At 62.8% G+C, this 86,791-nt stretch carries 89 protein-coding genes and 1 tRNA gene; 47 read left to right on the forward strand and 43 right to left on the reverse strand.

Annotated features, from left to right (window positions below; translation table 11 throughout):
* On the reverse strand, positions 1–238 hold a 238-nt coding region (locus tag F561_RS0112135; RefSeq protein ID WP_019010239.1), incomplete at its 3' end, for a transposase.
* Between the two features lie 338 nt (positions 239–576).
* Here F561_RS0112135 and F561_RS0112140 point away from each other — a divergent pair.
* A complete protein-coding gene (locus F561_RS0112140) occupies positions 577–783 on the forward strand; it encodes an alkylphosphonate utilization protein (RefSeq protein WP_019010240.1) in 207 nt (68 codons plus the stop codon).
* Positions 784–891: 108 nt separating this feature from the next.
* Here the strand turns inward: F561_RS0112140 and F561_RS0112145 are convergent, their stop codons facing one another.
* Entirely contained in the window at positions 892–1,128 is a 237-nt protein-coding gene (locus F561_RS0112145) for a hypothetical protein (protein WP_019010241.1), read from the reverse strand.
* Positions 1,129–1,356: 228 nt separating this feature from the next.
* On the opposite strand from F561_RS0112145, the gene F561_RS0112150 reads away from it, so the two are divergent.
* Positions 1,357–1,824, forward strand: coding sequence for a peroxiredoxin (locus F561_RS0112150; protein WP_019010242.1), 468 nt, complete (start codon positions 1,357–1,359; stop codon positions 1,822–1,824).
* Positions 1,825–1,923: 99 nt separating this feature from the next.
* Here the strand turns inward: F561_RS0112150 and F561_RS0112155 are convergent, their stop codons facing one another.
* Entirely contained in the window at positions 1,924–2,445 is a 522-nt protein-coding gene (locus F561_RS0112155) for a hypothetical protein (RefSeq protein WP_019010243.1), read from the reverse strand.
* Between the two features lie 65 nt (positions 2,446–2,510).
* Positions 2,511–2,795 (reverse strand): hypothetical protein, encoded by a 285-nt coding sequence (locus F561_RS0112160; RefSeq protein WP_019010244.1) that lies wholly within the window; start codon positions 2,793–2,795, stop codon positions 2,511–2,513.
* A 95-nt stretch (positions 2,796–2,890) separates the two neighbouring features.
* Here F561_RS0112160 and F561_RS0112165 point away from each other — a divergent pair, with 95 nt between their 5' ends.
* The 3 genes from F561_RS0112165 (at position 2,891) to metK (ending at position 5,157) form a co-directional block, all read left to right on the forward strand.
* Positions 2,891–3,142, forward strand: coding sequence for a DUF3248 domain-containing protein (locus tag F561_RS0112165; RefSeq protein ID WP_026298853.1), 252 nt, complete (start codon positions 2,891–2,893; stop codon positions 3,140–3,142).
* Positions 3,143–3,173: 31 nt separating this feature from the next.
* Entirely contained in the window at positions 3,174–3,659 is a 486-nt protein-coding gene (locus F561_RS0112170) for a DUF3809 domain-containing protein (protein ID WP_019010246.1), read from the forward strand.
* Positions 3,660–3,858: 199 nt separating this feature from the next.
* Positions 3,859–5,157 (forward strand): methionine adenosyltransferase, encoded by a 1,299-nt coding sequence (gene metK, locus F561_RS0112175; protein ID WP_019010247.1) that lies wholly within the window; start codon positions 3,859–3,861, stop codon positions 5,155–5,157.
* Between the two features lie 104 nt (positions 5,158–5,261).
* Here metK and coaD read toward each other — a convergent pair whose 3' ends face one another.
* The 4 genes from coaD to F561_RS0112195 all read right to left on the reverse strand — a co-directional run bounded on the left by coaD (position 5,262) and on the right by F561_RS0112195 (position 7,775).
* Positions 5,262–5,807, reverse strand: coding sequence for a pantetheine-phosphate adenylyltransferase (gene coaD / locus F561_RS0112180; RefSeq protein WP_019010248.1), 546 nt, complete (start codon positions 5,805–5,807; stop codon positions 5,262–5,264).
* Positions 5,804–6,433, reverse strand: coding sequence for an RsmD family RNA methyltransferase (locus F561_RS0112185; RefSeq protein ID WP_019010249.1), 630 nt, complete (start codon positions 6,431–6,433; stop codon positions 5,804–5,806). Before F561_RS0112185 ends, coaD begins: the two co-directional genes overlap by 4 nt.
* A gap of 158 nt (positions 6,434–6,591) precedes the next feature.
* Complete coding sequence (locus tag F561_RS0112190; RefSeq protein ID WP_019010250.1) at positions 6,592–7,035, reverse strand: hypothetical protein; 444 nt, start codon at positions 7,033–7,035, stop codon at positions 6,592–6,594.
* A gap of 224 nt (positions 7,036–7,259) precedes the next feature.
* The gene (locus F561_RS0112195; protein WP_019010251.1) at positions 7,260–7,775 is read right to left on the reverse strand and encodes a type III secretion system chaperone family protein; all 516 of its coding nucleotides are present in this window, start codon (positions 7,773–7,775) and stop codon (positions 7,260–7,262) included.
* 135 nt (positions 7,776–7,910) lie between these two features.
* Here F561_RS0112195 and F561_RS0112200 point away from each other — a divergent pair, with 135 nt between their 5' ends.
* From F561_RS0112200 to F561_RS29980, 8 genes are all read left to right on the forward strand, one after another.
* Positions 7,911–9,005, forward strand: a complete 1,095-nt coding sequence (locus tag F561_RS0112200) for a bifunctional nicotinamide-nucleotide adenylyltransferase/Nudix hydroxylase (RefSeq protein WP_019010252.1) — start codon at positions 7,911–7,913, stop codon at positions 9,003–9,005.
* Between the two features lie 175 nt (positions 9,006–9,180).
* A complete protein-coding gene (locus F561_RS0112205; protein ID WP_019010253.1) occupies positions 9,181–9,657 on the forward strand; it encodes a hypothetical protein in 477 nt (158 codons plus the stop codon).
* A 91-nt stretch (positions 9,658–9,748) separates the two neighbouring features.
* Positions 9,749–11,146 (forward strand): nicotinate phosphoribosyltransferase, encoded by a 1,398-nt coding sequence (locus F561_RS0112210; protein ID WP_019010254.1) that lies wholly within the window; start codon positions 9,749–9,751, stop codon positions 11,144–11,146.
* Positions 11,146–11,772, forward strand: coding sequence for a macro domain-containing protein (locus tag F561_RS0112215; RefSeq protein ID WP_019010255.1), 627 nt, complete (start codon positions 11,146–11,148; stop codon positions 11,770–11,772). The genes F561_RS0112210 and F561_RS0112215 overlap by 1 nt, the downstream gene beginning before the upstream one ends.
* A gap of 17 nt (positions 11,773–11,789) precedes the next feature.
* A complete protein-coding gene (locus tag F561_RS0112220; RefSeq protein ID WP_051096908.1) occupies positions 11,790–12,251 on the forward strand; it encodes a hypothetical protein in 462 nt (153 codons plus the stop codon).
* Positions 12,248–12,823, forward strand: coding sequence for a nicotinamide mononucleotide transporter family protein (locus tag F561_RS0112225; protein ID WP_019010257.1), 576 nt, complete (start codon positions 12,248–12,250; stop codon positions 12,821–12,823). The genes F561_RS0112220 and F561_RS0112225 overlap by 4 nt, the downstream gene beginning before the upstream one ends.
* Positions 12,816–13,844: an AAA family ATPase gene (locus F561_RS0112230; RefSeq protein WP_019010258.1), complete on the forward strand. Its 1,029-nt coding sequence runs from the start codon at positions 12,816–12,818 to the stop codon at positions 13,842–13,844. The genes F561_RS0112225 and F561_RS0112230 overlap by 8 nt, the downstream gene beginning before the upstream one ends.
* A 71-nt stretch (positions 13,845–13,915) precedes the next feature.
* Positions 13,916–14,644 carry a TM2 domain-containing protein gene (locus F561_RS29980; RefSeq protein ID WP_019010259.1) on the forward strand — a complete coding sequence of 243 codons (729 nt, stop codon included), beginning with the start codon at positions 13,916–13,918 and terminating at the stop codon, positions 14,642–14,644.
* 115 nt (positions 14,645–14,759) lie between these two features.
* Here F561_RS29980 and F561_RS27225 read toward each other — a convergent pair whose 3' ends face one another.
* The 3 genes from F561_RS27225 to F561_RS0112250 all read right to left on the reverse strand — a co-directional run bounded on the left by F561_RS27225 (position 14,760) and on the right by F561_RS0112250 (position 21,562).
* Entirely contained in the window at positions 14,760–19,712 is a 4,953-nt protein-coding gene (locus F561_RS27225; RefSeq protein WP_019010260.1) for a DUF4132 domain-containing protein, read from the reverse strand.
* Between the two features lie 2 nt (positions 19,713–19,714).
* On the reverse strand, positions 19,715–20,119 hold the full coding sequence (locus F561_RS0112245; RefSeq protein ID WP_019010261.1) for a hypothetical protein: 405 nt from the start codon (positions 20,117–20,119) through the stop codon (positions 19,715–19,717).
* Between the two features lie 156 nt (positions 20,120–20,275).
* Positions 20,276–21,562: an aminotransferase class I/II-fold pyridoxal phosphate-dependent enzyme gene (locus tag F561_RS0112250; RefSeq protein ID WP_019010262.1), complete on the reverse strand. Its 1,287-nt coding sequence runs from the start codon at positions 21,560–21,562 to the stop codon at positions 20,276–20,278.
* Positions 21,563–21,653: 91 nt separating this feature from the next.
* Between F561_RS0112250 and F561_RS30320 the strand changes: the two genes are divergently transcribed.
* On the forward strand, positions 21,654–22,649 hold the full coding sequence (locus F561_RS30320; RefSeq protein ID WP_019010263.1) for an NUDIX domain-containing protein: 996 nt from the start codon (positions 21,654–21,656) through the stop codon (positions 22,647–22,649).
* A 64-nt stretch (positions 22,650–22,713) separates the two neighbouring features.
* Here the strand turns inward: F561_RS30320 and F561_RS0112260 are convergent, their stop codons facing one another.
* Genes F561_RS0112260 through pheS form a run of 5 tightly spaced genes read right to left on the reverse strand, consistent with a single transcriptional unit; the run spans position 22,714 to position 27,509 of the window.
* The gene (locus F561_RS0112260) at positions 22,714–25,185 is read right to left on the reverse strand and encodes a phenylalanine--tRNA ligase subunit beta (RefSeq protein WP_019010264.1); all 2,472 of its coding nucleotides are present in this window, start codon (positions 25,183–25,185) and stop codon (positions 22,714–22,716) included.
* Positions 25,182–25,631, reverse strand: a complete 450-nt coding sequence (locus tag F561_RS0112265; RefSeq protein ID WP_157451827.1) for a hypothetical protein — start codon at positions 25,629–25,631, stop codon at positions 25,182–25,184. The genes F561_RS0112260 and F561_RS0112265 overlap by 4 nt, the downstream gene beginning before the upstream one ends.
* A gap of 9 nt (positions 25,632–25,640) precedes the next feature.
* Positions 25,641–26,147 (reverse strand): NUDIX hydrolase, encoded by a 507-nt coding sequence (locus tag F561_RS0112270; RefSeq protein ID WP_245556509.1) that lies wholly within the window; start codon positions 26,145–26,147, stop codon positions 25,641–25,643.
* The gene (locus tag F561_RS29510) at positions 26,128–26,478 is read right to left on the reverse strand and encodes a hypothetical protein (RefSeq protein WP_019010267.1); all 351 of its coding nucleotides are present in this window, start codon (positions 26,476–26,478) and stop codon (positions 26,128–26,130) included. Before F561_RS29510 ends, F561_RS0112270 begins: the two co-directional genes overlap by 20 nt.
* Positions 26,475–27,509 carry a phenylalanine--tRNA ligase subunit alpha gene (gene pheS / locus F561_RS0112280; RefSeq protein WP_019010268.1) on the reverse strand — a complete coding sequence of 345 codons (1,035 nt, stop codon included), beginning with the start codon at positions 27,507–27,509 and terminating at the stop codon, positions 26,475–26,477. The genes F561_RS29510 and pheS overlap by 4 nt, the downstream gene beginning before the upstream one ends.
* Before the next feature lie 346 nt (positions 27,510–27,855).
* Here pheS and F561_RS0112285 point away from each other — a divergent pair, with 346 nt between their 5' ends.
* The 7 genes from F561_RS0112285 to F561_RS0112315 all read left to right on the forward strand — a co-directional run bounded on the left by F561_RS0112285 (position 27,856) and on the right by F561_RS0112315 (position 37,781).
* Positions 27,856–29,322, forward strand: coding sequence for a potassium/proton antiporter (locus F561_RS0112285; protein ID WP_019010269.1), 1,467 nt, complete (start codon positions 27,856–27,858; stop codon positions 29,320–29,322).
* A 127-nt stretch (positions 29,323–29,449) separates the two neighbouring features.
* Positions 29,450–31,909, forward strand: coding sequence for a putative bifunctional diguanylate cyclase/phosphodiesterase (locus F561_RS27230; RefSeq protein WP_019010270.1), 2,460 nt, complete (start codon positions 29,450–29,452; stop codon positions 31,907–31,909).
* Positions 31,910–32,027: 118 nt separating this feature from the next.
* Positions 32,028–33,305, forward strand: coding sequence for a serine hydroxymethyltransferase (gene glyA / locus F561_RS0112295; protein WP_019010271.1), 1,278 nt, complete (start codon positions 32,028–32,030; stop codon positions 33,303–33,305).
* Positions 33,306–33,581: 276 nt separating this feature from the next.
* The gene (locus F561_RS0112300; protein ID WP_019010272.1) at positions 33,582–34,763 is read left to right on the forward strand and encodes an HD domain-containing phosphohydrolase; all 1,182 of its coding nucleotides are present in this window, start codon (positions 33,582–33,584) and stop codon (positions 34,761–34,763) included.
* A 91-nt stretch (positions 34,764–34,854) separates the two neighbouring features.
* Positions 34,855–36,024 (forward strand): tRNA epoxyqueuosine(34) reductase QueG, encoded by a 1,170-nt coding sequence (queG, locus tag F561_RS0112305; RefSeq protein ID WP_019010273.1) that lies wholly within the window; start codon positions 34,855–34,857, stop codon positions 36,022–36,024.
* 139 nt (positions 36,025–36,163) lie between these two features.
* Positions 36,164–36,598 carry a nuclear transport factor 2 family protein gene (locus tag F561_RS0112310; protein ID WP_019010274.1) on the forward strand — a complete coding sequence of 145 codons (435 nt, stop codon included), beginning with the start codon at positions 36,164–36,166 and terminating at the stop codon, positions 36,596–36,598.
* 328 nt (positions 36,599–36,926) lie between these two features.
* Positions 36,927–37,781, forward strand: a complete 855-nt coding sequence (locus F561_RS0112315) for a glutaminyl-peptide cyclotransferase (RefSeq protein ID WP_026298857.1) — start codon at positions 36,927–36,929, stop codon at positions 37,779–37,781.
* A 41-nt stretch (positions 37,782–37,822) separates the two neighbouring features.
* On the opposite strand, the gene tmk is transcribed toward F561_RS0112315, so the two are convergent.
* Entirely contained in the window at positions 37,823–38,482 is a 660-nt protein-coding gene (gene tmk, locus F561_RS0112320) for a dTMP kinase (RefSeq protein WP_019010276.1), read from the reverse strand.
* The gene (locus F561_RS0112325) at positions 38,479–39,282 is read right to left on the reverse strand and encodes a Nif3-like dinuclear metal center hexameric protein (RefSeq protein WP_019010277.1); all 804 of its coding nucleotides are present in this window, start codon (positions 39,280–39,282) and stop codon (positions 38,479–38,481) included. The genes tmk and F561_RS0112325 overlap by 4 nt, the downstream gene beginning before the upstream one ends.
* Positions 39,283–39,476: 194 nt before the next feature.
* On the opposite strand from F561_RS0112325, the gene rlmB reads away from it, so the two are divergent.
* Together rlmB and F561_RS0112335 are read left to right on the forward strand one after the other, a co-directional pair.
* A complete protein-coding gene (rlmB, locus tag F561_RS0112330) occupies positions 39,477–40,199 on the forward strand; it encodes a 23S rRNA (guanosine(2251)-2'-O)-methyltransferase RlmB (RefSeq protein WP_019010278.1) in 723 nt (240 codons plus the stop codon).
* A complete protein-coding gene (locus tag F561_RS0112335; protein WP_019010279.1) occupies positions 40,196–41,149 on the forward strand; it encodes an aldose 1-epimerase in 954 nt (317 codons plus the stop codon). Before rlmB ends, F561_RS0112335 begins: the two co-directional genes overlap by 4 nt.
* Positions 41,150–41,216: 67 nt before the next feature.
* On the opposite strand, the gene F561_RS0112340 is transcribed toward F561_RS0112335, so the two are convergent.
* Together F561_RS0112340 and F561_RS0112345 are read right to left on the reverse strand one after the other, a co-directional pair.
* Positions 41,217–41,417, reverse strand: a complete 201-nt coding sequence (locus F561_RS0112340; protein ID WP_019010280.1) for a hypothetical protein — start codon at positions 41,415–41,417, stop codon at positions 41,217–41,219.
* Positions 41,418–41,520: 103 nt separating this feature from the next.
* Positions 41,521–42,588 (reverse strand): S1C family serine protease, encoded by a 1,068-nt coding sequence (locus F561_RS0112345; protein WP_019010281.1) that lies wholly within the window; start codon positions 42,586–42,588, stop codon positions 41,521–41,523.
* Between the two features lie 158 nt (positions 42,589–42,746).
* Here F561_RS0112345 and F561_RS25410 point away from each other — a divergent pair, with 158 nt between their 5' ends.
* The 5 genes from F561_RS25410 to F561_RS0112375 all read left to right on the forward strand — a co-directional run bounded on the left by F561_RS25410 (position 42,747) and on the right by F561_RS0112375 (position 46,483).
* A complete protein-coding gene (locus F561_RS25410) occupies positions 42,747–43,091 on the forward strand; it encodes a PadR family transcriptional regulator (RefSeq protein ID WP_019010282.1) in 345 nt (114 codons plus the stop codon).
* Positions 43,088–44,077, forward strand: a complete 990-nt coding sequence (locus F561_RS29515; protein WP_019010283.1) for a permease prefix domain 1-containing protein — start codon at positions 43,088–43,090, stop codon at positions 44,075–44,077. The genes F561_RS25410 and F561_RS29515 overlap by 4 nt, the downstream gene beginning before the upstream one ends.
* 5 nt (positions 44,078–44,082) lie before the next feature.
* Positions 44,083–44,613 (forward strand): EVE domain-containing protein, encoded by a 531-nt coding sequence (locus tag F561_RS25415; RefSeq protein WP_019010284.1) that lies wholly within the window; start codon positions 44,083–44,085, stop codon positions 44,611–44,613.
* A 453-nt stretch (positions 44,614–45,066) separates the two neighbouring features.
* Positions 45,067–45,765 (forward strand): FAD-dependent thymidylate synthase, encoded by a 699-nt coding sequence (thyX, locus tag F561_RS0112370; protein ID WP_019010286.1) that lies wholly within the window; start codon positions 45,067–45,069, stop codon positions 45,763–45,765.
* 97 nt (positions 45,766–45,862) lie between these two features.
* Positions 45,863–46,483 carry a 1-acyl-sn-glycerol-3-phosphate acyltransferase gene (locus tag F561_RS0112375; RefSeq protein WP_157451829.1) on the forward strand — a complete coding sequence of 207 codons (621 nt, stop codon included), beginning with the start codon at positions 45,863–45,865 and terminating at the stop codon, positions 46,481–46,483.
* A gap of 83 nt (positions 46,484–46,566) precedes the next feature.
* Here the strand turns inward: F561_RS0112375 and F561_RS0112380 are convergent, their stop codons facing one another.
* The 6 genes from F561_RS0112380 to F561_RS0112405 all read right to left on the reverse strand — a co-directional run bounded on the left by F561_RS0112380 (position 46,567) and on the right by F561_RS0112405 (position 54,071).
* Positions 46,567–47,040: a DinB family protein gene (locus F561_RS0112380; RefSeq protein ID WP_019010288.1), complete on the reverse strand. Its 474-nt coding sequence runs from the start codon at positions 47,038–47,040 to the stop codon at positions 46,567–46,569.
* Positions 47,041–47,111: 71 nt separating this feature from the next.
* Complete coding sequence (gene mscL, locus F561_RS0112385; RefSeq protein WP_019010289.1) at positions 47,112–47,498, reverse strand: large conductance mechanosensitive channel protein MscL; 387 nt, start codon at positions 47,496–47,498, stop codon at positions 47,112–47,114.
* A gap of 147 nt (positions 47,499–47,645) precedes the next feature.
* Positions 47,646–49,217 carry a DUF512 domain-containing protein gene (locus F561_RS0112390; RefSeq protein WP_019010290.1) on the reverse strand — a complete coding sequence of 524 codons (1,572 nt, stop codon included), beginning with the start codon at positions 49,215–49,217 and terminating at the stop codon, positions 47,646–47,648.
* Positions 49,218–49,352: 135 nt separating this feature from the next.
* The gene (locus tag F561_RS0112395; protein ID WP_026298858.1) at positions 49,353–50,093 is read right to left on the reverse strand and encodes an SIR2 family NAD-dependent protein deacylase; all 741 of its coding nucleotides are present in this window, start codon (positions 50,091–50,093) and stop codon (positions 49,353–49,355) included.
* A 30-nt stretch (positions 50,094–50,123) separates the two neighbouring features.
* On the reverse strand, positions 50,124–50,660 hold the full coding sequence (locus tag F561_RS0112400) for an RNA 2'-phosphotransferase (protein WP_019010292.1): 537 nt from the start codon (positions 50,658–50,660) through the stop codon (positions 50,124–50,126).
* A 708-nt stretch (positions 50,661–51,368) separates the two neighbouring features.
* Positions 51,369–54,071, reverse strand: a complete 2,703-nt coding sequence (locus tag F561_RS0112405; RefSeq protein ID WP_019010293.1) for a DUF937 domain-containing protein — start codon at positions 54,069–54,071, stop codon at positions 51,369–51,371.
* Between the two features lie 317 nt (positions 54,072–54,388).
* Here F561_RS0112405 and F561_RS0112410 point away from each other — a divergent pair, with 317 nt between their 5' ends.
* Genes F561_RS0112410 through F561_RS0112420 form a run of 3 tightly spaced genes read left to right on the forward strand, consistent with a single transcriptional unit; the run spans position 54,389 to position 56,660 of the window.
* The gene (locus F561_RS0112410; RefSeq protein WP_019010294.1) at positions 54,389–55,273 is read left to right on the forward strand and encodes an NAD-dependent epimerase/dehydratase family protein; all 885 of its coding nucleotides are present in this window, start codon (positions 54,389–54,391) and stop codon (positions 55,271–55,273) included.
* Entirely contained in the window at positions 55,270–55,686 is a 417-nt protein-coding gene (locus F561_RS0112415; protein WP_019010295.1) for a RidA family protein, read from the forward strand. The genes F561_RS0112410 and F561_RS0112415 overlap by 4 nt, the downstream gene beginning before the upstream one ends.
* Positions 55,683–56,660 carry an aldo/keto reductase gene (locus F561_RS0112420; protein ID WP_019010296.1) on the forward strand — a complete coding sequence of 326 codons (978 nt, stop codon included), beginning with the start codon at positions 55,683–55,685 and terminating at the stop codon, positions 56,658–56,660. Before F561_RS0112415 ends, F561_RS0112420 begins: the two co-directional genes overlap by 4 nt.
* Positions 56,661–57,075: 415 nt before the next feature.
* Here F561_RS0112420 and F561_RS0112425 read toward each other — a convergent pair whose 3' ends face one another.
* A complete protein-coding gene (locus F561_RS0112425) occupies positions 57,076–57,777 on the reverse strand; it encodes a HepT-like ribonuclease domain-containing protein (protein WP_019010297.1) in 702 nt (233 codons plus the stop codon).
* A gap of 193 nt (positions 57,778–57,970) precedes the next feature.
* Between F561_RS0112425 and F561_RS0112430 the strand changes: the two genes are divergently transcribed.
* From F561_RS0112430 to F561_RS0112465, 7 genes are all read left to right on the forward strand, one after another.
* Entirely contained in the window at positions 57,971–58,354 is a 384-nt protein-coding gene (locus F561_RS0112430; protein WP_019010298.1) for a 4'-phosphopantetheinyl transferase superfamily protein, read from the forward strand.
* Positions 58,351–59,172: an HAD family hydrolase gene (locus F561_RS0112435; RefSeq protein ID WP_019010299.1), complete on the forward strand. Its 822-nt coding sequence runs from the start codon at positions 58,351–58,353 to the stop codon at positions 59,170–59,172. Before F561_RS0112430 ends, F561_RS0112435 begins: the two co-directional genes overlap by 4 nt.
* Positions 59,173–59,376: 204 nt before the next feature.
* Positions 59,377–59,874, forward strand: coding sequence for a hypothetical protein (locus F561_RS0112440; protein WP_019010300.1), 498 nt, complete (start codon positions 59,377–59,379; stop codon positions 59,872–59,874).
* 170 nt (positions 59,875–60,044) lie between these two features.
* Positions 60,045–60,824: a lipoyl(octanoyl) transferase LipB gene (gene lipB, locus F561_RS0112445; RefSeq protein WP_019010301.1), complete on the forward strand. Its 780-nt coding sequence runs from the start codon at positions 60,045–60,047 to the stop codon at positions 60,822–60,824.
* Positions 60,821–61,822, forward strand: coding sequence for a lipoyl synthase (gene lipA / locus F561_RS0112450; RefSeq protein ID WP_019010302.1), 1,002 nt, complete (start codon positions 60,821–60,823; stop codon positions 61,820–61,822). Before lipB ends, lipA begins: the two co-directional genes overlap by 4 nt.
* Before the next feature lie 852 nt (positions 61,823–62,674).
* Positions 62,675–63,298 carry a hypothetical protein gene (locus F561_RS0112460; RefSeq protein WP_019010303.1) on the forward strand — a complete coding sequence of 208 codons (624 nt, stop codon included), beginning with the start codon at positions 62,675–62,677 and terminating at the stop codon, positions 63,296–63,298.
* 215 nt (positions 63,299–63,513) lie between these two features.
* The gene (locus tag F561_RS0112465; RefSeq protein WP_019010304.1) at positions 63,514–64,107 is read left to right on the forward strand and encodes a recombinase family protein; all 594 of its coding nucleotides are present in this window, start codon (positions 63,514–63,516) and stop codon (positions 64,105–64,107) included.
* A gap of 6 nt (positions 64,108–64,113) precedes the next feature.
* Here F561_RS0112465 and F561_RS0112470 read toward each other — a convergent pair whose 3' ends face one another.
* The 5 genes from F561_RS0112470 to F561_RS0112490 all read right to left on the reverse strand — a co-directional run bounded on the left by F561_RS0112470 (position 64,114) and on the right by F561_RS0112490 (position 70,364).
* Positions 64,114–65,385, reverse strand: a complete 1,272-nt coding sequence (locus F561_RS0112470; protein ID WP_169389515.1) for a diguanylate cyclase domain-containing protein — start codon at positions 65,383–65,385, stop codon at positions 64,114–64,116.
* Between the two features lie 78 nt (positions 65,386–65,463).
* Positions 65,464–65,772: a hypothetical protein gene (locus tag F561_RS0112475; protein ID WP_019010305.1), complete on the reverse strand. Its 309-nt coding sequence runs from the start codon at positions 65,770–65,772 to the stop codon at positions 65,464–65,466.
* Between the two features lie 366 nt (positions 65,773–66,138).
* Positions 66,139–66,555 carry a type II toxin-antitoxin system VapC family toxin gene (locus F561_RS0112480; protein ID WP_157451830.1) on the reverse strand — a complete coding sequence of 139 codons (417 nt, stop codon included), beginning with the start codon at positions 66,553–66,555 and terminating at the stop codon, positions 66,139–66,141.
* A complete protein-coding gene (locus tag F561_RS25420; RefSeq protein ID WP_019010307.1) occupies positions 66,555–66,815 on the reverse strand; it encodes an AbrB/MazE/SpoVT family DNA-binding domain-containing protein in 261 nt (86 codons plus the stop codon). Before F561_RS25420 ends, F561_RS0112480 begins: the two co-directional genes overlap by 1 nt.
* 45 nt (positions 66,816–66,860) lie before the next feature.
* Positions 66,861–70,364 (reverse strand): class I SAM-dependent DNA methyltransferase, encoded by a 3,504-nt coding sequence (locus F561_RS0112490; protein WP_019010308.1) that lies wholly within the window; start codon positions 70,362–70,364, stop codon positions 66,861–66,863.
* Positions 70,365–70,488: 124 nt separating this feature from the next.
* On the opposite strand from F561_RS0112490, the gene F561_RS0112495 reads away from it, so the two are divergent.
* Both F561_RS0112495 and F561_RS0112500 read left to right on the forward strand, forming a co-directional pair.
* Positions 70,489–70,944, forward strand: a complete 456-nt coding sequence (locus F561_RS0112495) for a hypothetical protein (RefSeq protein WP_019010309.1) — start codon at positions 70,489–70,491, stop codon at positions 70,942–70,944.
* Between the two features lie 639 nt (positions 70,945–71,583).
* A complete protein-coding gene (locus F561_RS0112500) occupies positions 71,584–73,638 on the forward strand; it encodes a hypothetical protein (protein WP_157451831.1) in 2,055 nt (684 codons plus the stop codon).
* A 50-nt stretch (positions 73,639–73,688) separates the two neighbouring features.
* Here F561_RS0112500 and F561_RS0112505 read toward each other — a convergent pair whose 3' ends face one another.
* The 6 genes from F561_RS0112505 to F561_RS0112530 form a co-directional block, all read right to left on the reverse strand.
* Positions 73,689–73,979, reverse strand: coding sequence for a hypothetical protein (locus F561_RS0112505; protein WP_019010311.1), 291 nt, complete (start codon positions 73,977–73,979; stop codon positions 73,689–73,691).
* 258 nt (positions 73,980–74,237) lie between these two features.
* The gene (locus F561_RS0112510; RefSeq protein WP_019010312.1) at positions 74,238–74,792 is read right to left on the reverse strand and encodes a hypothetical protein; all 555 of its coding nucleotides are present in this window, start codon (positions 74,790–74,792) and stop codon (positions 74,238–74,240) included.
* 101 nt (positions 74,793–74,893) lie between these two features.
* Positions 74,894–75,343 (reverse strand): hypothetical protein, encoded by a 450-nt coding sequence (locus F561_RS0112515; RefSeq protein WP_019010313.1) that lies wholly within the window; start codon positions 75,341–75,343, stop codon positions 74,894–74,896.
* A gap of 20 nt (positions 75,344–75,363) precedes the next feature.
* Entirely contained in the window at positions 75,364–76,254 is an 891-nt protein-coding gene (locus F561_RS0112520; protein WP_019010314.1) for a tyrosine-type recombinase/integrase, read from the reverse strand.
* A 131-nt stretch (positions 76,255–76,385) separates the two neighbouring features.
* A tRNA-Ile gene (locus F561_RS0112525) sits at positions 76,386–76,462 on the reverse strand.
* A gap of 111 nt (positions 76,463–76,573) precedes the next feature.
* A complete protein-coding gene (locus tag F561_RS0112530) occupies positions 76,574–77,680 on the reverse strand; it encodes a deoxyguanosinetriphosphate triphosphohydrolase (RefSeq protein ID WP_019010315.1) in 1,107 nt (368 codons plus the stop codon).
* A 99-nt stretch (positions 77,681–77,779) separates the two neighbouring features.
* Here F561_RS0112530 and F561_RS0112535 point away from each other — a divergent pair, with 99 nt between their 5' ends.
* Together F561_RS0112535 and ribF are read left to right on the forward strand one after the other, a co-directional pair.
* Positions 77,780–78,313 carry an NUDIX domain-containing protein gene (locus tag F561_RS0112535; protein ID WP_019010316.1) on the forward strand — a complete coding sequence of 178 codons (534 nt, stop codon included), beginning with the start codon at positions 77,780–77,782 and terminating at the stop codon, positions 78,311–78,313.
* On the forward strand, positions 78,310–79,206 hold the full coding sequence (ribF, locus tag F561_RS0112540; protein ID WP_019010317.1) for a riboflavin biosynthesis protein RibF: 897 nt from the start codon (positions 78,310–78,312) through the stop codon (positions 79,204–79,206). The genes F561_RS0112535 and ribF overlap by 4 nt, the downstream gene beginning before the upstream one ends.
* Before the next feature lie 116 nt (positions 79,207–79,322).
* On the opposite strand, the gene F561_RS0112545 is transcribed toward ribF, so the two are convergent.
* Both F561_RS0112545 and F561_RS0112550 read right to left on the reverse strand, forming a co-directional pair.
* Positions 79,323–79,889 carry a YIP1 family protein gene (locus tag F561_RS0112545; RefSeq protein ID WP_019010318.1) on the reverse strand — a complete coding sequence of 189 codons (567 nt, stop codon included), beginning with the start codon at positions 79,887–79,889 and terminating at the stop codon, positions 79,323–79,325.
* Between the two features lie 223 nt (positions 79,890–80,112).
* Positions 80,113–80,787 carry a TetR/AcrR family transcriptional regulator gene (locus tag F561_RS0112550; protein ID WP_019010319.1) on the reverse strand — a complete coding sequence of 225 codons (675 nt, stop codon included), beginning with the start codon at positions 80,785–80,787 and terminating at the stop codon, positions 80,113–80,115.
* Between the two features lie 130 nt (positions 80,788–80,917).
* Here F561_RS0112550 and F561_RS0112555 point away from each other — a divergent pair, with 130 nt between their 5' ends.
* From F561_RS0112555 to F561_RS0112570, 4 genes are all read left to right on the forward strand, one after another.
* Positions 80,918–81,763 (forward strand): SDR family NAD(P)-dependent oxidoreductase, encoded by an 846-nt coding sequence (locus F561_RS0112555; RefSeq protein ID WP_019010320.1) that lies wholly within the window; start codon positions 80,918–80,920, stop codon positions 81,761–81,763.
* Between the two features lie 164 nt (positions 81,764–81,927).
* On the forward strand, positions 81,928–82,890 hold the full coding sequence (gene era, locus F561_RS0112560) for a GTPase Era (RefSeq protein ID WP_083922430.1): 963 nt from the start codon (positions 81,928–81,930) through the stop codon (positions 82,888–82,890).
* Positions 82,891–82,897: 7 nt separating this feature from the next.
* The gene (locus tag F561_RS0112565) at positions 82,898–83,098 is read left to right on the forward strand and encodes a hypothetical protein (RefSeq protein WP_019010322.1); all 201 of its coding nucleotides are present in this window, start codon (positions 82,898–82,900) and stop codon (positions 83,096–83,098) included.
* Between the two features lie 64 nt (positions 83,099–83,162).
* Positions 83,163–83,801 carry an SDR family NAD(P)-dependent oxidoreductase gene (locus F561_RS0112570; protein ID WP_019010323.1) on the forward strand — a complete coding sequence of 213 codons (639 nt, stop codon included), beginning with the start codon at positions 83,163–83,165 and terminating at the stop codon, positions 83,799–83,801.
* Here the strand turns inward: F561_RS0112570 and F561_RS0112575 are convergent.
* The 3 genes from F561_RS0112575 to F561_RS0112585 form a co-directional block, all read right to left on the reverse strand.
* Positions 83,798–84,319, reverse strand: a complete 522-nt coding sequence (locus F561_RS0112575; RefSeq protein ID WP_019010324.1) for a YfiT family bacillithiol transferase — start codon at positions 84,317–84,319, stop codon at positions 83,798–83,800. The two genes, F561_RS0112570 and F561_RS0112575, sit on opposite strands and share 4 nt — an antisense overlap.
* Positions 84,316–84,684, reverse strand: a complete 369-nt coding sequence (locus F561_RS0112580) for a nucleotide pyrophosphohydrolase (protein ID WP_019010325.1) — start codon at positions 84,682–84,684, stop codon at positions 84,316–84,318. The genes F561_RS0112575 and F561_RS0112580 overlap by 4 nt, the downstream gene beginning before the upstream one ends.
* A gap of 113 nt (positions 84,685–84,797) precedes the next feature.
* On the reverse strand, positions 84,798–85,289 hold the full coding sequence (locus F561_RS0112585) for a DUF4384 domain-containing protein (protein ID WP_019010326.1): 492 nt from the start codon (positions 85,287–85,289) through the stop codon (positions 84,798–84,800).
* Positions 85,290–85,469: 180 nt separating this feature from the next.
* Between F561_RS0112585 and F561_RS25425 the strand changes: the two genes are divergently transcribed.
* A partial coding sequence (locus F561_RS25425; protein WP_019010327.1) for an ATP-dependent metallopeptidase FtsH/Yme1/Tma family protein occupies positions 85,470–86,791 on the forward strand: 1,322 nt, incomplete at its 3' end.

Below are 86,791 nucleotides of genomic sequence, written 5' to 3' on the forward strand. Positions count from 1 at the left end.
CCAGAACATTCGGAAACACGGCGCGCTCATTCCACTCTTGAAAACGCTCGAAACAGGTGGATTTGGGCGGATAGTCCGGCCGGGGGAGTTGCGCCCACTGCGCACCAGTACGCAAAACCCATAGGATGCCTTCAAGCAGCTCTTGGTCACCCCGCCGCGGACGTCCGCGGCGGGTCTGCTTCTGAGGGGGAGGAAGGAGGGGGGCGAGGATGGCCCATTGCTCGTCCGTCAACCGCATTCATTCAGGATGCCAGTCGTCCTCGCCTCGCTACCGTAACCAATTTCCGGATGATCTCTAGAGCGGACAGGCAAAGAGACGGGCTACACGAGATGGAGGAGTGGCTTACTCAGGCGAGTATCGTCGTGAACGGACGCAGTTGACCACGCCACTCCTCTCTGTTCACGACAAGGGAGCCGCAAGCGGTGGCAATCAAGGTTGTGGCTGAATGAAGCGGAGTCCGTATGACTTTCCCCAGATGCTGCTCTGGCGCTGCGCCCCGCACTGCATTCTTCAACCCTAATTTTTGGGCACACACATCAAACACGGCTTAGGCACAAACTTTTTAAGGAGATTTCATGATCCTCAAAGACAGCAACGGCAATACTCTGCAAGACGGCGACAGCGTGATGGTCATCAAGGACCTGAAAGTCAAAGGGGGCACCGACCTCAAACGCGGCAAGACATTCAAGAGCATTCGCGTCACAGACAGTGAAGACAGCATCGAGGTGAAGGATGGACGGGGGACGCTGGTGCTGAAAACGATGTTTCTGAAGAAAGTCTAGCGGCGTTCTACACTCCTGGCGGCACACACGATAGAAACACCAGAGACAGCGTCCATGCGAAGACACTGTCTCTGATTTTTGAACTGTAAAAGCTGTATGAATGGGCGTTCAGGGGTACAGATCAAACCCGCTGTCGTTGAGCAGTTGCTCCAGTTTCTTCTTGGCGTCCTGAATCTGAGACATCTCTTCTGCCTCGAAATACACCTTGGTGGGGCGGCCCGGTCGGCTGCGGGCCAGATCCCACGTGACGCCGGACAGGTCGGCTTCTAGGTCAAACTGTTTGAGGGCAGCCTTGATGGCCTTTTCTGGCACCCCGGCATGAATAGCCATGTCGTCTTTGATCACCCTAACAACGTAGCAGAGACTTCGGCCCTGATTGCGAGGATGACGTTACACCCCACGGAAACAGATAGATTATTTTGTCAGTTTTCGTCGTTCCAGACGCCAAAAACTCGTCCCTTGCATCCAGTCGGCTCATGGCAAATCGGGCAAGCCAGAAGGACGCCCAGTGCGTCTCTTCCCCTCCCACAGAGTTGTCATCCCAGAGTAAAGCCGAATTCCTACACTGAAGGCATGTCTCTGACCACTGGCGACCTCGTTCCCGATTTCACCGCCCAAACTGACCAAGACCGGCCTTACCGTTTCACCCAGAACAGCGGCGGCTGGCGTGTCATCTTCTTTTTTCCCCGTGCCAACACCACCCACTGCCAGATGCAGGCGCGGCGCTATCAGGCACTCAGCGGCGAATTTGCGGCCCACGGCATAACGCTATCGGGCGTCAGCAGCGATACACGCAAACAGCAACTGGTCTTCCGGGATATCTGTAAAGTGGATTTTCCCCTGATTTCAGATACCGACCACACCGTGAGTCGTCTCTTTGGCGTGCTGGACGACCTGTTGCCCGGAGAAGAAGTGCAGATGGCAAGGCGCGAAACCTTTCTGATCGATCCGCAGGGCCGGATTGCCCAGCACTGGAACGGGGTTGACCCAGCCACCGACGCGGCGACAGTACTGGAAGAGGTAAAGCGCAGAGGGGTATAGAACCTGTGCAGGAGCCAGACAAAGAAGAGAGACAGCGTATGAATGGCTGTCTCTCTTTTCTGATGATGACCCGGTTACACCAACAGGGAGCCTGAAACCTTACTTCTCAACTGAGAGCGAAAGCATCTCGTTGTCGTCCACGCCGTTACCAGTGAACTTAAGGTCGGCAATTTTGCTGCCCAGTTCGGCGTCTTGGTCAGCGGTCACTTTCAGAACGACCCGCACGATTTCCGAGTAATTGACTTCGACACTGGCAGCCTTTTCTTTGGTACGGCTAATGTCTTTGAGCAGGCCCGCTTGAACAAGCTGGACATTCACGCCTTTGGGGAGGTCAGAGGCCGTCATTTTTAGCCAATCGGCACGGTTTTCGGCGGAAGAGATCTCACCCGTAGTTCCACGCTTATCAAAATCAATGACAACTGCATCGAACAAGCTGTCGCTGACTCCCAGCATGCCCCTGGGATATTTGACCTGCACAAACACGGTCTGGCCGGGGGCCACACGAACTGCCGAGAACGGAGTTGTCAGCAAGATAGGGTTGTAAGCCTGAGTGCCCATCATCGTGGGAGCGCAGGAAGCGAGCAGGGCGGGAAGAGCCAGGGCAAACAGGAACTTTTTCACGCTCGGTATTTTAGACGAGAATGAAGCTTTGGTGGGGAAGAAATGAGGAAAATGGGCCAATGGGCTTAGACGGGCAGGCCATCTGGTGCCTCAGGCAGGAAGGGTGCAGCGGCCTCAAAGCCCTCTAGCGCACCGGGAATCAGTGCCCAGTCGTCGTCTTCCTTGCGGGTCAGACCCTGCAACACCATGCGGTTCAGTTCAGCTTCCACCCGTTGCCCTACCCGGCGCAGGGGCATGTCTGCAACGCCTTCTACGCCGCGCCAAGCCAAAAAAGCCCGGTGAAACTCGGGCAAAGAATCCAGACCCACACGGGTTTCCAGGTCACGCCAGCGCAGTTCGGGGGCAGTCATGCCGTCTGTTCTAGCCTACCCACGCTGCGGCTGCAATGGGGCAAAAGCTGATGCTTGTGCAGCCTATCCCGGTCCGGGCGCTTTACAATGGCTCCATGACGGACGCGCCTGACCCGCCCCTGCCTTCTGCCCTGCCCGCAGACCTCACCCGGCATCTGGAGTCGCTGGGCGGGCAATTGGTGTGGCGCATGGGCAAGGACGACGTAAGTGACGAGATCGTAGTGCGGCTGGGCTTTGCCTCGGCCACGCCGCGCTTTGCCCACCTGCCCCGCCTGCGCAGTGCCAACGACACCGAACTGCAAGACGCCATGCAGGCGGGCCGCGTGGTCATCGAGTGGGTCGATTGAACCTGCCGACCCTATCGTTGGAACGCAACGCATGATTCTGGAAGCCCAGCAGAGTTTTGCCCTCCCCCACCCACACGGACAGGCGGCGGCGCTGGCCTTTGTGCGCGATCCGGCGCTGGCCCTGTCGCGGGTGCGCTTTTTGCGCGGTCTGGAGGGCAACCCTGAGGGCGTGCGCGGAGAACTGATCGTGCCTGTGCCTGTCTTGGGCGAGGTGGATTTGCCCTTTTTCAGCCTGCTGCACCTCGTACCGGACGGGGCAACGCTGACGCCGCAGCCTATTACGGGCGAGCGGGCCTGGGTGGAGGTCAGCGGCACGGCCTCGGCAGATGGCGCGGGCCTGATCACCTTCCACTTTCATTTTGTGGCCCACCTCGCTACGCCCGAAGCTGAGGGCTGGGGCGGCGCAGCCTTTGAGAAAATGGTGCGGGCGGCGGCTGGGCGCACGCTGGAGCGGGTGGCGCGGGAATTGCCGCAGGGCATCGGGGCGGCCTTGGCAGCGCAGGCCGAAGCCCAGTAACGTCCCGCATCCCTGACCTCCTGCAATCCACCGCGCCTACCTGAAATTCGTCCCTGTTCTGACCCCCGACCTTGCGTTACCCTGCAGGGCGTCTGGTCTGCCACCGTGCGGGCCGGGCCGGGCGGGGCCGCAGGCGACATCCTCTCCAGGTAGTTTCCTCAGTTCTGTGAGACGCACCCCCGCCCCGCCAGGAGAACGTATGCGGAAGTTTTACACGTCGGAGTCGGTATCGGAAGGGCACCCGGACAAGCTGGCAGACTTTATTTCAGACTCGATTCTGGATGAGTTTCTGCGGCTGGAGCCGGAAAGTCGCGTGGCTGTGGAAACGCTGGTGACCACAGGCATGGCCGTCGTTGCGGGCGAGGTGCGGGCCACCACCGCGCACGTAGACATCCAGAAAACAGTGCGGGAGGCCGTGAAGCAGGTGGGCTACACCCGCGCCAACTACGGCTTCGATGCCGAGTACAGCGCCGTACTGGTCGCCATTCATGAGCAGTCGCCCGAAATTGCAGATGGAGTGGATCACTCCGAAGAATGGCGGGCCATGACGCCTGCTGAGCGTGCCCTGCCCCAGAACGCCTATTCGGAAGTGGGGGCCGGGGATCAGGGCCTGATGTTCGGCTACGCCACCGATGAAACGCCGGAGCTGATGCCGCTGCCGATTTCTCTGGCGCACAAGCTGACGCGGCGACTGGCCGAGTTAAGAAAGGCTGCCATTGCCGCGCAGACCCGGCAGGCCGAACTGCCCGAAGGCCAGAGCCTGAGCGACGCCGACACTGCCGCCCTGCACTTTGCCTACCTGCGTCCCGACGCCAAAGCACAGGTGACGGTGGTGCGTGACGGAGAGCCGCACGAGGCCACCGAAACGCTGGTAGACACCGTGGTGATCAGCACCCAGCACGACGAACACGTCTCGCAGGACCAGATCCGCATCGACATGATCGAACAGGTCATTCGCGCCGTGATTCCGGCGGAACTGCTAAACGGCGACACCAAGTTTTTCATCAATCCCAGTGGCCGTTTTGTGATCGGCGGGCCGCACGGCGACACCGGACTCACGGGCCGCAAAATTATCGTGGATACCTACGGCGGAGCGGTGCCCCACGGCGGCGGCGCATTCAGCGGCAAAGACCCCACCAAGGTGGACCGCAGCGCCGCCTATTACGCCCGCTTTGTCGCCAAAAATATCGTGGCGGCGGGGCTGGCGCGGCGGGCACTGGTGGAGGTGGCCTACGCGATTGGCCGCGCCCACCCGGTCAGCCTGCGCGTGGATACCTACGGCACCGGCACCGTCAGCGACGAGGCTCTGGCCGCGCTGGTGGCCGCCCACTTCGACGCCCGCCCGCAGGCCATCATTGCCGAACTGGATCTGCGCCGCCCCATCTACGCGCAAACCGCCGCCTACGGTCACTTTGGCCGCGACGGGTTCCCGTGGGAAGCGACCCACAAGGCCGGGGCGCTGAAAGCAGCAGCTCAGGCCGAAGTTGTGCTGGGCTAAGAACTGACCGACAAAGGGGCCAGAAGCTGGGGAATACCCGGTCTTCTGGCCCCTCTGTTGTTATGGGGTGGAGAGTAGAAATTAACTCTGGCCCACTGCCTTCCCTACCCCGCTGTCCCACCCTCGACCCGCAACTGGGTTTCCAGCTTTTCGGCCTCGCGTTCGGCGTATACGTCGGCGTGGATGCGGCGCAGGGCGTTGGCGCTGGCACGCGGCACCATCTCGCTGATGTCTCCGCCGTAGCTGGCGATTTCGCGCACCATGCTGCTGCTCACAAAGCTCCAGCGGGTCGCGGCCATGATGAATACAGTTTCCACCTCACCAATCTGCCGGTTCAGGTGCGCAATCTGGAGTTCGTATTCGTAGTCCGACACGGCCCGCAGACCGCGAATGATGATGCCTTTTTGCTGCTGGCGCATGTAATCCACCAGCAACCCACCAAAGCTGTCTACGCTGACATTGTCGAAGTGGGCGGTGGCCTCGCGCAAAATCTCCAGCCGTTCTTCGAGGCTGAACAGGTGGCGTCCGGTCTTGCGGGCGTTGTGCATCACGGTCACGGTCACGTGGTCGAAGATTTTGGCGGCCCGCGTCAGCACGTCCATATGGCCGCTGGTGATGGGGTCGAATGATCCGGGAAAAACGGCGTTCATGTGGTCTGGATGCTACCCGGTTCGGGCGCGTCGGTGTTCTCTGCGGCCACTTCCCCCTCTTCCTGTTCTGCCTCTTCCCGGCGCTCATAGATGGTCAGGATGTTGCTGCCGTAGTCGCGCTGCTCGCGGTCAAAGGCGGGATGGTCGGGAAGGTTGAGGGCCACGCGTTCCCAGCGGTCAGGGTGCTGGCAGATCAGCAGGCCGCCGGGAGCCACGATCTGGCCTTTCAGCAGCGAGGCCGCCAGCCGGGGAATATCCTGAGCATAGGGCGGGTCGCTGAACACCACATCAAAGCTTCCCAGCGCGGGCAGGAGGCTCTCGGCGTCCCCTTTCAGGATTCGTACCTTCAGCTGCGCGGCGCGGGCGTTCTCGTCCAGCGTACGTACGCCGCGCGGGTTCATTTCGATCAGCGTGACCGAATAACCCCGGCTGGCCGCCTCCAGACCGATTGCGCCGCTGCCACCATGCATATCCAAGAATCGGAGTCCGGGAGGCGGGCCAGCAGGCAGGCGCGACGCAAGCAGATCAAACAGGCTCTTGCGAATGCGGACATTGCTGGGCCGCGCTCCCTCGGGCACCTGCAATTCCCGGCCCTTGGCAACGCCGCCCAGAATACGCAGACTCATAAGTCAGACCGGCCAATAAAAATAGAAGCTGAAAACGTGTGGTTCATCCGTGCAGGGTAACGCAGCCGGAGCACAGGCACATGCCCAGCCAAAACAGGCCAGGCCAAAATGAGGGCGGCCCCCACCTGGAGAGCCGCCCTACAGATGAAGTCCTGAGGTTAGAGGCGAACGCCCGTGCAGGCCACGCCCGCATCGGCTGGCGTGCCGTCTGCACCCGTCGCGGTGTGAATGTTGAAGTAGGTAGCTGCCGTGACCACATTGGCCGCCACTTCGCCGTTGAGGGCGAGGTAACCGCTGCTGTCGGTCTTGCCCACGATCATGCTTGCCATGATGGGTGCGCCGCCGCTCTTGCAGGGATCGGCGCTGGCCGTGCCCTGAACGTGGTAGTGGGCCACGTAGTAGGTGTCGGCCTTGAGTCCCGTCACGCGGGCGGCAGTCATGACCATATCGCTGCGGCGCACGTTTACGCCGCCCACGGGGTTCAGGTCGGCGGCGGCAGGCTGCTTGCCCAGGGTGTAGTTGGTACCGACGCTCCGGTCGATCAGGCTGCAAGAAGACAGGGCGACAGCGGCAGCAGCAGAAAGCATCAGGATTCGTTTCATGGGTAGAACCTCCAGACCTCACCACACCACAGGGCAGTGTTTGGTTTGGTCTTCAGAATGTGACTTCATGCTGCAACGCTGCCGAGCTCGGCAAGAGTAGCCCCGCCCGCAAATTGAAGGGCAGGCCAAGCTGTCCTAAAGATTGGGCCAACATCAACCGAAAAAAGCGCCGGATGCACAGGGCAAACGGCGCTCATCTGAGCAGGCTCAATTCAGAACAATCTTCAGGGCAATTCGCCTTCAAATGCTTCGACATCATCAAGGTACTCGGTCATCCATGCTTTGAGGGCCGTTTTGGTGTACCCACCCGCAATGATCATGGTGGCATCGAGGTAATAGCTGCCTTCGTAGACATAGGCCTGCGTGTAGTAGTTGCTGTTCCACTCGTTGGCAACTTCACTGTCGATGCTGTCTTCGTCGTCGCTGTAATCCCAGTACATGCTGGCAGTGACGCGGGTGCAGACGTTGTTCTTGCAGTTGCTGAACCACATGTCGATGTCGTAATCGCCCGCCGTGACGCTGAGGCTGGGGTCTTCATCGGGATTGGCGGGGTTCACAGTGACCTTGTAACCCGCCTCGCGCAGAGCGGCGGCCACACTGGTGGGTGTGGCCGCCTGAACCTGACCAGTGCCGCCCACCGTGGGCGCAGCGGCTCCCCCGGCAGAGGCGACGCCGAGTGCAGAGGTGAGGAGAAGAGCGGCTGCCGACAGGAGCACCTTATTCACTGGCTTTGTCTTCATAGGGTCACATTACGGCATTTTTGCCGCCCCGTTGCCGCAGATGTCGGGGGTGTTGGGGGCCTCCTCTTCTGCTTTCCTTGCTACACGGCTCATCACACTCATGATTCACACGATAGGGTCTGTGCATTGTGAGGCATGACCCTGCTGCCCTCCGACCCACCCTCCGCATCGGTCCGCGAAACCACTCCATCGGCACCCAGTTCAGGCCGCACCCGCAAGCGCACCTTCGGCGTGTACATCGGCCGGTTCGAGCCGCCCCATCTGGCCCACCTGCTGGTAATGCAGGAGGCGCTGGAGAGCGTGCAGAAGCTGATCGTGGTGATCGGCAGCGCCGAGGCCGCCCGCAACACCAAAAATCCCTTTACGGCCTCCGAACGGGAAGCGGTGCTCACGGCCATGCTGGAAGAGGTCGGCATCAAGCGTTCACGGCTGCTGTTCGTGCATGTCCGGGACTATTTTTACAACGAGGGACTGTGGCTGGGAGCTGTACAGCGCGGCGTGCAGGCCCACACCCACGGCAGCAGCGACGTGGCCCTGATCGGTCATGTCAAGGATGAAAGCAGCTACTACCTGCGTTCCTTTCCCGCCTGGGAATTCATTCCGACCCATGTGGTCAGCCTGCTGAGTGCCACCGACGTTCGCAAAGCCTATTTTGAAGACCGCCTGGAAGACGTGCGCGGCATGGTTCCGCCCGCTGTCCACGCCTTTTTGGAAGCCTTCCGCGCCCTGCCCGAATATGCCGAATTGCAGGGGGAATACCAGTACTTGCAGGCCTACCGCGCCGCCTGGAAAGACGCCCCATTTGCCCCGGTGTTCGTGACCACCGACGCCGTGATCACGCGCAGCGGGCATGTGCTGGTGGTGCGGCGGGCAGGCTTACCAGGCCGGGGCCGCCTCGCCATGCCGGGCGGTTTTCTGGAACCCGGCGAAACCTTACTGCACTGCGCCGTGCGCGAGGCCCACGAGGAAACCGGCCTCAGCGAGAGCGTGAATCTGGCTGCATCCCTCCGCGCTCAGGCCGTCTTCGATTACCCGGACCGCAGCCAGCGCGGGCGCACCATCACGCACGCCTATCACTTCGATTTAGGTATCGGGCAATTGCCGGTGCTGCGGGCCGCCAGCGACGCCGCCGACGCCTTCTGGCTCCCGATGAGTGAGGCGCTGGCCCACCCGGAACTCTTTTTTGAAGACCACCACGCCATCATCGAGCACTTTTTGATGCGCGGTTAGAGCAATGACCCAACTTGGAGCCTCAGCAAACGAGACCTCTGACGCTCCCAGTAGCACTGCCATTCTTCCCGATGCTCTCTCAAATTCGCTCTCCCCCTTTGGACAACAAGCAACGTTTCTGACCAATGTTCCAGGGCAGCACTGAGCCGCGAACACCCGGCTTACTTGGGGAAGCATGGCGAATCCTACCGTCTGGCAACTCAGTCTCGATTCCATCAGCATCAGCGAAATCAGGCGCTGGCCTGAGCGGGCTGGGCCGCATTATCCGCACAGAGTGATTTTAAAAACCAGAGGTCAGGCGTGCGCCGTGCATGCTCTCACTGAGTTTTTGAATGCCAGTTGGCTACAGGACTCTGATCTGGATTTTTTGCCCCACCTGCTGAACCTGAACCGGGAAGGCGGCGGCGTGAATCTGCGCGAAGAAGGAACCGCCGTCAGGCACGGCGAGCGAATCCACATCTATCCAATGGCTGCACCTACGCCCAGCGCAGACGTCAACTACGCTGAATTTTGTGAAGTGGTGCGTCTGAATCTGCTGTATCTGCATCTGCGGCGGTTCTGGGTCGATGCCCCGCTCAGCCAGGCTCTGGAGGTGTGGGGCCTGCCCTACTACGAATCCGGGCGGGGCTTCCGGGTACGGCAAAGAGGATAGAAACAGGCTCCAAAAACTCACCGTTCTAATAATTATAGTTTTAGATTATGAGACAGCAAACCCACCTCTTTCCCATCCAAGGAGCCTGACCATGACTACACCACTGCACCTGCTGGCCGACGACAACCTGATTCTGGACACCGACAGCTACAAAAGCAGTCACTTTTTGCAGTATCCAGCAGGCACGACGCGGCTGTTTTCCTACCTCGAATCGCGCGGCGGGCGGTATCCGGTCACGCGCTTTTTTGGGCTGCAATACCTGCTGGACCGCTACCTGACGCGGCGCATCACGGCCCCGATGGTGGAAGAAGCCCGCGACCTGATCGAAGCGCACGGCGAACCCTTTCCCTACGACGGCTGGATGCGGGTGGTGAACGTACACGGCGGGCGACTGCCGCTGGAAATCCGGGCCGTGCCCGAAGGAACGCTGGTGCCGATTCACAACGTGCTGATGAGCGTGACCAACACCGACCCCGAATTGCCCTGGCTGGTGGGCTGGTTTGAAACGATGCTCATGCGGGTTTGGTATCCCACCACCGTTGCCACCCAGAGCTATCACATCCGCGAAATTATCCGCGCTGCACTGGAAGAAACCAGTGACCGCGCCGCCGAAGAACTGCCCTTCAAGCTGCACGATTTTGGCAGCCGGGGCGTCAGCAGCCGCGAAAGCGCGGGTCTGGGCGGCCTGGCACACCTGATCAACTTTCAGGGCAGCGATACGCTGGAAGCCCTGCGTGTGGCCCGCAATCACTACGGCGCAGACATGGCCGCCTTCAGCATTCCCGCCGCCGAACACAGCACCATCACGAGCTGGGGCAAGGAGCATGAGGTAGACGCCTACCGCAACATGATTCGGCAATTTGGCAAACCCGGCGGGCTGTATGCGGTGGTCAGCGACTCCTACGACCTGAAATACGCCATCAACGTGCACTGGGGCGAAACGCTGCGCCAGGAAGTGATCGACAGCGGCGCAACCCTGGTGGTGCGCCCAGACAGCGGCGAACCGCCCGCGATGGTGCGCCTTGCCGTGAATGCTCTGGCCGCCAAATTCGGCACCACCACCAATTCCAGGGGCTTCAAGGTGCTGAACCATGTGCGCGTGCTTCAGGGCGACGGCATCGACGAAGTGACCATCCGCCAGATTCTGCAAAACCTGGTGGTAGACGGCTACAGCGCCGAAAACGTGGCCTTTGGCATGGGCGGAGCCTTGCTGCAAAAGGTAGACCGCGACACCCAACGCTTTGCCTACAAAGCCAGCGCGGGCCTGATCGACGGCGAATACCGGGGCATCTACAAAGACCCCGTGACCGACCCCGGCAAACGCAGCAAAGACGGCGTGCTGGACCTGGTGCAGGAAAACGGACGCATGGTGACGAAGGCGTACAAGACCTTCGATACCGACTTCCCCGGCAGCCTGATGAGAACGGTGTACCGGGATGGGGAAATCTTGGTACGGGACACGCTGGATGAGGTTAGGGGACGGGCGTAATGAGTGAGACGGGGCTTCCTCTTCCAGAAGTCAAAATCACTTTGCGAGATGTCAAGACTGATTTGATCTCGGTCTGGGAGGAATATTTCCGGGATATTCCCAATGTTGAGATTGAGCATGGCGATATTTTCCGAACTCCAGCCGATGCCATTGTCAGTCCGGCCAACAGTTTTGGGTTTATGGATGGTGGAATTGATCTCGCCTACAGCAACCGCCTCGGCTGGCAGGTGTCTTTTCAGCTTCAGGACATTATTTTCGAGCAACACGACGGGGAACTTCCTGTCGGACAGGCGATCATGCTTCAGACGGGCGACTTTGAGTATCCGTGGCTGATCAGTGCGCCGACCATGCGTGTTCCCTCGTCCATCGTCCATACGCCGAATGCCTATCTGGCCTTCCGGGCTGTTCTCAGAGCGGTGCGCGAACACAACCGAACACAAGCAATGCCCATCCACAGTTTGCTTTGTCCGGGTCTAGGAACCGCCATAGGCCGCCTTCCCGTCGAGGTATGCGCCAAACAGATGAAGGCCGCCTACGACGTGGTGGTTCTGGGAAAGAAGCCCAAGTTTGGGCACTTCAGCGATGCTGTGGGCTGGCACAGTCAAATGATTCGAGGCGATCTATGACCCGCTCAGAGGCCTGGATGAGAAACCTCTTCCCCACCAACGCCGAACGCACCTTGCCCTGGCCGGAAGTGAGCCAGACCGTCACACTTTGGCGGCCCGTTGGAGAGCATGAATTGGCCCTGATCGCCGCGAGCCAGTGGGCGGCCTTTCCGCCGCGCCTGCCCGATCAGCCGATCTTCTATCCGGTGCTGAACCGCCCGTATGCCGAAGAGATTGCCCGCGACTGGAACGCGAAACGCAATACCCCGCCTGTGGGCTACGTGACCGAATTTGAGGTGCAGGCAGAAGTGGCGACCCGCTATGAGATTCAGGTGGTCGGATCAGAGGGCATTCATCAGGAACTCTGGGTTCCGGCAGAGGAACTGGACGCCTTCAATGCCGCCATCACCGGGCCAATTCGCGTGGTGGCGCACTTTGCAGGCGAGAGATATACGGGGGCAATTGATTCAGTGACGCATTTGCCCGAAGGAGTCATATGACCATTCCCCCACTTGCCCTCGACCTCGCGGGCGGTCTGTGCGTCCTGATCAGCCTGTACTACCTCTGGAGCAAGTCCAGCACGTACTGGCATTGGTCGAATGCGTCGCTGCTGCCGTATTTCCTGCTGTTCGTGGGCGGCGGGCAATGGCTGCTGGCGGGCCTTCAGGTCACGTACCTGATTTTCGGTATTCACGGCCTGTACCTGTGGCATCTGGAAGCGCGGCGCAAGCGGGGCGAAATTCGCTTCAACGAACCGCTGTGGTACGGCGTGACTTGGGTTGCCAGTCTGCTGATTTTTGCCTACACCATCGCCGTCACCGACTTTTCGGCGGCGTGGAACTGGGTGCAGTTTGCGGCGGTGTCGCTGGCCCTGATCGCCAACTTTGCCACCACCCGGCGCTGGGCGTGGTCCTGGCCTGTGTGGATCGCCGTGAATGCGGTGCAGGCCGTGTATTTCTGGCACACCGAATACTGGGTACTGTTCGGGCTGCAATTTGTGCTGGGGGCCATGAGCGTGTACGGCTGGCAGGCGTGGCGGCGCGACGAGGCCCGGACGGTGGCCCTTGCCTGAATCGGGACGGTTCCAACACGGCCTGATCATCGGCAAATTTGCCCCCTTTCATCTGGGCCACCGCCTCCTGATCGAGCGGGCGCTGGAGCAGTGCGAGCGGGTCAGCGTGTGGGTGTATTCCCGGCCCGACTTTGCCCCCATGCCCTCGCCCCTGCGCCGGGGCTGGATTCGGGAGGCGTTTCCGGCGCGGCTGTTTCCGGGCCTGCACCTGCTGCCCGACGCCCCCAGTACCCCTGATGGCCCCCCACTGAACTCTGCACCCGACGCCACCCACCGCGCCTACGTGCGGGCCGTGCTGGACGGTTGGGCAGCACAACTCGATTGGAGCAAACCAGACGCGGTGTTCACCTCCGAAAGCTACGGCGACGCGCTGGCCGCCGAACTGGGCGCGGTGCATGTCTGCGTGGACGCGGCGCGGGTGGTGGTTCCGGTGTCTGGGACGCGGCTCCGGGCCGATGTGCATGGACAGCGGGCCTTCCTCGAACCCCACGTCTACGCCCATTTCGTGGAGCGGGTGGCCGTGCTGGGCGCGGAAAGCACCGGCAAAAGCACCCTGACGCGGGCACTGGGCGAGAGCCTCGGCACAAGCTGGGTGCGCGAATACGGGCGCGACGTGTACGAGCGAGAAAACGGGGTGCTGACGCCCGAGCATTTTCTGGAAATCGCGCACGGCCACCGCGCTCTGGAGGACGAAGCCGCCCGCGCTCCCGGCGTTTGCCGCTGGGTGTTTTGCGATACGCACGCCGCCACCACGCTGATGTGGTCTTATCTGCTGACGGGCACGGCCCTGCCTGAACTGCACGCGCTGGCCGATGCCTGCCGCACCCGCTACGCCCACACCCTGCTGTGTGCCCCCGATTTGCCGCACGAGCAGGACGGCTGGCGGGCCAATACCGAAGTCCGAACCGTGCAGCAGGGCTTTATTCGGCAGGATCTGGGTACGCGGGGCGCGGCCTTCACCGAGGTCACGGGCAGCGTAGAAGCGCGGGTGCAGCAGGTTCGCGGCCTGTTGGGGCAGTAGATAAAGATCAGGTCTTGCAAGCCGCCGGGTCATCATTCAAGGTAACAGCAGCACACCCAGGAGGCCCGATTGTGACGAACGACCCGAACAGCCCCGGCCCGAAATCCGACGCACCCGCTTCCTCTGCCGACGCCACCTCCGGCAATGCGCCGCACTGGGCCGACAGCTTTGATACCAAAGCCGCGCCCATCAGTCCTCCGGCAGCCCAGCCGAGCATGACCCAGCCAAATGTTACTCAGCCCAGCGTCAACCTCGGCAAGCACGCGGAAGCCGCGCCCAGTACCCACACGCCCTACCGCAGCGACGATCCGTTCGGGCAGGTGACGGGCAGCCAGACCACGCCCGCGCCAACGGCCTATGCCTCCACGCCCACGCCTCAGCCTGCACCGATGGGCCAGACGCCGATGGGTCAGACCAATCCGCCGCCCACGTCCTCGCAGCTCTGGTCAGAGGCTCAGGCCTCCGTGCAATCTTCGGTGCAAAGTGGCCTGAATCAGATGGCCTCGGCAGACACCAGCACCAAAAAACTAATCGCGGGATTGCTGGCGATCTTTTTGGGCAGCCTCGGGATTCACAAGTTCTATCTGGGCATGACGCGGGCGGGCGTGATCATGCTCGCGGCCACCATCGGCGGCTGGATTCTCGGCGTGATCGGATCGCTGATTATCGTCGGAGCCATCTTCTTCCTGATTCCGCTGGCCGTCAGCATTCTGGGCCTGATCGAGGGCATCCTGTACCTCACCAAATCGGACGCCGAATTCGAGGCCAAGTATGTGCGGGGCAAGCAGGAGTGGCTGTAAAGCTCTGAGTTCCGAATACAACACAGAAAAGGACGCTGGAGCAATGGCCCAAGCGTCCTTTTCTGTGTTGATTGGGTAGACCGGGGCGCTCACTGGTGGCCCCTCACCCCGCCCCTTACCGCAACTGCTCCAGAATCGTGGGGTCTTGAATCTCGCGGTCACGGGCAAACAGCAGCACCTTGGAGACCACTTCGGCGGTGCGCGGGTCGGGGTCGGCAAAGGGCAGGAAGATTCGGCCCTGTTGCTGGTTGTGCACGGGCACCACGCACAGCGCCCCACCCGGCAGCAGATGCACGTTACCCGACCCTAAATGCACGCTGTAGCGGGCAAACGCGCCGTCGATCAGGGCGTGCTGATCTTGCAGGCGCACGTTGTCCAGCCGCAGCAGGCGCACGGTTTCGCCCACCAGGGCAGCCCGCATTTCGGTGGTGCTCTGGCTGGCTTCGGGGTCTACGCCGCCCACATGCGCCACGCTGACCACCAGATCGAGGTCGCGCATGGTTTCGCTGAACAGGCGCGGGGGCACGCTTGCCAGCGCCAGCACTTCGCCACTTTCGCGGGAGGTGAAATAGGCTCCGTCCAGCGGCGTGCCCTCCACCTCTCCGGGCGTGGTGTAGGCCAGCGAGGTATCCAGCCACACGTTGATGCCCTCGGCGTGAAAGGTCTTGCGGATGCCTTCCTCATGCACCGCCACCCAGCCGCGAGCTTTGAGCAGCGCCAGCGCCTGCGAGGGCTGGACATGATGCCCGGTATAGCGGGCCGAGCGCTTGGCCCCCTGTTCGGCGGGCGTCAGCGGGTAATATTCGCGGAACACCTGCTTGAACGGCTGCTGAATGCCGTGTTCGATGACCTGCGCCTGCCATTGCCGCCACTGCCCGCAAGCAAACAGGTCGTGCGGGTGGGCAATCCTGAGCGCGAGGTCGGCGGTGGGCTGCGGGCCTTCCAGCGTCTGCAATTCCTGGCCCTGCCACCAGCCCAGCACCGCCTCGTTCTGCACCCACACCAGCGCCCGCAGCAGCGGAGCAATCACCGGATGCTGGCCCAGTTGCGCCAGTTCCTGCGGCGTAAACAGGTCGCCGCGCACCATCGCTTCTTCGAGGGCGGCCCGCATTCGGCCCCGTGTGGCGCTCAGTTCGGTCAGGGTGGCCTTGATCGCCACGATTTCAGGGTGCTTGGTCAGGGCAGCGGGCACATTTTTCAGCGGTTTTTCGCCGCGCCGCACCCACAGGCTGGCCTCTCCCTGCGCGGTCAGATTCAGACCCACCTGCACGCCCTCTACATCGGCCTGCCGCGTCCAGTCGGGGGCCAGCCGCGCTTCCATCGCCCAGCGCAGGCGTTGCGGGTCGGCGTAACCCGCAGTCCGGGCCAGATTCTGCATGCCGATATCGGCGGCGAGGCGTTCGCTGGCCTGCCGCTGCGCCCCGAATTGCCGTGCCGAGTGCCGGAAGTCCGACAGAACGCGGTAACGGCCTTCCAGTTGCGCCGCGCCCTTCTGCTTGCCCCGGCTGAGCGGCAGCAGCCCCAGCGCCCGCACGCTGTCCTGCTGGCGTTTGGCAGCAATGGCCCCGGTCAGTTCTTCTTCCGGCAGTTCGCCCAGCAGGGCACGGGCAAAGCGTTCGGCGCGTTTGTGCCCGCCGCTGCTGGAGGCGTATTTGGCGGCGTCCAGCAGGCTGGCAAAGCGGGCCGCGCCCAGTTCGGCGTACATCTGCCGGAACCACGCCACATCTACCGCGCCGTCCAGCAATTCCTGCGGCGTCAGCGGGGTGCGCTCGCTGATTTCGGCCTCCCACGCTTCCCGCACGTCCTGCGCCACCGACCAGCTCGTGTCGCGGGTGTGGGCATGCAGCCAGTACACGCCGCCTTCCAGCCCCTTCCAGCCCAGCGCCGCCGCCACCAATCTGGCCCACTGGGGCGCAAACATGGCAAGGTCAAGCAGGCGGCCTTCGGGGATGCCGTGCGCCTTCACCGCCGCCGCGAAGGATTCGGGCGTATCGGTGGCCGCCGGAAAAGACACCCGGATCAGGTGGCTCAGGACGTTGGGGCGGCTCTCGTTACTGCCCGTGTAGCCGCGCCGCAGCGGTTCTTTGCCCAGCGCCGCCAGCGCCCGCAGCGCATACGCCGCCCCACTGACCCAGCCCAGCGCCAGAGCAGGCGTGCTGGCCGCCGTTTCGAGGTCGCCGCGTTCCAGTTCTACAGCCAACACCCGCTCGCGCACGGTGTTCACGGCGGCCACCCAGTCGGGATGGGTCGGCAGGCGCTCATCGGGTTTGCGGCCCGAATACCGGCGCAATTCGGAAAAGTTGTTGTAGCTGGAATAGCCCTCACGCTCGCCGGGATCACCGATCAGGGCGTCCAGCAGGTCGGTGTGGTTGGCCCAGCCCTGTGCGTAGGCTTCCAGCAGCAGCGCCGTATCGGGCCGCCGCCGCGCCAGCTTGGGAAAGGCTTGATTTTGATAGAGACTCAGCCACCACAGCCGCTCGCGCTGGGGCAACGTCCAGCAACTCAAGGGCAGGAAGTGGGGCGAGTGCAGCCCGTCGCGGGGATCGTCGCCGCGCCAGCCGTAGCGGTTGGGTTGCAGTTCGGCGTCGGTGGGTATCATCGCCAACTGGGTTTCCCACACGTCCAGCGCCAGATCCACGTCGGCGGGAGTGGCTTGACGCGCCAAGAGCGGCAGCATCCGCTGAACCAGCGAGGCATACCGCAGCGGCGCGGGCAGCATCACAGGTGGGCCGAACATACTTTCCAGAATCTGGTCGGTCAGGGCGAGTTTTTCCGTTTCGCCGTCATCAAGTTCGTCGTCTATGTCGTCTGTGTCGTCGGCGTCCTGTTCGTCTTCTTCCAGCAGCGCTTCCAGATCAAGGTCTTCGGGTTCTTCCGGCGCGGCGGCTCCGGCTGGCGTTCGGTGGCGGCGCACCGCCCACATCAGGGCGGTCACATCGTCGTCCTGCGGATTCTCGCGGTTCTGCCAGAAGGTCAGCCACAGATCGGGCAGCGGAAACTGTTCGCCGTACCAGTAGCCCAGATTGCCCAGCAGCCGCACTTCCTCGCCGTCCCAGCCCTCGCCCGTGACCGGGGTTTCGCGGTGGGTGTGGGCCAGCTCGTCCAGCGCGGTCAGCAGTTCCGCGCCGCGTGCCAGCACAGCGGTATAGGGCCGGGGCCGGGCAGCTACCGGGCGCGGCTGCGTGCGCTGTGCAGGATCGAACAACCCGAGGCCATCTTTGAGGGTCAGGGCGGCATCGGGCGTGATCAGGGCGGCGTGCAGAGATTCTTCGGCCTGTCCACGCGGCACGAACTCGGCGGGCAGATCGGTGGCCTGTCCATGCAGCAACAGCAGTTGTAATCCCGCCTGCCGCTGCTCTCCGGTACGCGAGGCCAGCAGGCGCAGGGCACTGGCTCTGGCCTGCGCGGGGTCGCGGCCCAGCAGTTTCAGCACGCCCCGGCGCAGATCGGCCCCCTTGCGCTTCAGCAGGGCGTCAAGCTCCAGTGTCTCGCCTTCTTCCAGCGTCAAACCGTGCTTCAGCAGGCGGTCTATCAGGCTCACGGCCTCCTGAGACAGCGCTGAGGAGCGGTCCTGCAGCAGCGTGAAAATGGCGGCGCGGCTGTGGGCGTCCAGAACCACAGGCGTGGTCGCCACGATTTTCCCGTCCACTTCCCGCCCGTCCAGCGCCCGTTCCCCGATGGCTCCCAGCACCGCCCCCCGCCCGGAACCGCTCATGGCGGGCAGGTGCGCCAGCAGCACGCCGATAGGCCGCGTCCCCAGATGCCGGGGCAGGCTGTCCAGCACGTCTACCCGGCTGGGCAGGTGGCCCAACCACGGAAACAGCAGCGGCGTGTGGGTGGCGTCTGGGCTGGCCGATTTGGGGGCATCTGACAGGCGCAGCGCGTAGGCTTCGATCCGCTCGAATTTGGCGTCTATGGGGTCGGTGGTATAGCCGTGCTGACTCAGGTACATCGCGCCGATTCTCAGTTCCGGGTCGTCCAGCAAGAACAGCAGCTCGGCGGAGGGGTACAGGTCGCTGTCCAGCAGGAAACGGGCGGCGGCCATGCGGCGTTCCGGGTCGGGGTCGGGCGTGGGCTGAAGCAGGCCCAGAGCGAGGGCGGCAGCTTCGGGCGCGTTCCGCATAGCCAGCGTGTAGAACGCCAGAAATGCCTCCTGCCCGCTTCCGGTGGCAACGGCGGCCCGCGCCTGTGCCGGGTCGTCCAGAAAGCCGCTCGCCTGGATCAGCAGTGGGCGCAGGCGCTTGAGGTCGGTCACGTCGTAATTCAGGCCGAACCACACGTCAGCGGCCCGCACGGTGGCGGCAAAGCGCAGCAGGTCTTCTTTCAGGATCAGGTGCAGCATCCGCACGAAGGCGTCGGGGTGGGCCTCGTCGATGCTTTCCAGAATGACCTGCCTCAGCCCTTCCTGACGCTGGGCGGCCAGCAGCAACCCCTCGGCCAGCGCCCAGGCATCGGGCCGCGCCGACACCAGCCACGCCCGCGTGACGTGCCGCCCCATGCGGGCCACCGGATGCTGTGTGGCGGCGGTCTGCGCCAGCACCTCGAACACGGCCTCGTTGCCGTCGTCTATGGCCTGTGCCAGCAGCCAGCCCAGATGGTCGGCCTGCCAGCCCAGCAGCCCCGCGTGAACAGCGAACCACTCCACATCCTGCGGGTACTCGCGGGTCAGGCTCCACAGCGTCCAGACCCACGCGGCGGCCCGCTCAGCCTGTTGCGGTTGCCCCGGCGCACGGAAGGCCCGCCGCGTGTAGCCCTGCGTGTAGGTATGGCGGGTCAGAAAGGTGTCTACGGCGCGTTCTACGGTGTCTGCAATCTGGGGAAACAGGACTTCCAGCAGGGCTGTGCGCTGGGGACTGGGGGCGGCCAACTGTTCTTTGAGGAACGTCAGGCGCTCGGCCAGATGGTTGGGGTTGTAGCCCGTGCCCGTGTCGGCCCGCAGGAAGGCCAGTTGCTGGGCTTGGGCCGGGGGCAGGGCAGCGGCGCGGCGGTCATAGGCGGGCTTCCACGCCTTGCGAAACGTGCCGAGGTAAACATCGAGGGTCTGACCGTTCAGAGCGGGGCTGGTCATGCTTAACCGCCCGCCAGTGGGGTGAGGCGCAGCAGCATCAGCGTGCTGTCGGGGCGCAGACTCAGGGGTTCATCCAGCGTCATGATCTGAAGGTCGTCCACGAAGACGAAATACATGCCGTCGCCGTAAGCCCGCAGCGCCACCGCAACGGCCTCGTCGGGGTCGGCAGTGGGCGCGGCAGCTTGCGGCCCCACGCTGACTTTGCCTGCCGCCGCGCCCGCATCCAGCTCGCGCTCGGTCAGCACGCGCAGCACCCCCACGCTGGCCTGCCGCCCGTTGTAGCCGTCTACCTCGGCCCTGACCAGTTGTTCCAGCAGGCCGCGCAGGTTCTCCACCTCGCTCACAAGTTCCAGCGGGCGGCGTTCTAGCGGGATTCGGCGGCCAACAATCTTGGTTTCGACAATCATGGGAACCTCGGAGAAGCGAATTGGATTATGATACTCAATTACGTTTATAGCAGAATATAGACAGCAGGGCAAACCTGATCCAGCGTTTGCCCAAGCTTCATTTATGTTTTTTTGGAAATGCGGGGTGGAAAGGCAGGAACAGCCCTCCGGGTGAGGCTAGCCCAGCGCCTGCGCGATATCGGCCTGCAGGTCGGCCAGCGCCTCCAGACCCACGCTCATGCGGATGGTGCGCGGCGTGACTCCGGCGGCGTAGCGGGCAGGCTCGGCAATGCGGCCATGCGTGGTCGTCCACGGGTGAACCACCAGCGTCCGGGTATCGCCCAGATTGGGGGCAATTCGCAGCACGCGCAGGCGGGGCAGGAAGGCCGAGGGGTCAGGCACTTCAAAGGTCAGCACCGCGCCGAAGCCGTGCCGCAGCACCTTCAGGGCGTTGGCGTGCGAGGGATGACCGGGCAGGCCCACATAACTGACGCGCCCCACGCCGGGATGGGCCTCCAGCCAGTGCGCCAGCGCCAGTGCCGTGGCCGATTCGCGCTCCAGCCGCAGCGCCAGCGTTTCCAGACCCTGCGCGATCTGGTGGGCATTCTGGGGGGCCAGATTCATGCCCAACTGGTGCGCCCCGAACCAGCGCTGCCGCCAGGACAGGGCCGCGTCGCCGCGCACGTTCAGCACGCTGTTTTCTCCGCCCTCGGTATAGATGGGATTGCGGCTGAGGTCGTGCCCGGTGCCCACCGTGACGCTGCCGCCCAGCACCCCGCCGTGCCCGCCCGCCCACTTGGTCAGCGACTGGGACACGATATCCGCGCCGTGTTCCAGTGGACGGCACAGAAAGCCCACGCCCGCGCAGGTGTTGTCGATGCCCAGCAGCGCCCCGTGCGCGTGCGCGATGTCGGCAAAGGCGGCCATGTCGGGCACGTCTCCAGCTGGATTGCTAAGGGTTTCGGCCCACACCAGCCGGGTGTTGGGCTGCATGGCCGCCCGCACCGCGTCGGGCGTATTGGCCGTCAGGGTCGCAGAAATGCCCATCAGCGGCAGGATGTTGTTCAGCATGCCCGAGGTGCCCCCGAACAGGCTGGCCGTGGACACCACATGATCCCCGGCGCGGCACACGCTCATGATGGTGGTCAGGGTGGCGGCCTGCCCGCTGGACAGCGCAATCGTGGCTGCGCCGCCTTCCAATGCAGTCAGGCGTTCTTCCAGCGCCCGCACGGTGGGGTTTTGCAGGCGGGCGTAACTCAGGCCCGTGTTGAGCTGAAATTCTTCCTGCGCCTGCTCCAGCGTTTCAAACTGAAAAGCGGCGGCGTGGTGGACCGGAATACCGATGGTGACGCCGAGGCCGCGCCCGATTCCGGTTTGCACGGCGGCGGTTTCGTAGCTCCATTCGGTAGAGGGATCGGCAGCAGGCGTCTCCAGAACAGGAGGGCGGGTGGGCGCGTCGGTCATACCCCATGCTAGGGGAAAGGGCCGCTGCCCACAGGGTGCAAGCAGGACAACTTGCAGGGCACGCTGCCTCGCCCCCGCTAGACTCCGGCGCATGGGCTATCTTTCCGACCTGCGTGCCGTCTGGGGCAATGCTCCACTCTTTGCCGTCGGCATCGGCGTGATTCTTCTGGATGAACGGGGCCGGATTTTGCTGCAACAACGCGGCGACGATGGTCTGTGGGGCACCCCCGGCGGTGCAGTGGAACCCGGCGAAGACTTTCTGGAGGCCGCCCGCCGAGAACTGCTGGAAGAAACCGGGCTGGTCTGCCCCGATCTGCACCTGATGGAGTTGCCGGATGGTCTGGTCAGCGGGCCGGAGTTGTACCACTGCTACCCCAACGGCCATCAGGTGTACATGGTGGGCATGCGGGCACAGGGCACGTTGCCCGCCACTGCACTGGCCCACGCCGCCCCCGATGACAGCGGCGAAACACTGGCTCTGGCGTGGTTCGAGCTGGACAACCTGCCGCCCATCAGCGCCAATGCCAACATCGTGAAAATGAATCTGCTGCGGGCGCGGGTGGGGTTGCCGTCGCTGCCGCTGTTGCCCGTGCCTGTGCCTCCTCCGGTCACTGGCAACTATGCGAAGTCTTTGCGTGCAGCGGCGGGAACACGGCCCCTGCTGCTGCCGGGGACCAGCGTTCAGGTTCTGGATGAATCTGGGCGCTTGCTGCTGCTTCGGCACGCCAACACGGGCCGTTGGGCACTGCCGGGGGGCGGCATGGAACCCGGCGAAAGCTTTGAAGCCTGCGCCGCCCGCACCCTGCGACAAGAAACGGGCCTCACGGCAGCGCGACTGATTCCATTGTTCATGCAGTCGGGGACCAGATTCCGAATGCAGGATGCGGCGGGCAGCATCACTGACCCGGTGGGGGTCATCTTCCGGGCCGAGGGCATTGGCGGAAGCCTGCGCTTACCCGATCTGCGCCTACCTGCCGGGGAAATTGCCGAAGCGCGGTGGGTGGGGCCGGATGACCTGCCGGGAGAAGGGGAATGGGCGGGGGCCTACGCGCGGGAAGGGGTGCGGGGGGCGTTCGGGCTGGGGTGAATGAACGCGAAAAGGGGCCAAAGCATCCAGCTTCAGCCCCTTCTCTTCTTCAGTTGCTAGACGCTTACTTGTCCCGAATCCCCCAGCCCTGCGCCCGAATCGCTCCGATCAGGCGTTCCATCACCGGGTCTACTTCGGCGTCGGTGAGGGTCTTTTCTCCCCGGAACACGAGGCGCACGGCCACGCTCCGCTCTCCTTCTGGAATGGGCGCACCGACGTACACGTCGAAGGGTTCCACAGTTTCCAGCAAGGCTCCGGCTTCGGCCTTCAGCAGGGCAGCCATTTCGCCGTAAGAGACGGCAGTGGGCGCAATAACAGCCAGATCACGCCACGCGGCGGGGGCGCGGCTGGGGTCGCGGAAGGCCCACGCCCGACCCGGCAGCGGCAGGGCGGCTTCCAGCAGGAACGTCTCCCCTTTCAGGCCGAATTCGGCGGCCACGGCGGGATGCAGCGCCCCGATCCAGCCCACGCTCTGCCCGTTCCAGACCAATTCTCCCGCGATGCCGGGATGCAGCGCCGTGGGCACCGCGTCGCCGCGCAACTGGCGCACTTCCACGCCCGCGCCGAGGCTGGCGGCGAGGCTTTCCAGCAGGCCCTTGAAGGCCCCGAACGACCCGGCAATCTGCGGCTGGTGCGTTTTGGGGGCGAGGTCGCCGCGCATCAGCAGGCCCACGCGCTCGGCTTCTCCGCTGGCCGGGAAAATCCGCCCGATCTCGAAGATCAGCACGCGCTCGCCCTTGGCATGTGCGCCCGCCGCCTTCAGCAGCGACGGATACAGCGCAGTTCGCATGGCCGTGCGGTCTGCGGTCAGCGGGTTTCGCAGGCGCACTCCCGGCACCTCGGCGCGGGCTTTGGCGGCTTCCTCATCGCTGGTGAAGGTGTAGGTCACGACTTCCTGTGCGCCCAGTCCGGCCAGGGCGCGGCGCAGACCAGCGCGGGCCAAGCCTTCTTTTTCTGCGCCGATGTTGCTGGCATGAACGCGCAGGGTGGGCAGGGTTTCGGGCAGATGAATGAACCCGTGCAGGCGGGCCACTTCCTCGGCCAGATCCTGCCAGATCGCCATGTCGATGCGCCATGAGGGAGGCGTGACGGTCAGGGCGTCGCCCTCGGCAGAGACGGTGCAGCCCAGCCGGGTCAGGATTTCCTCCATTTCGGACGTGGGAATGTCCATGCCCAGCAGGGCGCGAATCTGGCTGCCCGTGGCCTGAATGACGCCGGGAACCTCGGGCGTGCCCACCAAGGTCAGGCCGGGATGCACCGTGCCGCCCGCCGCCGCGAGCAGTCCGGCGACCCGGTTCGCGCCGCGTGGGGCCAAGAGCGGATCGACGCCGCGCTCATAGCGGTACACGGCGTCGGTGTTCAGGCCGAGGCGGGTGCTGGTGCGCCGCAACAACACGGGGTCGAAGTGCGCCGATTCGATCACCACGTCCGTGGTATCGGCCCGCACGCGCCCATGCTCGCCGCCCATGATGCCCGCGATGCCCAGCACGCCCTGACCCACTTTGACCTCGCCCGCCGTGGCAAAGGCTTCGGCCACCGTGGAAACCGGCACGGGGCGGCCATCCAAAATCAGCAGGTCTTCGGGGCCAGCCTGATGCTCACCGCCCATCAGGTCGCGCACCGTTTCGCCCTGCCGCAACCCAAAGGAAACGATGATCTGGTCATCAGTCACGTCGCGGCGGTCATAGAGGGCCGTGGGCTGGCCCAGTTCCAGCATCACGTAATTGCTGGCATCTACGATCAGGTCAATCGGGCGCATTCCGGCCAGGGTCAGGCGGCGCTGCATCCACAGCGGGCTGGGGCCGTTCTGGATGTCCGACACGGTACGGGCGGCGAAATGGTCGCAGCCGAAGCGCAATTTGCGGGAAGGATCGCGCTCGATGATCAGGCCACGCGGCGGCAACGACACGCGGATTTCTCCTTCCCCCTTGCTTCCAGAGTTTGCAGGCTGCGGGCCAGCGTCGGGCATCACCAGTTTCAGTTTCAGGAAGGCGGCGAGATCGCGGGCCAATCCCAAGACACTCAGCACGTCGGCGCGGTTGGGGGTAACTTCTACGTCCAGTACGCTGTCGGCGGCCCAGACGGTGTGCATGGGCGTGCCGGGAGCCGCCGTGCCTGCTGGAAACAGCATCAGCCCTGCCGCCGCCTCACCCAGATTCAGCTCTTTGGCGCTGGCGGCCATGCCCCACGATTCCACGCCCTGCAACATCCGAACGCCGTATTCCATGCCGCCCAGCGTGGTTCCGGGGGTCACGAGGGCCACCATCGTGCCCGCCCGCAGGCCCACCGCGTTGGGCGCACCGCTGGCAATGGTTCTGGCTCCGTGTGGGCCGACATCCAGCGCCAGCCGGGTCAGTTGCGTGCCTTCTATGGGCGCGGCCTCGGTCACGGCGGCCAGCACGACGCCTTCAATGGGCGCGGGGACGTCTTCAATGCCTTCTAGCGGGAGGCCCAGTTGAGCCAGAATCGGCTCCAGTTCGGCGGCGGCGGGCAGGTCGGGCAAAAGTTCTTTGAGCCAGGTGTAGGGAAGTTTCATGGGTGTCCTTTTTTCGTTGTCAGACGCATCATCTGGGCTTCTAAGCTCCAAACGCCTAAAAATTCTTTGCCTGTCTGAAGTTTCATCTGCTCAATCAATGTTTGGATTTCTGAAGGCGGAATAACGATTTCAGCGCCCGAACGAATGTTTTCTTCAAGAGTCAACGCCGCTTCGTAAAATATGTCTTCGTCCAGCTCTCTCAGAAGAGAAATGAGGCTTGAAATAGCTTGATGTGTCGTTATTCCAGACAAAGCCTGTGCAAGCGAGAGTTTCCAGAGTTCTCCCCGGCCTTCAATGACAGCGGCCAGGTTTTGCCAGTCTTCGTCAGAGAAGTCAAAAAGCAATCTGTTTGCATACACGCACCCATCATCAGCCCATGCATCTTTGAACTGACTAGCCTGTAAAAAACCATCCAGATCATGAAACAGACTGGACATAATATTCAAGGCGACTTCTCATTCCACACCCAAAAACAGACTCAGAGCATTGATGTGGAGTGGGTAGAAAGCTTCCGGCGTTTGCCTGAGCAGTTCGCGGCACTCTTGAGAGGTGATCCAGCGAATATTCGTCGTTTCACTCGTTTCTTCCAGCAAGTTGCCTTCCGCTTCACAGATGAAGGTTTGCAGGAGGATGGAATAGCCGCCGGAAAGGTTTTGAGTGGTGAGAAAAGGCGTGAAGCTCATGACTTCATAGCCGTTGACGGTGCGGATGCGGAGGGATTCTTCACCCTGAATGCGGCTCAGGCGGAGGCCGGTTTCTTCGCGTACTTCCCGGCGCAGCGCATCGAACACATTTTCGTACTCGCGCACCTTGCCTGCCGCCACTTCCAGCATTCCGTTCTCAATTCCGCCGCCCTGCTTCTGGCGAACCTGAATCAGCAAGGCGTCCTGACCGTCTTTCTGACCGCAAATGATGGCCCCGACGCAGGGAGTGGCGAAGGCTTCAGGCAAAGGTTGGGTCAATAAGTTCGGTTTCGATGCGGCTCTTACTGGCACTGTGGATAACCTCATCGTAGAGTCCTAAATCAACTAGCTTGCGTCGGAAGCCTGCCGAAGTGTTCAAGGTGTGTACAAATTTCCCTTCTGCTTTGCGGTAAGAAATCAGACCGCCGTCCGAGAAGATCACCACTATCACCAAGTCTTGGGTACTTTCAGAACGGAATTCATGTTCTAGGAGTCCCTGCGCCAATGTTGTGGGCTGCATTGTTGCTTCGTTACCCTGCAAAACGAAACGCCCTGAACAGTTGATGATGGGCTTCCAACGATGGGCGGCGTACATCTGCTCAAAATTCACCCCAATTCACCCCGAAACTGGCCGATCACTTTCGGGTCGTTGGCGTAGAAGTAGCGAATATCGGGGATGCCGTATTTCAGCATGGCAATCCGCTCTGGCCCCAGCCCGAAGGCGAATCCGGTTTTGCCCTCGTACACGCGCTCCCGGCCCTCGGCTTCACGCAGGTCGTCCACGGCCTTGAAGACGTTGGGGTGAATCATGCCGCAGCCGCCCAGCTCCAGCCATTTGCTCTCGCCACGTGGGTTTTCCCACCACACGGCAAAGTCTGCGCCGGGTTCCACGAAGGGGTAATAGCTGGGCTGAAAGCGCACCCTGGCGGTGGGGCCGTACAGTCCACGCGCCATTTCCGCAATCGTGCCCTTCAGGTCGGTCATGGAGATGCCGTCACCGACCACCAGCCCCTCCAGTTGGTGAAACATGGCCTCGTGGGTGGCGTCGGTGGCCTCGTAGCGGTAGACCTTGCCGCGCACGACCACCTTGAGGGCGGGTTCGTGGTTCACCATGTAGCGAATCTGCATGGGGCTGGTGTGCGTCCGCAGCAGGCGGCCATCTTCCAGCCAGAAGGTGTCTTGCAGGTCGCGGGCGGGGTGATACCAAGGCACGTTCAGGGCCTCGAAGTTGTGGTGCTCGTCTTCCACTTCCGGGCCTTCTATGACCGCGTAGCCCATGCGCTCGTAGATGGCGGTCAGGTCGTCGTACACACGGTTGATGGGATGCAGGCCGCCCGCTGGCAGGGGCAGCCCCGGCAGCGTCACGTCGATGGCTTCGCTGGCTAATTTGGCGTCCAGTGCGGCCTGTTTCAGCAGCGCCTCGCGCTCCGTCAGGGCGGCTTCTATCGCGCCGCGCACCGCGTTGATTTCTGCGCCGCGTGCCTTGCGTTCCTCGGGCGGCAACTTGCCCAGCGTGCCCAGTTCTTTGGTCACGAGGCCGCTTTTGCCCACATAGCGCGTTTTCACGGCTTGCAGGGCGTCCAGGTCGGGGGCGGCGGCAATGGCTTGCAGGGCTTGGTCTTGAAGGGACTGATCGGTCATAGGAACTCCTTGGACAAACAACAAAAAAAACCCGCCGCGTCAGAGTGCGGCGGGACGAGGCGCGTGACCGAGAAGCTCAGGTCAGCGTCTTCCCGCACCAAATAAACGGCGAAAGTGTACCGGGGCGGGAGGTCATAGGTTCAGGGTAGCGGGCGCGGGGGGCCGGGTCAAGTTGTCTGCCCCTTCCCACAAGTTGCCCAGTGTGCCTGCTTTTTCCGTAAAGCACGTATGCCACCATGAAGCATGAACCTGACCCGCCGAGCAGCCGCCGACCAAGCCCAGTCTCCCGCTTCTCTGCACGCCGGAAATCGTGCTGCGGGCGGCGGCCTGCCCGGGTATGGCCTGTATGGGTGAGGCCCACGCCGAGGTTTTTCTGCTGGCAGCGGGCGTCTTGCTGCTGGCAAGCCTGCTGCTGAGCCGCATCGGGGGGCGTCTGGGCATTCCGGGGCTGCTGCTGTTTCTGGGCGTGGGCATGCTGGCCGGGTCGGACGGGCTGGGCATCCAGTTTCACGATTACCGCACGGCACAGATTTTTGGCGTGGTGGCGCTGGCCTTCATCCTGTTTCAGGGCGGGCTGGACACCAACTGGGCGCTGACCAAGCCGGTGGTGCGGCGCGGGCTGAGTCTCGCTACTCTCGGCGTGCTGGTCACGGCGGGCCTGATGGCGGTGTTCTCGCATTACGTGTTCGGCTTTCCGTGGCTGGTGGCGTGGCTGCTGGGCGCGGTGGTCAGCAGCACCGATGCCAGCGCCGTGTTCAGCGTCCTCAAGGAACGGGCGCTGGGCCTCAAGGGCGACGTGGCCCCGCTGCTGGAATTCGAATCGGGCGGCAACGATCCGATGGCCGTGTTTTTAACCATCGGCCTGCTGGAACTGATCGCGGAACCCGAACTGGGCGTGCTGGGCATCGTGCCGCTGTTTTTAAAGCAGATGATCATCGGCGGCGTGCTGGGCTACGGCTTAGGCCGCGCCGCGCTGTGGATCATCAACCGCGTGCAGCTCCAGTTCGAGGGGCTGTATTCGGTACTGACCATCGCGCTGGCCCTCACCATTTTCAGTGCCACAGCCTTGGCGGGCGGCAGCGGCTTTCTGGCGATCTACATCGCGGGCGTCATTCTGGGCAACGCTGAATTTATCCACAAGCGCAGCCTGATCAACTTCCACGACGGGCTGGCGTGGCTGATGCAGGTCGGGATGTTCCTGAGCCTGGGCCTGTTGGTCAACCCGAGCGAGCTGTGGCCCACCGCAGGTCTGGCGCTGGCCTGCTCGCTGTTTCTGGTCTTCGTGGCACGGCCCGTCAGCGTGTACCTCAGCCTCTCACGGGCCAAGATGCCCCTCAACGAAAAAAGCATGGTGGCGTGGGTGGGCCTGCGCGGGGCCGTGCCCATCGTGCTGGCAACCTTTCCGCTGCTGGCAGGCGTGCCACAGGCGCAGATTCTGTTCAATGTGGTGTTTTTTATCGTGCTGACCAGCGTGCTGCTGCAAGGCACCACGCTGACGCTGGTGGCCCGTGCGCTGGGCGTACGCGAGGCCCTGCCCGTCCGAACCGATTACCCGATTACCTATACCCCCACCGGGCACAACAAAAACGAGATGGTCGAGGTGGACGTGTTGCGCGGCAGTGACGCCGATGGCACCAGAATCGTGGAGCTGCACCTGCCGCCCGACGCCCTCGTGATCCTGATTCACCGCGCCGGAGAATTCCTGATCCCCAAGGGAGCCACAGAGCTGGAGGCTGGAGACAGCGTGCTGGTGCTGGCAGGCGGCGAAGACCTGAAAGAGGTGCAGCGGCGACTGGGGCACAAGCCGGTCTGAGACAGACCTGTGTAACTTCATGAAGCTCTGTCTTGATGGAGCTGGATCTTCATGATCTCAAGCGGCGTCAATACATCTTCCTCATTGTAAGAAGGCCGGGAGGCGTCGCTCCTTACAGTGCACGGGTATGCATCCTGTGTCTCCTCCCCTCTCACAACAGATCAAATGGGGATTGGGAACAGTTGTAGTGATTTACTTCATTCAGCTGAGCCGGGTTCTGGGGTTGTGGAATCTGCCTGAAATCTCGGCCATGCTCAATGGATTTCTCTATGTTCCAGCAGTTCTAGGGGCAGCGGTCATCATATGGCGGGTGGCCCAGTGCACCGCCCAGCCGGGTGTATGGCGGCTCCTGGCGCTGGGAACACTGTTCTGGGGCATCGGGCAGATCGTCTTTGCTTCGCTGGAGGTATTTTCCGGCGCTGTATCGGCAGCCGACCCCTTCTTTCTGGCCTTGCCCGTCTGCTTTTTGCTGGCCTTCCTGGTACTAGAGCGTCGGCAGCCCTCACTGGTGGGGCGGGCGGCCTGGCTGGATGTGGCCGCGCTGGTGGTCAGCGTGGGGGCGTACCTGTGGTATTTCCTGCTGGCCGCACAACTGCTGAATCCAAACAATCCGCTGTTCTCCAATATCATCACGGCGGCCTATCCGCTCTCTGACCTGCTGCTGCTGACGCTGCTCCTGGCGCGGGCATGGCGCGGCGCGGCTCTACCTTCGACCCCAGACCAGGCCCGACCAGGCTGGGGCCAGGCCAATTGGAGTTGGACGCTGGCACTGGGCATGGGCTGCTTTATCGCCGCCGATCTGGGCTTCAGCTTTCTGACCCTCAGGAACGCCTATACCGGGCAGCAGTGGCCCGATACCCTCTGGCCGTTGGCAACGCTGCTGTTTGCGGGCGCGGCAGTGCAGGCAGCGGGGCAGGCCAGCCGAGAGACCCGCGCCAACCCCGACGCTGCCCGCGTTGCGTCGTTGCCCAGTGCGGCGTTGCTCAGGGTCGCTCCCCCCAGTGCCCCTGTTGCCTCCTCACACATGGGTCTGCGAACCCTAGTCGCCCCGTACGCCGCGCTGGGCAGCAGTTTCGCGCTGCTGCTGACCCTGCATGAATTGCGTTCGCCTCAGGCTCAGGGCGTTCTGGTCGCAACCTTTGTGGTGGCCCTGTTGGTGGCGGCCCGCCAAACGCTGGCGCTGCGTGACTTGGAGAGTCATCAGACCAGGCTGGAAGAGAGCCGCTCGCTGCTGCACCATCAGGCGCACCACGACCCCCTGACCGGACTGGGCAACCGCGCCCAGTTCGATGTGCTGCTGCCGCAATTACTGGCACTGGGCGCACCGGTCGGCGTGTTGTTTATAGATCTGGATGACTTCAAGTTCGTGAACGACGCCCTGGGCCACCGCATGGGCGACCAGTTTCTGAGGGAGGTGGCCGGGCGGCTGCAACTGGCAGCAGGAGCCGGGACACATTGCATCCGCTTTGGCGGTGATGAGTTTCTGGTACTGAGTGCGCCTGCCACCAGCGAACAGCTGCACCAATTGGGCGCACGCCTGCTCTCGGCTCTGGGCGACCCCGTGATGTTGGCCGGGCAGACGCTGCATGTCACGGCCTGTCTGGGCGGCGTGCTGTCGGGGCCAGATGCACCCGATGCAGAAACCCTGCTGAGACGCGCTGATCTGGCGATGTACGCGGCCAAGCGCAGCGGTAAAAACGCAGTTCGTCTCTATTCACCCGGACGACATGACCACCTTGCGGCGCGGCAGGTGTTGCTGGAAACGCGGCTGCGTGGGGCGCTGGAGCGGGAAGAATTCCGGCTGTTCTATCAGCCTCAGCAGGAGCGGGGCGGGAATATCCAGCGTTTTGAAGCCCTGCTGCGCTGGGACGACGCCGAGCTGGGAAGCGTTTCTCCCTCCGAATTTATTCCGGTGGCCGAAGCTGCTGGCCTGATGATCGATATCGGCAACTGGGTTGTAGAAGAGGCCTGCCGCCAGGTGGCCGAGTGGCGGCAGACCTTCCCTGAGCGGCGCGTCGCCATCAACATCGACCCACCCCACCTGATGCGTCCAGATTTTTTGCCCCGATTTCAGGCCATGCTGACCCGCTACACCCTGCCCGGCGAGGCGCTGGAACTGGAAGTCACCGAGCGCCTGCTGATCGCCGACGAGGATCAGGCCAGAGAAACCCTGCGGGCCTTGCTGGCGTTGGGCGTAGACGTGGCTATCGACGACTTCGGTGTGGGGCACTCCTCGTTGGCCGCCCTGATGCGCCTGCCGATCACGACCCTCAAGATCGACCGCGCCTTCGTTTCAGAACTGGGTCTGGAGTTGCAAGATGGCCTGTACAGTCAGGCAGCGGCGTACAAAGTCGTTCAGGCGGTGGTGGCCCTGGGCACGGCGCTGGGCCTGCGCGTGGTGGCCGAAGGGGTAGAAACCCCAGCCCAGGCCCGCGCCGTATGGGTCCTGGGCTGCGACGCTATCCAGGGCTATCTGGTGGGCCGCGCCGTGCCGCCCGAAAAGATTCCGGCCCTGAGCAGCGTCCAGCCCACCTCGTCAGAATTCCTGCCCCTGCTTCCAGACAGTCGTTGGGGAAAATTGGGGTAGAAGCGCTGTAGAAACGCGCCAGTCAGGTGGCCTTCTCCAGTCCAATCTGGCTTAAATTGCGTCCAAGCTGCGGAGACAACTCCCCAACGTCTGGCCGCTGCGGTGTTACCGTACCTGTATGACGACTGCCGAACCGACTGCCTCCGCCGTGCATGACGCGGCAGCTTCCCCCGATCTCAGCGCCGCCGATGTCAGCGCACACGATTCGGCCATTTTTGACCTGATCGCGCAGGAAGGCGAGCGCCAGCGCGTGGGCATAGAGCTGATCGCCTCTGAAAACTTTGCCAGCGCCGCTGTCCGGGCCGCGCAGGGCAGCGTGCTGACCAACAAATACGCCGAAGGCTATCCCGGCAAACGCTGGTACGGCGGCTGTGAGGTCGTCGATCAGGTGGAGCGGTTGGCCATCGAGCGTGTCAAAGAACTGTTTGGGGCGGCCTGGGCCAATGTGCAGCCGCATTCGGGCAGCAGCGCCAATCTCGCCATCTACAACGCCCTGATCGAACCCGGCGACACGGTGCTGGGCATGGACCTGTCGCACGGCGGCCACCTGACGCACGGCAACCCCGTGAACTTCAGCGGACTGCGCTACAAGATCGTGGGCTACAAGGTCAATCCCGAAACCGAACTGATCGACATGGAGGAGGTGCGCCGTCTCGCACACGAACACCAGCCCAAAATGATCATTGCGGGGGCCAGCGCCTACAGCCGGATCATTGACTTTGCGGCCTTCCGGGTCATTGCCGATGAAGTGGGCGCGATCCTGTTTGCCGACGTGGCGCACATTGCCGGACTGATCGCGGCGGGCGTGCATCCCAACGCCCTGCCTCATGCCCACGTGGTTGCCAGCACCACGCACAAAACCCTGCGTGGGCCACGCGGCGGCGTGATTCTCAGCAACGACCCCGAACTGGGCGCGAAGATCGACCGTGCCGTCTTTCCCGGCTATCAGGGTGGGCCACTGGAACACGTAATCGCCGCCAAAGCAGTGGCTTTCCGTGAAGCCCTGCAACCCGAATTCAAGACCTACGCCGCACAGATCGTCAAGAACGCGCAGGCCCTCGCCAGAGCGTTTCAGAATCTGGGGTACCGCGTGGTTTCGGGCGGCACCGACAACCACCTGCTGGTGCTCGATATTCGCCCCAACGGCCTGAACGGGACCAAAGCCACCAAGCTGCTGGACGCCAACCACATCACCATCAGCAAATCCACCCTGCCCTACGACTCCGAGAAGATCCTGCATGGCGGCGGCATTCGCCTGGGCACGCCCGCCGTGACCACACGCGGCATGAACGAGGCCGACATGGACACCATCGCCGGACTGATCGACCGCGCCCTGAAGGGTGAAGACGTGAAGGCCGAAGTCCACGCCTTCGCAGGCGGCTTCCCGCTGCCCTGAGCAAAAGCAGCATCAGGTCAGACAGAGGCGGGCGCAGGATGAAGGCCCGCCTCTGCTGTTGTGTATTGCTGGATTGGCCGCGCCTCCAACACCAGAAGACTCAGGACTCTTTTGAATCGGATTTAACTGTTCTGACCTGAATAATCTATAAAAAATGACGAGTACACTATAGCTTGGGCGTTTTAAAACCATCTGTTCACAAGAGCTATTAACTATTGCCTGTTGTGAATCATCTTCGTGAGGATTTCGTCATAAGGCTTGGGCTAGATTGAGTGTATGACTGGCGCTCTTTCTCCTTCCGATGTCTCTTCCGGCGACCAGCCTGCTCCGTTGCTGGTCCCTGCCGCCCCTCTGCCCCAGCCGCTGCTGAGTCTGGGCGACCTGACCCTGCACCTCACGCAGTTGGGCCTGACCGCCCCCGATCTGGGCAGCGCCATGAGTCCGGTGCTGAACGTGCTGGTCGAGCGCACCTCGGCAGTGGGGGCCGGATACTTTCAGTTGCGCGACGCCACGCTGACCTACCATGCCCGCGCCGCCAGTGGTGTGATGCCGCAGGGGCCAGCGATGGACGCCCTCCTGGCCCACGGTTTGCCTCACCACCTGCCGCTCGTGCAGGCGCTGGAGACTGCCACTGGGCCGCTCTTTTTTGACGATACGCGTCTGCAACCCCAGTCGGCAGGCTTTCCAGACCTGGGGGTGTTTGCCCTGACCGCCGCGCCCATTCGCAACCGGGCGGGCGTACTGGTGGGGGCACTGCTCTCTCACGTGTTCGAGCCGCATGTGTGGACACCCTACGAATGCCAGACTCTGGGGACGATCATGGGACTGGTGGCGCTGCTGGCCGCCCGGCTGGACGCCGAAGAACGGGAACAGGCGGCCCACGAGAGTGCCCTGCGTGCGCTGGGGCTGATGCTGGAAACGCGGGACGCCGAAACGCAGGGCCACACCGACCGCGTCACCGAACTGGCAGGACGGCTGGGCCGACGCCTCGGCCTGGGCGTACAGGAACTCCGTGACCTTCGCTGGGGAGCCTACCTTCACGACATCGGCAAAATGGCAATTCCGGACGTGATTTTGCACCATCCCGGCGCACTGGACGCAGAAGCCCGCGCCCAGATGCAGCAGCACGTCCTGCACGGCGCGGCACTGGCCCAGCAACTCAGCTTTCTGCCCCGCAGCGCCCACGACGTGATCATGGCCCACCACGAATGTTGGGACGGCAGCGGCTATCCGTACGGACTGAGCGGCGAGAACATTCCCCTGCCCGCCCGCATTTTTGCCGTCTGTGACGTATATGACGCCCTGACGAGTACCCGCCCCTACAAACGTGCCTGGAGTCACGCCGAAGCCGCTGCCCACCTGCTCAATGCTCGCGGCAGCCACTTCGACGCAGCGATAGTCGATGCGCTGCTGGCCGCATTGGACGAAGATCAGGCGGAGTTGGGGGCCGTGGGGTAGGGCTGGAGCGCAGCACCTCCGCCAGAAAACTCAACCTCTCTCCCACCGACCTCCCAATCTCTGTGTGTTCTCGGGGGCATACTCTGGGCCGATGTTGCCCGAGCCTGCCCACCCCACTTCTGCTGCTGCCGAAACTCTGGCTGACCTCGCCTCTGCGCTGGGGGCCGACGCGGTGGGCTGGACGGCAGCGCGGGTTCCGGCGGCGGCGGTGGCTGAATATGCCGGATGGCTGGATGCAGGCAGGCACGCCGGAATGGGGTATCTGGAGCGGCAGTTGCCCGCCCGAGCCGACCCCGCCAGCCGCTTGGAAGGCGTGGGCAGTGTGCTGGTGCTGGGAGTCTCGCACGCCTTCGCGCCGCCGCCTGTGCCGGGTGACGGCGTGCGGCTCGGGCGGGTGGCCCGCTACGCCTGGACACCCGATTACCACGACCAGTTGCAGCCCCTGTTGACCCGTCTGGAACAGGAGGCGGCTCGGCTGGGTGTGCGGGCGCGGGGTTACGTGGATCACGGTCCCATCATGGAACGGCTGTTTGCAGCGGGCGCTTTTCTGGGCTGGCGCGGCAAATCGGGCATGACGGTCAGCACGCGTCTGGGGGCCTTCGTGACGCTGGCCGTGCTGCTGACCGACCTGCCCTGGGAGGCCGAACCTGCGGCGCACCCTGACCGCTGTGGCCGCTGCACCCGCTGTATTTCGGCCTGCCCCACAGCAGCTATTGGCAACGACCGCACCATCGATGCCCGGCGCTGCGTGTCCTACCTGACCATAGAACACCGGGGGCCACTGCCGCACGAATGGCGGGCAGGCGTAGGAGACTGGCTGCTGGGCTGCGACATATGCAGCGAAGTCTGTCCCTGGAGCGCCAAAGCTGGCCCACTGGCCCGGTTGCTGGAGCCACAGGCGCGGCTGGCCTATCCTGACCTCAGCCGATTTTTTGGTGTCAGTGAACGGCAATTCGAGCGCGAATGGGCCGGAACTGCCCTGCTGCGTCCCCGGCGCAAAGGAATGGCCCGCAACGCCCTGACCGTTCTGGGCAACCTGCCCGCCGATCATGAGGGCCGCGAACAGGCCCGCCCACTGCTGCTGGCCGGAAGCCAGGATCCGGTGTGGGAAGTGCGGGAGGCCGCAGCCTGGGCGCTGGGACAGTGGACAGAATCTGACCTTCTCTCTCCGATGCTGGCCGACCCACATGAAACGGTGCGGGCGACGGCGGCTCAGGCTCTGGCCTTGTTTGAGGGAGGCACACAGAATCAAAAAAGTTGATCCCGCCGTTTCTGAAGTTTATGGCTCATGGCTCAGAACCCGGAGCCGCACTTCAGCCAGAGTTGAGCGACACTTTAGGGCTTCTCCATTCTGGGGGATGTCCTACGCTTTGGCCTGCGCGGGCGTGTTGGGGTAGGGCATGACCCAAGCAGAACCCACCCAGAACCAGACCTCCACCGAAGCCAGCAACCTGACCGAACAGTTTATGCAGGCTCTCCAGACCACCGAACAGACGGGGGATGTAGAACCCCTGGTGGCTCTTTTTGCTGAGGAATCCAGCCTGAAGAATCTGACCACTCAGACGTGGACCGGCCAGGACGGTGCACGCGAATTCTGGACGGCTTACCTGTCCAACTTCGACTCCATCCGCAGCGAATTCACGCACCACCTGGAAGCCAGCGGTACAGGCGTCATGGAGTGGGAAGCCACCGGACAACTGAAGGGCGGCGCAGGTCTGGCCTATCAGGGCGTCAGCATCATCGAGATTGATGCAGGCAAGGTCAGCGCCTTCCGTACCTACTATGATTCGGCTGCCTTCGTTAATACGGGTATGGCCGAGGTGCGCTCCGAGTAGTTGCCCGGTCTCCGCCCCGCTCAATTCCGGTATTTGGAGCACTTCTCTGAACGGCAGCATCAGAAAAAATGCACTCTCATGCCTCTATTTCCTGTCCTGCTCGTTCAGAGAATGTTCTCTTTCTGACCAATACCAGAGGTGCAGCGTCCTGAACCCCGTCGTTTGTGATCAAACATCAGGATAAGGTTCCATTCCTACAACAGTGCGCTTCTTTCACCTGTCGCTTGATTCATTGATGAATTGCGATCTGCCTGAAATTCGCTATCTAAAGTCCGTATAAAGTGGACAACCGGCCCGGAGAAGGCCCGCTGCACCCTACGATAGAGGCGTGCGCTTCCGCCTCTTCCTTTCCGTGCTTTGCCTGACCAGTCTTGCTGCCCCGACTGCCGCCGCACCCATGACCACTCTCGCCCGAACTCCTGTGCTGACCCCGCTCGTGACCGCCCGTTTTCCACATGACCGCAGCGCCTTTACCGAGGGTTTGCAGTACCTGGGCGGAGGCGTGGTGCTGGAAAGCACGGGTCTCGTGGGGGAGTCCGGTGTCAGGCGAACGGAATTGAAAACGGGACGCGTGCAGACCAGCGTCAGTACGCCTCTGGCACAGGCTTTTGGCGAGGGGGCAACCGTGCTGGGCGGTATCGCCTATCACCTGACTTGGCAAGATGGCGTGGCCTTTGCCTTTGACGCCGTGACCCTGCGCGAAATGGGCCGTTACCGCTATACAGGCGAGGGCTGGGGCCTGACCAACGACGGCAAACAGCTGATCATGAGCAACGGCAGCGCGGCGCTGGTGTGGCGCGATCCCAAAACCTTCGCCGTGCGCCGCACCGTGACCGTGACCGATCAGGGCCAGCCGGTACGAAACCTGAACGAGCTGGAATACGTTCAGGGCAGCGTGTATGCCAACGTCTGGCTGACCGACCGAATCGCCAAGATCGACCCGGCCACGGGCAAGGTGACGGCCTGGATCGACGTGTCCAGCCTGACCCGCGAGGCCAGTACCACCGCCACCCGCGCCGGAAGACCCCTGACCTTTGACGACGTACCCAACGGCATTGCCTTTGTTCCGGAACGCGGCACGTTGCTGCTGACAGGCAAGAGGTGGCCCAACATCTTTGAAGTGAAACTGCCGGGACTGAAAATAGAAACGGGCGTGACTGGCCGGGGACAGGTCAGGCGCTGAGAATCGACGGGGACATGAGCCGCCCAACGAAGGACCAAAGCTCAGATGCTCTGTGCCTGAGCTTTGGTCCTCAATTGCTCAGCAACCACGTTCCACACCTGCTCTGCCAGCTCATCGGCTGAGGCTGTGGCGTCCAGCACGTGAAATCTATGAGACTCCTGCTGGGCCAGGGCCAGAAAGCCGCTGCGTACCCGCAGGTGGAAGCCCAGATCGGCACGTTCCAGGCGGTCAGGTTCGCCGCGAGTGGCGGCGCGGGCCAGCCCCACGGCGGGATCAAGGTCAAGCAGCAACGTCAGATCGGGTTTGAGGCCGCCCGTGGCCGCCTGCGTGATCTGGGTCAGCAGGCCCGCATCCAACCCACGCCCCGCCCCCTGATAAGCGAGGCTGGAATCGGCGTAGCGGTCACAGACGACCACCTCGCCGCGTTCCAGCGCAGGCCGGATGACCTGCCCCACCAGTTGGGCGCGGCTGGCCGAATACAGCAGAAATTCGGGCAGGGGGTCTACCTGTAGATCAGGCTCCAGCAGCACCACCTGCCGAACCCGCGTGCCCAGCGGCGTGCCGCCCGGTTCGCGGGTCACGACATGCGCCACGCCCGCACCCGACAGCTGCTCCACCAACCGCGCAATCTGAGTGGTTTTGCCCGCACCTTCCGGCCCCTCGAAGGTGATGAACAGGCCCCGGCTCCCAGCCTCCTTCACAGACCGGTGGGGAGGTGCAGGAATTGCCAGGGCAGGCCGAATTCATCCTCCAGGCGGGCCGCCAGCGCACGCACGCCAAAGACTTCTGTTTCGTAATGTCCGGCGTAGACCACGTTCACGCCGTATTCAAAGGCGTCGTGAAAGTGCTTGTGTTCGGGTTCTCCGGTCAGGAGGGTATCGAGGCCCGTCGCGGCGGCTTCGGCCACTGCGCCCGCGCCGCTGCCACTGACGATGCCGAGGCGGTGAACGTGCGGAATGCCGCCGCCGTGCACGAGGCAGATTTCTCCGGTCAGCTTCTGTACCCGGTCAGCAAAATCCTGAAGGCTCTGCACGAACGGCAATTCGCCCGCCAGCCCGATCTTGTGGCCCTGCCAGTCTCCAAAAGGCTCCGTGTTTTGTAGGGTCAGGGCGCGGGCCATCATCGCGTTGTTGCCCACTTCGGGGTGGGCGTCCAGCGGAATATGGGCGGCATACAGGTTCAGGTCAGCCATCAGCGCGGTACGCACGCGCAGGCGGTGTGGCCCGGTAATCGGCAGGGGCTGGCCCCAGAACAGCCCGTGATGCACCAGCAACAGGTCTGCACCGCTGTCGGCGGCTTCCTGCAATGAGCGGGCGCTGGTATCCACACTGGCCGCCACGCGCCGGATCATGTCGGTGCCCTCGATTTGCAGCCCGTTCATGCTGGGGTCGGGCAGCACGCCCACTTGCAGGTATTCGTTCAGCCAGCGCACCAGCACGTCACGGGGCACTTCGCCGCGTACAGGAACGGCGGGCGCGGCAGAAGAAGAAAGATCGGTCATGCGGCCATTCTAGGCTGGGGTGAGCGGGACAAAGGGGGCAATGGGGCAAATTGGCGTGGAAGGTGAACCCCCCGTTGCTGTGCAACGCCCCCCCTTGAGGGGAGGACAAGTGCGTTTGCGCTTTCCTTTAGGGAAGCCGACTGGGCTTTACACGCCAACTCAGCCCTTCCCGCCGCGTGCCCTAAACTAGTCCTATGTTGCTGTACGGGCGGAATCCGGTGTTGGAAGCCATCGCAGATGGGCGCGTTGCCGAGGTACTGGTGGCGCGGGGCGTGGAAGAATCGTTTATCAGGGAACTCAAGGAACTGGATGTACTGGTGCGCTTTACCTCGCGCATAGAGATGGATCAGATGGTGGGCACGACCCAGCATCAGGGCGTGGTGGCTGAGGTCGAAGACCTGAAGTGGGCCAGCGTGGACGATATTTTCGAGCGGGCCGAAGCGCGGGGCGAACCGCTGCTGATCGTGCTGCTGGACGGCATCACCGACCCGCGCAACTTTGGGGCCATCATCCGTTCGGCAGAGGTGCTGGGCGCACACGGCGTGGTGGTCGAGGAACGCCGCAGCGCTCCGCTGTCGCCGGTGGTCGCCAAAACAGCGGCGGGGGCGGTGGCTTACCTGCCCGTGGCCCAGACCAAGAACCTGCCGCGCTTTATAGACGCCCTGAAGGAAGACAACGTGTGGGTGTACGGCGCAGCGGGTGAGGCCGCGCAGGACATAGGCCGCACCGATTTTTCGGGCAAACTGGCGCTGGTCATCGGGGCCGAGGGCGAGGGCCTGCGCCGCCTCGTGCGCGAAAAGTGCGACGTATTGGTCAAGATTCCGACCAGCGGGCGCGTGCAGAGCCTGAATGCATCGGTGGCGGCGGGCATTTTGCTGTATGAGGCCACCAAGAACCGTGGGGGAAGTGGGCGGTGACGGCTCCTGCCCCGTGGCAGGTGGAAACCATTTCCAGCCCCGCCCTGACGCTGGAAATCCTGCCCGAAATGGGGGCCAGCATCCTGAATCTGCGGGCTGCATCGGGCCGCCCGGTCATGCGACCAGTAGCGCTGGAGAACGTGCAGACCAGCAGCCAGTGCGCCTGCTTTACGCTGTTGCCCTACAGCAACCGCATCCGCGACGCCCGGTTTGAATGGCAGGGCCAGACCGTGCAGCTCAGGCCCAATACCAAAGACGGCCTCGCGCAACACGGCGACGTGAGAAACCGCCCGTGGACGGTCACGCGGGCCAGCGATTCGCACCTGATCTGCGACTTCGACAGCCGCGACGTATCCGACCTGAACTGGCCCTGGGCCTTTGCTGGGCGCGTGGAATACCGCCTGCATGGCCCGCATCTGGACATCAGCGTGACCCTCACCAACCTCGATTCGCGCCCCATGCCCGCTGCCGAGATGCCTGCGGGTCTGGGCCTGCACCCCTACTTTGCCCGCCTGCAAGACGGCACCGACCCGCTGCTGAGTTTTGACGCCGCCCTGACCTACGACACAGGTGAGCGCCAGTTGCCCTCAGGAGGCGCGAGGCCCCTGCACCCTGCCGAGGATTTCCGCGTGCCCCACGAGGTCGGCCCGCAGACCATAGACCGCGTGTACACCTCCTGGGACGGAATCGCCCGTCTGGATTGGCAGCCGCACACGGGCTCAGACCAGACTGTTCCCCACCGCGCCCTGATCCTCACCGCCGACAACGTTTTCTCGCATCTGGTCGTGTTTACAGCCCCCGATGGCAGCCTTGCCCTGGAACCCGTTTCTCACGCCACCGACGCCTTCAATCTGGCCGCGCAGGGCATCGGCGGCACCGACATGAAAACGCTCCTGCCGGGGCAAAGTCTGGCGGGAGCGGTGCGGGTAACGGTGGAAGGCGAGTGGTAAAGGGATAAAGCGTGAGTGGTCAGTAGGAAGTGGAAAGGTCCAAAGCCCACAAAACCGGACACTCCAGTTACCCTCTGGCGATCAGCACGCCCGCACGGTCTCTGACTTCTAGGCCAGTTTGAAGGCGCTGCAGGGCCGTCAGCAGATCATCGGTTTCGCGTAGCACTTCGGGTCCATCATCAGTGGGCAACACAAGTCGGTACTGGGCAGGTGCAGCCGGAGGCGTCCAGCGTTCTCCGCTGTCTTCTTTGACAAAGGCGCGTGACATCCTTTTATTGTGCGCTGGACGCATGAACTGGCTATTTGCACAGCGTAACGGAAGCCTTAGCTTTGGCTCCCTCTGTTTTTCCTACACCCTACAATCCACGCCCTCATTCATCCAGATCCGGCACACTGCGCCGCGCCGCCAGCGTAATCCTGGCCTCTCTGCGCTGCTGGCCGCGTTGATAGCCCAGCGTGATCGTGTCGCCAATCTGGGCGCGGCGAATCTGGTTGATCACTTCATCGGCATCGCGGGTACGCACGCCGTTCACGCTGAGGATCACGTCGCCCAGACCGGTCAGACTGCCTTCGGCATCGCGAACAGCCCCGATCAATCCGGCGCGGGCGGCAGGGCTGCCTTTGGCAACGCGTGAGACGACTGCGCCGGGCGGATCAGTCTGGCCGCTGTGGTTGGAATCGAAGACCAGTCCGACCACAGGAGTATCCCGCTTGATGCCTGTGCGAAGGGCCGCGATGAGGTCGTTGCCCTCGGTGACGGGCACGGCGTAACTGGTGCGCGTCTGGCCGCTGGTATCTACCCGGATATAGCTGATGACCCCGATGGCCTGCCCATTGCCGTCGATGATCGGGCCGCCGCTGTCGCCGGGAGCCAGAGGCGCGGTCATTTCCAGCGTGCCCTGCGGAAAATCGGCGCGGCCTGCTTCAGCATTCAGGCGCAGCAGACGGCCCCGGCGGGGTTGCAGGAAGTCTCCCCCGCTGTTGCCAATCGCCAGCACCGTTTCTCCCACACGCGGCGGGCGGGTGGCGAGGTTATAGGCCGGAAATGGCCCGCGCCCCTGCACCTGCAACAGTGCCACATCTGCCGCCGCATCGAACGCCGTGACCCGCGCCGAATAGGAGCGACCCGACAGGGTACTGATCTGAAACAGTTGCCCTTCTGCGACCACATGGTAGGCCGTCAGCACCTGCCCGGTCTCGCTGATAAAAAAGCCGGTGCCGAGGCCAGCCGTGTTGCGGGCCGCGTTCACGCTTTCCACGCGCACGGTGGCGGGGCGCAGCTTCTCGAACAGCACGCGGGACTCTGCGGGAAGTTGGTTGGGCAGCGTGCTGGTGGGAGCAGGAGGCGCAGACAGCACCGGATCGGCCCTCTGTTCAGGCAGCAGATAGGCTCCCAGAGCGAGGATCAGAAGGACAGGTAACCACGGCGAGAATCGCACAGGCTGATTCTAGGTCGGCACAGTAAAAAATAAAGTGGGGGAAGGCACGGGAGACACAGCGTGACGCACTACCTTGCTTGACAAGGTACTAGGTATTGACTACCTTAATGAGCAAGTATCCAGAGGGACAGTTTTAAAAGGACAAAAGGAGATGGTCAATGAATCCGCTGAAATCCGGCACGCTTGATCTGGCCTTACTTGCTGCCCTACACGAGCAGCCGCGCTACGGGCTTGACATCCTGAAGTACGTGAATGAGCGCAGCGGCGGCCTGTTCGATCTGCGAGAAGGCAGCCTGTATCCGGCGCTCCACCGCTTGGTCAAGGCGGGCTGGGTAGAAAGCGACTGGCAACCCAGCGACAAGGGCGGCGCACCCCGCAAGGTCTACCGCCTGACCGACGAAGGCACCCAAGCCCTGAGCAGCAAGCGGGCCGAGTGGCAAACGCTGCGCGGCGCACTGGACGCCTTATTACCCATGTTTCGCCAACGGAGACACTCTGTATGACCCGCCGCCTGAGCCGAGCATCCCGGTTGCTGAGCATCGACGCCTATATTCACCGCGCCACCCTGGGCCTGCCGAAAGCCGAGCGCCTGGACGCCGCCGCCGAACTGCGGGCACATTTGCTGGAGCGCACCGCCGAGCACGAATCGCAGGGCTTTAGCCGCGAGGAAGCCGAGTTTTTGGCCGTCAAAGGCATGGGCGACCCGCAACCCGTGAACCGGAGTCTGCTGGGACATGCACTGACGCATAAAGCTGGCTGGCTGGTGCTGGCGCTGTTGGTGGCAGGCGGCGGTGGGTGGTGGGCATACCGGGAATGGATGCCGCCGAGGGTTGGAGTATCCCGTGAGGAATTCACTGCCGATGACGCAAAATTGCTGTTCACTTACGCCACTGCTCCCAGAGGGCACTATGACGCCTACAACATCACTTACCCGAAAGGCACTCAGAGCATTGTCGCCGCCTTCATCAGTGAGGATATGCGCCAAGTTCAGGTACTTGATCTCTCTCAGATCAGCGGCAAGCAAAGGATCAACGCTCCCGGCAGTTACCGCTATCAGCAGCGTTGGCTGATCAATGGGAGTGTCTCTGCGCCCGAATCCTTACCTTGGTATCCGCAGTGCAAGAACTTGGGGATTTACTTCCTCACCCCAGAGATTCCATCTGCCCTTATCAGGAATCAGGTTGGAGCGGGGCAGATGGGTGGTCTCATTCCCTACGGAGCCTGTTACGAGGCCGATAAGAAACTGGCCGCACAATTGCCATTGACACAGCAGGCCGACTGGATGGAACAACCGATGGCACTGAACCACTGGAGCTTGGTTTTTTCGGGTGCTGCTGGTTTCGACAACATAGATCGCTCTCTGTACATCGTGGTCATGCCACTTGAGTATTCCTTGAAACCCAAGGCCCCATTTTTTGAGGTCAACGCCGGACGTTTACGCATTAACGGCGATACCCGAGACCTTCCACCACTTCCTGCTCTACCCTGACTCCCATGCTCTACTGGCTTCTCAAATCTGAACCCGATGTATTCGGCTACCCCGATCTGGTGCGGGTGGGCGTGGAGCCGTGGAATGGCGTCCGGAATTATCTGGCCCGCAACCATTTGCGGCAGATGGCGGCGGGCGATCTGTGCCTGTTCTACCACTCCAACGCCAAGCCGAACGGCGTGGCAGGCGTGGCGCGGGTGGTGCGGGCCGCCTACCCCGACAACCTGCAATTTGACCCGGCCAGTGCCTACTTTGACCCCAAGAGTTCCTCCGACAATCCGCGCTGGAGCATGGTGGACGTGTCGCCCGTGGCGGCCTTCCCCACCCTGCTGACGCTGGACGCCGTGCGAGGGCTGCCCGAGTGGGCCGACTCTCCCCTGACCCGCAAGGGCACGCGCCTGAGCGTGTTTCCGGTGACGGCAGCGCAGTTTGAGGCGGCACTGGCAGCGGTGGGCTTGGAGGCAATCTGGAAAACAGAGGGGCCGACCGACTTGGAAACAGCGGAGACAGAAGCGGGGGGAGCGCAGTCTTTTTGATAATTTTTGCCCAGCCCTATCCCAGCAAGCCGCGAGGAATGGCCCAAACGGAAGGAAATTTTTCTACTTACCGCCCATCCATTTAGATTTCAGTTTCTTAGCGCTTGTCACGGTCTTGTCAGAGGTTGGGGCGCACACTACACGCATGGAACTGCTGCTGGCCGCCCTGGTTATCACCACTTCACTGCTGATCGCCTCACAACAAGAGCGGCCCAAGCGTGTGCCTGTGCGTGTGCGCGTTTCCGACCGTCCTAAACGCTAACCAGGCCGCAGTTCATCTCAAGATGAACCGGGCGAAGCAAGCTCCGGTGTCCTGAGATCACCCGAGTCCTGTCATTCTTCAGACCATCCACGGCGGCCGCCTCCGCCCGCACCCCAATTGCCCCGCCTGCCCTCTCCTCCTCCGGGGCAGGCGGGTTTCCGTGCGTCCCTATCCGGTACAGTAACGCCGAGATGACAGACGCCCGTACCCTTTACCCCCTTGGCGACCAACTGGGCAGCGTGACCCTGATTCAGCATGTGGGGGACGACAAAATGATTGCCAACGCAGCACGAGTTTCGTTCGGTGGCGACAGTGACGCCCCCCTGAATGCCCGTGACGAAAAACTGATTCGGTACCTGCTGCGGCATCAGCACGGCTCGCCCTTTGAACACAATCTGATTACCTTTAAGGTGATCTGCCCAATCTTCGTGGATCGGCAATGGGTTCGTCACCGGGCAGGAGTGTCCAAAAACGAAACTTCGGGAAGATATGTGGAGCAGCAGGAGCGCAACTTCCAGCCGCCGACCTTTCGCAAACAGGCTCCCAACAACCGTCAGGCCAGCGTAGAAGACGACGGCACGCTGGATCAGGAGGAAGCAGCGCGGGTCTGGGCGGAGGCGTGGCGAGCCGCTTACGGCGCGTACCAGACGCTACTGGGCCTCGGTGTCACGCGGGAGCAGGCGCGAGGGGTGTTGCCGCAGAGCCTGTATACCGAGTCTTATTACACCTTCAATGTCCGTAGCCTGCTGCACTTCATCGGCCTGCGCGACCATGAGGGCGCACAGTACGAGATGCGCCTGTACGCGCGGGCCTTGGCAGAACTCGCTGAACCCCTCTTCCCCGTCACCTTCCGCGAATGGCGAGCACTGGTGGCCGAACAAACCCACTGATACGAATACCTGTGACGTTGCAGGAAGGCTGCCTCCAATAAATGAACTGCGTCTAAATGGGTCTCTGGTCAATTGACCCCCCCCTATACTGCTGAGCGTGTCTGTTCTTTGGTTGAATCAGCGGCCCACCTTTGGATCGCGTCTGGCCTCTTTCGTGCTGCGTGCAGCGGGATGGGAATCTGTGATCGCGCCTCCGCCGGGGCCGAAATTCGTGGCTGCCGCTGCCCCACATACCAGCAATCTCGATTTCTGGCCTGCTCTGCTGTGGCGCTGGGCCACACGTATTCCAGTGCACTGGGTCGGCAAAAAAGAACTGTTTCAGTTTCCGCTGGGCCTCTTTATGCGGGCGGTGGGCGGTTTGCCCGTCAACCGGCAGAAAGCGGGCGGTAACTTTGTCGATGCCGTGGTGGCCCTGATCCACAGCCAGAAGGAAATCGTGCTGGTGGTGGCACCCGAAGGCACCCGCAAACGCGGCCAGTACTGGAAAACAGGCTTCTATCACATGGCCCTGGAAGCGGGTGTGCCCATCGGAATCGTGGTGCTGGACTGGCAGCACAAGCGCGTCGGCATCATCGGCTACCTGAACCCCACAGGTGATATCCATGCCGACTTTGCCGTGATCCGCGAGATGCTTAAAGATGTGCGGGGCCGCGTGCCTGCCTTTGAGACGCCCATCATTCCCCGGCCCAAAGAAGAGGCCAAAGCCAGCAAGGCGTAGCTAAACCAGCTCTATCAAGCAGGAAACAGGGAGGGCCAGCCTGAGCATAGGCTGGCCCTCCCTGCTGCTGTTCTGGCTGCTTCTCAGCCCATCTTGACGAACATGGGCGGCTTGATACCGATCATGCGGGCCATCAACCACACCTGACCTTTGTGGTGGGCCTCGTGGGCTATCACCATGTCAAGCAGGGCCGAGATGGGCAATTCACGCCCTCCAAAAGCGGTCACGCGGCGGCTGAGGTCTTCGTTGCTGAGGGCGGAAATGACGCCCAGAGCAGCATCGGTGGTCTGCTGAAGGCGGAGGCGGGCGGCGGGCAGATCGGCACTCGGAGCGGGCAACGCGCCCGGAGTCTGGCCCTGCACCATTGACAGAAAGCGCTCACTGCTGCCCGACAGGTGGTCGGCCAAGCCGACAAAGCTCATGCCACCTTCCCACGCAGCAAACTGAGCCTGCTCGTCGGGAAGGTCGGCGTAGAGGTCCATCAGGGCCGCGCGGTGGCCCTGCAGGGTACGGGCAAATACGGCGGAGCGGGAGGGGGCAACAGTAGGGGCAGTCATATCAGCAGAATAGTGCCGCGCGGCCTATCAAGAGAAGGGCGGCGCGGCACCAGCAACACTTCAGGCAAAACTTACAGCGGGCGAATTTTGATCGCGTCGCGGATTTCGGCCAACAGTTTTTCTTCGTTGGTGGGTTCGGCCACAGCGGGCTTTTCCTCGCGCTTGAAACGTTCCATCAGGCGCGTAAAGGGCGTGATGACGAAAAAGTAGACCACGGCGGCAGTAATGACGAAATTGATCAGGGCCGTCAGGAAGGTGCCGTACTTGAAGATGCTGCCGTTGATGCTGAAAGTCAGGGCATCGAAATTGGGCACGCCGCCGAAAATGCCGATGATAGGCATGATCACGCCCTGCGTAAACGCCGTGACCACGCCGCCGAAGGCTGCCCCGATAATCACACCGACAGCAAGATCGATCAAGTTGCCACGCAGCAGGAATTTCTGAAATCCGCTCAACATGGGAATAATCTTACACGGATTTCAAGGCAAGTTGAAGGGCGGTCAGTAGCCTGCACAGCGCATATCGAGATGAGTGGCAGGAAGACTCAGCTTCCTCACCGCCCACCTATTTGATCTGTAGGTCAATACATCATCAGACCATTAACTTCATGCCTGCCCACGCATTCCCTGTTCGGCCACCTGAATCTGTACAGAATCGCCCTTGCCGCTGTCTTTAACGGCGTGGGCGCTCATGCCCCACTGGTGGCCGCTGCTGGTGGCCGAATTCAGAATCACGCGGGCCAGCTCGCCCAAAGTGGCCCCGCCAGGCTGCACATCCATCTTAAATTCCTTGCGGAGTTCGGTCAGGCTGGTGTCGTCCAGCATCAGCTCGGTGCCGTAGCGCAGGGTGGTGGGCGGTACCAACAGCAGATCGGCCTCACCGGGCTTGATGGCATGCCGGAAACAGCGCCCGGTCAGCAGGCCCGCCACAGTTGTGACCTTGCCGAAGGTTTTGTTTTCCACGGCCCGCACTTCCAGCGTGAGGCCATCAATGGCCCGCAGCGGTTCTACGGCCAGATCCAGCGACTCGGCAAACAGCGCCCCGGTTGCCAGAATCACGCGCCTTGGCTCGGGCAGGGCGGCGGGCAATTCCAGATCCAGGCCGCCCGTCAGGAAGTCGCGGATCATGCCCACGCCGTTTTCCAGCATCGGGAAGCCTTCGTATTCTTCCTCGCTGGGCAGCGGTTCTCCGGCCAACAGGTACAGTTCGTCAGAGGGGAAGATGAACCGGGTGCCGCGCTCGTTCAGAAACTTCTTGCGCCAGATATTCAGGCGTTTGAGGCTGTCCTGTGCGTCCTCGCGGGAGAAGGTTCGTACATCGGGCAGGTTGGTGCGGTGCGAGGTCAGGCCGATGGGCACCACCGCCGCGCTGAGGACGTTGGGGCGGCTGGACAGGTATTCCACCGTATCGTCCAGGTGCTCGCGGTCATTGCGCCCCGGCACCAGCACGATCTGGGTGTACAGATCGATGCTTTCCAGCCGCTCGATCATGCCGCGAATCTGCACGGCCTGCGGGTCTTTGACCTTCAGTTTCCACCAGCGCATCAGGTCCTGGCGAAGTTCCTGATTGGCCGTATGAACCGACACGTACAGCGGAGACAGATTCTCATCCAGAATCCGGTTGATGTCGCCCTCAGTGAGGTTGGTCAGCGTGACGAACGAGCCGTACAGGAACGACAGGCGGTAATCGTCGTCCATGATGTAGAGGCTCTTGCGAAAGCCTCTGGGCATCTGATGCACGTAGCAAAAATCGCACTTGTTGGCGCACTTCTTGATGCCGTCAAACAGCACTTCTTCAAAGTCGAGCCCGGGGTCTTCCCATTCCACATCGAAGGAAAAGGTTTCGCCCAGTCCCGGCTCCTGCGGCATAAACAGGCGGTGATGGTCCTGCGCCGTGCCGGGAACGCCGGTCATGACCTTGGGGGCGGCGGCGGGGCGGGCCATTTCCAGCGTGGCTTTGCCCTGCGATAAGGCGTGGCGGTAGGCCAGCACATCGGTCACGGAAGCGCCGTTGACGCGCAACAAAAAGTCGCCGGGGCGCACGCCTGCACGCTCGGCCGGGCTGCCCGCCTCTACCGTTTTGATGGGCGCGGGGTAAAGCTCTTCGGGTTGAGACAACACAGGGGCTGGTGACACTGGGGCTGGGTTGTGCTGATCATCTAGGCTGGCGGCGCTCATCTGTCCTCCCTTCGGACTGTGGTAGTCCCTTCCGGCAATGCCGTAGTGGGCCGCCGCGAAACAGGGCAGCTTAACAGAAGGCAGAACGCTGGGCTGTGATGTGTGTCCCGGTTGGCCCTTCACCTGCTCGGCAGCTCAGCCCGCACCCATCAGCCGCCTCAAGCCGCTGGAGGCCACCTCCCGCAAACTGAAATCCATCTGCGGGGTCAGGTCGGTGCGCTCCGGGTTGACCTCGATGACCACGCCGCCGCCGTGCCGGGTATGGCGGGCCAAGCCTGCCGCCGGATACACGAGGCCACTGGTGCCCAGAATCAGGGCCACCTCTGCCTCATAAAAGGCAATCTGGGCGGCTTCCAGCGCCGCTTCGGGCAGGAATTCACCAAACCAGACGATGTTGGGGCGCATCCGGTTTCCGGCGGGCGAGAGGGGCGGCGTGACCAGTTCGGCGGGGTCGGGCAGCGCAAAGACTTCGCCCGTGACCTCATCGCGGGCGCTGGACAGGCTGCCGTGCAGTTCCACCATCTGCCCGCCGCCCATGCCGCTGCCTGCGCGGGCATGCAGGCCGTCTACATTCTGCGTCGCCAGAAAAAACCCTGCGCCCTTGTCGCGTTCCAGTTGCGCCAGCCCCGTGTGGGCCGGGTTGGGCTGAGCGCGGGTCACGTCGGCATAGCGGCCCGCGTACCACTGCCACACCAGATCGGGGTCGCGGAAGTAGGCTTCGGGGCTGGCCAGATCTTCGGGCCGGAAGCGTGCCCAGTGGCCTGTCTGGGCGTCCCGAAAGGTGGGAATCCCGCTTTCGGCACTCACGCCCGCACCCGTGAGAACCGCCACCCGGCGAGCAGAAGCGAGGGCGGCGCGGGCCTGATCCAGAGTCAGCATAGGAAGGATTGTTTCATGTCTGCCGGGTCAGGACAGCGGAAACTCGGTGAACTCCGCCGGAACATGTTCAGTAAGCCAGACGCCGTTTGCACTGATGTAAAACAGGTATCCGGCGGCGTACATCTGGCCCGCCTGCACCGTCAGAACCACTGGCGGGCCGCGCCGCGCACCGACCTGTCTGGCCGTTGCCACATCAGGCGAGAGGTGGACATGATGACGGTTCATGGCCTTCAATCCAGAGGCGCGGATGGCGGGCAGGGCGTCCGGGAAGGTGCCGTGGTACAGCACAGCGGGCGGCAGCGTGGGCACCAATTCGAGGTCTACGGGCACGCTGTGGCCCTGATTGGCCCGAATCCGCTCGCCATCCAGACTAAACCGCTGTTTGTCGCTGGCTGCCACCACCCGCGCCACCTGTTCACGGGTCACGCCCAGATGCGCCAGCACACGCGGAAGCGGCACCCATCCTCCAGGGGCAAGGGTCAGACCCGCCTCATGCGGAGCGTGCCGCAGCAGATAGGACAGCTGGTGAGAGAGTTGCTTGTCGGAGAGGGGTTTGTTGGTCATGGGTTCAGTGTGTAGAAGTTGAGGCCAGACCGCATCTGCCGTGTAGTCGGACAGGAATAGGCTAGGTGGCGCAGAAAATTAGCACGGCCTATTTATACTTAAAATCTGGAATAATTGAGTAATTGATGGCAAGTTCATCCATCTTCCTCTTAATCTCTATCATTTTCGTTGCACGGCTCTCAAATCGCAGAATTGAAGGATCATTATTCATAGCTGATCTCACACCTATATAGTTTAAGCCAAATATAGTGGAAAACAGTCGAATTGTGGAAATATTCAGCTTATTTCCCTCTTTTATAATCAGGCAATAAGTAACGGGATCTGAGATATCCTCTCGTGTAGTGATAATAGACCAATCGCAGTCATTACAGAAAAATCCTTCACAGCTCCCGATCACCTTGAACTGCCATACCCCACCGCACTCCGGGCAAAGCGTATTTTCATAACCCATTAATACTTATCCACTCCTTTATATAGAACCAGTTTCAAATTTGCTTAAACTTTTACGTAGTTAAATCTAAATTTTTCTCCTCAGAGTAAAGAATGCCACATTTCCAGTGTGCACAGGTGGAGCGTGTAATCCATCTCCCAAATGACTAAGTCACCCTTTAGGATAACAAAACCGCCCCCCGAAAGGAGCGGTGATGATAGTTGGCAAGCGTCTAAAAGTCGTACTGCTCAGTCTCTAAGCCCTTAGGCCATCAGACCTTACTGCGCGACGGTCAATTTCACCGTACTCAGGGGCGCGGCGGTGGCATCACCCAGAGGACGAACCTCGTAGGTGACGGTGCCTTTGCCGGGTCGGCTCTGGTAGGCCCAGCCACAGGTGGCGTCCAGCTTGATGTCTTTGGTGCCGATCAGACGCTCTCCGCGCTTCACGGTCACGCTGTAGCCAGTGCCGCCGCCCACGCCGCCGAAGCGGAAGGGTTCGCGGACCGTCTGACCGTCGGTGATGCTGAGGGTGTAGTCCTTGGTACAGGCTGCGGCAGCGCCACCAGCAGAAGCAGTGGCAGCGGCGACTGTGGCGCTCACGCTGATCAGCTCGGTGCCGTCGCTGGCCTTCACAGCGTAGGTATGTGCACCAGCGGCGGGGCTGGGCACGTCCTTCGTCCAGGTGCCGTCTGCGCCGACAGTGACGTTGCCGAGGCTCACGCCGTCTTCAAAGACCTCAATGGTCGCGCCGGGTGTGCCCTTGCCGCTGAGCGAAAAGCCCCCGGCGGGCAACTGTGCGTCGGCTGCGGGTGTGGTGATGCTGAAATCGGCAGCAGCAGCCGTGGTGGCGTCGGTGGCAGCAGCGGTACTTGCATCGCCCACCGTGGCGCTCAGGGTTGCCAGTTCGGTGCCGTCTGCGCCCTTGATGGCGTAGGCGTGCGCTCCGGCAGCAGCGGCGGCCACGGGCAGCGTCCAGTTTCCGTCCGCATCCACCGTGACTTTGCCGAGGCTGGTTTCTCCGTCGAACACTTCGATTTCCTGTCCGGCGGTGCCCTTGCCACTCAGGGCAAAGTCTCCGGCAGGCAGGGTGGCACCCGCAGCAGGTTCGGTGATGCTGAAGTCGCCTGCACCAGCAGGAGCAGCAGCGTCAGCCGTGATATTGACCTTGAATTCGCTCTTGGCGGCGCTGTCTGCCCCCGTGATGGTGTAGGTGTGTTCGCCCACGGTGGGTGCGGGAATGGCGGCGGTCCACTGCCCATCTGCTCCGACGGTCGAGGTTGCCACTTCCTGGCCCTGATCGGCGATGGTGAGGGTATCGCCCGCTTTGGCTGTGCCGCTCATGGTGAATTCGGCGGCAGGCAGGTTGGCATCCGACGTGGGGTTGGTGACCACGATCCCGCCCGCTGCGGCGCTGGTGGCGGTGCCTGTAGCAGTGGCCGCAGGCTTACGGTTGACCAGCCAGCACCCGCCCAGCAGCAGCAGGAGAGCCAGGGGAATCAGCCACCACGGAAAGCCGCCGCGTTTGCGTTCGGGTTCTCTGGTAACCGTGTCTCTGACCACCGTGGGCGTGACGACTGCCGGGGTTGCCGAGGGCGTGACCACACGGGGCGCGGGAGGAACTGCCGCCACAACCGTCGTGGCCGCTGCACCCAGTGCACCCGCACCCAGCAGGCCGCCCAGGCTGGAGAGGCCGGAAGGCAGCAGACCTGCCAGGCTGCCGCCCATGCCGCCCAGCAGGCCAGAAAGCGCTCCTGCGCCGACGCCACTGGCACGGGCACGGTTGCCCAGCAGGCCCAGCATCAGCGGCGTCAGGATGGCAAGGAGCCGCCCAGCGTTGGCACCACTGCCCCCCAGCGCCGTACCCAGTCTCCCGGTGATTGCGTCTACGTTGCCGAACAGACTGCCCAACAGTCCGCGTCCCTGACCTTCTATGCGGGCCGTTTCAGCCGCGTCGTTGAGCAGATTCGTGTTGAGGGTACCGTCGGCTGCGGCCAGATGCCCCAGCGGACGGGCCATGTTCAGCAAGTCGCCCGCGCCCGCCTCGGTGCGGCCCTTGTTGACCAGCGAATTCAGCACCAGTGGCAGGGCGGCGAGGGTCGCGCGGCCCGCCGTGCTGCCGCCAAAACCTGCCGATCTGCCCACCTGCTCGGCCACCGCAGGAGTGAACTGTCCCTTGATGAAGTCCAGCAGGTTGCCGGAAGTCAGCGCCGCGCCAGTGAGAGCAGCCGCGCCCAGACCTGCGGCCCCAGCAGCCGTATCGCCCACGGCACCCAGATGGGGCTGATTCACCTGAGGCAACTTCACTTCCGCCTTGCCCAGCTCAGGCAGTTTGCCCAGCTCCGGTTTATTCAGCTCGGGCTTGTTCAGTTCCGGCTGATGCAGGCCAGCCCCCAGCGCCCCGGCTCCGGCCAGACCAGCTCCGGCCAGACCAGCCCCAGCCAATCCAGCTCCGGCCACTCCCGCGCCTGCCAGTCCGGCAAGGCCTGCCAGTCCGCCTTTCATTCCCGGCAGCATGGTACTCACGTTTCCTGCATTCAGCCCACGCTGGCCCAAAAAGCTCAGCAGCAGCGGCAACGCCATCTGCATCAGGCGTTGAGCGCCGCTGTACAGGCCGCCGATGGCTGCGGGGTCGGTGTGACCCACACTGAGTTTGGCCGCCACCGTTTGCACGATCTGGTCGGCCTGTCCGCCCAACAGCACGGGCGAGAGCATTTCTCCGGCCCGCTCCAGGTTGCTGGCTCCGTCAGCGTCGTTCAGGGCGTCCTGCACACTGCCGAATCGGGGCAGATTCTGTACGGCCTCTCCGATCTGCTCGCGGCCTTCAGAGGAAGCGGCATGATCGACCAGGGCGTCGAGTTGCAGGGGCAATCCATCGTGCAGCGCGGTGCGGGCCTGCTCGGGCGTGAGCTTGACGGCGCGGGCCAACTGTTCGGCGGCTCCGTCACCGAAATAGCTTTGGATCTGATCCAGTAAAGTCATAACATTCTCCTGTAAAACGGGGCTTCTCCCCAGAGCGAAGGAAATTGAAGGCCGACCAACGAGGCTCTCTACCAGGCGATATGAGCCATGCGATCTGAATTGTAAAATATTTCACTGTACTGGGTGTAATTGACCACCCCGAATATTAAGATTCGCCCCTGAAGACGAATGGGCAACCCGGATCAGACCGAAGCGCCCCGTTTACCGTACTGCCCAGTAGAAATCCTCCTGCACATGCAGCCATGAGCGTTTGCTTAGGTTTGGCAGGGTCGGCCAGTTAAATACAGAAGGGGCGCAAAAGCGGCAGGATAGAAGGTATGAGTGCCCCCACTGACCACCCCCATCCAGCTCAGCGTGAACCCGGCCATCAACCTCGCCGAATCCTGATCACCGGAGCCGCCGGAGAGGTCGGCACGGCCCTGAGAAGCCAGTTGCGCGGCTTCCTGACTGATCCCGCAACGGTACTGCGCCTGACGGACGCCCGCGATCTCGGCCCCGCGCAGGCCGGAGAGGAGGTCAGGCAGGCCGACCTGACCGACCCGGAGGCCATTCGGAAAGTGATGGACGGTGTGGACGCGGTAATCCATCTGGGGGGCATCCCCAACGAAGACCGCTATGAACACATCCGGGACGTAAACATAGACGGCACCTACCATGTACTGGAAGCGGCGCGGCAGGCAGGCGTGCGGCGCGTGGCGTTTGCCAGCAGCATTCACACGGTGGGTCTGTATCCACGCACACCGATTGGTCCCGACGTGCCGGTGCGCCCGGACACCCACTACGGCATCAGCAAGGTGTACGGCGAGGCGCTGGGGCGCATGTATGCCGAGAAACACGGCGTGGAGTTCGTGTCGGTGCGCATCTGTTCGTTTCAGCAGGAACCGCAGGACGCCCGGCACCTGTCCACCTGGCTCTCTCCGAGGGACGCCGCCCAACTGTTTGCCCGCGCCGTTTCTGCGCCTTCCAGCGCTCTGCCAGACGGCTTCCGCATCGTGGCAGGCATCAGCGCCAATACCCGCCGCTGGATGACCGACGAGGGCTGGGCAGAGTTGGGCTACGCGCCGCAGGACGACGCCGAAGCCTATGCGGGGGCGGTGGGCCACATCCACGGCGATCCCGCAGACATCACGGAGCAGCGGCAGGGCGGGATTTTTGTTGCGCCGGAATACCTGGGATTGGCGGCTCAGAGAGGAGAGAAATGAAACCTGTACAACCTCAGCGCATCTCGGGCGGCAGCCCCTGGGAAGACGTGGTGGGCTACTCGCGGGCAGTGCGGGTGGGACAGATCATCCATGTGGCCGGAACCACAGCGACCCTGCACGGAGAAGTGCAGTGCGTCGGTGACGCGGCAGGCCAGACCCGTGTAATCCTGAATATCATTCAGGCCGCGCTGGAACGCCTGGGCGGACGCATGGAAGATGTGGTCAGAACCCGGATCTACGTGACCGACATCAGGCAGTGGGAAGCCATCGGACGCGCTCACGGCGAGGTCTTTGCCCAGATTCGTCCCGCCGCCAGCATGGTTCAGGTGGCCGCCCTGATCGACCCCGAACATCTGGTGGAAATCGAGGCAGAAGCGATCCTGCCGCTGCCCAGCATGGATTCCTCTCCGTGACACTTCAGAAAAATCGGCTGCTGGGAAGTGCCCCGCCTCTCGTGACCCGCCTCGGTCTCGGCCTGGCGGCGCTGGGGCGGCCCGGCTATATCAACGTGGGGCACGGGGCCGATCTGGGCGCAGAAAAGTCGGTGGAGGCGATGCGGGCCAACGCCCACGCCGTCCTCGACGAAGCCTGGGCCGCAGGCATCCGCTATTTTGACGTGGCCCGCAGTTACGGACTGGCCGAGGAATTTCTAGGGAACTGGCTGGCAGAGCACGGACACGCCGCCACCGTGGGCAGCAAATGGGGCTACACCTACACCGCCGATTGGCACACCGAGGCCGAGCAGCATGAGGTCAAAGACCATACGCTGACCACATTGCAGCGGCAATGGCCCGAAACGCTGGCGGCCCTGCGGCGCACTCCAGACCTCTACCTGATTCACTCCGCGACCCTGGAAACGGGCGTGCTGGACGACCTCCGGGTGCTGGCACGGCTGGCCGAACTGGGCGCGTCCGGCGTGCGCGTGGGCCTGAGCCTGAGTGGGCCTGCCCAGGCGACCACCCTGCGGCGGGCGCTGGAGGTGCGCGTGGACGGCGTGAATCCCCTGAGTGTGGTGCAGGCCACCTGGAACCCGCTGGAGCCGTCGGCAGGCGCGGCACTGGCCGAGGCCCACGCGGCAGGCTGGGGCGTGGTGGTCAAGGAAGCGGTCGCCAATGGCCGCCTGACCACCCGCGCCGCCCTTCCTCTACTCATCACCGACCTGTGTGCCCGCCTGCACACCACCCCCGACGCGCTGGCATTGGCCGCCGCCCTCGCGCAACCGTGGGCCGATACCGTGCTCAGCGGCGCAACCACACCGCAGCAACTTCGCAGCAACCTCAGTGCCCTGAATCTACAACTGGGACCAGAGGAGCTGGACGCCTTGCAGGAAGTGCAGCAGGCTCCAGCGGCGTATTGGAAGGAGCGGGCAGGGATGGCCTGGAATTAGGGGAGTTGAAACTCAAGCACCAGGGCGGCGAATGATTCGCCTCAGTTGATATGTGGCGCGGTATTCACTGGGTTGAGCCTGACTGAGAACGACCCCTCTGCCAACAGTCAGGCTCGGCTCTACCGTCCACCCGCTAAACATGGCTTTTCTCAGTTCGCGCCACCCCTGCTGATCAGTCTTTTTTGGAACCCGCCACCGCGTCCCTATTGATTTCATGACTCTGCCACACTCCGGGCAATGTGGGGCCTCAGAACGGCTGATCGTTTGGTGCTCGAAGCAGACGTAATTTTGACGGTAGTTGGATTTGAAAGCTTGCACCTTGGACATACACCACAGTAGAAAACTTCCTGCTTCTCTGGCATCTGCCATGTTGCCCACTCCTGCGCAACAGTGCTCAGATTCGCCCGCCTCTCCCCTATTCTCTTGCCCCTTCCGCCAATGCCTGTAGCGCTGGCCGCAGCTTCGGCAGTTCTTGGCGGGCGGTGTGCCACAGCAATTCGGTATCTATTCCAAAATAGTCATGTGAAACGAGATTCCGAAGATCGCGCAGCAGCGCCCACGGCACTTCTGGATGCGTGTCCTGTATTCGCTGGGGAATGAATTTGGTGGTTTCGCCCAGACGGGCGAGGTTGTGCAGCACAGCGTCCTGAGCCTGTTCATCGGCCAGAAAGGTGGTCAGCGTGTGTGGGGCCGTAAAACGCCCGATGCGGTCCAGGGCGTTCAGCAGATCGAAGACCCGCCAACGCCACCGCTTCACGCCCACGCGGGGCGGGGTGGGCAGGCCAGCGTTCATCACATCCACGCAGTCGGCCAGGATTTCGCGCCTCAGCGCAGGCTTCAGGCCGCCTTCGGTCAGCACGTCCACGCGACGCTCCAGCAGGACTTCAAACAGATTCTTGACGCGCATCAGCCGCAGCAGGCCCGCAGGCGGCTCACTGGCCGCAAAATCCACCAGCAGATCCACATCCGAATCACTCCGCGCCTGTTCCCGCGCCACGCTGCCGAACACCCGCACCCGCACCACGCCGAGCGCCCGCCACTGGTCGGCATTTTCTTGCAGGATGCGGGCCACGTCGTAGAGGCGCAGGTCGGGGAACAGGGAAGCGGGGCGGGTCACAGGTGGAGTGTAGAGGCGCTGTACGCCGGAAGTGGTGAATGGGTTGTGGTGAGTAGGCAAAGAATAGATGGGCAGGAGCGGTCATGTTTCGGTTTAGGAGCAGAACCCAACGAGTTGAGTTCATTGTCCCGCCCTTCCCACATCCCAGACCCTACGGCCCACACCGGCTCTCAGCGCCCTACAATTTCCCCCAATGATCCTTGCCATCGGAAACGACCTGATCGAAGTGGAACGCATCCGGGGCGTGCTGGCGCGGGAGGGAGCGCGGGCCGAGCGGCTGTTTCATCCTTCCGAGCTGGCGTACTGCGCGGGACTGGCCGACCCGGTGCCCAGTTTTGCGGCGCGGTTTGCGGCCAAGGAAGCCTTTCAGAAAGTCTGGCCCCGCCCGCACGGGTGGCGCGACGTGTGGGTCGAGCGCGAGCGCACGCCAGACGGCCCCTTTCCGTTTGCGCCGCCGATCCTGGGCTTCGCGCCGCACATCGCCGCCGAGATGCAGGAACGCGGCTGGGTGGCTCACCTGAGCCTGACGCATACGCGGGAACACGCGGCGGCTGTGGTCATTCTGGAACAGCGGTGACGCGTCCGGTTCGCCTGATCGCCACCGATCTGGACGGCACGTTGCTTCGGTCAGACCAGACGGTCAGCCCCCGGACGCGGGCGGCCCTGAATGCGGCGCGGGCAGCGGGGATTCACGTCGTGCCCGTGACAGCCCGTCAACCGCGTGGGGTGCGGCGGATTGCAAAAATGGCCGGATTTGACGGCTGGGCACTGTGTGGCAACGGCGCATACGGCATTCATCTGGGTACGGGTGAGACCCTGTTTGCGGCCCATGTCGAGATAGAGGCCCAGACCCGGCTGGCACATCTGCTGTCGGAACACCTGCCAGACGTACGCTTTGCCAGTGTGCGCGACGGCGGCGAACGGTTCGTGGCGCAGCACGGGTACGCGGCGCTGGCGACCTTCGAGGATCACAAGCGCGATCCTGCCGAGATGGGAAGCCATGAGCTGGAAGCCGTGCTGGACGCTGCCAGTCTCAAGCTGATCGTGCGCCATGCCAGTCTCACGCCGCGCCAACTTCTGGCCGAGGTACAGGCGCTCAAGTTGTCAGGCTTCGCCGTCACTCATTCTGGCGCACCTTTTCTGGAGGTCTTGGCCGAGGGCGTCAGCAAAGCGTGGGGGCTGGAGCAGCTCTGCCGCCGTCTGGGGATCGAAGCGGCGGAAGTCCTGGCCTTTGGCGACGCCCCCAACGACGCCGAACTGTTGACGTGGGCGGGCCGGGGCGTGGCAGTCGCCAATGCCGAACCTGAAGCCCTGGCCGCTGCCTCGGAGGTTACGCTCAGCAATGATGAGGACGGCGTGGCGGTGGTCATAGAACGGCTGCTGGGCCTGCACTGATACAGCTTCCGATTAGATAGAGCCGCCGATTGAAAGCCCACTGTTTCTACTTTTCAATCTGATCTTCAAGGCTCTGCGGCGCAGCACTACGGGTGCGAAGTACAGCAGGTGGCAGACCATCAGGCTTGCGGGCATAAACGATTGATGACCCCAAATCGTCACTCCGCTGACAGGCCCGCTGCCCGCTGGCGCTTACGCTGGGCCATGAATCCCATTCGCCCGCTGGCTGTTGGAGCATTCCTGCTGGGTTTGACGGTCGCCGCGCCCGCCCACGCCCAAAAAACGCCGCCTGCTGCCGCTGCTACCCCCAGCGCTGCCGAGGCCACCGCCGAAAAAGTGGCCCTGACACGCGGGCGCACCCTGATGAAAGAATTCTACGCGGTCAAACTGGACAACCTCTGGAACGCCTTTTCTGCCGATGTGCGTGGGCAGTGGGGCACACTGGCGGGCTTCCGGCAATTCCGCGAAACGGGCGTGCGCGAGTACGGCGCGGAACAGGAACTGGTGCGCGAACGAACCCTGACGCGGGCGGGCGTGACCTACTACATCCGCAGCGCCGCGTTCCAGAAAGCCCCCAAGCTGGTATGGGCCTTGACCATCGGTTTCGACAGGGCCGGAAAAATCAGCGCCTTCGGCATTGCGCTGGAGCAAGACCGCACAGAGGATCAGGTGGCGCGGTCTGCCTTACAGCAGCGGCAATAAGACGGATTCCATATCACGCTGTCCGGCGGGGCTGGACATCCGCCACAGGGCCTTTTGCCCGTGCTTACCACCACACACGCCCCGTTTGACCATCCAAAGTGGTGAATCTGCCCCCAAATGCCGCCCCTTGACACCTTGGGCAGAGGCGGCGCGGGCGTACAATTCCGGGTGTGAAAGCCTTACCGGGTGAATTTGAAGCTGCTGAAGCGGGCGCGTTTGACGTGCTTGATCTGGGCGTGGTGCCTTACCGGGAAGCGTGGGACCTGCAAAAAGCGCACCATGCGCGGGTGGCGGCGGGCGGGCGTCCGGCTCTGCTGCTGCTGGAGCATCCGCCTGTGCTGACGCTGGGCCGCAAGGCGCGGGAGGGCAGCAACATCGTGGTGACGCGGGAATATCTGGCCGCGCAGGGCATAGAAGTGCTGGAAGTGGAGCGCGGCGGCGACGTGACCTACCACGGCCCCGGCCAACTGGTGGCGTATGCAATTTTCCCGGTGGGGCGGCGGGTCGCGGATTTTTTGCGCCTGCTGGAAGCCTCCACGCTGCACGCTCTGAACACTCTGGGCCTCCCCGATGCCCGCCCCAATCCCGGCTACGCGGGCGTGTACGTCAGTCCGCGAGACGTGAACGGCCTGACCTACGAGCAAAAAATCTGTTCGTTTGGGGTGGCGGTGCAAAAGAATGTGGCGCTGCACGGGCTGGGCCTGAACGTGACCACCAACCTGCAACACTTTGACCTGATCGTGCCGTGTGGACTGAGCGGCACCCACATGACCAGCGTGCAGCGTGAATACGACCTGCGCGGCATGGAACGCACGGCCAGCGTTGCCGAGGCCAAAGCCGCCCTGATCGCCGCCTTCCACACCACCTTTGCCCACTACGACTGGACGCTGCCCGACGTGGCAAGTTCCTTAACCCCATCTACCCCATCCTTACAGGGAGCCACCGCATGACCCAAGAACCTGCCACGCCCGCGACCCCCGAACCCAAATTCATCAAAAACGGCATCTACCGCAAAGACAGCGTGCCGGTGCGCGACAAGAAACCCGACTGGCTGAAGGTGACGATACCCACCGGGCAGGTGTTCGGGGAAGTGCGGAAAATTGTGAAAGAACACCGCCTGCACACGGTTTGCGAGGAAGCGATGTGCCCCAACATCGGTGAATGCTGGAGCCGGGGCACGGCCACCTTCATGCTGATGGGCCATATCTGCACCCGCGCCTGCCGCTTCTGCGCCGTGGATACGGGCAACCCGATGGGCAAGCTGGATCTGGACGAACCCGCCGGAGTGGCCGACAGCGTGCGCCTGATGGGTCTGAAATACGTGGTGCTGACCAGCGTTGACCGCGACGACCTGCCCGACGGCGGCGCGTATCACTTTGCCAAGACCGTGCAGGCCATCAAGCGCGTGAACCCGGAAACCCGCGTGGAAGCCCTCACGCCCGACTTTGGCGGCAACACCCACTGCGTGGACCTGGTGCTGGAAAGCGGCGTGGACACCTACGCCCAGAACATCGAAACGGTACGCCGCCTGACCCACCCCGTGCGCGATATTCGGGCCAGCTACGATCAGACGCTGGCGGTGTTGGCCCACGCCAAGCAGGCCCGCCCCGACGTGATCACCAAAACCAGCATCATGCTGGGGCTGGGCGAAACCCGCGAGGAGATCAGCGAGGCCATGCGCGATTGCCGCGCCGCCGGGGTGGACGTGCTGACTTTCGGACAATATCTGCGCCCCACCATGCACCATCTGCCCGTGGTGCGCTACGTGTCGCCCGCCGAATTCGACGACATCCGCGAGGAAGGCATGAAACTGGGCTTTCTGGAAATCGTGTCGGGGCCACTGGTTCGCAGCAGCTACAAGGCCGAGCAGATCGTGATGGACAGACCCGGAAATCTGCCCGACCATCTGGCCCACCTGGAAGGCGGAGAGCAACTGAGCCTGATCTGATGCCGAATGCCGACGATTCGTAAGAATCATTCGAGCAGACTTGCAAAGCTGCGAAGCAAAGCGAGTGACAAAAAGTACGGGAGGAATGGCTTGCTCAGGTGAGTCCATTCACGACGAGGGCTAACGGCGTTTGCTGAACATCTGGCGCTCTCCCGGATGTGCGGGAATCAGAGCAAGTCCGAATGAAGGAACAAAAATACAGAATGCCGGAGCGTGCACAAGCTCCGGCATTCTGCTGTTGCATGGCGAGAAAATGAGTTGCCCCGCAACCAGAAACCCACCGTTGGCAACTCCATCTCGCTTCAGTCCATACGCAACACAGGCTGCGTAAGGCCACAATTTCTACAAACTTTTCAGCCGCACAGCAGGCCATAGGAAAAACAATAAAAAACTCCGCGCTCGGCAGGGTTTCTCTTGGTGCGGATGCCCAGACTTGAACTGGGGACCTCACGCTTATCAGGCGTGCGCTCTAACCAACTGAGCTAAAACCTCGTCCCAGACAGCATAAACCAGTTTCCCACCGGGCGCAAGAGGGCACTGGAGCACACGACCACTGCCAGAGTGCCTTTGCTCCAAACTGCGTGCTGGTCAGCCTCTCTCCGACTTTCGAGCGGTCTCGGGAGACGACGACCACTTCTCGTGTGCTCCAGCACTCCAGCCCACAAGACGGGATTCACAGCTCTGGCACGCCAACTCTGCCTCGTCTCGGCAGTCGAGTGGGGGCCTGCTCGACAACGATCTAGCGCGCGCAGCGGCTAAGGCAACGGGGTTAACGGGCACTGCGCTTTTGATCTATCTGCTGGTTTCCGAGGTCACGCGTGTCATCCCGGCGCGTAACCTGATCCCACTGCCATGACCAACCCCCCTCTGCCCAGCTTCCTATATGGCGAAGACAGTTTCGATGTGGACAAGCGCATCAAACCGCTCTTGCGCCGCATCGTTAAGGGCCAGCGCCCCCTAGACGTGTTCCTGCCCATTGCTTCTCCGGAAAGTGGCCGCTCTAGCGTACCAGTGGTGATGACTCCGCGCGGCTTCACACCCGGCTTCCACATGGCTTCGGTATTGCCTGAGCTGTTCAACCTGTTGGTTTCTAAGGCGATGGACATTCTGGATGACGACGCGTTTGACGCCTTCGTAGTCCATCAAACTAACATCTATGCCGAGATCCTCAGTCAGCCCTGGGGCGTGCTGTGCGCATTGATGCGCGATGCTCAGATGTGGTTGTTCGATGACTCACCCTTGAAGGACAAGCTGGACAACCAGCGTTTGCTGCTCATGTTACAGGCCGCCGAACGGGAGTCCAGCTGGCTGCAGTCGCTGGATGGACGTTACGAGTATGGCTGCGAGAAGCTGGGACATCTGTGGCAAGCAGACACGGTTATCTCCTGGTTAGCAGCGCGCAACGGTCTACCCTTACCAACCTCACAAGCCGCCTGGGAGGACACAGTGCGGCGACTGATCCTGCAGTCGTCTTGATGCTCGGCTCTTAGCTGTCGCCGCACATCCACCAGCTGCTTCCCAAAGTTGAACGGAACAGCCTTCCAGCGAAGTCATGTTTCAACATAACCGCTGACGTTCTCTGGTACACGAGGTCGAACCCTTGACATGGTGCGCAAACGGCCGTCTACGCAACGATCTGAGGGTCGTGTGCCAGACGCCTCTTCCCTGTTGCGCAAACGTGTTGCACACTGATGATCAATGACAACACCTTTCCGCAAGGCCATAGCATGCTGATCGGCTACGCCCGAGTCAGCCGCGAACGAGACCAGGACACCACCGTCCAAGTGCAAGCGCTCACGCAAGCGGGTGCCGAGCGCATTTACGAAGAGCAGGCCACAGGCAGCCGCTGGGAACGCCCTGAACTGCATCGGATGCTGGACCAACTGCGGCCTGGTGACGTGGTGGTGGTCTGGAAACTTGACCGTCTGAGCCGCAGTCTCAAAGACTTGCTGCACCTGATGGACCGACTCAGCACACTTGAAGTTGGCTTCCGCAGTCTGACCGAAGCGATCGATACCACCACACCTGCGGGCCGAATGATGCTTCAGATGATCGGGGCATTCGCCGAGTTCGAGCGCGAGATGATCCGCGAGCGTACTCGCGCTGGACTTGAGGCAGCCCGTGCCGAAGGGCGCGTCGGTGGCCGCCGTCCAAAGCTCACTGCTCGCCAGCGAGAAGAACTAATCCGGAGCGTGCAGGAAGAGCGGTACTCGATGGCCGAAGCCGCTCGGCTGTTTGGGGTGCATCCCTCAACCGTGACGCGACTGATGGCGCAGACACGCTGAGTCGTCTCATACAAGGTGTCCATCCAGATCAGCCAGGATGCACTGATTCTTGCCTCGCCGCTTAGCCTGATACATCGCGAAGTCGGCCGATCGCAAGACCGCTTGGACGTCGAGGTCGGCGCCAGTCACCATCCGGATGCCCACACTACAGGTGATGGTGGCTTCTCCCTCGGGGAGCCGGAAAGGTGGTTCACAAGCCTGTACCAACTGCTGGCCCAAGGCGACAGCTTGGAGTGGATCTGAGACCCCCCGCCACAGCACCGTGAACTCGTCTCCGGCCAGACGCGCGATCACATCTCGGGGGCCCACCACCTGTGTCAACCGCCGGGTGACTTGGCGCAGCAGGGTGTCCCCCGCCGCATGTCCGAAGGTATCGTTGACCGCCTTGAAGCCGTCGAGATCCATGAATCCGACCGCAACACTTGGACCGCCCGCCCTCAGGCGATCCAGCGCCTCTTGAAGTTTCATTTCGAAGAGTACCCGGTTGGGCAGCCCTGTGAGTGGGTCATGCTCCAGAGCCTGCTGCATCGCTTGCTGACGCCGCACCCGTTCCGTGACGTCTGCAAGCGATGCCACTACCCCTCTAGGCCAAGCTGGGCTGGCATTCACTCGCAGCCACCGCTCCTCTCCATTGGGGAGGGGGACACTCAGGATCACGTTGAGTTGGGGTTGTCCGGTCTGCAGGGCCATCTGGAGCGGCAGGCGGTCGACCGGGAGCGGCTGCCCATCTGGACCGGAAGCCTTCAGGCCGAAGGAGAAGAAGTCTTGCTGACTCATCCTGTCACTAGGGTGGCCGAGGAGCTGCGCGGCCCGGCGGTTGAAGCGTTGCAGCTGCATGTGGTGGTCGAACAACACCACGCCCTCGTGTAACCCGTCGAGCATGCTCTGCAACTGGATCTGGGTCTGTTGTCGCTGGAGGGTCATGGCGAGCAGGGCGGCCACATCCCGCACCGCCGAACTTACAGCGTGCTGCTCGGTCGGAAAGCACACGCACAGCGCGCCATGAACGGCGCCGCTGATGTCCACCAAAGATGTGCCGTATAGGAGCGGCAGGTGAGGGGCCACCAGCACAACCCCAGGTTCCAGCTCTGCCACGTGTTGGGCAAAGGAGAGCAGTTTTGGGGTCATCACCGGGAAGTGGGAGGCCAGCACTGCTCGATCGCTGGGCAGCGGACGCCACAGCACCACAGCGCCGCGGAGCCCCCGGGCCAGCCAGGGGAGCAAGGCCGCCAGCTCCTGCTCGGCCCAGTCCTGCACCGAGCCGTTCGGAGAGAGCATAGCGACCTCAGTGTACGACTGAGAGCCGCTCCTGTTGAGCTGGCAGAAGCCTTTAGAGAAGGGGGGCGTCGACATGCCTTATGCCAACATCGCACCGCTCACCCCTGTTAGACAGTGCCCATTGGGCAACCGAACTTGCAGGACGTGCTCAGGACGGAAGTGGACGATCTGGCCCGCGGGTAGCTCCGGGAAACTGGAGGTGGCCCAAAGCACTTGGGCGCGGTGCGTGGAGTCTTGCAGGCACTCGACCACCTGCACCCAGACGAGTTCCTCGCGGGTGTCATGCTCTCCAGTGACCAGCAAGAGGGCGTGGGCACTGGAGCCAAGTTCGTAGCTGGCGGGCGGGGCGACGTGGGCGAACGTGTAGGTCGGGTCTGGGACGAGCATGTGGATCTCCTTTGGGACGCGGTCTGCGCCCTCATGGCTGTGCTCTCGCCTGCCAACACGAACGAAGGGGCAGCGCTTGCAGCCAGGGGTGATCCCTGCGCCCTGACCCCGGGGGAGTGGGGGGGAGTCCTAACAACCTTGTGAGCAGCCGTTGCGGGGCAACGCCTCTTTACTGGCGGGCGGGGGAGTAGGGGGGCGTGCCCGAACTGCGGCCCTCCAAACACCTGCCGCGCCGCCTCAAAAAAACTGGGCCGAGAACGCGATGTATGGACTAGACACCGGCTGCATACCGCGCTATGTTAAAGAAATCAAAGGCGACCTCCACGGGTCGCCTTTCTTCTTGCTACCTACCTAAACGTCAAGACTTCACTCCTGCGGCGCGACGACCAGCCGCTGCACGTCGCTACCGAGGCGCACGAAGTGCTTGGCGTTCAGGGTGACCAGCCCCACCGCTCCCGCCCGCAACGCCGCCTGCGCGATCAGGGTGTCGTAGATCGCCCCACCCTGCAGACCCAGGTCACGGCAGCGGGTCATGGCGTCGAAGTAGTCGGCGGGCAGGAGCGGCAACACCGTCCACGTCTGCGTGAGGCTGTCCAGCACGGCGCGGACTTGCGTGGGTGGATAGCGCAGCTGCGGGTGGGCGGTCATTACCGCGAAGCACTCTGCGAGGCTGTGGACGCACAGGGCGGGACGCTCAGCCGCCTGCACCTGTTCGTCGGCCCAAGTGAAACGGGGATGGGCGCGCGTGAGTGCAGCGACGAGGGCGCTGGTGTCGAACACCATCACCACGAACCGAGTACCTCAGTCAGGCGGGCGTCGCGCATCTCCTCAACGGGGTCACCCACGATGGGGACGGAGGCGTCCAAGATCAGGCGGCCTGCGTGCTCTACGGTCTGCACCGGGCGCGAGGCGGGGCGCAGGTGCAGTACGCCGCCTTCGAGTTCCACCTCCAGTTGCTCGCCTGCTTTGAGCGCCAGGGCGTCACGCAGGGCTTTCGGGATCAACACCCGACCAAAGCGATCGATCTCCAAGTGCGCGGTCATGTTTGGCAGTTTAGGCCACTTCTTGCCAAAGGTCTGGTGTCCAGATCACGCCGCGTAGGCCACCGTCTCCTCACCTACCTGCCGCACCAGTCCCAACTTCACCAAGGTTTCCAGCACTTCGTCCACAGTAGTGATGCGGGCATCCTTGAAGGTGCTGGTGACTTCCTGCGCTGTGAGAGGCCGTGCGGCGACTTGAAGCGTGTGCCGCACCGCCGCTGCCTGTTCGGACATCTTGGTGGGATAGGACGGCAGCGCCGCCACTGGCCCCGTGGCAGCCACCACCGCCATACCGAGGTCGCCCATCGCCGCTCCCTTGGGATCTTGGAAAGCGGGACGTAGGTAGCGGATCAGGCCCTGCCGTTCTTCCTGCGCCCGCTCTGCGTTGAGGGCCGCGAGACGCAGCAGTACGTCTTGATCAGTGAGCACCCCCGCCCACCCATAGGCCGACTGGACGAGCGCGTCGAGGGTGTCATGCAGCCCACGCAGGATGGTGACGAGTCCTTGGTCATGGATGATCCGCTCGGCAGGCGTCAGCGTTTCCCCTGATCGCAGCCGCTCCAGCACGTTGTACATCCCGGTCATGGTCAGCGAGGGGTGCTGGGTCAGCCGGGCATGGCGGTGGTCGTCTAGGGCTTGCCCCGCCTTGCGGATGGCCTCAGCCTGCTCGAAGGTAGCGACGGGAAAGGGGAACGTTTCGAGGCAGCGCGACTTGACGTAGACGGGATCGTTCCCCACCCCCATGCGGCTGCCCTGCGCGAATGCCCAGACGACATGGGAGCGACTGCTGAGCACGCCCAGCACGTAGGCATCGTCGTGGGCGATGTTAACGACCTTATGGTCCGGCAGGATGCGAGCGTCGAGGAACTGGAAGAAGCGGTGCTTGCTGGTCTCCACCGTAGCGATGTATCGGGGGAGGCCCGCAAGAGCGCTTCGCAAGTCAGTGTTCTTGCGTCCAAACAACCACCAGTTGTCGCGCCGATAGGGCTCCCTGTTAGCATCTCTCTCCGGCTTCACCATCAGACGAACATGCTGATAGACCTCTGGGTAGCGTGCCTGTATCTCAGGCTCGTCTAACCCTGCAAGGTCAATCACCAGCACGTCACGGGGCCGCGAGGTGAGGTCACGTCCGTTGCGGTACTCCCGGATGTGCGCCTCCAAGCCGGGAACGCGGCCCAGTCCGAGGTCAGCGGCCTGCTCACGGGTCACGATGAATCCCGACCCCGCCAGCATCACGCCGTTGCTGCTCAGGCGCTCAAAAGCTTGCAGTGCCGTAGCCGTTGTCACATCTGCACCCACCGTGAGATCGGCGTTGATGCGCCCGGCCTGCTGCAGCGTCTTCACGAGGTACTCGCCGCTCTCCCCTACTTCTTCAGCTACCACCCGCTCCAACACACCGTCTCGCTGCCCACGTGCCATCACGGTCATGGCGATCCTCACCGCCGCGCCGTCGGCCTCATCCACCCAAGGATGATCGGGCAGCGCGTACACGAGGCTCAGTGGATGAGCACGTTTCACGCTGTCGGCCAGGTGCGCCTCAATCACGCGACGGTTGAAGGTCTGCTTGATGGAGTTGGTGGTGACGAACCCGAAGCGGCGCAGCCTTGGCAGGCTCGCCATGATGCTCGCCGCCCGATGCCACCAGAACATGACGAAGTCGGCACTGTCTGGCACACCGGGGCTGCCCCGCACGGACTTGTAGGTGTCTCGCAAAGCCGCGACGTAGCCGTCACCCAAGGCCTCGCGCATCGCCTCCCCCTTGCCGATGAACGGCGGGTTGCCCACGATGAAGTCAGCTGCGGGCCAGATCGGCTGCCGGGGCTTGGGGTAGAGGGTGTCCTGCACGCGGGCGGCGGGGTCAGGCACGTCTCGCCCGGTCACGGGATCGGTCAGGCAGGTCACGCTGTCCCAGCGCGTCACGGGCTGCCCGTCTTTGCCGACATGCGGCTTTGGAGTGTCGGAGGCCAGCACCGCGTCGGTGCGACGGATGTTCTTGAAGGCTTTCAGGATCGGCTCCGGTGGACTGGCCTGCCCATGCTCGCGGGCGTAAAGCTGGAGGTAACCGATCCATAGCACCAACTCGGCTACTCGCGCCGCACGCGGATTTACTTCAAGGCCCAAGAACTGCTCGGGGCTGATGCCGATCAGGGGCGCGACGCCGCCCAGACCCACCAACGTCTCCACCACCTCGGCCTCCAAGCGCTTCAGCAATTCCATCGAGACGTACAGGAAGTTACCCGTGCCACAGGCCGGGTCGAGCACCCGCTGCTGTTGCAGCGCGGCCAGGAAGCGCTCCACCACGCCACGAGCTTTCAGGCGGGCCGCGTCGCTGCCCTCTCCCTTGTCGAGGGTGCTCTGCACCTCAACCTGCACGCCGCGCCAGTCCTCGCGCAGCGGAGCCAGCACGGTCTGGTTGACCAACCGCTCTACGTAGGCCCGCGGCGTGTAGTGCGCGCCCAGGCGATGCCGCTCGGCAGGATCAAGTGCGCGCTCCACCAGCGTGCCGAAGATGCTCGGCTCCACCTGGCTCCAGTCATGGCCTGCTGCGGTGATGAACAGTTCGAGCTGGGCCGCGCTCACGGGCAACACCTCCACGTTCTCGAACAGGCCGCCGTTGAAGTGCTTGACCTGCTCCTGTAGCGCCACGCTGTACCCACCGGTCGCCATCTTGGCCCACAGCTCGGCCACCGTAGGCTCGAAGCGTTCTGGGTGGCCGCGCATGCCCTCCAACGCCTTGCGAAACTTTGAGCTGCTGATCAAGCCAACATCCTCAGCGAAGAAGGTGAAGATCATCCGCATCAGGAAGGCACTCACGCGCTCCGGAGTCAGCTTCTTGCCCGCCGCATCGGGCTGACCCTCCATCCCCCGGCTGATGGCCGCGAGGGTGTCTGCCACCTGGCGCGTGACCTTGGCCGCGTGCAGGCTGGGGTCAAGGCTCATGGGGTTCAACCAGATCGCCCGCAGGCGCTCGCGAATCTCCGAACGGCGCAGGTCTTCCAGGGAGATGCGGTGGCTCTTGACGCTGGGAAAGGGTTGGTACGCGCCCCCGGTGCGGCTGAACTCGCTGTAAATCTCGATCACATGGCCCACGTCCACCACCAGCACGAACGGCGGGCGACCTTCGCTGGCGGGCAGGAGGCGCACGTACCCTTCGGCCTGCTCACGGGCGCGGCGCATGAAGGTGTCCCAGCCCGCCGTGCCGCGCGTGCCGTGGCCCTTCTTGAGCTTGGCCGACTTGGCCTTCACCTTGGACTTGACCTGCGCCCGCACAGCTTCTTCCTCAGCCGCTTCCTTCTCGACGCCCTGCTTGGCCTCCAGCACGAAGCTGGCCCGGCGATACAGGTCGATGCGGCGCGGTGTGGGTGCGCCGTCGTCATGCGGCTCGTAAACCGTGCGCTCCAGCACGTAGGCGTTGTCGGCGTCGTTCGGGCGGGTCGGCTCAGGTTCTGGCACGTCCAGCACGCGGCACAGCTCACTGAGGAACGGCCCGTAGTTGGCGCGCTCGGCCCCGCCCGAAGCGGCCCAGCGGGAGATGAAGGCGTCAAGATCCATGAGTGACGCTGAGTCTTGCACGGTATGTAGTGAGGCAAGCGCTGAAACGTGCAACGGGGGCACACCACCCCCGTTGGGCCGCACTTGCAGCCTGAAGCTACCGACAATGTTGCTAGGGTGACCTGTGCGAATCCAACCTCTTCTGCTCAGCGTCGCCAGTGCGCTGATCTTCACGGCCTGCGGTGGCCGCCAGTCCGACAGTGCCTCCTTCACTGCGCCCCCAGACTTTGACTCCACCAAGGGTCAGTGCAACCCCGGCTACACCTATCCGCCCAGCAGCCCGTGCAGTCAGCCCAAGCCGCCCGTCAGCAGCTCGAACGGGATGCGGGTCGTCCTCACCACCATCAACTGCCCCGCCAGCTTTGGGGTTGCCACCGACACTGGGGTCAGCGAGTCGAGCAGCGTGAGCAACTACGATAAGACGTTCAGCGCGGCACGCGGCACCCTCTTTGCGGCGACGGCTCAGAGCACTTGCGGCGCAGGCGGCTCGGCCACCGTTCGCTTGTACCGTGACGGCACGCTGCTGGGGTCGGACTCCAAGGTTGGCCCAAGTGTTGCCAAGGTCTCCGGCACCTACTGATACCTTCACCACGATGACATCCGGGCGGCCTTTGGGTCGCCTTCTTTGCAACGCCATCCAGTGTGCTGCACGAGTACCGACGGCAACGACGCCTCCTCACGCCAGTGAGGTTCGCTCCGCCGCCATCCGGCGTGTGTCACCCTCGACGGGAAGAGCTGTCGTTGCCGCCCCGCAGCCGGAACGCGAGCCGCCCTGCCATGACCGCGTGACACCCTGACGCGTCGCGCTGACGTTCACCGCACCTCGCCGCGGGCGCTTACGTCCAGAAGCAACGGAGGCTCTTCGCGCAGCGGTGGCCGCGTGACACCTCCGCACGTTCAAGCGGTCGCGCCGCACGTCAGAACGTCCTCCGCACACACCGCGCACCGTAAACGCTGTGCTCCCGCCCCGTTCCAACCGCGTCTGGACGCCTGTACGTCCAGGCGCCAAGCACTTAGCAGGAGAGCACAGCACTGAAGCCCGAACACTCGACATCGCCCCCGTCGGGGGTCTCTTGCAGCCTTGGGGCGGCCTCCGCTACGCTCCGTCCGCGCCGCGCAGGGTGAAGCTGATCCAAGTCAACCTCAAGTGCTCAATCCCTACATGCCTGCTCCGACACCTTTCTCTCTATCGTTCCCTTTGCATTGAGCGGAGTTAACCTTGTCCCTACTCACTTCTCTTCCGCCGACAACTCCGTCTCTGCCCTTCAGTGAGGCAGCCCTGAAGACCATCCTCACCAATGCCCTCCGCCAGCCTGGTGAGGTGCACGTGATCGTTGCCCCACCTGGAGTGGGCAAGAGCCGCACAACTCGGGAAACAATTGCAGCGTGGACGACATCCGGACACCTGCGCCACATCTTGTGGGCCACACAGAGCATCAACGGTGCAGACAGCTTGGGGCAAGAGGCTCATGATGACTTCAAGGCACGGGGGCAGACCGTCGACATCATCTACGCTCAAGATCATCCATCGCTTAGCCCGGCATCCTACAAGGGGCAGTTTGAGTGGCCCACAACGCCCGCCGTGAAGGTCATCAGCCATGCTCGACTGAAACAGATGTTCGGCCCCGGTACACACCTTGCCAAGAGGTTGGCCGCCGCTGATCTGCTCGTGATTGATGAAGATCCCTTCGGAGGGCTGCTCCTGAGCTCACCCACTAAAGAGACGAGCGTCAGGATCAAGGTGCTTGCTGCCAGCGGTGACCCCGTCAGTGTCGCCTTGGCCCAAGTGGCCTACGACGCTGAGGTGACCTCGACCCCTCAAGCCTTTCACAGCCTGAAAACTCGCAAGTACAGGGAAGTCAAGACCCGAGCTGCCGGGCACACCCTCCACGGTTCAGCCTTCTGGGCAGCCTTCCATACCACGCACCCAGGACCCGTGGACACTCTGCGCTTCAAGGAAGCCCTGCAAGATGCAGGCATCCGGTCCAATGAAGCCTCCTCGATCAGCCAAGCGTTCGCCCACGATGCTGGCTTGGCGCATCTCACCCCAATGAACCCACCACACCGCTTCGGTCTTGATTGGTCAGGAGCCACGCTGACGAAGGGTGCTCGCCTGCGCTTTGACTTGATCGTGCCTATGACTCTGGATCTTCCGGTGGTGATCCTCGATGGTTACGCCGACCAGGTGTACTACCAAGCCCTGTTCCCCGGACGCCCCGTCCATCTTCATACCTTCGATTCAGGCACACTCTTAGAGGTGGCGTGCGCTCCCATGCTGATGTTGGACGACAACCGCGAGGGTCAGGCGGTGCAGATCGAACACCGCACACAGATCGCTGAAGAGATCGCGACGCGTTGTGCAGAGGCGAACCGAGCCACCCCCAGAAGCGGCACCCTCATTCTGACCAGCCTCAAATTGGCCTCGCCTGACAGCGACTGGACGGGGTTTCTGAAGACAGCTTTGACCCACCATCACCTCACGCTTGAGCTTGATGCGGCAACAGGTCACTGGCATGCTGGCCGAGGCAGCAACGCGCACACCGGCTCCAATGTCTACGCCCTGCACCAGCCCCGCTTCAATCGGCGACAACGGGACTACACGATGACAGCCCTGTTTCCTCAAGACGACGAACTCCGTACCCAGTTTTCAGCCCATCTGCTGGCGGCCGAGACGCTTCAGATGCTGCACCGAGGTCGCCAGACGGTGACGCGCGGCGTCAAACCCAGTGTGGTGTTGGCCATGAGTAAAGAAGATGCTCGGTGTTTGTTTGGCTCCTTTCTCCCACGGGTGAAGCTATCCGATTATCAGCCAACTCAGATCTTCACCCGCAGCAGCAGCAAGGCCCGCTGGCGCGCCGCCATGAGCCTGCTGGTCGATGAACTCTCCAGCCTCTTTCCGAACGGTCTGCCCCGCAAGCTGTTGGAGGGCTTGCCCCTCCACTCAGGAACAAGCAATACCAAAGCCGACGTTGAGGCCCAACTTCACCGTCTGGCGGTCACCCGCCCACCAGACAGCCCGTTGCGCCTAGCGCTGCTGACCCCCAACGAGTGGCAGTACGGCAGCGTCGTCCACACGCCAGCCAGCACAGGGGATGGCTCACGGATGGAACGGGAGTTGATGGAGACTCTAGGGTACCAACAGGTAAAAGTAATGGGACAGGGCAAAGGTGGGCAGACGATCTACGTGCGGGATCCCCTCAAGAAGGAGCAGGCGCAGGCAGAATTCAAAGTCTGGCTCAGCACGGGCAGCTTGCCTGGCAGCAGCATCGTGTAGCAGCGGGGCCAACGAAGAATGAATCCCCACTGGCCCAAGCTGTAGCTACGCTACCTGCCTTTCAGGCCGAGCCAGTCGTCAAGCTCTTCAGTGGTGGTCAACAACTCAGGATCACACTGATCCAGATCCGCCAGCAAATCGACAAGGTGCTCACCCTTGGAGGTTTCTTTTTCTTCATCAGTGAGCGCCTCGGCACGTGGTTGCCAGAGATCAAGCAAACGCTGCTTTTCTGTTTCAAGCGCTGTGAGCGTGCGCTGCGCTTCCGCCAACGCAGCGGCATGGGCACGGGCAAGGCGGCGGAACTCGTTTAACTCGGTGTCTTTAATGGTTTGGACAGGCATCTTGCTCCTTTGGGATGACCCTCTTGGGCCGGGTGAGGCGGCACACTTGCCGTGAGGCAGCGCACCGAATGAAAAGATGGGCTTAGCAAGCCCTTATGCCCCCTTTGAAGGGTGCCGAAGCGACATCCAGCCACAGAGACCGACTTTCTTGACTCTAGTGAAAGAGGACACGGAGCATGCCAGACGTAAGGACAAGCAATCTGTACGAAACTTTGTTCAAACTTGGACGAGCAAAGCTGAGAGTAGGAGCGAGCAACCTCACGCTGCCAACAAACTCTCCGATGGAGCAAACACTTCCCACGCTTCGCGCGCCCCTATGTGGTTCACGCCCTCCCGAATGCGGACGGATGCAGGCAGATTGGCGCTGCCCAGTAGGTAGATGATGGGTGAGCGGCCATCAGCGAACTGGCACACCAGGGCCACGACCTCGCAGTCGCGCTCGTAGTCTTTCTCGTAAGCGTAGCGGCCCAGAAAGCTGCTACGCATTACAGGGAGCCGGAAGTGCCAGGTACCGTTGCGGCCCTGCAAGGTGGCTTTCGCGTCGACCCGCTTCCCCTCAATCCAGAGGTCGTACTTGTCGTCGTCACGTGCGCGCCACACGACACTGAGGCCGCGGGCGGTGGCCGATGCGGCCACTTGTTGCTCACCCAAGCGCCCCCGGCGGGCCGTCTTGCAGTGGGTGGCGAGGCCCAGCTTGCGGCGCACGCGCTTGACCGTGGAGATGGAGACCTGGGCGCGTTGAGCGATGTCAGCGTCTAGCAGACCGTCGGCATGGGCGGCTTGAATGGCACGGGTTTGGGCAGCGGTGATCATAGAGTTCCTCCTGCAACAACAAAAGCGGCACCCTGGTGGGGGTGCCTGAGTGGCGATGGACGGGTTGTTACCTACTCTTCAGGATGGCATGACCACCAGGCTCAAACCAGGATGCGCACGGCATCGTCGTCCAGTAACCGGAGGAAGAGCAGAGGCTGGTGCCGGGCTGCCAGGTCTGTCCAAGCCAGCAGATCGGCCAACACTTCGCGGTCGGGACGCTGAAAGCGTTTGAACGAGATCAGGGCGCGGCTCAAATCGGACGTGTCCAGCATCTCGCCGTCCTGAGCCGCAGGCAACACGGTGATGATGTAGTTCACTCCAGCTTGTCGGGCCGCCAACACGGCGGAGGGCAGGCTCTCGGCGGGCAAGCCGTAGGCTCCCAACCGTACAGGGGCGAACATCGCTGCGGTGAGGTGGCGAGGAGTGAACGGGCCAGGTGGGTCTTCGACCCGGAAGACCACGGCGGACGTCCCCCGGGTGGCCAGATGGTGGGCGAGCAGAAGGGCGAGGTCAGTGGCGGGCGCGTTGAAGACCAGGGAAAGGAGGGGCATCACTGCTGTGCTCTCCGGACTCACAGCCGGTCTCCGGGAGAAAAGCGCAGGTGAGCGGCTTTGAGATCCTCGTCGAGGAAGTTCACGTAGCGGCGCGTCATCTCCAGCGTGGCGTGACCGAGGATCTGCTGGAGGGTGAAGACGTCTCCCCCGTTCCGCAGGAACTCGACGGCAAAGCCGCGCCGGAACGCGTGCGGGGCGGCCGCCGCTCTGGGCAGTTCGGCCTGACGCGCCAAAGACGCCAGCCGAATGCCGACTCCACTGCGGGTCAAGGGTTCACCCCGGTGACTGAGCAGTAGGGCGTCCACATGCGGCGATCGGGGTCGCCGTTCCCGGCGCTGATAGGCGCTCCAAGCGTTCAAAGTGCGGGTGCCGACGGGAACGGTGCGGTCCTTGTCACCCTTGCCGCCCCGCACCCGGATCAACCCCTGAGCGGGTTCGAGATCTCCGGTGGTGACGTGGATCAGCTCAGACACGCGCAGGCCGGTGTCGAACAGCAGCATCAGCATGGCCGCGTCACGCAGGGGCTGGTCGGACGCCTTGGCGGTGGTGAGCAGGCGCTGGGTGTGGTCGTGCGTGACGGTCGGGAGCCGCTGGCGAGGCAGGGGCGGCAGAGCCAAGCGTTGGGCCGGGTTCACACCGATCAGCTCCTCGCGGTGGCTCCAGTTGAGCAGCGCTTTAACGGCCCGGACGTGGGCATGCTGGCCGCCGGGCTTGAGACCTTCCTCGCCCAGCCACATCACGAAGCTGCGGAGGTGGGTGATGCTGAGGCCCGGCACTTCTTGAGGCAGGCCCTCGCGCTCGAGGTACTTGGCCAACTTCTGCCGCGTGACCGAGTAAAAGCTGAGGGTAGCCGCCGAGCGCCGCTGCACCCTCAGGTGGTAGAAGAACTGCTCCCAAAGTTGATCCATCGTCATAGGGAAAGGCTCCTTTGACGAGGAATTCAGCCGGGTTGGAGAGCGCACGATCACTGCTGCTTAGACCGAGTTCAAGATTTCGGTAGGCAACAAAAAACCCCGTCCTAGACGGGGAATCTTTCTCTTGGTGCGGATGCCCAGACTTGAACTGGGGACCTCACGCTTATCAGGCGTGCGCTCTAACCAACTGAGCTACACCCGCGCACCAATATTGATATTGATCAGCATTCTCATGCTGTTCCCCCGTTCTGGCGGGCGGGGATCAATGTATCAGGGGCGGGGCAGAGTGTCAACGGGCAGGGCGGTCCCGTACTCAGGGCGGAGTGATCAGGCCATAAGTTTCCAGCGCATAACGGTCTGTCATTCCGGCCACGAAGTCGCACACAGCGCGGGGCAACCCCTCAGCTTCGGCACGGGCGCGAACAGTGGGGGGCAGCATAGACGGGCGGGCCAGAAACGCCTGAAACATCGTTTCCAGCACCCGAGTCGCCTGCTCGACCTGCATCTCGACCCGCCAGTGTCGGTACAGATTTTCGCGAAGAAAGGTGGCCGTACCCCGCAGCAGCTCCCGCATAGGGGGGCTATAGGTGATCAGGCCCACCGGATGTTGGCGGACTGCCTGCGCCGTCGCCACTCCGCTGGCCGCGATTGCCGCGTCGCTGGTCTGGGTGAGATCGGAAATCAACCAGCCGAGCAGGTCGCGGTGCAGGGTGCGGCGGTCTCGTTCGGTCAGGTTGGGGGCAGAGGTGGGCACGCGGGCCAGGAGTTCGTTCCAGAGAGGCAATTCGGCCAGTTGCGCGGGCGTGATCAGGCCACTTCTGAGGCCATCGTCCAGATCATGCGCGGTGTACGCCAGCGCATCGGCGGCGTCTACGAGTTGAGCTTCCAGGCTGGGGCGTTCCAGCCCGGCGCGGTCATGCTTGTTCAGGCCGTCCAGCGTTTCATGGGTCAGATTCAGGCCGGGGAACTCGGCGTATCGGTCTTCCAGCAGGGTCACGATCCGGCGGGCCTGCGCGTTGTGGTCAAAACCGCCGTGTTCGGTCATCAGGCTGTTCAGCACGCGCTCTCCGGCATGTCCGAAAGGTGGATGGCCCAGATCGTGCGCCAGCGCCAGCGTTTCGGCCAGGGTTTCGTTGAGGCCCAGCGACACCGCCACCGAGCGGGCCACCTGTCCCACTTCCAACGTGTGCGTCAGGCGGGTGCGGTAATGGTCGCCCTGCGCGTTCAGGAACACCTGCGTTTTGGCTTCCAAGCGCCTGAAAGCGGTGGTGTGCAGCACACGGTCCCGGTCTTTCTGGAAGGCGGTCCGGGTGCTGCTCTCGGCTTCCGGGTAGGCCCGTCCCCGCGAATCGGCGCTGAAGGTCGCGTAGGGCGCGAGGGTGGCCGCCTCACGCGCCTGAAGTTGCTGGCGGGTCAACATGGGGCGATTCTGGCAGATAGCACGGTAACAAAGGCCAAAACGCCAAGAAACCGTAACCCTGCCTGCTTCCCCGGTCTGCCGCTCTGCCAGAATGCGGCCATGAGCGACTCGCAGCAGGGCAGCACACAGGTCATCTACGACGGGCGGATTTTGCGCCTGGAACTGCAGGAGGGCAAGTGGGAAGTGATCCGGCACAAGGACGCCGTGTCCGTTCTGGCCCTAAACGATGCGGGCGAAATGCTGCTGGTGCGCCAGCTTCGGCGGGCGGTAAACGCGTATACCGTGGAAGCCCCGGCGGGCCTGATCGATGAGGGCGAAACCCCGGAGCAGGCCGCCCGCCGGGAACTGCAGGAAGAAGCGGGCCTCGATGCCGATGTGACGCTGCTGACCCGTTTTTATTCCAGCCCCGGCTTTTGCGACGAGCATCTGTATGTATTTATTGCCCGCAACCTCCGTGACTCCCGCCTGCCGATGGACGACGACGAGGAGATAGAGGTGCTCTGGATGCAGCCCCAAGCAGTGCTGGACGGCCTGCGCGACGGCACTCTGGTGGGCAGCGCGGCCACGATCACGGCGGCCCTGTTTGGCGTGCAGGCTCTGGCGGGCGCTGCACTGGCGGACACCGCTCAATGAAAACCTTCATCTCTCCCGGCCAGCGTCCCGATACCGAAACGGTGGTTGCCATCGGCAGCTTCGACGGCATTCACCTGGGGCATCAGGCCCTGATCGCCCAACTGAAGGCCAAAGCGCGGGAACACCGCGTGCCGTGCGTGGTCTATACCTTCGACCCACCCACCCGCGTGCTGACCCAGGGCGTGGAATTTCTCTCGACCTTGCCCGAGAAGCTGGAACTGTTGGCCCGCTACGGGGTAGACGAAACGGTGGCTGTACCCTTTACCGCAGAGTTCGCCGCCCGACCCAAGGAGGCCTTTCTGGACGATCTGCGGCTGCTGCGGCCCCGCACAGTGGTCGTGGGCGAAGATTTCCATTTCGGACGTGGACGGATGGGCAGCGCGGCAGACCTGACCGAAGTGACCCCGGAAGTGGTGGTCGTGCCGATTCACGGGCTGGGCGGCGAAGATATTAAAAGTACCCGAATCCGTGAATACCTAAAAACGGGCGATGTAGACGGCGCACGCCGACTGCTGGGCCGCCATTACGACGCGCAGGGCGTGGTCGTCCACGGCGATCAGTTGGGCCGTACCATCGGCTGGCCCACGGCCAATATCAGCGTTCCAGACGGCAAAGCCCTGCCGATGGGTGTGTTCGCCGTGGTCGCCATCGGAGATCATGGGCGCTGGCACGGCATGGCGAATGTGGGATTTCGGCCCACCGTGAACGGCAAAACCCGCCGCTTCGAGGTGCATCTCTTTGATTACGAGGGCGACCTGTACGGTCAGGAACTACATATCAAGTTCTTCGCCCACCTGCGCGGTGAACAAAAATTCAGCGGTCTGGACGCCCTCAAAGCCCAGTTGCAGCAGGACGCGGCAGATGCGCGGGCAGCGTTGGTGGGAGTGAAGTAGAGGCTGAAAGTCTTCGGACACATGCCGCAGAAAGCAAAAGCAGGGGCCGAAGCGTTGAACTTCGGCCCCACACTGCTTTTGTAGCCCAAAACCTCTGGGGATTTACCTCACCCAGATCAAAGCAGGATGCCCAAGACGATAGCGCCAACGATCCAGTAGGCCAGCCCCGAGAGCACCAGGGTGACAGCGGCCTGGGTCTGGTCACGCAGGTTCATGCTGGACTGCACGGCCAGGAAGCCGAAGAACACCATCGCCACGGAAATAACGAGGCCCGCGATCCAGCCCAGAATAGGAATAATGCCGATCAGGGTTCCGACAATGCTGAGCGGAACGAAAAACAGGGCGAAGGTGTAGGCCACCTCGGAAGGCGTGCCCGTGCCCTTGAACAGGTGCTTGCCGATGAGATAGACAGCTGCGACAAAGATGGCGAACTGAACAGGAATGGCAATCAGGCGGCTGAAAAACTGACCGAACAGGTTCAGGTCGTGTAGGGGCGCGAAGATTCCGGCAATCAGACCGGAGACCAGCGCGGCCAGTACCACATAGATGGCCGCCTGCGCCATGCCGCCACGCCGTTCGTACAGCTCGAACGTGCTGGGGCTGGGCCGCGTCAGGACAGCCATGCTCTGAGGGATCATTTGCGCGACGGTATCTGTGGGGGCCGATGGTGCAGGTTGACTCATGCCACACAGTACGCTGAGGATGTCAAAGAAGTTTCAGAGTAGGTTCTGAGAGAGTCAATATTTGCATTGGATGAAGCTGGCCGGGGTTGCGAAGAGGAACGGTAAGAAAAGAAACCGTGATTTATAAAAAGTAAAACGCCAGACCGGAAGACCGCCGCTCGTGACCTCCAGATGGGCCTGTAGAGAAATAGGGACTCGCCCGCACTCCAAACTGCTCAGGCACTCATGGCTCATGGCCTGGAACAGTTGACCCCAGTGAGCACATTCCCGCGTACAGGGCCGTCAGAGCCTCTTGCAGAGCAGGCCCGAACTCCACGCACAGCGGCGCGAGTTCAGGGGCTTGCAGGGCGGCCCGGACGGCGGGGGCAGGGTCGGACATGGGGTAGAGGCCCGCCACCAACGCCTGTGTGTAGGTAAGCAGTTGCAGGCTCGTACCGGGCGGCAGACCGCGCAACGCGGTTTCCAGAAGGGGTGCAAGCGGCTGCAATTGCTCCAGCAACCAGACTTTATGGGCATGAGCGCGTTCCTGGCTGATGTTGCGCTCCAGCAGACCGGCCAGATGCGGAATCAGGCGCGTGAGGGCAGCGTGTTCGGCCAGCAGGGTACAGATCAAGGCCGCGAGGCTGGCCGGAGTATGTCTGCCGCCCAGACGCACATGCCGCGTCAGGTCCCTGAGCCACGCGCCCACCAGCTCCTCGTACAGGGCCAGAAACAGCGTTTCTTTGGTGGGAAAATAGCCGTAGAGCGCGGGCTTGGTCAGGCCGACGCGCCCCGCGACCGCCTGCAACGTCACGTCTTCGTAGCGGTGGGTCTGCCACAGCATCAGGGTCTGGTGCAGGATATCGGCCCGCCGCGCTTCTTTGGCGCTGTCAGACCGGGCACGAGAGAGAGTAAACACAGGTTAATTAAAGGAGAGATGTGTCTAGAAGTCAAGGTAAAATCTCGCCTGGACACAGGTTGACATACTTACCCGAAGTTAGTAAGGTTTTAATTACCGGGGGTCATTCAGACTTCCCAGAGGAGAAGACATGACCCAGACCCCGCAGACCCAGGCCCATTCTGACCAGTTCCCGTCCACCCAACCCGCCACCGCTCTGATTACGGGCGCAAGCGGCGGCATCGGCGAGGCCATCGCGCGGCAGCTTGCGGCACGCGGCGCACACCTGATTCTGGTAGCCCGCAGCGAGGGCAAAATGCAGGCGCTGGCGCAGGAACTGAGCGCCAAACACGGCATTCAGGCCCAGGTGATCGCGCTAGACCTGACCCGCCCCGATGCAGGCGAGGTGCTGGAACGCGAAGTTTCGGCCCGCCAACTGACGGTAGACATTCTGGTCAACAATGCCGGGTTCGGCGGTTTCAGCGAATTCTGGACGCAGGACGCGGGCGAAATCAACCGCATGGTGGCCGTGAACATCGCCGCCCTCACCGATCTGACCCGCCGTTTCCTGCCCGCGATGGTGGCGCGTGGACGCGGGCGAGTGCTGAATGTAGCCTCGACCGCCGCGTTTATGTCGGGGCCACTGATGGCCGTGTATTACGCCTCCAAAGCGTATGTGCTCAGTTTCAGCGAGGCCGTGAACGAGGAACTGCGCGGCACAGGCGTCAGCGTCACGGCGCTGTGCCCCGGCCCGGTCGAAACTGGATTTCAGGACGCCGCCAGCCTGGGCGAGAGCAAATTGATGAGCGCCGGTGTCCGTATGGCGATGCTCAGTGCCGATGAAGTCGCCAGGCTGGGCGTGAATGCCATGTTGCGCAGTCAGGCCGTACTGGTCGCAGGCGGCCTCAACCGTGTACAGACCCTGATGCCCCGCCTGTTACCCCGCGCTGCGATGACCCGCCTGCTGGCGCGGATACAGGCGCGGAAGGAGGTCTGAGGGTCAAGGGCCGTCTCGGGATCTAACAGCCCGATAAGACAGGACGGCCCGTAGTGCAAAGGCTGTAGGACAGGGCAAAAACCCAATCTCCTCACACCTCAGACCCGTCCGCTCTCTGGCCCAATGAACACTTGCCCGAGCAGGCGCGTGCGACAATAAAAATGATGACGGATTCAGCTTCCAGCCCAGATCACCTCCGCACTACCTCCGGCAGCCCCAAACAGGGCAAAGCCGCGCAGACCCATTCCGGGTTTGTGGCGATTGTCGGCAAACCCAACGTGGGCAAAAGCACCCTGATGAACTCCTTTCTGGGCACCAAAGTTGCGCCCACCAGCCCCCGCCCGCAGACCACACGGCGCGGCGTGCGCGGCATCCATTCGTCGGGCGACCGCCAACTGGTGTTCGTGGATACGCCGGGGCTGCACAAGCCCAAAGACGCGCTGGGCAAGTACATGAACCACGAGGTTCACAGTGCGCTGGCCGATGTGGACGCTGTGGTCTGGGTTGTAGACCTGCGCCACCCGCCCACCGACGAGGATCAGTTGGTGGCCCGGCAGGTGCGCGAATTGCCCAAACCCCTATTTTTGGTGGGCAACAAGACCGACGTGGCAAAGTACCCCGAAGAAGCCATGAAGCTCTACCGTGCGCTGCTGGAAGGCCGCACCCACGACACCAGCGAAACGGTGCTCAGCGCCCAGAACAATCCTCAGGCTGTGGCGACCCTGCGCGAGCAACTGCTGGACATCCTGCCCGAAAACCCCTTCTTCTATCCCCTCGGCGCGGCCAGCGACCAGACGCGGGAAATGTGGGCCGCCGAGATTATTCGCGAAGAAGCCATGAAAAAGCTGCGCGATGAGTTGCCCTACGCCGTTGCCACCCGCGTGAACAGTTGGACGGAACGTGAAGACGGTCTGCAACGCATCGAGGGTGAGATCGTGGTGGAAAAGAACGCCCACAAGGGCATGGTGATCGGTGCAGGCGGCAAGCAACTGCGTGAAATCGGTCAGGCGGCCCGCAAGCAACTGGAAGTCTTCCTGAGCCGCAAGGTATTTCTGGGCCTCGAAGTCATCGTGATTCCCGGCTGGCGTGAGGACGAAGAAGCCCTGCGCGAACTGGGCTACGAGTAAGGCTTAATTGGTTCAGAAGAGTCGCGCCCGCTTTGTCGCCAAAGCCATTCCCGGCGAGGGCTGGCGAGTCTGGAACCGCAAAACGGAGCGTTGGTGGGGAGAACTCTGCAAGGAATATCCCGCCACGTTCCTGACTGAACTGAACGGGCCAAAGCGTTCGCCCGAACTCGTCACCCTGATTAAGCGAACCCGCAAGCCACGCCGATAAAGCTGGCTTGCTTTTGCATCCCCGCATACGGCACATAGCCCCCGCCTATGCTGCACTGCCCAGCATGACCACACTGATTATTGGGGCCACAGGCGGAATTGGCGCGGCGATGGCACGGGCAATGGCAGGCACGGACAACCTGATCCTGGCAGGCCGGGATGAAGCCAAGCTGTCTGCCCTAGCTACTGAACTGGGAGCCACATCCCAGCGGGTAGACGTGGGCTTTGAAAGCCATGTGCGCTCGCTGCTGGACGGCGTGGAAAATCTAAACACGGTCATTTATGCAGCGGGCGCGGCTCTGCCTCAGCCCCTCGCTGATCTGGACGCCGCGCAGGTACGGGCCGTGTGGAACGCCAATTATTTTGGAGCCGTCTGGACGCTCAAATATGCCCTGCCCAAGCTGGCGGAAGGCGGGCGCATCTACCTGATCGGTGCAAGGCCCGAACTGGTGACGGCCAAAGGGTTTTCTCAGTACGCGGCCAGCAAGGCGGCGTTGGCGCAGGCCGTGACCATCGCCCGCCTGGAATTGCCGCGTGGTACGCAAAAAGCCATCACGCTGGTGCTGCCGCCTGCCGTAGATACGCCGCTCTGGGCGCAGGTGGGCCGCGTCCCCCGTGGAGCCATCAGCGCAGAGGCGGTAGCGCAGGCCATCCTGACCGACAGGGGCGGCGCGGCGCAGCCAGAACTGCGGGTAGAGGGCTAGACCCCGATCAAACGCAGGTGCGCCGTGTGATGCCGGCCATGCCAGGCGTACATGGCGGCCAGCGTGTCCAGCGTATAGGTGCGGCCCTGTGCGGGGTGCGTCCACTCGCGTGCCCAATCAGCACCGTTTACGCTGTCCAGTACGGCCATGAGACGGGCGTGCAGGGCCTCCAGCAAACTCAGGCTCACCTCTGCGGGCAGGCGCGAATCGGGCAACTCGGCCCACAGGTGCTGCTCGTAGGGCTTGATCACCGGATTGATCTCGGTCAGGGTCAGCTTGACGCGCACAAATGCGTTGAGATGGCTGTCGGCCACATGATGCACCACCTGCCGCGCCGTCCAGCCGCCTTCCCGGTAGGGCGTCTCCAAACCAGATTCGCCCAACGCAGCCACCACCGCACGCAATTCGGCAGGCAGGGCGCGGATGGCGGCGAGGGCTTCGGCCCGCTCTGCTGGCGTCAGGATCAACGGCGTGGGCATCGGGCCAATGGGATAACGGCGGTCTGGTGCAGCAATCATAGGTTCTCCTTTTTGGTCCAGCGATCCGCGTCGCGTGTTTCTACCTTGGTCATCATGCGCTCAAAGCCGCGCTCCAGGCTCAGGCCGCGCTCGTTCGCCATACAGATCATGACAAAGAGCAGGTCGGCCAGTTCCAGTTCCAGGTCGCCCACATCCTCTCCTGGCTTGGGGGTTTTGCCATTCTGGTGGGCAATCACGCGGGCAATTTCTCCGGTTTCTTCGGTTAGGCGGGCCAGCATCAGTAGCGGCGGAAAATAACCTTCCTTGAACTGAGAAATATAGGCGTCTACTCGGGCGCGGGCCGCCTCGAAGGTCAGCGGAACTTCTGGATTCATGCGGGCAGAGTACGAAAAAACCAGCCGCATGGGGGCGACTGGCTTAAAACAGTGAGTGCATGGTGGTGAGTAGAAAGGTCGAAAGATAGGGCGCTGTTGAGTGCTGCGCTTTCCCCACTGACCACTACCCACTTCCCGCTTTTTTACCTCACGTACAGATAGGTTTCCTGCACGTCCCGGTCTGCGGGCGCGTAGTTGTTCAGATACTCGTTACTGGTGCGGTTCCAGCGGTTGCCGTCATAGACGCCGCCCAGCACGAGGTCGGTGGTGGGGCGCACGCGGGTAAACAGCACACGCACGCGCTGAAGGCCGCGCGGGGCCGCCACGTTGTAGGTCACGCCGTCCTGGGCGCGGGGGAAGGTGGTGGTTCCGGCCTGCACGTAGGCGTCACGGACCAGCGCTGTGGCCGCGCCGTTGGGGTTCAGGGCCAGCAGGGTGACGTATCCGGCAGTGCGAGTGGTCACGCTGAGGCGCAGGGCTTCACCAACCACGTAGTTGCCCCCCTCACCCCGGTCAGGGCGAACGCTGGCAATCAGGTTGCTGCCGCTTCCGCTGAGGCCCAGGTTGGGGCGGACGTTGACGGTACAAGCACTCAGGGTCAAGCTGAGTGCGCCAAGCACAAGGAGGCTACGCATAGGGTCAGTGTAACGGGCGGGCCTGACAGGAATCTGAGTATGACCACCGTGTCATCTCTGAAAACCAAGAGAAACCGGTCAGATTGCGGGCAGACCAACATCGGGGTAACCCACAGAAGCCGCCCCCAATGGTCAGCTTTCATAGGGTCCAGGCGCGGGAAGCGGCGTAGCATAAGGCTTATGGCTCCCGCCTTCGCCCGGTTGTTTCCGCCGATGTCTCCACGGCGAGCGTTGTTGACCCTGCTCCTGTTGGCTGGCCCAATCTCAGCCTCTGCCCAAACTGCCGATCAAGCCTTGCCTCCCATCACTGGCAACAGTTCTCCATCCGTCAATACGGGCGGCTATTCCACCAACCGCTTTTTTGAAGACCTGAAGGCAGGGCGGGTCGCGCAGGTCACGCTGGACGGCGCGGGCAATGCCAGCGTCACCTTTATCAGCGCCTCGCGGCCCCGTTCGGTGGTGGTACCGCCCGACGCCGCGACCCTGAACCGCATTAGGGCGGCGGGCGTGCCCCTACGCGTGACAGCGGGAGGGTCACCTTTCGGCTGGATCGGGCAGGTGCTGCCCCTGATCCTGACCGGGCTGATTCTGCTGGTGCTGTGGCGCTCGTTGCGTGGCGCTCAGGGCGGAGGCAATGCCGCGAGCCAGTTTGGGAAGTCGAAGGCGGCGGTGATCGCTGAAGGCCAGATCAAGCAGACCTTCGCCGATGTCGCGGGCTGCGACGAAGCCAAGCAGGACCTGCAGGAAGTCGTCGAATTCCTGCGCCACCCCGAGCGTTACCACCAACTCGGCGCCCGCATTCCCCACGGCGTCCTGCTCGTCGGCCCTCCCGGCAGCGGCAAAACCCTGCTCGCCAAAGCTGTCGCTGGAGAAGCCAAAGTTCCCTATTACTCCATCTCCGGTTCCGATTTCGTCGAGATGTTCGTCGGCGTCGGGGCCGCCCGCGTCCGTGACCTGTTCGAGCAGGCCCGCAAAAGTGCGCCCTGCATCGTCTTTATCGATGAAATCGACGCGGTGGGCCGCAAACGCGGCGTGAGTTTGCAGGGCGGCAACGACGAACGCGAACAGACCCTCAATCAACTCTTGGTGGAGATGGACGGCTTCGGCAGTGGACAGGAAGTGATCATTCTGGCGGCCACCAATAGACCCGATGTGTTGGATGCGGCGTTGCTGCGTCCGGGGCGTTTTGACCGTCAGGTGGTGGTGGACGCGCCGGATGTGCGGGGCCGGGAAATGGTGCTGCGAATTCATGCCCGTAAAAAGCCGCTGGATGCCAGTGTGGATCTGGCACTGGTGGCCCGCAGAACGGCGGGGATGGTGGGGGCAGATCTGGAGAACCTGCTGAACGAAGCGGCGCTGTTGGCGGCGCGGGAAGGCCGGACGCGGATTACGGGGCGGGATGTGGATGAGGCACGGGACCGGGTCTTGATGGGGCCGGAACGCCGCTCGCTGGTGGTCCGGGAAGCCGACCGCAAGGTGACGGCCTACCACGAAGTCGGACA

The sequence above is a fragment of the Deinococcus aquatilis DSM 23025 genome (assembly GCF_000378445.1).
GTDB lineage: Bacteria > Deinococcota > Deinococci > Deinococcales > Deinococcaceae > Deinococcus > Deinococcus aquatilis.

Coding starts and splice junctions, on each gene's coding strand:
- F561_RS0112140 (WP_019010240.1), top strand. CDS start 577: ATGATCCTCAAAGACAGCAACGGCAATACTCTGCAAGACGGCGACAGC.
- F561_RS0112150 (WP_019010242.1), top strand. CDS start 1,357: ATGTCTCTGACCACTGGCGACCTCGTTCCCGATTTCACCGCCCAAACT.
- F561_RS0112160 (WP_019010244.1), bottom strand. CDS start 2,795: ATGACTGCCCCCGAACTGCGCTGGCGTGACCTGGAAACCCGTGTGGGT.
- F561_RS0112165 (WP_026298853.1), top strand. CDS start 2,891: ATGACGGACGCGCCTGACCCGCCCCTGCCTTCTGCCCTGCCCGCAGAC.
- F561_RS0112170 (WP_019010246.1), top strand. CDS start 3,174: ATGATTCTGGAAGCCCAGCAGAGTTTTGCCCTCCCCCACCCACACGGA.
- metK (WP_019010247.1), top strand. CDS start 3,859: ATGCGGAAGTTTTACACGTCGGAGTCGGTATCGGAAGGGCACCCGGAC.
- coaD (WP_019010248.1), bottom strand. CDS start 5,807: ATGAACGCCGTTTTTCCCGGATCATTCGACCCCATCACCAGCGGCCAT.
- F561_RS0112185 (WP_019010249.1), bottom strand. CDS start 6,433: ATGAGTCTGCGTATTCTGGGCGGCGTTGCCAAGGGCCGGGAATTGCAG.
- F561_RS0112190 (WP_019010250.1), bottom strand. CDS start 7,035: ATGAAACGAATCCTGATGCTTTCTGCTGCTGCCGCTGTCGCCCTGTCT.
- F561_RS0112195 (WP_019010251.1), bottom strand. CDS start 7,775: ATGAAGACAAAGCCAGTGAATAAGGTGCTCCTGTCGGCAGCCGCTCTT.
- F561_RS0112200 (WP_019010252.1), top strand. CDS start 7,911: ATGACCCTGCTGCCCTCCGACCCACCCTCCGCATCGGTCCGCGAAACC.
- F561_RS0112205 (WP_019010253.1), top strand. CDS start 9,181: ATGGCGAATCCTACCGTCTGGCAACTCAGTCTCGATTCCATCAGCATC.
- F561_RS0112210 (WP_019010254.1), top strand. CDS start 9,749: ATGACTACACCACTGCACCTGCTGGCCGACGACAACCTGATTCTGGAC.
- F561_RS0112215 (WP_019010255.1), top strand. CDS start 11,146: ATGAGTGAGACGGGGCTTCCTCTTCCAGAAGTCAAAATCACTTTGCGA.
- F561_RS0112220 (WP_051096908.1), top strand. CDS start 11,790: ATGAGAAACCTCTTCCCCACCAACGCCGAACGCACCTTGCCCTGGCCG.
- F561_RS0112225 (WP_019010257.1), top strand. CDS start 12,248: ATGACCATTCCCCCACTTGCCCTCGACCTCGCGGGCGGTCTGTGCGTC.
- F561_RS27225 (WP_019010260.1), bottom strand. CDS start 19,712: ATGACCAGCCCCGCTCTGAACGGTCAGACCCTCGATGTTTACCTCGGC.
- F561_RS0112245 (WP_019010261.1), bottom strand. CDS start 20,119: ATGATTGTCGAAACCAAGATTGTTGGCCGCCGAATCCCGCTAGAACGC.
- F561_RS0112250 (WP_019010262.1), bottom strand. CDS start 21,562: ATGACCGACGCGCCCACCCGCCCTCCTGTTCTGGAGACGCCTGCTGCC.
- F561_RS30320 (WP_019010263.1), top strand. CDS start 21,654: ATGGGCTATCTTTCCGACCTGCGTGCCGTCTGGGGCAATGCTCCACTC.
- F561_RS0112260 (WP_019010264.1), bottom strand. CDS start 25,185: ATGAAACTTCCCTACACCTGGCTCAAAGAACTTTTGCCCGACCTGCCC.
- pheS (WP_019010268.1), bottom strand. CDS start 27,509: ATGACCGATCAGTCCCTTCAAGACCAAGCCCTGCAAGCCATTGCCGCC.
- F561_RS0112285 (WP_019010269.1), top strand. CDS start 27,856: ATGGGTGAGGCCCACGCCGAGGTTTTTCTGCTGGCAGCGGGCGTCTTG.
- F561_RS27230 (WP_019010270.1), top strand. CDS start 29,450: ATGCATCCTGTGTCTCCTCCCCTCTCACAACAGATCAAATGGGGATTG.
- glyA (WP_019010271.1), top strand. CDS start 32,028: ATGACGACTGCCGAACCGACTGCCTCCGCCGTGCATGACGCGGCAGCT.
- F561_RS0112300 (WP_019010272.1), top strand. CDS start 33,582: ATGACTGGCGCTCTTTCTCCTTCCGATGTCTCTTCCGGCGACCAGCCT.
- queG (WP_019010273.1), top strand. CDS start 34,855: ATGTTGCCCGAGCCTGCCCACCCCACTTCTGCTGCTGCCGAAACTCTG.
- F561_RS0112310 (WP_019010274.1), top strand. CDS start 36,164: ATGACCCAAGCAGAACCCACCCAGAACCAGACCTCCACCGAAGCCAGC.
- F561_RS0112325 (WP_019010277.1), bottom strand. CDS start 39,282: ATGACCGATCTTTCTTCTTCTGCCGCGCCCGCCGTTCCTGTACGCGGC.
- rlmB (WP_019010278.1), top strand. CDS start 39,477: ATGTTGCTGTACGGGCGGAATCCGGTGTTGGAAGCCATCGCAGATGGG.
- F561_RS0112340 (WP_019010280.1), bottom strand. CDS start 41,417: ATGTCACGCGCCTTTGTCAAAGAAGACAGCGGAGAACGCTGGACGCCT.
- F561_RS25410 (WP_019010282.1), top strand. CDS start 42,747: ATGAATCCGCTGAAATCCGGCACGCTTGATCTGGCCTTACTTGCTGCC.
- F561_RS29515 (WP_019010283.1), top strand. CDS start 43,088: ATGACCCGCCGCCTGAGCCGAGCATCCCGGTTGCTGAGCATCGACGCC.
- F561_RS25415 (WP_019010284.1), top strand. CDS start 44,083: ATGCTCTACTGGCTTCTCAAATCTGAACCCGATGTATTCGGCTACCCC.
- thyX (WP_019010286.1), top strand. CDS start 45,067: ATGACAGACGCCCGTACCCTTTACCCCCTTGGCGACCAACTGGGCAGC.
- F561_RS0112380 (WP_019010288.1), bottom strand. CDS start 47,040: ATGACTGCCCCTACTGTTGCCCCCTCCCGCTCCGCCGTATTTGCCCGT.
- mscL (WP_019010289.1), bottom strand. CDS start 47,498: ATGTTGAGCGGATTTCAGAAATTCCTGCTGCGTGGCAACTTGATCGAT.
- F561_RS0112390 (WP_019010290.1), bottom strand. CDS start 49,217: ATGAGCGCCGCCAGCCTAGATGATCAGCACAACCCAGCCCCAGTGTCA.
- F561_RS0112400 (WP_019010292.1), bottom strand. CDS start 50,660: ATGACCAACAAACCCCTCTCCGACAAGCAACTCTCTCACCAGCTGTCC.
- F561_RS0112405 (WP_019010293.1), bottom strand. CDS start 54,071: ATGACTTTACTGGATCAGATCCAAAGCTATTTCGGTGACGGAGCCGCC.
- F561_RS0112410 (WP_019010294.1), top strand. CDS start 54,389: ATGAGTGCCCCCACTGACCACCCCCATCCAGCTCAGCGTGAACCCGGC.
- F561_RS0112415 (WP_019010295.1), top strand. CDS start 55,270: ATGAAACCTGTACAACCTCAGCGCATCTCGGGCGGCAGCCCCTGGGAA.
- F561_RS0112430 (WP_019010298.1), top strand. CDS start 57,971: ATGATCCTTGCCATCGGAAACGACCTGATCGAAGTGGAACGCATCCGG.
- F561_RS0112440 (WP_019010300.1), top strand. CDS start 59,377: ATGAATCCCATTCGCCCGCTGGCTGTTGGAGCATTCCTGCTGGGTTTG.
- lipA (WP_019010302.1), top strand. CDS start 60,821: ATGACCCAAGAACCTGCCACGCCCGCGACCCCCGAACCCAAATTCATC.
- F561_RS0112460 (WP_019010303.1), top strand. CDS start 62,675: ATGACCAACCCCCCTCTGCCCAGCTTCCTATATGGCGAAGACAGTTTC.
- F561_RS0112465 (WP_019010304.1), top strand. CDS start 63,514: ATGATCAATGACAACACCTTTCCGCAAGGCCATAGCATGCTGATCGGC.
- F561_RS0112470 (WP_169389515.1), bottom strand. CDS start 65,385: ATGCTCTCTCCGAACGGCTCGGTGCAGGACTGGGCCGAGCAGGAGCTG.
- F561_RS0112475 (WP_019010305.1), bottom strand. CDS start 65,772: ATGCTCGTCCCAGACCCGACCTACACGTTCGCCCACGTCGCCCCGCCC.
- F561_RS0112480 (WP_157451830.1), bottom strand. CDS start 66,555: ATGGTGTTCGACACCAGCGCCCTCGTCGCTGCACTCACGCGCGCCCAT.
- F561_RS25420 (WP_019010307.1), bottom strand. CDS start 66,815: ATGACCGCGCACTTGGAGATCGATCGCTTTGGTCGGGTGTTGATCCCG.
- F561_RS0112490 (WP_019010308.1), bottom strand. CDS start 70,364: ATGGATCTTGACGCCTTCATCTCCCGCTGGGCCGCTTCGGGCGGGGCC.
- F561_RS0112505 (WP_019010311.1), bottom strand. CDS start 73,979: ATGCCTGTCCAAACCATTAAAGACACCGAGTTAAACGAGTTCCGCCGC.
- F561_RS0112510 (WP_019010312.1), bottom strand. CDS start 74,792: ATGATCACCGCTGCCCAAACCCGTGCCATTCAAGCCGCCCATGCCGAC.
- F561_RS0112515 (WP_019010313.1), bottom strand. CDS start 75,343: ATGCCCCTCCTTTCCCTGGTCTTCAACGCGCCCGCCACTGACCTCGCC.
- F561_RS0112520 (WP_019010314.1), bottom strand. CDS start 76,254: ATGGATCAACTTTGGGAGCAGTTCTTCTACCACCTGAGGGTGCAGCGG.
- F561_RS0112530 (WP_019010315.1), bottom strand. CDS start 77,680: ATGTTGACCCGCCAGCAACTTCAGGCGCGTGAGGCGGCCACCCTCGCG.
- F561_RS0112535 (WP_019010316.1), top strand. CDS start 77,780: ATGAGCGACTCGCAGCAGGGCAGCACACAGGTCATCTACGACGGGCGG.
- ribF (WP_019010317.1), top strand. CDS start 78,310: ATGAAAACCTTCATCTCTCCCGGCCAGCGTCCCGATACCGAAACGGTG.
- F561_RS0112545 (WP_019010318.1), bottom strand. CDS start 79,889: ATGAGTCAACCTGCACCATCGGCCCCCACAGATACCGTCGCGCAAATG.
- F561_RS0112555 (WP_019010320.1), top strand. CDS start 80,918: ATGACCCAGACCCCGCAGACCCAGGCCCATTCTGACCAGTTCCCGTCC.
- era (WP_083922430.1), top strand. CDS start 81,928: ATGACGGATTCAGCTTCCAGCCCAGATCACCTCCGCACTACCTCCGGC.
- F561_RS0112570 (WP_019010323.1), top strand. CDS start 83,163: ATGACCACACTGATTATTGGGGCCACAGGCGGAATTGGCGCGGCGATG.
- F561_RS0112575 (WP_019010324.1), bottom strand. CDS start 84,319: ATGATTGCTGCACCAGACCGCCGTTATCCCATTGGCCCGATGCCCACG.
- F561_RS0112580 (WP_019010325.1), bottom strand. CDS start 84,684: ATGCGGCTGGTTTTTTCGTACTCTGCCCGCATGAATCCAGAAGTTCCG.
- F561_RS0112585 (WP_019010326.1), bottom strand. CDS start 85,289: ATGCGTAGCCTCCTTGTGCTTGGCGCACTCAGCTTGACCCTGAGTGCT.